We start from the raw sequence: 82,574 nt of genomic DNA, 5'->3' as shown, positions 1-82,574 counted from the left end.
TGACCTATCGGGAAGTGCGCGACCGCGCCTGGCGCTGGGCGGCCGGCCTGCGGGTGGCGGTCGTGCGCGCCGGCCGTTCACGGGGGCGAACGGCCGGACCGCGGTCAGCGAAGCCGGTCGCGCAGGCGCGCGCACTCACGAGCGAAGCGGCTGCCACGGCCGCCGGCCGACCGCGACCACGCGGTCGGCCAGCGCGCCGGCCCTGCGCTCGGTGACCAGGTCACGCACCTCCTGCCAGGCGGTCACGGGGCCACCTCAACGGCGGTGCGGGCGACGATCCTGGCGGCCAGCACGTGTTTGCACGGCCCGCGCGAGCCGCGGTGGTCCCACCACCACGGACAGGTGCACGACCCCTCGGCCAGACCGACCTCGCGCACTCCGCCCTCGGTCCGCACCCGCGCCGAGCCACCGGCGATCTGTACGGCACCGGCCTCGACCAGCGCCCTCGCGGCGGTCAGCCGGGGGTTGAGGTGCTGCACGTGCTCCCTGTCATAGGGCAGCTCGCGGTGGAAGTGCGCGGCCTCGGCCAGGTCGTAGCCGACCCGGCCGGCCGTACCGAGCTGGGTGAGCGCGGCGCGGACCCGCGTGGTGGACAGACCGGCACGATCGGCCAGCAGGCCGATCTCCACCTCGGGCTCGAAGTTGAGCAGCATGCCCACCAGATCGGCGTCGGCCTCGGCCTCGTCGGTCGCGAGATCGGCCAGCACCGCGCCCTCTCCGGAGAAGCCGCGCCAGCGCTGCGGCGACAGGGCGAGCGTGTAGCGCATCCCCGGCAGTTCGAGCTCCCATGCGCTCGACGCGGCGTCGCCGGTCTCGGCCGGACCGTACACCCTGAGGCTCTTGGCGAAGCGGAGCAGGGGCAGCAGCGTCGCCAGGCGTCCCACGCCGGACAGGCACACCGCTCCCGCGCCGGGCCGGTCACCGACCCGCAGGTCACGGCCCGCGGGAACGACCCAGAGATCGGCCGTCGCCCGCTTGGGCAGGGAGCGCAGGAACCGCACCGCGCTCATACCCGCCAGCTCGGCCCTCAGGTCCATACCCGCCGCGATCACCTGCACCTCGGCGAAGCCCCGCAGCCACCGCTCGGGCAGCGGCACCTTCTTCTCCACCACCGCGCCGTCGAGCGTCGTCACCGTCAGCTCGTCGGCACCGACGCCGAGGTGGAGCGGGTCGCGCGCGCCCACCCTGGCCAGCGCCTCGCGGAGCGGCCCGTTGACGTCGACGTTGGTCGTCCCCCTGTCGAACACCTCGCCGTCCAGGGCACCGTCGAGCACGTCGAGCCGGGCGTAGACCCCGCCGCAGGCGGAGAACGACTCGAACCGGAGCCGGTCACCGCCGCACGTCACGACCGGGTCGCGGGTCCACCCCGGACGCGGCTGGTGGTAGCGGGTGAGGGCCACGTCGGCTATGCCCAGCAGGGCCGCGGCCGCGGGCGCCGCCTGCGTCACCACCCCGCTGAAGAACCTGGGCGCGAGAGCGGGGCCGCTGAGGGCTCTGCCACCGGACGTCGACAACCCCAGACGCCCGTCTACCAAGCTGGAAGGCGCGGCGTAACTGTACGCCTGCGTCGCACTTGTCATGGGCGGGACACTAGACACCGTCTCCGACAAAAATGTCGCTACCGGCGCAGATCCCATCATGATCCCAAAGCGTCACCGGATCACCGACCCCGGCAAGGCTGTTCACCATCAGGAGCGCCACTGGACGGCACCCTGCCGGGCGGAACGCCCTGTGCTGGGGCACCGATCATGCCGCGCGGCGCTGCGGCAGCGAGGCCAGAGCATCGCTGGTCGCCGTGGGCGACACCGGGACCGCGGAGATCACTGCCGCTCCCCGTCCGGGCGCCGAGGAGCATTCCGCGTCGGCTTGGCCAGAAACGAGGACCGGCCGAGGATGACGATGCCGGACACCAACGCGATCAAGCCGGCCACCACCGCCGCGAGCGCCTCCGGAGTGACCCGCAGACGCTCGGAGAAGATCGCCACGCCCAGCACGATCCCGGTGATCGGCTCGGCGGCCGTGGTGGCCGGCAACGAGATCCGGAGCGGGGCGGCGTCAAACGCGCTCTGGTTGAGCAGCAGCCCCACCACGGCGACACAGGGCAGAAGGTACAGCTGCCAGGTACCGGCCGGGTTCAGCCCGTTGCCCATCGTGAGCAGGGAGCTGCGTGTCAGCACGTCCTGCAGCCCGTACAGCACCCCGGCGGCCGCCGCCAGCAACATCGCCTTGACATGCAGGGAACGCCGCCGACCGAACAGGACCAGCCCACCCGCCACCACGATCACCGAAAGCACCGCCAGCCATCGCATGGAACCCGGTTCGGGCAGAGCTCCGCCATGGGGCCGGCCGCCGTACAGGAACAGCGCCACTCCTCCGCCCACCAGCACCGCGCCCAGCTGTAGCATGCGTCCGAACGGCTCCTGGTAGATGACATGGGCCGCGGTCAGCGCGAACAGCAGGTTCATCGCCAGTAGCGGCACCACCTTCGCCACGTCCGCCTCCCGCAGCGCGAGGGCGCCGAGGATCTGGCCGCAGAGCATCAGCCCGACCCCGGCCAGCCACAACGGCGTGCGGATGAGGTCCACCAGCAGGCGCAGGCGCAGCATGTCCTCCAGGGGCTGGCGGTACGCCGCATGCTGCTGTGCGACGAAGCCAAGGCCGAGAAGGCACGCCGCACCCAGCGAGATCGCGATGACCACAAGCGGTGACCTGTTTCGATGTCCGGTCCGACAGAAGGAGCACCAAGCGGTGAAGGCGTTCCCCACACCCTGACCACCAGTACCCACTACGTGAGTGCTCCGGCCCGGCAGGCTGGCGCTGAGCGGGCCCTCGAACAAGCCTTTCCCCGAACTCCGGCCCCCTATCCGACCTGCCGGACTTTCACCGGAATTACAGCGTGGAGGCCCCGTCGTTCACGGCGGGGAGGAAACGCGGAAAAACGGTGCCGCCCGGTAGCGGTGAGTGACAGGATCGGTGCGTGCTGGTGACGGAGATGCTGAAACTCGCGCCTTCGCCCGAGGCGGGGCGGGCGCTGCTCGCAACGATGCGCGCCTGCAACGCCGCCGCGACCAGGGCCGCCGAGGTCGCGTTCGCCCACCGCACCGCGAACAAGATCGCCCTGCAGAAGCTCATCTACGCCGAGCTGCGCCAGGAGTTCGGCCTGTCAGCGCAGATGGCTGTTCGCTCCATCGCCAAGGCCTGCGAGGCCTACAAACGCGACAAGACCATCAAACCGGCCTTCCGCCCGTTGGGGGCGGTCGCCTATGACCAGCGCATTCTGACCTGGAAAGGCCCTGACGCGGTCAGTCTTCTCACCCTGAGTGGCCGGGTCGTCGTGCCCGTTCTCTACCGGGGGCGGTGGTTGGGCAGCGACGGAGCCGCGTTGCGGGGGCAGGCGGATCTCGTCTATCGCGATGGCGTATTCTTCCTCGCCGTGGTCGTCGAGGTCCCCGCACCGGCGCTGGAGGAGGAGCCGGAGGGGTGGCTGGGGGTGGATCTGGGGATCGTCAACCTCGCCACCGACTCCACCGGTGAGCCCTACAGCGGCAAGGGGGTGCGGGCGGTGCGGCGGCGTAACGCCCGGCTACGGGCCCGGCTGCAGGCCAAGGGCACCAAGTCCGCCAAGCGGTTGCTGAAGAGGCGCCGCCGCAAGGAGTCGCGGTTCGCCCGGAACGTCAACCATGTCATCGCCAAGAAGCTGGTCGGCAAGGCCAAAGACACCCGCTCCGGGATCGCTCTCGAAAACCTCGAAGGCATCCGGGAGCGGGTCACGGTTCGCAAGGCTCAGCGTGCCGACCTGCACTCCTGGGGTTTCCATCAGCTACGGACGTTCGTGACGTACAAGGCCGCCCTGGCCGGGGTGGTCGTGCGGCTGGTGGATCCGCGCAACACCTCCCGCACCTGCCCCGGATGCGGCCACATCGACAAACGGAACCGTCCCACCCGAGATGAGTTCCGGTGTGTTTCGTGCGGGCTCGCTGGCCCGGCGGACTACTTCGCGGCGATCAACATCGGTCGCCGGGCAGTGCGTCACGCTGCCGACGACGCGGCCTGAACCATACCTGCCAGGTACGGCGAGGAGCTGCAAGCTCGGTCCCTTTCAGGGCCGAGAAGCTGACTCAGGCTTGGGCTCCGGTCACCGGAACCGGCTACAGCCCCGACCTCAACACCTTCAGGCCGGTAGGCGATGATCCACTGAGCCGCGTTCGCAACCAACGGCACCAGCATGATCAGGAAGGCGTACTGCAAGCCCTGCGCGCCGTCTGGGTCGGGAACGTCGGCAAGGAAGCCGAAGGTCACAGGAGCGGCGGCTTCCGCGCCCACGCGAAGGAATGTGCGGACGCTCTCCGCCAGAAGATCAGGCGCGGTGCAGGACCACGTAGCCTTCGCGGTCGTAGACGACCCGGTAGCCCTGGCTCCTCAGTTCGTCGACGCGTTGGCGTTGGCGGTCGGGCGAGAGCCAGGGGTAGGCGGCGCGGGCGGTGTCGGCGACGATCCAGGGGGCGGTAGGGGGTCTGTCCTCCCACAGCAGGACGGTGGTGCGGGCGGACAGGCGGGGGCCCACGTGGTTGACGGCCTCGACGACCACGCCGGAGGGTACGGCCGCGACCGCCTGCTCGGCCGCGACCACGTCGGGCTGTTTCTCGTAGAAGGAGGGCCTGATGAGCTGGTCGAAGGGGAATCGTGGGACGAGGGTGAGCGCGACGGCGCAGGCGGCGGCCGCCCAGAGCAGCGACGCGCCGCGCTCGCTCAGGCCGGGTTCGCGGCGCCGTGCCCAGCGGATCACCCGGGCGGTTCCGTCGACCCCCGCACAGAACAGGACGGCCACCGTGATGGCGCTGTGATGGAAGTCGGTCACCCACCACTGCGCGCGGTCGGAGAGCATGCGCTCCAGCAACTGGGGGAGGGCGAACAGCGTCAGCGGGGAGAACAGGCAGGCCAGCAGGGTCGGCCACAGCAGGAAGGCCAGCGTGTCGAGTTTGACCTGCGGGCTGAAGACGCTGCCGAGGACGCCCAGCGGGTCGCTGAGGACGTGCACGACCACCGCGGACATGTTGCCACCGAGGTGGCCGTACGCCCAGTACATGGTGGAGTCGCCGCCCACGGACGGGATGAGGACGGCGAGGACGAGACCGGTGTACGCCAGACCGACCCCCATGTACATGACCCCGTACACGACCCCGTGCAAGGTCCCGTGCCGGCGTCGCATCTGAAGCAGTACGTACCCGCCGAACCCGACGAGCATCAGCCCCATGTCCTCCTTGACCAGTAGCAGTGCCGCCGCCGCCAGCGCGGTGTGGCCGTGCCTGCCGGCGCTGAAGCGTTCGATCATGAGGGCGGTGAGCAGCGGGGCGAACGCGGCCTCGTGGAAGTCGAAGTTCACCGCCCTCGCGATCGGCCAGGACAGCGCGTAGGCGATGGCGACCAGGTAGGCGGGGCCGATGCCGAGCGTCCGCCGGGTGAACAGCCACAGCGGCGGTATGGCCAGCGCGAACAGCACCGCCTGGGCCACGATCAGCGTCTCGGGGCCGTCGTGCAGCCAGTACAGCGGGGCCAGCACCGCCAGGATCGGCGAGAAGTGCTCGCCCAGCTGCACGAAGTCCATGCCCAGACCGAGGTTGGCGCCGCGTACCGGGCTGGTCGGGGCACCGAAGGAGGCGAAACCCCGCACCGCCTGGTCGAACAGCGTCAGGTCCATGCTGGTCGCCCGGAACAGGTCGTACCTGACCAGCCCCAGCAGGCAGTAGACCCCGGTGGCCGAGAGGACCATGGCGGTCAGGGCGATCACGTGCCGCCTCCGTGCCGCCAGCCGGAGCACCGTGGGGATCGCCATGGGGATCGCCGACCGGAGGCTCGCCCTCTCGGCCGTGTCTGGCTGCAAGCCCACCTGTCTCGTCTCCAGCGCGCCGGGTACCAAAGTGATCAAAAGCTAGCATCACGGACATTAGCTGGACACTGCCACAGCTTGCTTTCGCAAAAATGCCCCGTCTGCCCCCATCGCTCTCCCGGCTCACCGGCGATGGACGCCAGGGGGTAACCCCGGGGCCCGGGGCATCGACCCCAGCCCCCGCGTACGGTGCCGTGCGGGCACAACCGGCGCGCTACCGCCCTCACAAGGGTTCCCGCACCCGGGCGACGGGCGCGCCGGCCCTGTGCCGTCCTGAACTCGAATTGCGACCGCCGGCCAGAGCCTTGAAGATCAGCCGTCCGGCGTACAGGTTGGTGATCTTGATGATCCTGCGCGGAGGCAGGGCTCGCCGGCCCCGGATCAGATCGGCCCGATAGGGCCGGAGCATGCGGCGACGCGACCGAGATGGCAGCTTGGGACGTGGGAGGTGTCCTCGAAGCCCGCGTGACCATCGGCCTCGGTGACAGCGGTTCACCACCCAGCCCGAGACGTCACCTCACACGTCAGGGGCGCCCGTTTCGAGCAGGCGGCCCTCGGACAGGCGTAGCCAGCGGTTCACGCCGATCTCGGCGAGGAACCGCTCGTCATGGCTGACCACCACGAAGGCGCCCTCGTACGAACGCAGGGCGCCTTCCAGCTGGGCGACGCTGACCAGGTCGAGGTTGTTGGTCGGCTCGTCCAGCAGCAGCAGCCGGGGCGCCGGTTCGGCGCACAGGACGCAGGCCAGGGTGGCGCGCAGCCGCTCACCGCCGGACAGCACCCCGACCGGGAGATGAACGCGGGAGCCCCGGAACAGGAAGCGGGCGAGCAGGTTCATCCGCTCCGCCTCCGGCAGTCCCGGCGCGAACGCGGCCAGGTTCTCCGCCACGGTGCGGTCCAGGTCCAGCAGGTCCAGCCGCTGGGACAGGTAGGCGACCCGGCCGTCGGCCCGCTTGGTCCCGCCGCCCTCCGACTCCAGCTCACCGTTGATCACCCGCAGCAGGGTGGACTTGCCGGCGCCGTTGGGGCCGGTCAGCGCGATCCGCTCGGGTCCCTGGATCGTCAGGTCGGCCCCCTGCCCGGCGAAGAGGGCCCGCTCACCGTGGCGGACCTGCATCCGCTCGCCGAGGAAGACCATACGGCCGGCCGGGACGTTGGTCCCGGGCAGCTCCAGCGAGATCCTCTGCTCGTCGCGCAGGGCGCGGCCCGCCTCGTCGAGCCGGGCCCTGGCCCCGCTGACCCGCGCGGCGTGCGTCTCGTCCGCCTTCCCCGCCGACTCCTGGGCGTTCCGCTTCATCCTGCCGGAGACGATCTTCGGCAGGCCGGCGTCCTTGAGAGTGCGGGCGGCGTTGCCGGCCCGGCGCGCGGCCCGCTCGCGGGCCTGCTGCATCTCCCGCTTCTCCCGTTTGACCTCCTGCTCGGCATTGCGGACGTTCTTCTCGGCGACCTCCCGTGCGGCGCGCACGGCCTCCTCGTAGAAGGTGAAGTTCCCGCCGTAGGAGCGGATCTCACCCCGGTCGAGCTCGGCGATGCGGTCCATCCGGTCGAGCAGTGCCCGGTCGTGGCTGACCAGCAGCAGGCAGCCGTTCCAGTCGGCGAGCACGTCGTAGAGCCTTCTGCGCGCGTCGAGGTCGAGGTTGTTGGTCGGCTCGTCGAGCAGCAGCACGTCGGGCCGCTTCAGCAGCTGTGCCGCCAGGCCGAGGGAGACGACCTGGCCACCGCTGAGGGTGTGCAGGCGCCGGGTGAGGGAGACGTCCCCGAGGCCGAGCCGGTCCAGCTGGGCGCGGGTGCGCTCCTCGATGTCCCAGTCGTCGCCGACGGTGGTGAAGTGCTCCTCGCTCGCGTCCCCGGACTCGATGGCGTCCAGCGCGCTGATCACCGGGGCGATCCCCAGGACCTCGGCCACGGTCAGGTCGCCGACCAGGGGAAGCGTCTGGGGCAGGTAGCCCGGCATCCCCCGTACCGTGACCGAGCCGGTGGTCGGGCGAAGTTCACCGGCGATCAGCCTGAGCAGCGTGCTCTTGCCGGCGCCGTTGGGCGCCACCAGGCCGGTGTGTCCGGCGGGGACGGTGAACGAGAGGTCCTCGAACACCGGGGTGTCGTCGGGCCAGGAAAAGGACAGGTTGGAAACCACGATCAGGGCGTCGGACATCGAATCGCTTCCGCGTTCGGCCGGCACGGTGAGGACCGCCCGGCGAAATGGTCAGGACACGAAGACATCACCGATCGGCGGCCCCGCGATGGGCGCGTCACCGATGGCGATGCGATCCGGTATCACCCGGAGATGTCTTCTTCGCCTGCCATGTCATGCTCCGTTCCGCCATTACTGACCGACTACCTTATCAGCGGAGAGCCTTTCTCTCATCGTCAATAAATCAGGGGCCCGGCGAACCGACGGCACCCCACGGTCGCGTCGGGGGCGGCTTCTTCCGGGAACCCGAGAGGATGGGGACCATGAGCATCACACTCGCTGACGCACGCATCGTGACCCCCGAAGGTGTCCACGGGGGCTGGCTCACCATTGAAGACGGCCGCATCACGCATGTGGGCCAGGGCTCCGCGCCGGGGCCAGGACTCGGGCTGGGCGGCCGGTATGTCGTGCCGGGTTTCGTGGACATCCACAACCACGGCGGGGCGGGCGGTTCCTTTCCCACCGGCGACCCGGAGCAGGCGAGCCGGGCCATCGAGCTGCACGCCCGGCACGGCACCACCACGCTGATGGCCAGCCTGGTCACCGCCTCCCTTGACGACCTGGCCGGGGCCGCCGCCGCCCTCGCCGACCTGTGCGAGGACGGCCTGCTGGCCGGGATCCATTTCGAGGGCCCCTACATCTCCGCAGCCCGGTGCGGCGCGCACAACCCGGCGCTGCTCCGCGACCCCTCGCCCCAGGAGCTCGCCGGACTGATCAAGGCCGGGCGCGGCCACGTGCGGATGGTCACCATCGCCGCCGAACTGCCCGGCGCGCTGGACACCGTACGGGAGGCGACGGCGAGCGGCGTGATCGCCGCCCTCGGCCACAGCGACGCCACCTACACCCAGACGATCGCCGGGATAGCGGCGGGCGGCAGCGTCGCGACCCATCTCTACAACGCGATGCCGCCGCTGCACCACCGCGACCCGGGGCCGATCGCCGCACTGCTCCAGGACGAGCGCGTCACGGTCGAGCTGATCAACGACGGCGTGCACCTGCACCCGGCCATGACCCGCCTGGCCTTCGAGGTCGCCGGTCCCGGCAGGACCGCGCTGATCACCGACGCGATGGCGGCGGCCGGGATGGGCGACGGCGTCTACGGGCTCGGCCCGATGAAGGTGGACGTGGTGGACGGGGTGGCCCGGCTGGCCGAGGGCGGCGCCATCGCCGGCAGCACCCTGACCATGGACGTCGCGTTCCGGCGGGCCGTGCGCGAGGTGGGCCTGTCGCTGGCCGAGGCGTCCGAGATCGCCTCCCTGACCCCCGCCAGGGTGCTCGGCCTCGCCGACCGCCTGGGGTCCGTCTCGGTCGGCAAGCAGGCCGACCTGGTGGTGCTCACCGAGGAGCTGGAGGTCTCCGGCGTGATGCGCAGGGGCACCTGGATCGTCGAGCCCCGCTGAATCCCCCACCGCCCGGGTCCGTCCGGCCGGCGGGCCGGACCCGCCGGGTGGGCCGGATCTGCCCGGCAGGCCGGGTGCGGTCCCCCGGCCTCGGCCGCGGGAAGGAGATCATCTCGGCGACCGGTGACACCTGAGAAACGGCGAACGCCCGGCCACCGGGCCGGGCGTTCGCGCGAGATCTCAGCCGGCCTGCGGGGCGACGACCACCTCGACCCGCTGGAACTCCTTGAGGTCGGAGTATCCGGCGGTGGCCATCGTGCGCCTGAGCGCGCCCATCAGGTTCATCGAACCGTCGGCCACCGAGGAGGGGCCGTGCAGGATCTGCTCCAGCGTGCCGATCGTGCCGAACTCGACCCGCTTGCCCCTGGGCAGCTCGGGGTGCTGCGCCTCCGACCCCCAGTGGAAGCCCTGGCCGGGGGCCTCGACGGCCCTCGCCAGCGGCGAGCCGACCATGACCGCGTCCGCGCCCACCGCGATCGCCTTGGCGATGTCGCCGGAGGTGCCCATGCCGCCGTCGGCGATGACGTGGACGTAACGGCCGCCGGACTCGTCCATGTAGTCGCGGCGGGCGGCGGCCACGTCGGAGATCGCGGTGGCCATCGGCACCGCCACGCCCAGCACCGTGCGGGTGGTGTGCGAGGCGCCGCCGCCGAAGCCGACGAGCACCCCGGCCGCGCCGGTCCGCATCAGGTGCAGCGCCGCGGTGTAGGTGGCGCACCCCCCGACGACCACGGGGACGTCGAGCTCGTAGATGAACTGCTTGAGGTTGAGCGGCTCGGCCCTGCCGGAGACGTGCTCGGCGGAGACCGTGGTGCCGCGGATCACGAAGATGTCCACGCCCGCGTCGATGACCGCCTTGTGGTACTGGACCGTGCGCTGCGGGGAGAGCCGGACCGCCGTGGCCACCCCGGCCGCGCGGATCTCCTCGATGCGGCGGCCGATCAGCTCTTCCTTGATCGGCGCGTTGTAGATCTCCTGCAGCCGCCTGGTGGCGGGCTCTCCCTTGAGCTCGGCCACCTCCTGCAGCAGCGGCATCGGGTCCTCGTACCGGGTCCACAGCCCTTCGAGGTCGAGCACGGCGAGACCGCCGAGCCTGCCGACCTCGATGGCGGTCTTCGGCGAGACCACGCTGTCCATCGGGCTCACCACGACGGGCAGCTCGAAGCGGTAGGCGTCGATCTGCCAGGCGATCGAGACCTCCTCCGGGTCGCGGGTACGACGGGACGGAACGATGCCGATATCGTCGAGCGCGTAGGCACGACGGCCGTTCTTGCCGCGGCCGATCTCCACCTGAGTCATATGTCTGTCTTTTCCGTTCCGTGGCGTGCATGGCGCACGCCACGTTTTCACGCGTGCGCGGTACGCGCCGCTCTAGCGACCGTGGTAGTTGGGGGCCTCGACCGTCATCTGGATGTCGTGCGGGTGGCTCTCCTTGAGGCCCGCCGACGTGATCGGCATCAGCTCGCACCGTACGTGCATCTCGGGGATCGTGCGGCATCCGGAATACCACATGCCCTGGCGCAGGCCGCCGACGAGCTGGTGGGCCACCGCGGCGACCGGGCCGCGGTAGGGGACCTGCCCCTCGATGCCCTCGGGGATGAACTTGTCCTCGGCGCCGACATCGGCCTGGGCGTAGCGGTCCTTGCTGAACGAGGCGCCGCCGCGCTCACGGTTGCGGACCGCGCCGAGCGAGCCCATCCCCCGGTACGACTTGAACTGCTTGCCGTTGATGAAGATCAATTCGCCCGGGGACTCCTCGCAGCCCGCCAGGAGCGATCCGAGCATGACCGAGTCGGCCCCGGCCGCGATGGCCTTGACGATGTCACCCGAATACTGCAGGCCGCCGTCGCCGATCACCGGAACCCCTGCCGGGCCCGCGGCGAGGGACGCCTCGTGGATGGCCGTCACCTGCGGGGCACCGACGCCGGCGACCACCCGGGTGGTGCAGATGGAGCCGGGCCCGACACCGACCTTGACCGCGTCGACCCCCGCGTCGACCAGCATCTGGGCACCCGCACGGGTGGCGATGTTGCCACCGATCACGTCGACCCTGCTGTTGGCCTTGATCTTGGCGATCATGTCGGCGAGGCCCTTGGAGTGGCCGTGCGCGACGTCCACCACGATCACGTCGACCCCGGCCTCGATCAGCGCGCTCGCCCGCTTCTCCGCGTCACCGCCGACGCCGACGGCCGCCCCCACGACGAGCCGGCCGTTGGCGTCCTTGGTCGAGAGCGGGTACTTCTCGCTCTTGGTGAAGTCCTTGACGGTGATGAGCCCGCGCAGCCGCCCCCCGGCGTCGACCAGCGGGAGCTTCTCGATCTTGTTCTTCCTGAGCAGGTCGAACGCGTCGTCGGTGGAGACCCCGACCGGCGCGGTGACCAGCGGCATCGGGGTCATGACCTCGCGCACCGGACGGCTGTGGTCGCTCTCGAAGCGCATGTCACGGTTGGTGACGATGCCGACGAGCACGCCGCTCGCGTCGGTCACCGGCACGCCGGAGATCCGGTAGGTGGCGCAGAGTCGCTCGACATCGGCGAGCGTCTCGTCGGGAGAGCAGGTGACCGGGTTGGTGACCATCCCGGCCTCGGAGCGCTTGACGAGGTCGGCCTGCTGGGCCTGGTCCTCGATCGACAGGTTGCGGTGCAGGACGCCGATGCCGCCCTGGCGCGCCATCGCCACCGCCATGCGGGCCTCGGTCACCGTGTCCATCGCCGCGGAGATCAGCGGGATCCGCAGGGTGATGCCCCGCGACAGCCGCGTGGTGGTCTCGGCCTCCCCGGGTTGCAGGTCCGAATACGCGGGCACCAGCAGCACGTCGTCGAACGTGAGCCCCCGATCGGTGAACTTGGCCATCTGCAACCCTCCTGCCACGGCGCTCTCATGAAGGGGAAAGGCGCCGACCCCCGGGTCACAGTTTAGAGTCTGGCGCCAAACCTGGTGGACCCGGGGGAAAAGCCAGAGGCCCGGATCTCCCACCGGAGTCGCATACTGGTAAGCAGCCGGGTTTCCGGTACGGGCCGGAGATCTTCAGGTTCCCGCTTCCAGGACCTCCCGGCCACCGCGGTCGCCTGCCCGTACCGCCCCGGACCGTCATACTCGTGCCGGTTCGGGGTCTGTTTATCACATCCAGGCCATAAGGTGGGATCGTGCTCGACGATGTCCCTCGCGACCCGTTCGCGGATGACCCCGACGACCCGGCGGCGGCGCTGGGCGATCCCGACGATCCCGAGCCGTTGACCACGGACGAGCGCGACGAGGCCATGACCGACCTCGCCGACGTGGAGGTTTTCCGCTCACTGCTGGAGCCCCAGGGCGTGCTCGGCCTGGTGCTCGACTGTCCCGAATGCGGGGAGCAGCACTACTTCGACTGGGAGTTGCTGCGCGGCAACCTGCGCCAGATGATCGAAAACGGCCAGCCCCAGGTGCACGAGCCCGCCTACCAGCCCAACCCCACCGACTATGTGAGCTGGGAGTACGCCCGAGGCTACGTGGACGGTGTGATCGACACCGAGGAACACCACTGATCCACGTCGCCGGTTACCCCGGTCCGCCCACCGTGAGCCGTGAACACGCCCGGGATCAGCCGGACTGCGTGATCGACGCCGGGGAACACCGCTGATCCACGTCGTCGATCAAGGCGGCCAGCAGGGCGACCGCGGCGTCCGACGTGGAGACGGGCGTCCTGCGCGAGAGCGCCTCCACCAGGGCGTCGGTCTCGGCCACGGCCGGATCCTCGTCCGGCCCGTATCTTCGAGCCGGACGTCGCGGGTGAACCGTTGTCATGATCGTTCTCGCTCCGGGTCGTCGCGAGCCCCGTCCCGCGGTTCGGGCTTTCGCTCGCGGCCCCTGCTCGACAGCTCGGCGGTCAAGCTATCGACTCCAGCTCCGCCATCGCTCGTAGCCGGGCCAGCGCCCTGTGCTGGGCGACCCGGACCGCACCTGGTGACATGCCGAGTACATTACCGGTCTCCTCGGCGGAAAGGCCCGACACCACTCGGAGCATGAGAAGCTCGCGCTGGTTGTCCGGCAGCCTCGACAGCAGCCGTCGTGCGTGTTCGGCCTCGATGTAGCGCACCACGGTCTCCTCGGGCCCCGGCCCCTCGTCGGGCCCGTCAGGAAGGTCCTGGGTGGGCACGGCGGACCGTACGGAGCTGCGCAGCGCGTCGGCCACCTTGTGCGACGCGATGCCGAAGACGAAGGACGCGAACGGGCGCCCCATGTCACGGTAACGGGGCAGCGCGGACAGCACCGCGATACATACTTCCTGGGCCACGTCGTCCGCGATGTGATACTGACCGGAAACCCGGCCCAGACGACCACGGCAATAACGGACGACCATCGGCCGCAGTTGCGCGATCAGAGATTCGATCGCGGTGCGATCCCCCTGAACGGCGAGGCTCGTCAGATCCTTGAGATCGTCCCTATGGACGCCCCCTTCGGACCTCGTCGCAAGCCTCACCCCATTTTTGGCGTCGGCGACGCATCCCTCGGTCACGTTAGGCATGATGCCCGCCCTGATAGTGCCTGTCGTCATGGCAAACGGCTACGGATTGGTCACATTGAGGCGGCGATAACGGTGCGTAATCACACAGTGACCACGACGACTACGCTATGTGCAAATATTTCATTCGATTGCCAAATACATCGACTATTCGGAGGAACCGCGTTTGCCCTTACGAGTGACGCGCCATGACGCGGTGCGGGCACATTTGGTTTACCGCAAAACGCGAACGGCTCGCGCCTCCGGGGAGACGCGAGCCGTTCGGAACCGGTGAGATCAGTGACCGTGGCCGTGGCCGTGGCCCTGACCGGCGGCGGCCGGAGCCTCCTCCTCGGGCTTGTCCACCACGAGCGCCTCGGTCGTCAGCAGCATGCCGGCGATGGAGGCCGCGTTCTGGACGGCCGAGCGGGTGACCTTGACCGGGTCGATGACACCCTGGGCGATCAGGTCGCCGTACTCGCCGGTGGCGGCGTTGAGGCCGTGGCCGACGGGCAGGTCGGCGACCTTGAAGGTCACCACGTAGCCTTCGAGGCCGGCGTTCTCCGCGATCCAGCGGGCCGGCTCGACGAGCGCCTTGCGGACGATGGCGACACCGGTCGCCTCGTCGCCGGTCAGGCCCAGGTCGTCGAGGACCTTGGAGACGTGCACGAGCGCGGAGCCACCGCCGGAGACGATGCCCTCCTCGATCGCCGCCCGGGTCGCCGAGATGGCGTCCTCCAGGCGGTGCTTCTTCTCCTTCAGCTCCACCTCGGTGGCCGCGCCGACCTTCAGCACGCAGACACCGCCGGAGAGCTTGGCGAGACGCTCCTGGAGCTTCTCACGGTCCCAGTCGGAGTCGGACTGCTCGATGGCGAGCTTGATCTCCTTGACCCGGTCGGCGATCGCCGAGGCCTCGCCGGCACCGTCGACGACGGTGGTGGAGTCCTTGGTGATGACGACGCGCCGGGCGGTGCCCAGCACCTCCAGGCCGACGTGCTCCAGCTTGAGGCCGATCTCCTCGCTGACCACCTGGCCACCGGTGAGGATGGCGATGTCCTGCAGCATGGCCTTGCGGCGGTCACCGAAGCCCGGCGCCTTGACGGCGACGGAGGTGAAGGTGCCACGGATCTTGTTCGTGACGAGAACCGCGAGGGCCTCGCCCTCGACGTCCTCGGCGATGACCAGCAGGGCCCTCTTCGTCTGCGCGATCTTCTCGAGCAGCGGCAGGAAGTCGGCGACAGAGGAGATCTTGTTCTGGGTGATCAGGATGTAGGGGTCCTCCAGGACCGCCTCCATGCGCTCCTGGTCGGTCACCATGTAGGGCGACAGGTAGCCCTTGTCGAACTGGAGACCCTCGGTGAACTCGAGCTCCAGGCCCATGCTGTTGGACTCTTCGACGGTGATGACACCGTCCTTGCCCACCTTGTCGAACGCCTCGGCGATCAGCTCGCCGATCTTGGCGTCCTGCGCGGAGATCGTCGCCACATTCGCGATCTCCTTCTTGTCCTCGACCGGGCGGGCCGACTCGATCAGCCTGTCGCTGACGGTCTTGGCCGCGATGTCGATGCCGCGCTTGAGGGAGAGCGGCTGGGCACCGGCGGCCACGTTGCGCAGGCCCTCGCGGACCATGGCCTGGGCCAGGACGGTCGCGGTGGTGGTGCCGTCACCGGCGACGTCGTTGGTCTTGGTCGCCACTTCCTTGGCCAGCTGCGCGCCAAGGTTCTCGTACGGCGCCTCAAGCTCGACCTCGCGGGCGATGGTGACACCGTCGTTGGTGATGGTCGGCGCACCGAACTTCTTGTCGATGACGACATTGCGGCCACGCGGGCCCAGCGTCACCTTGACCGCGTCCGCGAGAGCGTTCACGCCGCGCTCGAGAGCTCGGCGCGCGTCCTCCTCGAACGACAGGATCTTCGGCATGACAGTCCTCTCTATAAGTACGTCGGCGCATCAAAGCCCCGGGCGCTCTCGCGACCCGGGGCTCGATACGTCATCTTTGTGAAGCGAGAACTACTTCTCGATGATGGCGAGCACGTCACGGGCGGAGAGCACGAGGTACTCCTCGCCGTTGTACTTCACCTCGGTGCCGCCGTACTTGCTGTAGAGGACCACGTCGCCCTCCTTGACGTCGAGCGGAATCCGCTTCTCGCCCTCGTCGTCCCAGTTGCCCGGACCCACCGCGAGGACCTTGCCCTCCTGCGGCTTCTCCTTGGCGGTGTCCGGGATGACCAGACCGGAAGCGGTGGTCTGCTCGGCCTCAAGCGGCTGGACCACAATGCGGTCGCCAAGCGGCTTAACGGGAACCTTGGTGGCGGTCGTCACGTCGGACCTCCCCTTCAGATTTGAATGATCTAGAAGAGGCGACCAGCGGTCTGCCGTCGCGGGTGTCAGACCTGCCTCGTCGCATGTATTTGGCACTCTCACCGGGAGAGTGCCAATACGGAACAGTATGCAAGGAGGGCTTGACAGTCAACACGGAGCGCCCGTCTGCGCTTCGGGCGAACGTCAAACCAGGTGGAAGCCCCTCGCGAAGCCCCACGGTGAAGGCGGTAGCGTCGGGTGGTGTGAATCTCGACGCATTCCGCGAACTCCTGACCCCGCGCGGCCAGGAGGCGCTGGGCGCGGCGGCCGAGGCCATCGGCGACGACCCGGTGGCGGCGGTGACAAGGTTAAGAAAGATCTACGACGCGGACCTGACCTCGGCGGCGCTCACCCAGGCCGAACTCAGGCTGCGCGCGAGGGAGAAGTTCGGCGCCGACGCCGATCTCATGTACTTCACCCGGCCCGGCCTGGAGCAGGCCACCCGCCGCGAGGTGGCCGACCACCGGGCGCGACGCGTCCCCGCGGGTTCCCGGGTCGCCGACGTCTGCTGCGGTATCGGCGGAGACCTCCTCGCCCTGGCCAGGGCCGGATGCGTCGTCGAGGCGGTCGACGCCGATCCGCTCACCGCCGCGATCGCGGCGGCCAACGCCGCCGCCCTGGGCTTCGGCGACCGGGTCTCGGTCCGCGCCGCCGACGCCTCCACCCTGGACCCGGCCGCCTTCGACGTCCTGTTCGCCGACCCCGCGCGCCGTACCGCGCGGGGCAGGACCTTCGACCCGATGGCCTACTCGCCCGCCTGGCCCGCCGTACTGGAGATGGTGGCCAGGGCCGGGGCCGCCTGCCTGAAGGTCGCCCCCGGGATCCCGTACGAGTTCGTCCCCGCCGGGGCGGAGGCCGAATGGGTCTCCTACCGGGGCGACGTCAAGGAGGCCGTGATCTGGTGCGGCACACTGGCGGGCGAGACGGCACGCAGGGCCACGATCCTGCCGTCGGGCGCCACGATGACGCCCGACCCCACCCTCGGCGATCCCGGCACCGGCCCGGCGGGCCGCTACATCTACGAGCCTGACGGCGCGGCGATCCGCGCCCACCTGGTCGCCGAGATCGCCGCGTCGGTCGGCGGGCGCCTGCTCGACCCGCAGATCGCCTACATCACCGGCGACGTCGCGGCGCCGACGCCGTGGGCGTCGCGGTACGAGGTCCACGAGACGCTGCCGTTCTCGCTCAAGCGGCTGCGGGCGGCGCTCCGCGAGCGCGGGGCCGGCAATGTGACGATCAAGAAACGTGGCTCCGCGGTGGATGTCGACCGTCTCAGGAAAGACCTCCGGCTGCCCGGAGGTGAATCCGCGACGGTCATTCTCACCCGAATAGGTGACAGGCCATTTGCTTTCATATGCAGCCCCAGCTGACCAGCCAAAATGGTCGATTATTCCAGCAAGCCGACAATTCCTGTCTTTTAACCTCGCCCCTGGAAAACCTTGATCCAGAGGCTAAGGTTGCCGGGCGGGAGTTCTCTCTCGCCTCCGATTTCATCCCATTCATCGGCAGAACCGACCCAATCCAACCGCGCGGCTGAGCGTCGGCGAGCGAAGGAGCTCTCGGTGGATCACTCTGACCACGCCCTGCTCCAGGCGGGCAGCCAGACCGCCATCTCCGACCGGATGCGTGAGCTCCTCGCCCGGGCGGCCCAGGACCACGTCTACGAGCAGCGGACCCAGGGTGCCGTGCTCGACGAGATCCGGCAGCGCCTGGAGGGCATGGAGTGGCTGCTGCGCGAGGTCAGGGAGCGCGAGATCGGCGGGCTGAACGGCACGCTCGAGTCCGTCAACGGGCGCCTGGACGACATCGCCGCCCGCCCGCCCTCCTGGGCCGAGGGCCTGGCCCAGCACGTCGAGGCGGTCCGCGACCATGTCGACGCCGTCGGCGAGCGGGTCGAGTCCTTCGGCAGGCGGGTCGACGCCGTCCGCGACCGGGTCACCCCCCTCGGCGAGCTGCCGAGCCTGTGGACCGATCTCGGCACCGTGGGCGAGAGCGTGGACGAGGCGCTCACCCGCCTCCGGGCGATCTCCGACGGCACCCAGGGCATCGACGAGCAGGTGCGGCAGCTGGCCGAGCACCTCGGCCGGCTCCAGGCCGACATGGGCATCGCGGCGCACCGGTTCGGCCGCCTGGACAGGGCGCTGGCCGACCTCTCCCAGCGCGCCGGGCGCATCGAGGCGGGGATGCTCGGCCTGTCCGCGAGCGTCCAGCAGGCGGTCGGCACGGCCGCCGACCGGGTGCTCGCCGCCGTCGAGCAGGTCAACGGCAGGGTCGAGCGGGTGGGGGCCGGGGTCGATCTGGTGGTGCCCAGGATCGACGAGCGCGCCGCCGCCGTGGAGAGCCGCGTCGACCGGCTGAACGGCCATCGCATGGCGGCGGGTGGCCGTTTCGACACCCTCGACGAGCGCCTCGACGACATCGAGGGCCGCCTCACCGGCCGGATGGACGTCATCGACTCCCGCCTGTCCACCCTGGACGGCCGGGCGGAGAAGTCCGGTGAGCGCCTGGAGAGCCTGGACGAGCGCCTTGAGGCGCTGCCCTCCGTCCTCGGCGTCGGTATCGGCGTCAGCGCGCTCATCGGCGCCCAGACCGACGAGCAGCGCGAGCGCTTCGACTCCCTGGACGAGCGCGTCATCCGGGCCGAGGCCGCGCTGGCACCGCTGACCGAGATGCTCCGCGCCCAGCCCGACCGCGACCAGCTCTCCGACGCCCTGAGCGAGACCGTGGAGCCCGCGCACGCGGACCTCACCCGCCGGCTGGGCGCCCTGGAGGAGACCATGCTGGCCCTGGCCGAGGCACTGCTCCGCCCCACCAGGGACTGACCGGAGCCCTCCCAGGCAGGGGCCCGTGCGCGGGACTCCCACACGCCCTGACCGGTCCGGGTCCGCTCCTTGCCGATCCCGTACCGGTGCCGTCAGCCGGTCCGAGCGGCGTCGAGGGCCTGGTCCCCGGCCGGGTCCCGCGCACCCGCCTCGCGGCACAGGTTGCCCCTGACCACGCCGAGCAGGGACGTCAGCTCCTCCGTCTGCTCCTCCGTCAGCCCCCGGGTCATCCGGCGGTGCATCTCGGTGAGGACCCGGTCCACCTCGGGGCGGAGCGCGTGCCCCCTGGGCGTGATCTCGACGATGCTGATCCGCCGATTGGCCAGGTCTGGCCTGCGGCTGACGAAGCCGCTGCGCTCCAGGCGCTGCAGGGTCTTGGTCATGGTGGACACGTCGATGCCGACGATCCTCGCCAGCGCGTTCTGCGACTGGGGGCCGTTGTCCCACAGGGCGCCCAGCACGCGCTCCTGGCCCGGGTAGAGGTCGATCTCCCCGAGAAGGCTGGCGAGCAGGACCCGGTGGCCTCGGGCGGCGTAGGCCATCAGGCAGTTGAGGTCGGCGTCGTACTCGCCGCACCCCTTGGTCGCTTCGCATCCCTCGTCGAACAGCGGCTCCGCCATGTTCAGGTCCTTCCGTCCCCTCCGAGACTACCGCTTGCATGTTGGCCGACCAAGTTGTAGAACTGCTTATTGGCTAGCCAAGTTGGCCAGCCAAGAAGGGAATCGTCATGCCGTTCTCACCGTTCACGCTGGCCGGCCTCCAGCTGCCCAACCGCCTGGTCATGGCACCCATGACCCGCTCGCGGTCCTACGTCGACGGGATCCCCTCGTCGCTGACCGCCCTCTACTACGCCCAGCGCGCCTCCGCGGGCCTGATCATCACCGAGGGGGTGCAACCCAGCCAGGCCGGAAAGGGGTACATGAACACCCCGGGCCTGCACACCGACGAGCAGGTGGCGGGGTGGCGGGAGGTCACCGACGCCGTCCACGCGGCGGGCGGCAGGATCTTCGCCCAGATCATGCACTCCGGCCGGATCGGCCACCCCGACAACACCGGCGCGCTGCCCATCGGGCCGTCCGTCGTACGACCGGCGGGTCAGATCTTCACACCCAACGGCCTGCAGGACTACCCCGCGCCCCGGGAGCTGACGACCGCCGAGGCGGAGACCACCATCCAGGACTTCGCGGACGCCGCCGCCCGCGCCGTGGACGCGGGCTTCGACGGGGTCGAGCTGCACGGCGCCAACGGCTATCTCATCCACCAGTTCCTGTCGCAGAACGCCAACCTGCGCGAGGACCGCTTCGGCGGCTCGGTGGACAACAGGATCCGCTTCGGCGTGGAGACCGCGCGGGCGGTCGCCGACCGGATCGGCTCGTCCAAGGTCGGCATTCGGATCTCACCCGGCAACGGCGCCGGGGACCTGGTCGAGGAGGACCGGCACGAGGTCTACCCGGCACTGGTCTCCGAGCTCGCCGGGCTCGACCTGGCCTACCTGCACCTGGGGGTGAACGGTTCGGACGACCTCAGCCTGGAGATCCGCAAGTCCTGGCCGAACACCCTCATCGTCAACGACGCGTCGATAGGCGACCCGGCCGCCAGGGTCTCGCACTCGCTGGAGCGCGGCGCCGACCTGGTCTCGCTGGGCGCGTCGTTCCTGGCCAATCCCGACCTGCCGGTCCGCCTCCGCCTCGGCGCCGAGCTCAACCAGGCCGACTTCAGCTCGGCCTTCGGCGGCGACCACCGCGGCTACACCGACTACCCGGTGCTGGCCCTGCACTCCGCGTAGGAGCGGCACCACAGCGCCTCGAAGAGCCCGGAGAGCCGCCGCCCACGGGGGCGCGGCGGCCCGGGGCGGAGCCCCGCGACGGCCGTGAGCCCGCTACACGTGGACCGTGGTGACGGGCAGCGAGGAGTCGGCGGGAATGTCCAGCGGCGACGGCTCGACACCTGCCGCCACCAGATCGGAGCCCAGCGCCGCCACCATGGCACCGTTGTCCGTGCACAGCCCGGGACTGGGCACCCGGAGCCGGACCCCGGCCGCCTCGCAGCGCTCCTGCGCCATCGCCCTCAGCCGGGAGTTGGCCGCCACCCCGCCGCCGATCAGCAGGTCACCGACACCGTACTTGGCACACGCACGCAGGGCCTTGCGGGTCAGCACGTCGACGACGGCCTCCTGGAAGGACGCCGCCACGTCGGGCACGTGGATCGACTCACCCGTCTTCTCCCTGGCCTCCACCCACCGGGCCACGGCGGTCTTCAGGCCGGAGAAGGAGAAGTCGAGCGTCCCGTCGTCGTACTTGCCGCGCGGGAACGCGATGGCCGCGCCGGAGCCGTCGCGGGCCACCCTGTCGATGTGCGGCCCGCCGGGGAAGGGCAGGCCGAGCACCCTGGCCACCTTGTCGAACGCCTCGCCCGCGGCGTCGTCCACGGTGGACCCCAGCGAGATGACGTCCCTCGCGACATCGGGCACCAGCAGCAGGGACGAGTGCCCGCCGGAGACCAGCATGGCGATACACGGCTTGGGCAGGGCTCCGTGCTCCAGCTGGTCCACCGCGACGTGGGCCGCCAGGTGGTTGACGCCGTACAGCGGCACGCCCAGACCCAGCGAGTACGCCTTGGCGGCGGCGACGCCGACGAGCAGCGCGCCGGACAGACCCGGCCCGGCGGTGACCGCGATCGCGTCGATGTCCGCGAGGCGCAGGCCCGCCCGTTCCAGTGCCCGCTCGACGGTCGGGGTCATCGCCTCCAGGTGCGCCCTGGAGGCGACCTCGGGCACCACCCCGCCGAAACGGGCGTGCTGCTCGACGCTGGAGGCGATGGCGTTGGCCAGCATGGTGTGCCCCCGGACGATTCCCACTCCCGTCTCGTCACAGGAGGTCTCGATGCCCAGGACCACCGGTTCGTCACGCATGGAGATCCTTTCTCATCATGATCGCGTCGGTGCCGTCATCGTAGTAGCGGAGGCGCATGCCGATCCGCTCGAACCCGAACCTGTCATAGACCGCCTGCGCGCCCGGGTTGTCGGCGCGCACCTCAAGGAAGACCGAGACCGCGCCCCTGCGCTCGGCCTCGGTCAGCAGCTCGGTCAGCAGGGCACCGCCGATGCCGTTCCGGCGCCACTCGGCCAGGACCGCGATGGTCTGCACGTCGGCCTGGTCCCCCGCCGCGGCGAGGCCCGCGTAGCCGACGATCGCGTCCTCGGCCAGGGCCACCACGTAGTGCCTGGTCCTCGGCTGGTCGTCGAGTTCGCCGCGGAGCATGCCCTCGCTCCAGGCGTCGGCGGGAAAGGTCCTGCGCTCGATCTCCATGACCGCGGGCAGGTCGTCGAAGGTCATCTGACGGAGCACCGTCGTCATGCGGAGACCTTCTTGGGCGCCGAGGGCACCCGGGCGTCGGGACGGCGCAGATAGATCGGGTGGGGCAGGCCGAGCACTGGGTGGGTGCCGCTCTCGACGACCGCGTGGACGCCCGGCTCGCCGAGTTGCTCGGCGGCCAGTGCCGCCAGCGCGCCCGCGTGGGGATACTCCGGCGCGTCCAGCAGCCGGGAGGCCCCGACGACCTCGGCGTACATCCGCGCGCCCGCGCCGACCAGCGGGAGCTCCCCCGGCAGGTCCTGGGGCCGGTCCACCGCGGGGCCGGACAGCCGGGTGCGCATCTCCTGGTAGTGCCCCCAGAACACCTCCTTGCGCCGGGCGTCGGTGGCCACCAGGAACGGCTCGGTCAGCCCGCTGCCGTAGGCGAGCGCGTCGAGCGTGCACACGCCGTACGCCGGGACGCCCAGTGACGTCGCGAGGGCCTGGGCGGTCACCAGGCCGACCCGGAGCCCGGTGTAGGGGCCGGGGCCGGAGCCCGCGACGACCGCCGTGACGTCGCGGAGCGAGGCTCCGGCCTCACTCAGGACCGTCTCGATCGTGGGTACGAGCAGCTCGCCGTGACGGCGCGCGTCGACCGTCGTCGACTCGGCGAGGACCCTCGCACCGTCGTGCAGCGCTGCTGTGACGGCGGGGGTTGCGGTGTCAAAGGCCAGGACCAGCACGAACAGTTAGCCTAGTCCTTCCGGGGAGGGCTCAGGAGCGCCGCCCTGGTGGGGTGGCCCGCCGCGTCCCCGTCCGAGCCCTGTACGGGGCCCGCGCGGGCCCCGGGCAGCTGGGCTCAGGTCTTGACCAGGGTGGCGTAGACGATGAGGTTGTCGCGATATTCGTGGTTGTCCCAGTCGAAGGTCCCGCCGCAGGTGATGAGCCGCAGGCCGTCCTCAAGGTAGACCTTGTCGGCGGGGAACCGGCTCTTGCTGATCTGCTCGATCGTGTCCACCCGGTACTGGGCGACCTTGCCGTCGCTGCGCACCACCTTGATGACCTGTCCCTCCCGCATCTCCTTGAGCTTGTAGAAGACGGCGGGCGCGGTCTTGGTGTCCACGTGCCCGAGGATCACCGCGGAACCCTCGTCCCCGGGGACCGCGCTGTCCTTGACCCAGCCCGCGGTGTTCGGCTTCTCGTACGGCGGCAGTTCGATCCGGCCGTCCTTCACGCCGAGCTTCATCAGGGGCGCCTTGATACCCAGGGACGGGATGTCGATGCGGCTGGGCACGATCGAGGCCCGGACCGGCGGCTTCTCCTCACCGCCGTCCCTGCTGTTGAGCGCGACCATGACGGCACCGGTGACGACTCCGGCCAGGATGATCCTGGACCAGCGGGTGGAATCGGCCATCGGGGACTACGAGCGGCGGCGACGCACGACCGCGATGCCGATGCCACCGGCCAGGGCGAGGGCGAGCAGGACGCCCGTCGTGCCGATCGGCCCGCCCGAGTCGGCGGGGCCTCCCGCCGCGGTGCCGCCGCCGCCCGTGCCCGGTGCCTCGGTGCTGATGATCGTTCTGGTCGGCTTGGAAGTGGGCTTGGACGTCGGGCTGGAGCTCGGCTCGGTGTCGGCCACGATCCTGAGGTTGGTCTTGCCCGTGTCGTTGGTCCCCTCGCACCTGGCGTTGACCTCGTAGACACCGGCGGCCACGCCGTCGGCGACGGTGGCCTGGCCGCGGACCCACGGGCGCGGCGTCGGGCTGGCGGTGTTCGCGGGGGCCGGCGTGGGCGTCGCGAGGATCGGGTCGAGGGTCACCGGGGTGCGGAAGATCCGGGATGACGCGGTGCCGCGGTGCTCGGGACCCCCCTGCGGGATCGGGCAGTTCGCCAGGACCCACACCTTCTGCCCGGCCTTGGCGCGGGCCGGCTGGAGCTGGACCTCGATGTCCTGCCGGCTGATGCCGGAATCAGGCGGGGTGGGGGTGGGGGTGGCCGTCGGGCTGCCTGAGTTGGCCTCCGCCGAACACCCGACCAGCCCGACCATCCCGAAAAGAACGATGGCTCCCGCAACCGCGACACGCTTGACGCTTGGCACCGTCGAACTCCACTTCGCCCTCCGGCCGACGACCCTCGCCCGGCACGATGTCCCACCTGTTCCCCATTAAACATGGGCAAACCCGCCAGAGTCGATCAACGCGCCCGACGATCTAGACCAATGGGGCGGGGTACCAGCCTGTCAGGATTTCCCAGCCCCCGTGGGCAAATCAGATGACACCTTCCCAGCGCGGTCCGACCCCGCGGAGGGTCACGGTCCGTTCCTCACCCGGCTCGCCGGACGCGCCCCTGCCGATGAGGATCTCCAGCCGGTCGTCGGCGAGCCCCTCCACCAGGCCCTCGCCCCACTCCACGACGGTCACCGACTCCTCCAGCGAGGCGTCCAGGTCCAGGTCGTCGACCTCCAGGTCCCCGCCGAGGCGGTAGGCGTCGACGTGGACCAGTGCCGGACCGCCGGAGAGCGAGGGGTGCACCCGGGCGATGACGAAGGTCGGCGAGGTGATCGGTCCGCGTACCTTGAGCCCTTCTGCGATGCCCTGCACCAGGGTCGTCTTGCCCGCGCCGAGCGGGCCCGACAGCACGGCCAGGTCTCCCGGCCGCAACAGCTCGGCCAGCCTCTGGCCCAGCTCCCGCATCTCCTCGGCGGTCGCCACGACTATCACCGGTGCGTCACTCCTGTCACCACTCCCACCCGTGTCCGGGCTCATCGGTTCTCGTCGCCCGCGTCGGTGTCGGCGATCGCCCGCTTGAGCAGGTCGTGCAGCGCGTTGTTGACGAGCGCCGGCCGCTCCAGGTGGACCAGGTGCGAGCTCTCCGGGATCTCGGTGAACCGGGCGCTCGGCAGTGCCGCCGCCATCGCCTTGCTGTGCTCGACGGGGGTGAGCCAGTCCTTGTCACCGACCATGATGGAGGTGGGCACCTCGTCCAGCACACCCAGCGCGCTCAGCTTGTCGTGCGACATCAGCGCCGGGTAGAACTCGGCGATCACCTCGAAAGGGGTGGAACGGATCATCGACTCGACGAAGTCGACGACCGTGGGACTGACGTTCTTGGAATCGCCGAACCCCAGGTGGCGCAGGGCCAGGAAGGCCACGTCATTGCCGACCTGGCGGCTCTTGTCGACCAGCGCGCCACCGCGCCTCAGGATCGACACCGTACCCGGTGTGACCTTGTGCACCGCCTTCGACAGCAGCGCGGGCAGGCCGAGGGAGATCTCGCCGAGCTTGCCGGGGGAGGTGGAGATCAGCGCGACGCCCTTGATCTTGTCGCCGAACAGCTCGGGGTGCCGGTCGGCGAGCGCCATGATCGTCATACCGCCCATGGAGTGGCCGACGAGCACGCACGGGCCCGGCACCAGCGCCTCGACGATCTCGCCCAGGTCGTCGCCGAGCCGGTCGATCGAGCAGTCCTCCGTCGGGATGCGCGGCGATCGCCCGTGGGAGCGCTGGTCCCACAGGACCAGGCGGTAGGCGTCACCCAGATCGCGCCGCTGGTAGTGCCAGGAGTCGAGGTTGAGCGTGTAGCCGTGGCAGAACACCACGGTCAGCGGAGCGTCTTCCCGGCCGTCCACCTCGGCGTACAGCGAAACGCCGTCGGAGGTGGCGACCGTGGTGGGACGGCCCCGGAGCTCTCCAAGCGGCTCGCTCGCCTCCAGGTCGGGGCGGAGTCTGATGCGGCCGACGGCGTACCGCTTGGCGAGGGCCCCGGCGGCCACTCCCGCGGACGCGACACCGACGATCGCGCTCGCGATACCGACCTTGCGCCGTGTGGTAGTACTCATGCGACCCCCTGAGCTCCCTTTTACCGGTAAACGCGTGGGACCCGCGAACCGATCCCGGTCACGATCTCATGCGTGATCGTGCCGAGGGAATCCGCCCATTCCTGGGCGGTCGGCTCGCCCCGCGATCCGTCACCGAACAGGATCACCTCGTCGCCCTCCGCCAGTGGGTCGTCCCCTACGTCGATCATGAACTGGTCCATGCAGACCCGACCGGCGATCCGCCGCCTGCGACCACCCGCCAGCATCTCCGCCAGGTTGGTGGCGCGCCGCGAGATCCCGTCCGCGTACCCGAGCGGGACGAGACCAAGCGTGGTCTCCCGATCCGTGACATACAGGTGGCCGTACGACACACCCGATCCGGCGGGCACCCGCTTGACCAGCGCGACCCGCGCCACGAGCGTCATCACCGGGCGCAGCCCGAAGTCGCCGAGCTCGGGCACGGGGCTCAGCCCGAAGGTCGCGATCCCGGGGCGGACCATGTCGTAGCGCGCCTGTGGCAGCGTCAGGGTGGCCGCCGAGTTGGCGATGTGCCTGATGACGTGGGAGCCTCCGGCGCCCGCCTTCTCCGCGACGGCCAGCGCCTCGTCGAACGCCGTCAGCTGGGCCACGATGGATGGATCTCCCAGAATGTCCGCGCAGGCGAAGTGGGACCAGAGCCCGGCGACCTCGACGGTCCCCTCGGCCTGCCGCCGCAGCGCCCGGTCGAGCAGGTCGGGCCACTCACGCGGCGTCGCACCGCCACGTGACATGCCGGTGTCGGCCTTCAGATGCACCCTGGCCGTCCGGCCGGTCAGGGCCGCGGCGTCGGCGATCGCGTCGACCACCGCGACCGAGCCCGCCGACAGCTCGATTTCGTGCTCGACCGCCTGCGCCAGAGGCTCGCCCGGCGGGAGGATCCACGCCAGGATCGGCGCGGTGATCCCGGCGGCCCGCAACTGGAGGGCCTCGCGGACGTAGGCGGTGCCCAGCCGCCCGGCACCGCCCTCCAGGCAACCTCGCGCGGCGGGGACCAGCCCGTGCCCGTAGGCGTCGGCCTTGACCACCGCCATCATCTCGGCGCCGGGGGCGTGGCTCCCGAGCAGCGCCAGATTCTCGCGGATCGCCGAGAGGTCCACCCGTGCCTCGGCGGGCGTCATCGGGAAGCTCATCGCTCCAGTTTGGCAGGTGAGCGGCTCTGCCTGAGCCCGTTGGCCAATGACCGCACCGTCTCCGGCAGGGCCTCGGCGACGTCGGAGGCGGCGAGAGGGCCGCGCCGACCGGCGATTCCGTGCAGGTAGGCGGCGCAGGAGGCCGCGTCGTAACCGCTCAGTCCCGCGGCCAGCAGCGCGCCCGCCAGGCCGGCCAGCACGTCGCCGGTGCCGCCGGTCGCGAGCCAGGGACTTCCGGTGGGGTTGATCCTGACCGGCCGCCCTTCCTGCGCGACCAGCGTGGTCGAGCCCTTGAGCAGTACGGTCACGTCCAGCTCGGCCGCCGCCCGCCGTACGTTCTCCAGGCTCCGTGCCTCGATCAGCTCCCTCGGCACCTCCGTCAGGCGGGAGAGCTCGCCGGCGTGCGGGGTGATCAGGACGGGCGCGTCGCGGCGGAGCAGTGACCGCTCCTGGGCCACCAGGGTCAGCGCGTCGGCGTCGACGAGCACGGGGACGTCGTCGGCCAGCACCGAGCGGGCGATGGCGCGCGCCTCGTCGCCGGTGCCGAGCCCGGGACCGAGCACCCACGCCTGCACCCGGCCCACCTCCTCGACGCCCTCGCCGGGGGCGAGCGTGGTGATCACCGCCTCGGGCCAGCGGGCCCGCACCTGGGCCACCGGCTCGGCGACCCCCGCGTAGCGGACCATGCCCACCCCGGCCCGCAGGGCCCCGCCCACCGCCAGCACCGCCGCACCGGTGTAGCGCTCGCTGCCCGCCGCGATCCCGACGACGCCCCGGCGGTACTTGTCGGAGGAGGCACCGGGCCTGGGCAGCAGGGCGGCCACGTCGACGTCCGTCAGCGCGACCGCGTCGGGTTCCGGCAGATGGGGGCCGAGACCGATGTCGACGAGTTCCGTCCGGCCCGCGTGCCCGGCGCCGGGATCCACCAGCAGCCCGGTCTTCCACGCTCCGAACGTGACCGTGGCGTCCGCGCGGACCGCCGCGCCCTCCACCTGGCCGCTGCTCGCGTCCACCCCGCTCGGCAGATCCACCGCGACGACCTCGCCGGGCGCGTCACCCGCGAGCCGGGCCAGGGTCGCGTACGGCTCCCTGAGCGCCCCGGTCCCGCCGATCCCGAGCATCCCGTCCACGATCAGGTCCGCCGCGCCGATCAGGTCGCGGACCGCCCCGCCCACCACCGCGTCACCACCCGTCACACCGTCCCCGGACGCTCCCGCGAGGTTTCCCGCCGCCGGCCCCTCCGAGGCGACCGGCCGGCCGGCCGGGGTGGTCGCGGGGGTCGCGGCTTCGCCGCCGGGCAGGTCGGTCACCCGGCCGCCCGCGCGGCGCAGGGCCTCCAGTCCCGCCTCGTGGACGCGCTTCCCGGCGATGATCGCGTCAACCCCGGCCCCCCTGGCCGCCAGGCGTGCCCCGGCGTAGAGGGTGTCGCCGCCGTTGTCACCGCCGCCGACGAGCAGCACGACGCGGGAACCGTACACGCCGCCGAGCATCCTGGCGCAGACCACCGCGAGCCCGGTGGCCGCCCTCTCCATCAGGGTGCCCTCGGGCAGGGTCGCCATCAGCGCCGCCTCGGCCGCCCTGATCTGGTCGGATGTGTACGCGGTCCGCATTCCACCGAATTTATCCCTCGGCGATCACATAGGCGATGGCGACACCCCCGTCGTGCGTCAGGGAGACGTGCCATCTGACCACGCCCAGGGCCAGGGCGACGTCCGCCGCCTTGCCGGTCACCCGCAGCTCGGGCCGCCCGTGCTCGCCGGTGAGCACCTCGGCGTCCAGGTGCCGCAGCCCGGGGGGCGCGCCCAGCGCCTTGGCGACGGCCTCCTTGGCCGCGAACCTGGCGGCCAGCGACTCCGTCGCCAGCGCGCTCTCGGCGGCGGTGAACAGGCGCCCCCGCAGCGCGGGCGTCCGCACCAGGGTCGCCTCGAACCTGGCCACGTCCACGACGTCGACGCCGATCCCAACGATCATTTCCCCAGGTTACCGATGATCTTCACCGGCCGCCCGCCCCGGCCGCCCGCCGGCACGGACGTCGTACGACCGGCCCCGGAGCGGGTCGCGGGGGTCGGCGGGGAGGTCAGAAGCCGCCGCGCTGCCAGGGCCCCCAGATGGCGAAGCTCATCCCCGCCGACGACTGGACGTTGACGTAGAGGGTGTGCCCGCCGGGACCGAAGGTCGAGCCGGCGAACTCGGCGCCCGAGTCCCCGGCGACGGGGGCCAGCCGGGAGAAGTCGAAGATCTCGCCACGGCTGGTGAGGCCGCGCAGGTAGTTGTCGCCCGAGCCGTCCTCGCACAGGACCAGCGTGCCCCGGGGGCTGGCGGTGACGTTGTCCGGCAGGTCGAGGGTGACCGAGCCCGGCGACTCGTAGACGAGCCTGAGCCTCCCGCTCCACGTCTCGTACGCCCACACCTGGCCGCGCCCCTTGCCGAAGCCGCTGGGCGGGGTGTCGCCGGACGCGGTCGCGCCGCCCTGCGTGGAGGTGAAGTAGATCGTGCCGTGATGGTTGATCGCCCCCTCCAGCCGGGAGAAGAGCGCCGCCCCCTTGGCTCTGCCCTGGTTGCCGACCGCCTGGACCGCGAGGTCGTTGGCGGGGGTGCCGATGAAGGTGGGGTCGGGGTCGTCGATGTCCACCCAGGTGGTCGTGTAGGTGGCCCCCCTGGACTGGCCGACTGAGAGGTCCTTGCCCGGCGCGCCCCGCACGGCCAGCATCTGCAGCCTGCCGCCGTCGAGGATGCGACCGGCCCGGAGCGGGTTCTTCGGCGGCAGGTAGCGGTAGAACCCGGAGGCGAACGCGAAGTTGTCCTCGGTGAGGTAGACGGCGCCGGTGAACGAGTCGAACGCGGCCGACTCGTGGGCGAACCGCCCGGCGCTCCTGATCGGTCCCGAGGCCCTGCCGTCGATCGGGACCTCGAAGATGTAGCCGTGCCTCTGGGTGAGCTTGCCGTTGTCCTGGCCGGTGAAGTCGTTGCCCACGTCCGGCCCGTTGACCGTCTCCTCGCAGGTCACCCAGGCACCCCAGGGCATCGGGCCGCCCGAGCAGTTCATCTGGGTGCCGGTCAGGCTGGGGGCTGCGGAGATCACCTTGCCGTAACGGGTGACCCTGAGCGTGGAGGTGCCGCCGCCCGCCGCCGGGTCGTAGGCCCTGGCCGGGTCGCCGAACGCGCCGACCGGGCCGTTGACCTCGTGGTTGCGGACGAGGATCGCGGTGTTCGCGGGCCCGCGGAACGCGGCCATGCCGTCGTGCCTGGAGGGGACGACGGACCCGTCGCCGAATTTGTCCCCGGCGGCGCTGAAGGAGGCGTAGCGGAAGCCGTCGGGCAGATGAAGCCGGACCGCGCCGTCCCGCTCGTCGGCGACCGGCCTCAGCGGCCCGTACCCGCCTCCGGGGCGGGTCTCCCCGTTCAGCCCCGCCTGCGCGACGCCGGCGAACGGCCCGGCCACCCCTACCGCGGCCAGCGCACCACTACCGGCAAGGAAACGACGACGATCCATCTTGCGACTCCCTGAGGTCAGGTGGATTCACGTCACGTTAATCCGCCGTCAGCAGTCTGCTATATGGCATATATCGACAATTAACCATGCAAGAAAGCGGGCAGCTCCTATTCCCACTTCTGCCCCTTGGTAATCCATAGGGGTTGTCCACAGGCTGTGGACAACCCCCGTTCGGGGCTTACTCCACCGTGACCGACTTGGCGAGGTTGCGGGGCTGGTCGACGTCGTGCCCCTTGGCGGTGGCCAGCTCGCAGGCGAAGACCTGGAGCGGCACCGTGGCGACCAGCGGCTGGAGCAGGGTCGGCACGGCCGGGATGCGGATCAGCGTGTCGGCGTACCGCTCGACCACGTCGTCGCCCTCCTCGGCGATGACGAGGGTCCTGGCGCCCCTGGCCCTGATCTCCTGGATGTTGGACACGATCTTGTCGTGGATCACCCGCTGGCCGGACAGCGAGGGGACGACCACCACGACCGGGAGCCCCTTGTCGATCAGCGCGATCGGGCCGTGCTTGAGCTCCCCCGCGGCGAAGCCCTCGGCGTGCATGTACGCCAGCTCCTTGAGCTTCAGCGCCCCCTCCAGCGCGACGGGGAAGCCCACGTGCCGCCCGAGGAAGAGCACGCACCGCTCAGCGGCCAGCGATCTGGCCAGCGCGCGGACCGGTTCGACCGTCGAGAGGACCTCGCTCACCTTCGACGGCATCTCCGCCAGCCGGTCGACGATCTGGGTGATCTCGTCGCCGAACTTGGTGCCCCGGACCTGCGCGAGGTAGAGCGCCACCAGGTAGCAGGCCACCAGCTGGGTGAGGAAGGCCTTGGTGGAGGCCACCGCGACCTCCGGGCCCGCGTGCGTGTAGAGGACGGCGTCGGACTCGCGGGAGATCGTGGAGCCGTTCACGTTGCACACCGCCAGCACCCGGGAGCGTTGCCCGCGCGCGTGCCGTACCGCCATGAGCGTGTCCATCGTCTCGCCCGACTGGCTGATCACGACGACCAGTGTGTCCCGGGTGAGGATCGGGTCGCGGTAGCGGAACTCGCTGGCCACCTCGACCTCGCAGGGCAGCTGAGCCCAGTGCTCGATGGCGTACTTCGCGATGAGCCCGGCGTGGTACGAGGTCCCGCAGGCCACCAGGATGATCTTGTTGATGTCGCGTAGCTCCTGGTCGGACAGGCGCATCTCGTCCAGCACCAGCAGGCCGTCCTGGCCGACCCTGCCGAGCAGCGTGTCGGCGACGGCCCTGGGCTGCTCGGCGATCTCCTTGAGCATGAAGTGGTCGTAGCCGTCCTTCTCGGCGGCCGAGGCGTCCCAGCCGATGTGATAGTCACGCGTCTCGGCCGGAGCCCCCTGGAAGTCGAAGACCGTGATCTTCGAGGGACGCAGCTCGACCACCTGGTCCTGCCCCAGCTCCACCGCCTCGCGTGTGTAGGCGATGAAGGCCGCCACGTCCGAGCCGAGGAAGTTCTCCCCGTCCCCTCTGCCGACCACCAGCGGCGAGTTACGCCGCGCCCCCACCACCACCTCGGGCTCGTCCACCGAGACCGCGAGCAGCGTGAACGCCCCCTCCAGCCGCAGGCAGACCCGGCGCATCGCCTCCGCCAGGCCACCGGCGGCGAACTCCTCCAGCAGATGCGCCACCACCTCCGTGTCGGTCTCGGAGACGATCCGGTGGCCCTTGTCCTCCAGCTCACTCCTGAGCACGGCGAAGTTCTCGATGATCCCGTTGTGGATGACCGCGATCCGCCCGTGACAGTCGGTGTGCGGGTGGGCGTTGCGGTCGGTGGGCGCCCCGTGGGTGGCCCATCTGGTGTGCCCGATCCCGACCGTCGACGGCGGCGCGGGCCGCGAGACCAGTGCCGAGCGCAGGTTGGCCAGCTTCCCCGCCCGTTTCTCCACGACCAGGCCGCCGGATCCGACCAGTGCGATTCCCGCCGAGTCGTACCCCCGGTACTCCAGCCGGCCCAGTCCCTCGACGGCGACCTCGATCGCCTGCCGCTGTCCCGTATATCCCACTATGCCGCACATGACCTACCCCCTTCCCTGAGAGATCGGCCACCTTGTCTATGGAGAACCCCCCAGACACCCCAAGAATCCCGCCCGGCACCCGGCAGGATCGTACGCAGAGGCGATCAGTAGGCTTGCTGAACATGGCCAACGGTTTGGACACCGCGACACCGTACGTGCAGCTGAGCCGGGCTCAGTGGAGCGACCTGCGGAAGAACACCCCCCTGACGCTCACCGAGAGCGAACTGGAGGAACTGCGCGGCGTCGACGACCCGATCGACCTGACCGAGGTCACCGACATCTACCTGCCGCTCACCCGGCTGCTCAACCTGCACTTCACGGGAGTCAGGCAGCGCAGCGCGGCACTCAACACCTTCCTCGGCGGCGAGCGGCGGACGGCCCCGTACGTCCTGGGCATCGCCGGCAGCGTCGCGGTCGGCAAGTCGACCACCGCCAGGCTGCTGCACACCCTGCTGGCCCGCTGGCCGGAGCACCCTCGGGTGGACCTGATCACCACGGACAGCTTCCTGTTCCCGAACGAGGTCCTCACCGCCAGGAACATCATGCACCGGAAGGGCTTCCCGGAGAGCTACGACCGGCGGGCCCTGGTCAGGTTCGTCGCCGACGTCAAGGCGGGCCTGCCCGAGGTGACGGCCCCGGTCTACAGCCACCTGGAGTACGACATCGTGCCCGGTGCGACCCAGACCATCCGCCGGCCCGACATCCTCATCGTCGAGGGCCTCAACGTGCTGCAGCCCGCCCCGCCCACCGCGCTCGCGATCAACGACTACTTCGACTTCTCCATCTACGTGGACGCCAAGGTCGAGCACATCCGCGACTGGTACGTGGACCGCTTCCACAAGCTGCGGCAGACCGCCTTCGAGGACCCGAAGTCCTACTTCAGGCACCTCGCCGAGCTGTCCGAGGAGCAGGCGACCGAGTTCGCCAAGGACATCTGGCGCGACATCAACGAGCGCAACCTCCTGGAGAACATCGCCCCCACCAGGGGCCGCGCCGACCTGGTCCTGCACAAGAGCGCCGACCACTCGGTCAGCCGCGTCCGCCTCCGCCGCATCTGACTTTCCGCCCCTTTCGTCCCCTAGGATCAGCGGATGTCCAGGCGTCCGTCAAAAGCGCGTCGAGTGGTCGCCGTCGTGGTCAGCATCTGCGCGCTGGTGGGGGTGGTGCGGCTGGTCGCGCCCGCCACCGCGGGGACGGCCGGTGAACCGGCCGGGGTCCGGCGGCAGCTGACGTTCCTGCGCGCGGCGCTGGACGGCGGGGCCGGTGACGAGGCGCAGCAGCTGTTTCCCGAGGGGTACTTCTTCCTGCACGCGCTGTACGGTCTGAGCTGGGCCGAGATCGGTGTCAGAGAACCGGCGGGCGAGCGGGCGGCGGCGCTGCGGGAGGCCCGGTGGGCGCTGGAGCGGCTGGACTCGCCGTCCGGCCGCGAACCGTTCAGCCCGGACCTCACCCCACCGTACGGCGTCTTCTATCTCGGCTGGAGCAACTGGCTGCGCGGTCAGGTGCTGAGCCTGCAACCGGCCGGACGGCGCGATCCCGGCGAGCTACGCCGGTTCGCCGACGACTCCGCCGCGCTTGGCGCGGCGTTCGACGCCTCGGCGTCGCCGTACCTGACGGCCTACCCGGGTCAGGCGTGGCCGGTCGACTCGACGGTGGCGATGGCGTCGCTGCGGCTGCACGACACGCTGCTGCCGGCCCGGTTCGCCGGGACCGCCGAGCGGTGGCTGCGGGAGGTACGCCGACGGCTCGATCCGCGCACCGGACTGCTCCCGCACCGGGCCGACCCCGACACCGGCGAGGTCGCCGAGGTGGCCAGGGGCACCTCGCAGAGCGTCATCCACCGTTTCCTCATCGACATCGACCCGGCCTTCGCCGGTGAGCAGTACCTGCGCTTCCGCGACGCCTACGTCGTCTCGCCGCTCGGCCTCGGACCCGCCGTACGGGAGTACCCCGACGGCCTGGACGGTCCGGCCGACGTCGACTCGGGACCGCTCCCCCTCGGGGTGAGCCTGTCGGCGACCGCGGTCACCCTCGGCGCCGCCCAGGTCCACGGCGACGCGCCGCTCGCCGAGGCGCTGGCCGGCTACGGCGAGCTGGCCGGCCTGCCGCTCGACACCCCGTGGACCAAGCGGTACGCCTTCGGCCTGCTCCCGATCGGCGACGCGTTCCTGGCCTGGTCGAAGACCGCACGGCCGTGGGTGACGCCCACACCGCCCCCGCCACCGGCGAGCATCTCGTGGTGGTGGCGGATACCGCTGCTCTCGCTCCTGGTCCTGGTCGGCACCGCACCCTGGCTGCCCGCCCTGGTACGGCGCCACCGACACCGCCGTACTCCGGCGTGACATCCCACAACGCCGGCCGGGGAGGGTCCCGGCCGCCGGAAAACGGCTTTCTGAACGGACCGGCGCTGTGGCAGGGTCGGCCGGTGACTGTTTCCCGTGGTGAACTGCTCCGCTGGCAGTTCGAGCTGACCTGGTCGCTGTTCGAAATCCATCTGGAGCGGCTGCGGCCGGAGGACTTCCTCTGGGAGCCCGCGCCCCACTACTGGACGGTGCGCCCGGGCGTCGACGGGATGTGGGTGCCGGACTGGGACGATGCCGAACCCGATCCCATTCCGGTCCCCACCCTCGGCTGGGTCACCTGGCACATCGGCTGGTGGTGGACGGTGACCATCGACCACGCGCGGGGGCGGACACCACGCGACCGGGAGGAGATCGGGTGGCCGGGCGACGGGCAGGCCACCGTCGACTGGCTCCGCGGCCTTCGCGTGGAGTGGCTGGCGGTGCTGGACCGGCTCACCGACGCCGACCTGGACGCCACCGCCCCCTTCCCCTGGCCGGACAGCCCCGAACTGACCGTCGCCCACATGATCGCCTGGGTCAACTCCGAACTGATGAAGAACATCGCCGAGATCGGCCAGCTCCGCCTGCTCCGCGCCGCGTCCGCCGGATGAGAGGCCGGATCCCCGGGCTTCAGTGAGCCGCCCAACGGTCCCGGCCGCGGGCTACTTCGCGGTCGCCGCCGCGCTGTCGTGCTGGGGCGACATGGGCGCGTCGGCCGTCCGGCTCGGGGTGAACATCGCAGGAATGATCATCTCCGGGGTGCTGACGCTCCTCGTGCAGAGGACCTACCGGTCCCGGTTCGGCATGCGACCTCCGGTACCCCCGGCAGGCGGTGAACCGCCCTTTTGGACGAGGGGAACTCCTTCGTACGACTGAGGTGTCCGTCCGCGACGGCGGATAGTGTCCCGGTATGACTATCCTCGCCACCGAGGGACTGACCAGACGTTTCCCCCGGGTGACGGCGCTCGACCAGCTCACCGTCACCGTCGGCCCCGGCGTGACCGGTCTGGTCGGCGCCAACGGCGCGGGCAAGTCCACGCTGATCAAGATCCTGCTCGGCCTGCTCGAACCCAGCGCCGGCCGCGCCCAGGTGCTGGGCATGGACACCGCGACCAGGGGCGCGGAGATCCGCCGGATCGTGGGCTACATGCCCGAGCACGACTGCCTGCCGCCCGATCTGTCCGCCACCGAGTTCACCGTGCACATGGCCCAGATGTCCGGCCTGCCGCGCACCGCGGCCCGCGAGCGCGCCGCCGACGTGCTGCGCCACGTCGGGCTCTACGAGGAGCGCTACCGCGCGATGGGCGGCTACTCCACCGGCATGAAGCAGCGGGTCAAGCTGGCCCAGGCCCTGGTGCACGACCCGCGCCTGGTCCTGCTGGACGAGCCCACCAACGGCCTCGACCCGCAGGGCCGTGACGAGATGCTCGCGCTGATCCGCAGGATCGGCTCGGAGTTCGGCATCAGCGTGCTGGTCACCTCCCACCTGCTGGGCGAGCTTGAGCGGGTCTGCGACCACGTCATCGTGATCGACGGCGGCAAGCTGCTGCGCTCCTCGGCCATCGGGGAGTTCACCCAGCAGACCCAGACCGTGACCGTCGAGGTGGAGGAGGGCCAGGACTCGCTGGTGGCCCGGCTGACCGAGCTGGGCGAGACCGTCACCCCGCACGGCAGGATGCTGCTCGTCCACGTCCGCGCGCCGGAGACCTTTGATGTCCTCCGCGACGCCGTCTGCGAGCTCGACCTCTGCCTCGTCCGCCTGGAACAGGGGCGCCAGCGCATCGAGGACGTCTTCAGGGAGCCGGCCAATGTCTGAACCCACGGGTGTCATCCACGACATCGGATACCGCCACTACGACGGGGTGCGGCTCGGCCGGGGCCACGCCACCGCCGCGCTGACCGTGCACAGCCTGCGCGGGATCTTCGGGCTCGGCCGCACCGCCCGCTCCAAGATCATTCCTTTCATGCTGGTGGGCATCATGTTCCTGCCCGCCGTCGTCTCCATCGCGGCGATGGCGCTGATCAAGCAGGAGGGCCTGCGCTACACCGATTACGCGGTCTTCATGCAGGTCGTGCTCGCGATCTTCCTGGCCTCCCAGTCGCCGTACGCCGTCGCCCCCGACCTGCGCTTCCGGGTGCTGCCGCTCTACCTGTCGCGCCCGGTGACGCTCTGGGACTACGTCGGGGCGAAGCTGGCGGCGATGACCGCGGCGATGTTCCTGCTGCTGGCGGTGCCGCTCACCGTGCTGTTCATCGGTGAGGTGGTCATCGACCTGCCCGGCGACACGCACACCGTCGAATACCTCACCAGCATGGCCGGCGCGGCCGGCTACGCGCTGCTGCTGGCCTGTCTCGGCATCGCCATCGCCTCGTTCACCCCCAGACGCGGTCTGGGCGTGGCCTCGGTCATCGCCCTCTACCTGCTCACCTCCGCCGTCTCCACGGTGCTGTACGGGGTGCTGGAGTCGATGGGCGACGACGCCACCGCCGCGTGGGCCTGGCTGATCAACCCGTTCTTCCTGGTGGACGCCGCCGTGCACGTCGGAATCTTCGGGGCGACCCCCGCCTCGAACGTCATCTACCCCTCGGGCGCGGGCAGCCTGGTCGCCGGAGTGATCATGATCGCGCTGATCGGCCTGTCCGTGACGGCCCTGATCGCGCGCTACCGGAAGGCGGCCTCCCGATGAGGATCGAACTGGCCCAGGTCTCCCGCTGGTACGGCAACGTGGTCGCCGTCAACGACATCACCATGACCGTCGGCCCCGGTGTCACCGGGCTGCTCGGCCCGAACGGCGCGGGCAAGTCCACGCTGCTGCACATGATGGCCGGGTTCCTGGCGCCCTCGGGCGGCACCGTCACCCTGGACGGCGACCAGATCTGGCGCAACCACCAGATCTACCGCTCCATCGGCCTGGTCCCCGAGCGCGAGGCCGTCTACGGCTTCCTCACCGGCTGGCAGTTCGTGCTGTCCAGCGCGAAGCTGCACCGCCTGCCCGACCCCGAGGACGCCGCCCGCAAGGCGCTCGCCCTGGTGGAGATGGAGAGCGCCAAGGACCGCAGGATCGAGACGTACTCCAAGGGCATGCGCCAGCGCGTCAAGGTGGCCGCCGCCCTGGTGCACGACCCCCAGGTCCTGCTGCTCGACGAGCCGTTCAACGGCATGGACCCCCGCCAGCGCCTGCACCTGATGGACCTGGTCAGCGCCATGGGCGCGGCGGGCAAGACCATCCTGTTCAGCTCGCACATCCTGGAGGAGGTGGAACGCGTCGCCCAGCACATCGAGGTGCTGGTCGCGGGCCGGCACGCCGCCTCCGGGGACTTCCGTGAGATCCGCCGCCGGATGACCGACCGCCCGCACCTGTTCCGGGTCCGCTCCAGCGACGACCGCCGCCTGGCGTCCGCGCTGATCGCCGACGCCTCCTCGGGCGCGGTCTCGCTGACCGAGGCGGGCCTGGAGGTGCAGGCGGTCGACTTCCGGCGCTTCACCCGCCTGCTGCCCAGGGTCGCCAGGGACGCGGACGTACGCGTCTGGCAGGTCTCCCCCGCCGACGAGGACCTGGAGAGCGTCTTCTCCTACCTGATCAACAGGAGCAGCTGATCATGAACGGTGTCATCGCCGGAATCTCCTACCGGGCCCTCCTCGGCCGCCGCCGGATCTGGCTGCTGATCATGCTGCCCCTGGTGCTGGTCGTCATGGCGGCCCTGCTGAACCTCATCGGCGCCGCCGACGAGCGGACCGCGGTCACGCTCATGCGGACCTTCGCCATCGGCACCATGCTGCCGCTGCTCGGCCTGATCGCCGGGACCGGGGTGATCGCCCCCGAGATCGACGACGGCACGATCATCCATCTGCTGGCCAAGCCGATCTCCCGCCCGGTGATCGCGCAGACCAAGTTCGTGGTCGCCGCCTCGATGCTCGCGCTGTTCGCCGCCGTACCGACCTTCGTCGCGGCCTACCTGCTGGTCAACCTCGAATCCGGGATCGCCTACGGCTTCGCCCTCGGTGCCCTGGTCGGCGGGATCGCGTACGCGGCGGTGTTCATGCTGCTGGGTGTGCTGACCCGGCACGCGGTCACCATCGGCGTCGTCTACGCGCTCGTCTGGGAGGGCGTGGTGGGCAACTTCGTCCCCGGTGCCCGGAGGTTCTCCATCCAGCAGTGGGCCCAGTCGATCGCCGACCAGGTGTCCTCCTCACCGTTCTTCTCCACCGAGATCACCCTCGGCTTCGCCGTACCGGCCCTGCTGATCATCACCGTCGGCGCGGTGGTCTGGTCGGGCCAGCGCCTCCGCGGCTTCTCCCTCACCGGCGACGAGTAGGCCGTGGGCACCCCCACGGCCGGGGGTGCCCACATACCGGTTCATCTCGCCCGTGTCATGAGGCTGGGCGCGGATCGTTACGAGGGCGACCGCCCCAGGTGACGGCGGAGTCCGGTGCGGCGGAGGACCAGGAGCACGGTCAGGGCCAGGGCCAGCAGACCGGCGCCCGCACCCGCGTACCACAGGCGGCCGGCCACGGGGTTGGCCGCCTCGTGGGCGGCCGCCTCGGCGGCCGCGCCGGCCGGCAGCTGGTCGGAGTGGGTGGCGCAGACCAGGGGCTTGTCGTCCGTCTTGACGCTCGCACAGGCGACGGTGGCCAGGCGGAGCAGGTCCTCCGGGGTGTCTCGCACCTCGGCGGTGGTGTGGAAGACGGCCTTCTTGCCCGCCGGCACATCGGCGGTCCAGCGGACCTGGCCCTCCTCCGCCCTGCCCTGGCCGTCGGCCGAGACGAAGTGCAGGCCGGTCGGCAGGCTCTGGGTGATCCTGAGCTCACGCGCCTTGTCCGTGCCGACGTTGTTGACGGTGACGGTGTAGGTGAACCGGTCCCCCGCCTCGGCGGTGGTCTGGCCGTTGTCGATGCTGATGCTCAGCCTGGGGGCGGCCACGATGGCCGCCTTCACCTCCTTGTCGTCGGGGTGCGGCTTGAGCGCGAACGCCGCCGCGGGTGTGGCAAGGGCGACGACCAGGACCGCGCCGAGTCCGCAGAGAGCGGCGGCACGCCGCGTGATCACTGCCATGGCTTGCTCCTTCACGTTGTTCGGGTTCGAGTGAGAGGTGCTTGGTAGACCCCACCGAGTTCCCGGCGGGGGCGTCTGCGCGTCAACTGGCCGTCGCGACGTAGGTGAGCGTCGCCGAATAGCTGCCGACCGGGACAAAGGGGATGTAACCCTCGAAGTCATTGCCGATGGCGTCCCCGTCGGGAGCGGACGGACTGTCCTGCTGGTGGACGAGTACCGGGGTGCCGGCCGAGACGGCCTGGAAGGCCGACGTGCCGCTCTCGCGCACGCGCAGGTTCCCGATCGGGATGGTGACGTCGTTGCCGGGCTGGTCCGAGGTGAGCTCGGCCGAATCCGCCTGCACGGTGACGCTGTAGCCGTCGACGCTGTTCGTGATGACGGTCATGGTCACGGCTCCGTTGCTCCTGGCCGTCGAATCCGGAGTGCCTGCCAAGACGAAGCTGCTGGTCAGGTCGGTGAGGGTGATGCTGGTGGGGGTCAAGGTGATCACGACCGAGCACCGCGGGTCGGTGCCCCCGACCGGACAGTTGCTACCCGTCGTCGCCGAGGTGACCCGATTGTCGAGAGTTCCGTCACCCGTGACCTCCTCATCGGTGACGACACTGAAGGTGATGACCGCGCTCGCCTCCATCGGCAGCGTTCCGGTCCAGCCGAGGACCCCGTCGGTATAGGTGACGGTGCCGGTGGAGGCGCTCGCGTCGTTGTTGTAGACGGCGTCGTCGAGCACCCCGGCCAGCGAGTCGGTGACCGCGGCAGCGGCGTACGGGGTCTCACCGGTGTTCGTGACCGTGATCGTGTACTGGACGGTGGCCTCCGCCACCACGGCACCGCTGTTGTTCGCGGTCTTGGTGATGGTGAGACCGGGAGTCAGGACGGTGACGGTTGTGGTGCAGCCCGGATCGTCTCCCCCTTCGGGGCAGGTCGATCCGGCGGTGGCGGAGACGACGGTGGTGGTCATGATCCTGTCGCCCGAAGGAGGATAGATGCCGGTGATCGAGTAGGTGACCGTGGCGGTGGCGCCGATGGCGAGATCGCCACTCCAGCCGAGGACGCCGTCGGCGAAGGTGACGGTGCCGACGGAGGCGGTCGCGTCGTTGCCGTAGGTGGCGTCGTCGAGCACCCCGGCCAGCGACTCGGTGAACGCGGCACCGGCGTAGGCGGTCTCACCGGTGTTGACCAGGGTCACCGTGTAGTGGACGGCGCCCCCGGCGACGACGGTGCCGGTGTCGGCGGTCTGCGTGATCGTGAGCTGCGGCACCAGGACGCGCACGAGTGTCGCGCACGCCGGGTCGGTGCCGCCCACCGGACAGGTGCTGCCCGGCGTGGTGGAGCTCACGCCGCTGGTCAGGACCTTGTCCCCGGGGTCGGGATCCTGCACCGTGACGGAGTAGGTGATCGCGGTGCTCGCGCCCATCGCGAGGGCGCCGGTCCAGGTCAGTTTCGGCGCGGTGTAGTCGAAGACGCCGGTGGAGGCACTCGCGTCGCCGTTGTAGACGGCGTCGAGGAACACCCCGTCGAGCGCGGCGACGACGGAGGCCGCGGCGTAGTCCGTCTGCCCGGTGTTGGTGACCGTGATCGTGTAGCCGACCGTGCTCCCGGGGGTCGTGGTCGCCGTGTCGGCGGTCATGGCGATGCTCAGCGCGGGGATCAGGATGGTGACGGTCGCGGTGCAGGCCGGGGCGGTGCCGCCCACCGGGCAGGTGCTGCCCGGTGCGGACGAGGAGACGACGCTGGTCATGACCGTGTCTCCGCTGTTGGGGTCGCCGGCCTTCACCGTGTACGTGACGGTCACGGTCGCCCCGACCGCCAGATCACCGGTCCAGGTCAGAGTCTGCCCGGCAACGGCGACCGTGCCGGCCGTGGCGATCGCGTCATTGTCGTAGACGGCCTCGTCCAGCACGTCGGCGAGAGCGTTCGCGACGCTCACGCCTTCGTACGAGGTCTGGCCGGTGTTGGCGATCGTGATCGTGAAACGGGTGACGCCGCCGGGGGTCGTGGTCGGCCGGCCGGCGGCGATGGAGACGGCCAGTCCGGGGATGAGCACGGTCACCGTCGAGGTACAGGCCGGGACACCGCCCCCCACCGGGCAGGTGCTGCCCGGCGCGCCGGAGGCGACGGTGTCGGTGAGCAGCAGGTTGCCGGTGTCCGGATTGTTGACGGTGACCGAGTAGCCGATGGTCACCGTCACCCCGACCGCCAGATCACCGCTCCAGGTCAGGGTCTGCCCGACAACGGCGACCGTGCCGACCGTGGCGGTCGCGTCCCCGTTGTAGTCGGCGTCGTCCAGCACCGCCGCCAGCGGATCGGTGACGGTCACGCCGGTGTAGTCCGTCTGCCCGGTGTTGGTGGCCGTGATCGTGTAGCCGACCGTGCCGCCGGGGGTCGTGGTCACCGTGTCGGCGGTCTTGACGATGGTCAGCGCCGGGACGAGCACGGTGACGAGTGTCGTGCACGCCGGGACGGAGCCGGTGGACGGACAGGTGCTGCCCAGCGTGTCGGAGGAGACATCGTTTTCGATCAGCTTGTCACCCAGGTCGGGGTTGTTCACGGTGACCGAGTAGGTGATCGTCGCGGTCGCGCCGACCGCCAGGTCACCGGTCCAGGTCAGGCCGGGGCCGGTGAAGGTGACGGTGCCGTTGGTAGCGCTCGCGTCGCCGTTGTAGACGGCGTCGGTGAGCACCTGCGAGAGATCGTCGGTCGCCGTCGCCCCGGTGTACGGGGTCTGGCCGGTGTTGGCGACCGTGGTCGTGTAGGTGATGGTCCCGCCGGGAGTGACCGTCGTCCGGTCCGCGCTCGTGGAGAGGGCCAGGACGGGGGTCAGCACGGTGACCGTCGAGGCACAGAGCGGGTCGGTGCTCCCCACCGGGCAGTTGTTGCCCAGCGCGTCGGAGGTCATGACGGCGTTGAGCACCTTGTCGCCCGGATCGGGGTTCTGCACCCTTACCGAGAAGGTGACGGTGACATTCGTGCCGATCGGGAGAAGACCGGTCCACACCATCTGGCTGGTCGCGGAGGTGAAGGCGAGGTTGCCCGACGAGGTCGTTCCGTCACCGTTGTAGACCGCGTCGTCGAGGACCCCGGCGAGCAGGCCGTTCACGGTGGTGCGGCTGGTGTACGGCGTCTGCCCGGTGTTGGCGATCGTGACCGTGTAGGTGACGACCCCGGTCGGGACGGCGGTGACGACGTCCGCCACCATAGTGATCTTGATTCTGGAGATCAGGACCTCGTCGAAGCAGCGAGCGTCCGTGCTTCCGGTCGGGCAGGTACTGCCCGCGGTGGCCGAGGTGACCGTGTTGGTCAGCTTCTGGTCACCGGCACCGGGGGCGTTCGTCGTGACGCTGTAGGTGAGGGTGACCCCCTGTCCGGGGTTGAGAGCTCCGGTCCAGGTCAGATTGGAGCCGGCGAAGGTGACGGTGCCGCGCGTGGCGCTCGCGTCGCCGTTGTAGACGGCGTCGTCCAGCACCCCGGCCAGCACGTCGGTGAACGTCGCCGCGGCGAAGGGGACCTGTCCGGTGTTGGTGGCGGTGACCGTGTAGCCGACCGTCCCCCCGGGGGTGGTCGACGTGACGCTGGGCGTCTTCACGATCGTCAGGAGTGGCGTGAGAACGACGATCCCCGAACGGCAGGCCGAACTCCCGCTGCCGGGCGGGCAGGTGCTGCCCATCTCGGTGGAGGCGACGCCGTTGCTCAGAAGCTTGTCACCGGTGGGGGGGCTGATCGAGGTGACGGAGTAGGTGACGGTCGCGGTCGCACCGACCGCCAGGTCACCGGTCCAGGTCAGGACCTCGTCCGCGAGGCCGACCGTTCCGGTCGTCGCCACCGCGTCGCCGTTGTACGTCGCCGCGTCCAGCACCCCGGTCAGCGAGTCGGTGACGACGGCGCCGGTGTACGCGCTGTTCCCGCTGTTGGCGATCGTGAGCGTGTAGGCCACCGGGCCGCCGGGGACCACCACGCTCCGGTCCGCGACCTTGGTGATCGTCAGACCGGGGGTCAGCACGGTGACCGAGGTGGTGCAGCCGGGAGCGGTCGTCACGGGACAACTGCTGCCCTGTGCCGAGGAGACCGAGGTGAGGGTGATCAGCTTGTCGCCGGTGTCGGGGTTGTTCACCGTGAGGCTGCCGGTCAGCGTGACACTACCGCCCACCGGAATGTTCCCGGTCCAGGTCAGCCCGTCGAGGCCCAGTGACAGCGATCCGGAGGTGGCGCTCTGGTCCCCGTTGGAGACGCTGTCGTCGACGCCCTCGATCCCGTTGAACAGCACGCTGATCCCGTGGTACGGCGTCTGTCCGGCGTTGGTCATCACCGACGTGTAGTGCACCACCTCGCCCGGCAGGTAGGTCGCCGCGTTGGACGTGGTCACGATGGTCAGCTTGGCCACGGTCACCGTGGCCGTGCAGCGCGGATCGGTGCTCGCCGCGGCGCAGTTGCCGTCCGGTGAGGTCGAGACCAGGGTGTTGACGAGCTTCCCGTCGGGCGAGGTGTTCACCGTCACCGAGTAGACGACCGTGGTCGTCCCTTCGGCGGGGACCGTTCCGGTCCAGGTCAGGTCGGGTGCGGTGTAGCCGACGGTGCCCGTGCCCGCCACGGCGTCGTTGTTGTAGGTGCTGTCGTCCAGGACGTCGGTCAGATCATCGGTGAACGTCGCGCCGACGTAGGGCGTCAGCCCGCTGTTGCTGATCGTGACGGTGTAGGTGACCGTCTCGCCCTGCCCGGCCGAGGGGGTGCTCGCGGCCTTGTCGAAGGTCAGCGTGGTGAGCCCGGTGACCGGGACACTGGTGCCGCAGCGGGGGTCGGCCCCACCGGACGGGCAGTTGTTGCCGGAAGTGGTGGAGGTGATCGTGCTCACCAGGTTCGCGTCACCGGTCACCGGGTTGTCGACGGTGACCGTGTAGGTGATCGTCGCGCTCGCGCCGGGCACGAGGTTTCCGGTCCAGGTCAGGTTGGGGCTGGTGTAGGACATGCTGCCGGTCGTCGCCGTCGCGCCGCCGTTGTAGACCGCGTCGTCCAGCACACCCGCCAGCGACTCGGTGAACGTCGCCCCCGTGTAGGGAAGCTGCCCGGTGTTGGTGACGATGATCGTGTAGGCGACCGTGCTCCCCGGCACCGCCGTGGTGGGAACGTCGGTCTGGGTGATGGTCAGCGCGGGGATGAGCACGATCACAGTGCTGGTGCACTGCGCGTTGCCACTCGCCGGAGCGCAGTTGCCGCCGATGGTGGGCGAGGAGATCGTGCCGGTCAGGTTCCTGTCGCCGGGGTCGGGGTTTCGTACGGTGACCGAGTAGGTGATCGTCGCGCTCGCCCCGACCGCCAGATCGCCGGTCCAGGTCAGGTTGGGGGCGGCGTAGGAGACGGTGCCGCTCGTCGCCGACACGTCGCCGTTGTAGACCGCGTCGTCCAGCACACCCGCCAGCGACTCGGTGAACGTCGCACCGGTGTACGGCGTCTGCCCGGAGTTGGTGACGGTGACCGTGTAGTTGACGGTGCCACCCTGGACCGTGACGGGGGTGTCGGCGATGTTGGTGATCGTCAGGCCCGGGACGACGACGTTGAGCAGGGCCGTGCAGCGGGGGTCGGAGCCGCCGGCCGGGCAGTTGTTACCGGGAGCGGCCGAGACCAGGGTGCCGGTGACGATCTTGTCCCCGGTGGGGGGATTCTTCACGGTCAGGGTGCCGGTGACCGTGACGGTGCCCCCGACGGGAATGTTGCCGGTCCAGGTGATGGCCGTGGCGCCGAGGACCAGCGTCCCCGAGCTCGCGGTCTGGTCCCCGTTGGGGACGGCGTCGTCGACGGTGCCGGCGGTCGGACTGGAAATGCTGATCCCCGTATAGGGCACCTTCCCGGTGTTGCTGAACGTGGCGTTGAGCCGGATCGTCGACCCCGGTGTGGCACTGCTCCCGACGTAACTCTGCGAGATGACCAGCCGCGCCACCGCCACCACGACGGTGCAGCGCGAATCGGTGCCCCCTGCCGGGCAGTTGCTCCCCGTGGTGGACGAGACGGCGGTGCTGGAGAGCAGCGCGTCTCCGGTGTCGGGATTGTTGACGGTGACCGAGTAGGTGATCGTGGCACTCGCGCCGACCGCCAGGTTACCGGTCCAGCCCAGGTTGGACCCGGCGAGGGTGACCGTACCCGTCGTGGCCCCGGCGTCCGCGTTGTAGGTCGCGTCGTCCAGCACCCCGGTCAGCAGGTCGGTGACGGCGGCCCCGGTGTACGGGGTCTGCCCGGAGTTGGTGACGGTGACCGTGTAGTGGACGGTGGCCCCGGGCGTCGTCGTGCCGGTGTCCGAGCTCACCGCGATGGTCAGCCTCGGCACCAGGACTGTCACCACCGAGACGCACCCCGTGCCGGTGCTCCCCGCCGGGCAGGTGCTGCCCGGGGCGGACGACACCGCGGTGTTGGTCATCACCTTGTCGCCGCGGTCGGGGTTTCGCACGGTGACCGAGTAGGTGACGGTCGCGCTCGCCCCGACCGCCAGGTCACCGGTCCAGGTCAGGTTGGACCCGGCGAAGGCGACGGTGCCGGTCGTCGCGGTCGCGTCGCCGTTGTAGTCGGCGTCGTTGAACACCTGGGCCAGCTGGTTGGTGACCTGGGCGCCGCTGTAGGGGGTCTGCCCGGTGTTGGTCACCGTCGTCGTATAGGTGACCGTGCCACCCGGCGTGGTCGTCCGGGTGTCGGCGGTGTTCGTGATCGTCAACGCCGGGACCAGGACGGTGACCAGGGTGAAGCAGCCGGGCGCCGTCGCACCGACGACCGGGCAGCCGCTGCCGGGAGCGGTGGACGTGACGGCGCTTCTCAGGACCTTGTCGCCGGTGTCGGGGTTGTTCACGGTGACCGAGTAGGTGATCGTGGCACTCGCGCCGACCGCGATGTCCCCGCCCCAGGTGATCGAACCGTTCGGGGACACGCTGACACTGCCCGAACTGGCCGTGAGGTCGCCGTTGTAGGTCGCGTCGTCGAGCGTGGCCGAGACATCGATTACGGCGCTGATGCCCGTGTACGGGGTCTGCCCGGTGTTGGCCAGCGTGGTGGTGTAATTCACGACGCCCCCCGGGGTCGTCGTGGCCGCGTCCGCCCCGGCGTTGATCGTCAACTGCGGGACGAGGACCGTCACGCTGCTGGCGCACCGGGCGTCGCCGCTGCCCGCGGGACAGTTGCTGCCGGCGGTGGCCGAGGTGAGGGTGTCGGTCAGCGTCCTGTTCCCGTTGTCGGGGTTGTTGACGGTGACCGAGTAGGTGATCGTGGCGCTCGCCCCGACCGCGAGGTTGCCGGTCCAGGTCAGCGTGGAGCTCGCGAAGCCGACCGAGCCGCTGGTCGCGGCGGCGTCCGCGTTGTAGGTCGCGTCGTCCAGCACCCCGCCCAGCGCGTCGGCGAACGTCGCACCGGTGTAGGCGGTCTGCCCGGAGTTGGTGACCAGCACCGTGTAGTTCACGACCGAACCGGGGGTCGTGGTCAACGTGCCGACCGACTTGGCGATCGTCAGGCCGGGGATCAGGACCGTGACGGTGCTGAAGCACCCGGGGGCCTGGTTGCCCACCGGGCAGTTGTTGCCCGGCGCGGCCGAGGTGACGGCGGTCCGGAGGACCCTGTCTCCGGTGTCGGGATTGTTCACGGTGACCGAGCCGGTGATGGTGACGCTCGCGCCGATGGCCAGGTCACCCGTCCAGGTGAAGGTGCCGTTCAGGTTGTTGACGACGGTGCCCGACGTCGCGGAGAGGCTGCCGTTGACCGTCGCGTCGTCCAGCACGCCCGCCAGCGAGGCGGTGAAACTCGTCCCGGCGTACGGGGTCTGCCCGGTGTTGGCAGCCGTCAACGTGTAGTTCACGACCGAGCCCGGCGTGGCCGTGGCCACGTCCGCGCTGCTGCTGATCGTGAGACCCGGAACCAGGACCGTGACGGTGGCGGTGCACGACGCGGCGCGGTTGCCGGCCGGGCAGGTGCTGCCGGGGGTGCCGGAGGTGATCGTGTTGGATACGGTCCGATCCCCGCCGTCGGGGTTTCGCACCGTGGCCGAGTAGGTGATGTTCGCGCTCGCGCCGGGAGCGAGGTTGCCGGTCCAGGTCAGGTTGGGGCCGGTGTACGACACGCTGCCGCTGGAGGCGGCCGCGTCGGCGTTGTAGACGGCGTCGTCGAGCAGGCCGGCCATCGAGTCGGCGAACGTCGCGCCGGTGTACGGGGTCTGCCCGTTGTTCGTCACCGTGACGGTGTAGCCGATCGTCCCTCCGGGAGTCGTCGTCGCGACGCTGGCGACCTTGGCGATGGCCAGGCCGGACACGGTGACGGTGGCGGAGCATCGGGAGTCGCCGCCGCCACTCGGGCAGGTGCTGCCGACGGTCGACGAGGTCACCGCGTTGGCCAGCACCTTGTTACCGGCGCCTGGGCTGCTCACCGTGACCGAGTAGGTGATGGTGGCGACCCCGCCGGCCGGCACGTTTCCGGCCCAGTTCAGGGTCTGACCGGTCACCGAGACCGAGCCGATGTTCGCGGACGCGTCACCGTTGTAGGTCGCGTCGTCGAGGACATCCGCCAGCGGATCGGTCAGTGTCGCCCCGTTGAAGGCACTCGACCCGGTGTTGTTCACGGTGATCGTGTAGGTGAGCGTGTCACCAGGTACCACCGAGGAGGCGCCGGCCGTCTTGACCATGACCAGAGGTCCGGCCACCATGACCAGGGTCGCGGACTGGGTGGCGGCCAGGCCGGCGGCGTCGACCACCCGGAAGGTGACGGGGTAGCTGCCCGTCGTGGTCGGGGTGCCCGACAGCACGCCGGTGGAGGCGTTCAGGGTCAGCCCAGGGGGCAGGCTGCCCGCGCTGACCGACCAGGTGTAGGGCGTGACCCCTCCGCTGACGGTCAGCGGGACGCTGTAGGAGACTCCGACCTGCCCTGCCGGTGGCGCGTTGAAGGTGAACGCCGGCAGCGCCGCGATCGTCAGGCTCACCGTCCTGGTGTCGCTCTGGTTCAGGGCGTCGAGCACCTTGACGGAGAAGGAGAAGGCGCCTCCGGCCGTCGGGGTGCCCGAAAGCACTCCGGTGGAGGCGTTCAGGGTCAGCCCCGGCGGCAGGCTGCCCGCCGTGATCGACCAGACGTACGGCGCGGTACCCCCGGTGACGGTCAGCGGGATGCTGTAGGGGATGCTCACCTCGCCGTTGGGCGGCGCCGGGAACGTCAGAACGGGTGCCGCCGCGATGACCAGGGTGACCGCCCGGGTGGCGGTCACGTTGCTGGCGTCCGTCACCTGAGCGGTGAAGGAGTAGCCACCTCCCAGAGTGGGGGTTCCGGACAGCACGCCGGTGGAGGCGTTCAGGGTCAGGCCCGGCGGCAGGCTGCCCGCGCTGACCGACCACACGTACGGGGTCGTACCACCGGTGACCGTCAGCGGCACGCTGTAGGCGACGTTCACCTCACCGGCCGGTGGCGCGGCGAAGGTGAAGGCGGGCGCGGCGTTGGGGACGACGGTGGCCGACAGGTCGGATGGCGCGCCGGAGCCCGCCGCGTTCACGGCGGCTACGGTGAACCGGTACGAGGTCCCCGGTGTCAGACCGGTGACGACCTGGGTGGTCGCATTGCTGTTGAACGTCTGGGGCGACTGCGCGACGCCACCGATGTAGGGCGTGACGATGTAGCCGGTGATGTCGCTGCCGTTGGTCGCCGGTGCCGTCCAGGTGAGGTTCGCCGAGGAGGTTCCGGCGGTGGCCGAGGCGATGGTCGGCTTACCGGGAACGGCGTACGGGGTGACCGCGTTGGACACCGGACTGGCCGACCCGGTGCCGAAGGCGTTCGTGGCGGTCACCGTGAAGGTGTACGGCACACCGGTGGTCAGCCCGCTCAGCGTCCGGGTGGTGGCCGAGGCGTCATAGGCCACCGGGGTCTGGGCCACCCCATTCTTGTACGGGGTCACCAGGTAACCGGTGATGGCGCTGCCGTTGTTGTTCGGCGCCGTCCAGGTCACCGTGGCGCTGCTCACCCCCGCCGTGGCGGCGGGGGCGGCGGGCGCGGCCGGGGAGGCGGCGTAGACGTAGGTGGCGGACGCGGCGAGTCCCAGGGTGACCACGGTGACCGACACCGACGCGCTGGCGGCTCGGGCCGGCATGGCGGGGATGGTCAACGTGCCGTTGGCATTGGCGGTGAAACACCCGGTGGTGGCCCCCGAGGCGCAGGGCAGCAGGACGACGGCGGTGCCGACCGCCTGCTCGGCGGCGGTACCGATCATGATGGCCGTCGCGTTGGAGATGTTCGTCCCGCTCACGATGTTCGAGGAGCCACCGGAGATCGACCCCGTCGTCGAACTCAGGCTGATGCCGCTGGGCGCCGACGGCAGCGTTCCCTGGGTCGTCGTCGTCGAGTAGGCGGGGTTGGCGTCGATCGACGAGGAGGTGACCACGGTCGCGGTCTGGATCAGGGTCTGGGTGACACTGGTCCCGGTGACCACGCCCGTCACCGTGATCGGCGGTAACGTCACTCCGGCCGCGAACGGGACGTTGCTGTTGGTGCACGTGACGGACTGCCCGACCGGCGCCGCGCAGACCCATCCCGTTCCGTAGGCGCCGGTGGGCACCACCCCGGCCGGCATGGTCTGGGTCATCGAGATCGGCGAGGACTCCGCGATGCTGTCCGTGCCGACGCCGGAGACGACGCTGTAGGTCACGGGGGCGCCGGGCGCCGGCGTCGTGGCGCTGTAACCGGTCTGTGCGACGGTCAGCTGGGGGACCGAGCTGGTCGTGGTCACCGTGGCCGCGTCGACCTCGTGAAAGTCGGTCACGCTTCCGGTGGAGGCCACCCAGCCGAAGGCCAGTTGCCGGGGAGTCCCGTTGGCGTTCAGCCAGCTCGCCGGGTACAGGCCGGTGGGAACCGTCGGAAGGCTACCGGTCAGGGTCTTGTTCGTACCGCCCACCAGGGTGACCACCACCACGTAACTGCCGGGCGGGACCACCAGTCCGACGGCGGTGGTCAGCGACACCGCGGTGGGGTTGATACCGATCTGAACAGGAACGGCGGTACGGCTGGTCGCCCGCAGCGCCAGCGGGGTGGCGCTCGTCGAGGCGGCCGTGGTGTTGAGCGCGCAGTATCCGACGGTGCCGTTGCCCGGCCCGCGGATGACGACCTGGCCGGGTACCCGGACACCCGTGCCCGACAGGTTCGTGCAGCCGCTTCCCTGGTAGGTGCTGCTGCTGAAGTTTCCGTACACGTCGAGACCGATACCGAGATACCCGTACGCCATGCCGACCACGGAGCTGGTCCCGGAGTAACCGAGGGCGCCGCCCGACTGACCGATGTTGGCCGGCGACTTCGGGTTCGCCGGATCGACCGCCGCCAGCACGAAGGCGATGCCGTCGGCCCCGGTCCCGCCGTACTGGTAGGTGTTGAACGTCACGTCGAGCCCCTGCGAGGCGGGCACGCTGACCGCGCCGAAGAGGCCGCCCTCCTTGCTCGTCGTCGCGTTCGTCAGGCGCAGCTTGCCCGAGCCCTGACTGTCCGTGTTCCCGCTGCAGCTCTGCAGGACGCCGGTGCCGGTGTTGCCGGAGGCGGTCAGGCAGGCGTAGTTCGACCCGGACGAACCACTCGGCAGCGAGGGCAGCACCAGGGCACCGGTGCCGTTGGCCGTGTTGTTGTGGAAGGGCTGGTTGAACACGACGGTGCCGGCCGCCGACGCGGCCGTCACCGGGGTCAGTACCACGGACGTGCCGAACAGGGCCAGGGTGAGAAACCTGGCGAGCCCCCGCTCGGGCCGCGACAGCGGGCCGGCGGCCCGGGCAATGGTGAACAGCGGCACGCCACCCTCCGGTCGGTCGTGATACCGGCGGCCTGCCGCCGTACGGGCGCTGCGCGAGCAGCACGAAGTGCGGCGGCCAGGCCCAGGCCACCGGCTCGATGAGTGGTGTTTCCGGGCGGAAATCTCGCCGCAACCACTGAAAGTGTCTGATCGACTACCGAGAGTGTCAATCAGCGGGAAGTCCGGCGTGGCGACGGGCAGAACCATGCATTACTTGACGAAACAGTCAGAGAATGACAAAAAGCACGGCCCGCACCGGAGTGCGGGCCGTGCTTTCGATATTCCTGCCGAGAGCGGTCGCTCCCGGACGGTCACCGGCCCCTCAGACGCAGGCCGTACGGACGACCTCGGCCAGCCGACCGGCCAGTTGCTCGGCCTGCTCCGCCGAGGCGGCCTCGACCATGACGCGGATCATCGGCTCGGTGCCGCTCGGCCGGATCAGCACCCGGCCGGTCTCCCCCAGCTCCGACTCGGCGGCGGCGACCGCGGCCTCCAGCTCCGGAGCCGAGGCCTTGGCCCGGTCGACGTCCTTGACGTTGACCAGGACCTGCGGCAGGCGGGTCATCACCGAGGCCAGCTCCGCCAGCGACTTCTTCGCCCGCGCCACGACCGCCAGCAGGTGCAGCGAGGTCAGCAGGCCGTCCCCGGTGGTGGCGTGGTCGAGCATGAGGACGTGGCCGGACTGCTCGCCGCCCAGGTTGTAGCCGCCCGCCCTCATGGCCTCCAGGACGTAGCGGTCGCCCACGGCGGTCTCCACCACGTCGATCCCCGCGCTCTTGAGCGCGAGCTTGAAACCCAGGTTGGACATGACCGTGGCCACCACGGTGTCGCCGACCAGCTTCCCCTCGGCGTGCATGGCCATGGCCAGCACCGCCATGATCTGGTCGCCGTCGACGACCTCGCCGGTGTGCGAGACGGCCAGGCAGCGGTCCGCGTCGCCGTCGTAGGCGATACCGACATCGGCGTTGCGGGAGACGACGATCTGCTGGAGCTTGTCCAGGTGGGTGGAGCCGACCCCGGCGTTGATGTTGAGGCCGTCGGGGCGCGCCCCGATCGTCTCCACCGTGGCCCCGGCCCGCAGCAGCGCCTCGGGAGCCACCATGTGGGCGGCGCCGTGGGCGCAGTCGAGGACCACGTTGAGGCCGTCGAGGCGGCAGTCCACCGTGGACAGCACGTGGGACACGTAACGGTCGGCCTCGCCGTACGCCTCGCGCACGCGGCCGACCGAGGCACCGACAGGGCGCTCCCACTTCTCGCCGACCCGCTGCTCGATCTCGTTCTCCACCGCGTCCGGCAGCTTGTAGCCGCCGCGGGCGAGGAACTTGATCCCGTTGTCCGGGGCGGGGTTGTGGGAGGCGGAGATCATCACGCCCATGTCGGCTCTGAGAGCCGTGGTCAGGTAAGCGACCGCCGGGGTGGGCAGCACGCCGAGCCGGAGAACGTCCACGCCAGACGACGCAAGGCCGGCGACCACCGCGGCCTCCAGGAATTCTCCTGAAGCCCGGGGGTCCCGGCCCACGACGGCGACGGGGCGGCCTCGCCGCCCGACGCTGGCGCTGAACGCCCCGGCATCGCCGAGGACATGAGCCGCGGCCACGGACAGGTCCATGGCGAGCTCGGCCGTGAGGTCGCGTCCCGCGACCCCACGTACCCCGTCGGTGCCGAAAAGGCGCCCCAACTTAACGCTTGCTGTACTGCGGAGCCTTACGGGCCTTCTTGAGACCGTACTTCTTGCGCTCGGTGGCGCGGGCGTCACGGGTCAGGAAGCCTGCCTTCTTCAGCGGCGGGCGGTTGACCTCGACGTCCAGGGCGGTCAGCGCGCGGGAGAGACCCATGCGCAGGGCGCCGGCCTGGCCGGTGACGCCACCACCGTTGATGCGGGCGATGACGTCGAACTGGTCCTCGGCGCCAAGAACCACGAAGGGCTCGTTGACGATCTGCTGGTGGACCTTGTTCGGGAAATAGTTCTCAAGCGTACGACCGTTGATCGTCCACTTGCCGGTGCCCGGCACGATGCGCACGCGGGCGATGGACTCCTTGCGGCGCCCAGTGCCGTACGAGTTGCCGGTGGTGATGGGCTTGCGGACGGCGACGTCGCCGCTGACAGTGGACTCGGAGGTGTACTCGGAGGGGAACTCCTCCGCGGAGTACGCTTCCTGATCGCCCTCGATGGGCGTCTCGACACCGGTGGGCTCAGCCACGGTTCTCCTCTAACTTTCCTACTCGGCGTCGGCCGTCGGCCAACGCTGCTGGCGACAAGCAGCTAGCGACTACTGGGCGATCTGGGTGAGCTCGAAGGGCACCGGCTGCTGCGCCTGGTGCGGGTGCTCGGAACCGGAGTAGACCTTGAGCTTCTTGATCATCTTCCGGCCGAGAGCGTTCTTGGGCAGCATGCCCTTCACGGCCTTCTCGACGGCGCGGTCAGGACGCTTGTCCATGAGCTCGCCGTAGGTCATGGAACGCAGACCGCCCGGGTAGCCCGAGTGGCGGTAAGCCTTCTTCTGCTCAAGCTTGTTGCCGGTCAGCGCGATCTTGTCGGCGTTGATGATGATGACGAAGTCACCGGTGTCGACGTGGTTGGCGAAGGTCGGCTTGTGCTTACCGCGAAGCAGGATCGCGACGTGGCTGGCCAGCCGGCCAAGCACGATGTCGGTGGCGTCGATGATGTGCCACTGACGCTCGACTTCGGCAGGCTTGGGTGTGTACGTGCGCACGGTCGTATGCCTTCTTTGGTCGCGTCTTCGGCGCTGTCGGAGATGACAGCAACATGGGTCGGTAGGTGCGGGCACACGACAGCCCGGACCTTCCGTCTCCAGAACAGAGGAGATGACGCCGGACGCGCCGCGTATCGGTCTGCAGAGGAGACCAATTCGCACACAACGAACTAGCAGAGTACCGGCGCGGATGAGCACGAGTCAAAAAGACATGACTCTCCGGCGGTGCCCCTGGCATTCTACCCGGGACCCGGCAGTGCCCGGGAACCGCCACACACGGGCGGGCGACCAGCCATGAGACCGCGGTTCCCGGGAATCCCGCCACCGGAGCCCGGCGAGGAACGTGGATCCGTGACGGTTCCAACACGTTCTCATCATTCTCTTTTTCCTCACCGCAAACATCTCTATCTTTGATAGCGGTATGTGGCAGCTTCCTCACCCCGGGCATACCCAGCGAGCGCGCCTGCGTCGTATGGGGGTGTTCGTGTGCCTGATGACGGTTCTGCTGGTCGGCTTCATCATCGGCCGGGGCAGCCGCGACGAGGAGGCCGCCGACCAGATCTATCTGAACAACCCCGGGTCGACCAGACCCACGCCCAGCAACGGCGCCCTGGCCGGGCAGGTGGAGCGGGCTCCGCTCGCCCGGGTCGCCCGCCCCTCCGCCCTCCCGGCCGTCCCGGCGGACCGGCGCCCGCGCCCCACCCACGACGCCGACACGAAGCTCGGCGGATCCGGCGACGACGGCCCCTCTCGCTACCTGCTCAACGGCAACGGTGACGACGACGCCACCACCCCCGCCCTCGGCGCGATGGAGCGCGAGGTCGTCAGGCTCGTCAACATCGAGCGCAGGCAGGCCGGGTGCGGGCCGCTCCGCATCGACCGGAGGCTGATCTTGTCCGCCAGGAGGCACTCGGCCGGGATGGCGTCCGCCGGCAGCCTCTCCCACACCTCTCCCGACGGCACGTCGCCCTGGGAGCGGATGGACGCCACCGGCTACCGTGACGGCGGCGCGGAGAACATCGGGCGCGGCTACACCTCTCCCGACGAGGCGGTGCGGAACTGGATGGAGACCAGCGGCCACCGGCGCAACATCCTCAACTGCGAGCTCACCGCCACCGGCGTCGGAGCCGTCCAGGGGCCCGACGGGCCGTGGTGGACCCAGGACTTCGGATACTCCTGAGCCAACCGGCCCTGATCCCGGGCTACGCTCGGCGCATGGGTTTTCCCGTGGAGCCGCCGCGCCGCCAGCCTTACAACCGGCCTGACGCGTCGCCGCCCGCACAGGGCCAGCACTGGTTCGACGCCTCGCCGCACAACCGTGCCCCCGAGCCCCCGCGGGCGCCGCAAACGCCGCCTGTCCAGCCTCCCCCGCCGCAGGAGCGACCACGGCAGGAGATGTGGAGCCCGTACGACGAGGGCCCCCGCTCGCGCCGCCCGATCTTCATCGCGCTCGGCGCGCTCGCCGCGCTGATCGCCGGGGGCGTCGGCCTGGCCGTGCTGGCCAACTCCGACCCCGCCCCGGTGCCCGGGGCGGCGACCCCCTCGGCCCAGGCCCCCCTCGTGCCGCCCGCCAACATCGCGAACGGCAAGTTCGGCCTCGCCTCCTCCCGCGCCACCGACCCGTACGCCCTCACCCTGAACGAGGTGTTCAAACACCGGAAGGTACGGATCGGCAAGCAGAACTACCTGATGACCACGCGCAGGACGGACCGGAAGTGCGGCGAGGCCGTGGTGGGGGACAAGCTGAAGAAGGCCCTTACCGCCGCCAAGTGCACCCAGCTCCTGCGTGCCAGCTTCCGCGACGCCTCGGGGAAGATCATCGGAACCGTGGGAGTCGCCAACCTCAAGACGTCCGCGGGGGCGACCAAGGTCGTCTCGGCCAGTTCGGGCAAGGAGCGGGAAGAGTACATCAAACCGCTTCCAGGTAAGGATAAGGTCACCAAACTTCTCGGAACCGGCGAGGCTTTCGTTGGCGAGTGGCGCCATGGGCACTACGTGGTAATGGTCTGGTTCCAGTACAAAGACGGGCACCTGCCGAAGAAGAACGAGGTCAAGCAACTGAACCAGTCGGCCTTCGGAGCGGCGGACGCGACCGTCACCCCCGCGCTGGAATCGCGTTCGTTGACCGGCAAGCGACCCTGAGCACGGGGCCATACTGTCGCTTTCAGGCATGAATCCGGCAGACGATACAGCCATACCCGCATGACGATCTCCAGCTGTCGCTAGGCTGCCGCGTATGCGTGGCCAGGAATCCGGGTCCGAGCACCGACATGAAGCCGAGGGTTCGGCGACACCGGCGACGCCGCCGCCGAGTTTCGGCCAGCCCTCGCCCCACGTGCCGCGGACCGATCTCGCAGGTGATGAGCAGTCCGGCGGTCCTTCCGCGTGGCCGGAGACGGATCCGGGCGCGGCCCAGCCCTGGACGGTCCCCGGCGACGACGGGGCTCCCTACGACTGGTACGCCCAGCCGGAGGACGGCCCGCCGCTGTCCACCGCGCCCATCGTGCCGGGAGCACCGCCCTGGCAGCCGCCTCCGGCCTTCACCGCCGCCGCCGCGGGCATGCAGGTCTGGCCCTCGTCCGGGCAGCAGGCTCCCTGGCCCGCCGCGACCGGCGAGCCGGTGTGGACAGACCAGGAGGAGACCGTCGCCCGCCCGGGAGAACCCGGCGACGTCGCCGTCTGGCCGCCGGACGCGGTCTTCCAGGAGGAGCGCGGCGGGGGCGAGAAGACGGCCGGCGGCCACGCCGCCTCACCCCGGCAGGCCCCCCTCGCCCACCAGGACCCGCCACCCCAGGCTCCCGCCCCCTCCCTCGCCGGTCCCCAGGACGACTCCCAGGACGTCCGCCAGGACATCCGTCAAGACAGCCGTCAAGACAGTGACCGATCCGTGCCGGTGGCTCGGCCCCCCGTGTCCGCACCCGTCGCGCAACCCGTGGCGACCGAGCCGGAGCCGATCTCGCAGGCACCCCTGCCGGCCACCGAGCAGACCGTTCCCGTCCGGACACCTCCGGCCGCCTCCGGCCCGCCCGCACCGCTCTTCACCCACGCGGAGCAGGTGACCCCGCCCAGCGGCGTCCCGGCGGTCGCCTCGCCGTTCCCGCTCCCCGCCTTCCCTCCCCCGCCGGTGACGTCCTCATCCGCGAGCGAACCGCCGGCACCCCCGAGCGACCCGGCGGCGACGCGCGGGCCGTTCACCCCGCTCTCCGCGTTCACCCCCGAGCCGCCACCCACTCCCCCACCGCCTACCCGCGGCAAGGCCGGCACGACGCTGCTCGCGGCCGTGGTCGCGGTCGTGGTGGTCGGCATCGGAGTCGGGGCCTTCTTCGCCTACCAGTCGTTCAACGCCAAGCAGGCGGCGAACGCGGCGGATCCGATCCTCGGTCCGGGAAAGATCGACCCCACCGACAAGCTGGACATCACCAGTGAGCCCGAGCCGATCAACACCACGATGCTCAACTCCGAGAAGACCGACCCGGGCAAGATGACCGTGGCCGACGCCTTCGTCAAGAAGGTGTCCGTGGCGGGGACGACGTTCACCCGGGTCAAGACCAACCTCACCGAGCAGTGCCAGAAGGCCGCGACCGGCAGGTTCGCCGGCACCCTGCGCAGCCAGGAATGCCGCCGGGTGCTGCGGGCCACGTACGTGGACAGCAAGCACAGGTACGCCGTGACCACCGGGATCGCCGTGCTTCCCACCCGCGAGTCCGCGGTCGCCGCCGACCGGGCCAAGAACCTGGAGCGCAACCTCTGGTTCCGCGGCCTGCCCTCGGCCGCCGGCACGGGCGGTGAGCGGGTGCACATCGCGGGCGGCTACGCGGCCGGGATGGTGTGGGGCCGCTACATCGTGTTCAGCTACGCCACCTACAGTGACGGCCACACACCGACGGCCAAGGAGAAGGCCCTGGGCAGGATCAGCGGTGCCTTCCGCGACCAGACCGCGAAGGTCGTGGAACGCCGCGTCACGAACTGAGCGTCCGCACCCGGCGAGTCTCCGCGGCCCGCCTGGCGAGCTCCTCGGCGCCGGGGTAGCGCACCTCCTCAAGGCAGAGCCCGTGCGCGGGCGCGACGTGCACCCCCGAGTCCCGTACGGCCCGCGACAGCACCCCTTGCGGCCACTCGACCGTGAGCCTGCCCTCACCGACGGGCAGCAGCGACCCGACGAGCGCCCGGACCATGGAGTGGCAGAAGGCGTCGGCCACGACCGTCGCCACGATGAGCCCGTCCTCGCGGACCCAGTCGAGCCGCTGCAGCTCGCGGATCGTGGTCGCACCCTCACGCCTCTTGCAGAACGCGGCGAAGTCGTGCTCACCGAGGAGACCGGCGGCGGCCGCGTTGAGCCTGTCCACGTCCAGGGGCCGGTTGTACCAGACGATCTCGCGGCGGCGGAGCGGGTCGACCCCGCCGGGGGCGTCGGAGATCCGGTAGGCGTACCGCCTTGACAGTGCCGAGAATCTCGCGTCAAAGCCTTCAGGAGCCACCGTGACGCGATGCACACGTACATCTGGGGGGAGGACTCCGGCGAGCCTCCTGCGCGTGGCAGAAAGCCTCTCGTCGAGCTCCTCCACCGATCCGGGCTCCCGCGCGGGCACCCCGCGGCGGTTGCGGCTGTCCAGCGCGCCGAGCGCGCCGGCGTCCAGGTCGACATGGGCCACCTGGCCGCGGGCGTGCACGCCCGCGTCGGTCCGCCCCGCCACGGTCAGCGCCGGAGGCTCGGGAAGCCGGAGGATCCTGCCGAGCGCCTCCTCGATCTCCCCCTGGACCGTACGCCGTCCCGGCTGCTTGGCCCAGCCGGAGAAATCGGTCCCGTCATAGGCGAGATCCAGCCTCAGCCGCACCACGATGTTCCTCTCGAAAGACTCTCGGAGAACGGAAAGGGCCCGGCATCCCGGTGGAGGGAGTGCCGGGCCCGTTCACTGGGCCTGAAAGATCAGGCGTTGTCCTTCTTGGCCTCGGTCTCCTCGGCGGGAGCCTCGGTCGCCTCGGCGGTCTCCTCGGCGCTCTCGACCTTGGCCTCCTCGACCTTGGCCTCCTCCGCCTTGGCCTCCTCGACCTTGGCGGCCGGGGCGGCCTTGGCGGCCTGGGTCTGGCCGACGCGGACCGTGTTCAGCGGCTCGGACACCAGCTCGATCACGGCCATGGGGGCGGCGTCACCCTTACGGAGGCCGACCTTGGTGATCCGGGTGTAGCCACCGGGACGCTCGGCGAAGGTCGAGGCGATCTCGGTGAAGAGGTGGTGGACGACACCCTTGTCCCTGACGACCGTCAGCACCTGGCGACGGTTGTGCATGTCGCCCTTCTTCGCCTTGGTGATCAGCTTCTCCGCCAGCGGGCGCAGACGCTTCGCCTTGGCCTCGGTGGTCTTGATCCGGCCGTGCTGGAACAGCTGGGTGGCGAGGTTCGCCAGGATCAGCCGCTCGTGGGCCGGGCTGCCGCCGAGACGGGCACCCTTGGTGGGCCTAGGCATAACGTTCTCCTTGGGAGTAAACCCGCCCCGGCCGTACGAGGTACCGGGGTCGGGCCGGGGAGTCGCTCACGATCCCCGTTACAGAAAAATCAGTACTGCTCGGTCTCGACGTAGGCGCTGTCGTCGTCGTCGTAGCCGCCACCGGCCACCGCGCTCGGGTCGAACCCGGGCGGGGAGTCCTTGAGCGCGAGCGTCATCTCGTGCAGCTTCTGCTTGACCTCTTCGATGGACTTCGCACCGAAATTCCTTATGTCGAGGAGGTCCTGCTCGCTGCGCGCCACGAGCTCACCCACGGTGTGGATGCCCTCGCGCTTGAGGCAGTTGTAGGAGCGGACCGTGAGGTTCAGCTCCTCGATCGGCAGCGCCAGGTCGGCGGCCAGGGCCGCGTCCGTCGGCGACGGGCCGATGTCGATGCCCTCGGCCTCGACGTTCAGCTCGCGGGCGAGGCCGAACAGCTCGACGAGGGTCTTGCCCGCGGAGGCCACCGCGTCGCGGGGCTTCATGCACGGCTTGGTCTCGACGTCCAGGATCAGACGGTCGAAGTCGGTGCGCTGCTCGACACGGGTCGCCTCGACCTTGTAGGTGACCTTGAGCACTGGGGAGTAGATGGAGTCGATCGGGATGCGACCGATCTCCTGGCCCGGCTGCTTGTTCTGCGCGGCGGAGACGTAACCGCGACCGCGCTCGACGGTCAGCTCCATCTCCAGCTTCGCCTTGCCGTTCAGGGTGGCGATGCGCAGCTCGGGGTTGTGCACCTCGACACCGGCCGGGGGCGCGATGTCGGCGGCGGTGACGTCACCGGGGCCCTGCTTGCGCAGGTACATCACCACCGGCTCGTCGTGCTCGGAGGAGACGACCAGGTCCTTGAGGTTCAGGATGATGTCGGTGACATCCTCCTTCACACCCGGCACGGTGGTGAACTCGTGCAGCACGCCCTCGATGCGGATGCTGGTCACCGCCGCGCCCGGGATGGACGACAGCAGCGTGCGCCGCAGCGAGTTGCCGATGGTGTAGCCGAAGCCCGGCTCCAGCGGCTCGATGATGAACTTGGACCGGGTCTCCTCGATTGACTCCTCGAGGAGGGAGGGACGCTGAGCGATCAGCATGTTGAATCTCCCTTGCATGGCGGCGCCCGCTATTTGACGCCGCTCGAACAACAGCATAGGTGCCGTGCGGCGAATCGCCACACGGCACCTGAGGAGCCGCTACTTGGAGTAGAGCTCGACGATCAGCTGCTCCTGGACCTGGGTGTCAATCTGCTGACGGACCGGGAGCTGGTGGACCAGGACGCGCAGCGCGTCCGGGACGACGCCGAGCCACGCCGGGTACGTCTTGTCACCGGCGGTGGCGCGGGCCACCTCGTAGGGCAGGAGGTTGCGCGACTTCTCGCGGACCTCGACGATGTCGTGCTCGCGCACCCGGTACGACGGGATGTCGACCTTCTTGCCGTTCACCAGGATGTGGCCGTGACGGACCTGCTGGCGGGCGGCGTCGCGCGACTCGGCGAAACCGGCGCGGTAGACCACGTTGTCGAGACGGCTCTCCAGGATCTGGAGGAGGTTCTCGCCGGTCTTGCCGGTCTTGCGGTTGGCTTCCTCGTAGTAGTTGTGGAACTGCTTCTCGAGGACGCCGTAGATGCGGCGGGTCTTCTGCTTCTCGCGGAGCTGGAGCTGGTACTCAGACTCCTTGGGACGGCCGCGGCCGTGCTCACCCGGCGGGTAAGGACGGATCTCGATGGGGCACTTCGCGGACTCGCACTTCTTGCCCTTGAGGAAGAGCTTGGTCTTCTCCCTGCGGCAGAGCTTGCAGTCCGCACCCGTGTAACGAGCCATTTTCTATCTTCTCCTGGGCTCAGACGCGACGGCGCTTGGGCGGACGGCAGCCGTTGTGCGGCACGGGGGTGACGTCCTGGATGGACCCGACCTCAAGACCCGTCGCCTGCAGCGAGCGGATCGCGGTCTCACGACCGGAGCCGGGGCCCTTGACGAAGACGTCGACCTTGCGCATGCCGTGCTCCATGGCGCGGCGGGCGGCGTTCTCCGCGGCCATCTGCGCGGCGAACGGGGTGGACTTGCGAGAGCCCTTGAACCCGACGTGGCCGGCGCTGGCCCAGGAGATCACGTTCCCACTCGGGTCGGTGATCGAAACGATCGTGTTGTTGAACGTGCTCTTGATGTGGGCGTGCCCGTGAGCGACGTTCTTCTTTTCCTTGCGGCGCACCTTCTTCGGTGCACCCTGGCGGCTCTTAGGAGGCATTCTTTGCCTTCACTCCTGAGGTCTTCGGTCCTGCGGCTACGCGGACTACTTCTTACCGGGCTTCTTCTTACCGGCCACGGTCTTCTTCTTGCCCTTACGGGTGCGTGCGTTGGTCTGCGTGCGCTGACCGTGCACAGGAAGGCCACGGCGGTGCCGGATGCCCTGGTAGCACTGAATCTCGATCTTGCGACGGATGTCGGCCTGAACTTCGCGACGGAGGTCACCCTCGATCTTGTAGTTCGCCTCGATGTAGTCGCGCAGCGGGACGAGTTCCTCGTCCGTGAGCTGGTGAACGCGGAGGTCGCCGTTCACACCGGTGGCCTTGAGGGTCTCGAGCGCGCGCGTGCGGCCGATCCCGAAAATGTAGGTGAGAGCGATCTCCAGCCGCTTGTCGCGGGGGAGGTCGACGCCAACCAGGCGAGCCATGGTCGGGCATTCTCCTTCGTTGTGGCGGAGGTCCTACGCCTCACTTCCCCTCCCCATGCCCGGGGTGAGGGCCCCGGCCTCCGACCGGGGGTCTCCTGCGGGGTACGGCGCGAGCCGCCTGCGCAGGTGTGAAACGCGATTACCTTGGAAGCCCCACATGGGTCGAGCCCGCCTCTTGGGAACGGACTCTCGTGGGGCCTGTTGGAACGACTAGCCCTGGCGCTGCTTGTGGCGCAGGTTGTCGCAGATCACCATGACGCGACCGTGCCGGCGAATCACCTTGCACTTGTCACAGATCTTCTTGACGCTCGGCTTGACCTTCATAGTCCTATTCGTCCCTCAGACGCTTACTTGTATCGGTAGACGATCCGCCCACGACTGAGGTCGTAGGGGCTCAGTTCGACGACAACCCTGTCGTCAGGAAGGATCCGGATGTAGTGCATCCGCATCCGCCCGCTGATGTGGGCCAGGACCTTATGGCCGTTATCGAGTTGCACCCTGAACATCGCGTTCGGGAGCGACTCAACCACAGTGCCCTCGATCTCGATGGCGCCGTCTTTCTTGGCCATGTCCCTCGCGTTTCACTGATCGGTCGTCTGAGGCTTCGGAACACTAAGCAGCCGCGACCCAGCGCTTCGATGAGAGCGGCGGTTGCGACACCGCCGACGCGCAATGGTCATAGTGAACCGAAGAAGGAGTGTACGGCACCGGGCGAGGAAATGCGAAACACACGGCCGGCACCTTGACACAACCGCTACACAGGATACCGCAGATCCCTACAGGGATGGACGGCACGGTTCGACGCGCGAATGCTCGTGGCCTCATTGTGGCATGTCCAGCCTGGTCAGGCCAGCACTCCTACGGCCCGGTCAGACCGGATCCCCTCGGACGACCGCCCCTATCGAGGCCGTCCGAGGGGATCCGCCCGACGTCCCGCGGCGGCTCGCGCCATGGGCAGGCCCCGATGACCCGGCACTGGAATCCACCCCCTCCCCACCACTCAGGTGGACTTCTTGTCCCCGCCCAGCCCGGTGAGGACGGTCGTCACCAGCAACACCACACCCCACGGGCCCATGACCCAGAGCGGCCACGGGTAGGGGAAGTCGAGGCCGCTGGTCACTCCGATGATGAGCCAGATCATCCAGTTGACGCCGCTGGCCGTCGCCCAGGCGGCCCAGGCGGCCGCCAGACCCTTGTTCTGTGCCTTGTCCTGCTTGCCCCCCTTGGTGCGCTCAGGGGCGCGGGAGGGGGTCTCCGGAAGCCGGCGCAGGTCGACGTCGGGAAGATCGGAGGTGAGGACGGCGAGCTCGCCGTACGTCTTGCTGCTGTAGAGCTGTTCGAGGCGCTCGTCGAACTCCTCGGTGGTCAGGCGGCCCTGCGCGTAGTGCTCCCGCAGGACCGAGGCGACCTTGTCGCGGTCCCCATCGGAAGCTCGCATATCTGGACCAGCCGCCATATCAACCACATCCGCTCACCGGCGAGCCTGATCTAGCCCGCGTCTCCCAACAAGTCGACAAGCCGCTCTTTACCCCCGTCAAGGGCGGTCAGTACCCAAGGTCCATTATGTGTCACGGCGACGCTGTGTTCGAAGTGTGCCGAGGCCTTACCGTCGATCGTGACCACGGTCCAGTCGTCGGCCAGCACCTTGGTCCGGTCCGTCCCCAGGTTGACCATGGGCTCGACGGCGAAGCACATACCCGGTTCGAAACGCGGGCCACGGCCCGGTTTGCCGTGGTTGGCCACCCACGGGTCCATATGCATCTCGGTGCCGATGCCGTGCCCGCCGTACTCCTGCGGGATGCCGTAGCGCCCCTGGGAGCGGACGTACTTCTCCACCTCGTGACCGATATCGGACAGGTGGCGACCCACCGTGAGCGCGGCGATGCCCCGCCACATGGCCTCCTCGGTGACCCGCATCAGCTCGGTCAGCTTGGGGTCCACCTCACCGATGCCGACCGTGATGGCCGAGTCGCCGTGCCAGCCGTCCAGGATGGCACCGCAGTCGATCGAAATGACGTCGCCCTCCCGCAGCGCCCTGCGGTCGCTCGGGATGCCATGGACCACCTCGTGGTTGACCGACGCGCAGATGGTCGCCGGGAAGCCCTGGTAACCCTTGAAGGAGGGGATCGCCCCCTCGCCTCTGATGGCCTTCTCCGCGATCGCGTCGAGGTCCAGGGGCGTCATGCCCGGCTGGACGCTCTCCCGCAGCAACTGCAGGGTACGACCGACCACCAGGCCCGCCGCCCGCATCTTCTCCAGTTGTTCGGGCGTCTTCAGCTGAATTCCGTGCTTGTTCTTCTTGAACACGTGCGCACCCCCTGGGGTGGTTCAACGGGCGGTCCGGGAGCCCAATTCCCCAGATTCTGCCCTAAATGGCAGCACGCCACCCATGAGAAGCCATGGGTGGCGTGCAAGGTAGATATCGCTTCGCTAGCCGACGAAGGGGCTCAGGGCCTCCATAGCGCGCTGAGTGATCTCTTCCACCGGACCGGTGGCGTCGACTCCGACAAGGATGCCCTCGTCCGCGTAGAAGGAGACCAGGGGGGCGGTCTGCTCCTGATAGACCTCCAGGCGGTGCCTGACGGTCTCCTCCTTGTCGTCGTCGCGCTGGTACAGCCGGCCGTCACAGGCGTCGCAGATGTCGTCCTTCTTGTCGTCGAAGTCGACGTGCCAGATACGACCGCACTGGCTACAGGTGCGGCGCCCGGCGAGCCTGCGGACGACCTCCTCGTCGTCGACCACGAGCTCCAGAACGATGTCCAGACCGGATCCGAACTCGGCGAGGATCTTCTTCAGGATCTCGGCCTGGGGCACGTTCCTGGGGAAGCCGTCGAGCAGGAAACCGTCCTGCGCGTCTTTCTCAGCGAGGCGGTCACGGACCATCGCGATGGTGACCTCGTCAGGCACGAGGTCACCGCGGTCCATGTATTCCTTGGCAAGCTTGCCGAGCTCCGTACCACCCGAGACGTTGGCACGGAAGATGTCACCTGTCGAAATCTTCGGGATCGACAGGTTCGACGCAATGAACTGGGCCTGTGTCCCCTTACCCGCTCCGGGGGGCCCGACCAGGACGAGGCGCACTATTTCAGGAAGCCTTCATAGTTGCGCTGCTGCAGCTGGCTTTCGATCTGCTTCACGGTGTCAAGGCCGACACCAACCATGATCAGAATGCTCGTCCCTCCGAACGGGAAGTTCTGACTCGCACCGACGAGCGCCAGCGCGACGATCGGCACCATGGAGATCAGGCCCAGATACAGCGCGCCAGGAGCGGTGAGTCGCGTGAGCACATAGTTCAAGTACTCAGCCGTCGGGCGCCCCGGGCGGATGCCCGGGATGAAACCACCGTACTTCTTCATGTTGTCGGCGACTTCAACGGGGTTGAAGGTAATCGACACGTAGAAGTACGTGAAGAACACGATAAGCAGGAAGAAAGTGATCATGTACGTCGGGGTGGTCCCTCCGCCGCCGAACTCCTGCGAGATCCACTGGATGATCTTGTTCGGCTCTTCCTGGCTGTTCGTGAAGAGCGTCGTGATCAGCTGCGGAAGGTAGAGCAGCGAGGAGGCGAAGATGACCGGGATGATGCCGGCCTGGTTGACCTTCAGCGGGATGTAGGTCGACGTCCCGCCGTACATCCGGCGGCCGACCATGCGCTTGGCGTACTGCACCGGGATCCGGCGCTGGGCCTGCTCGACCATCACGACCAGGGCGATCATCGCGATACCGACGACGATGACCACGGCGAAGACGAAGCCGCCCTTCTGCCTGGCGATGTTCAGCAGCTCGGACGGGAAGACGGCGATGACCTGAGTGAAGATCAGGATGGACATGCCGTTGCCGATGCCGCGGTCGGTGACGAGCTCGCCCAGCCACATGACGACGGCGGTGCCGGCGGTCATGGTCAGCACCATCGTGACGATGGCGAAGACGTTGTCCTTGTCGAGGAGGATCTCTTCGCGGCACTGCGGGAACAGCTGGCCGCCGCGGGCCAGGGCCACGAAGGCGGTCGACTGCAGGATGGCAAGCCCGACCGTCAGGTAACGCGTGTACTGCGTGATCTTGGTCTGTCCGGCCTGCCCCTCCTTCTTGAGGGCCTCCAGGCGCGGAATGACCACGACGAGCAGCTGAAGAATGATGCTCGCGGTGATGTACGGCATGATGCCGAGGGCGAACACTGAAAGTTTCAGGAGGGCGCCGCCGCTGAACAGCTGCACCATTCCGTAGATGTTGCCCGCGTCCCCCGCCTGCGCCTGGGTGAGACAACGGCTGATGTTCTCGGTATGCACACCCGGAGTCGGCAGGACCGACCCAAGTCGGAACAGCGCAATGATGCCCAAAGTGAAGAGCAGCTTCTTACGCAGGTCCGGCGTACGGAACGCTCGGGTAAATGCGGTCAGCACGGTCCCTCCTGCGCGCCTGAAAGGCGAGGTCGGTCAGCGATGGTGCGGGGGTGTTCCATCTTTGCCATATCCAGTCAATGAGCCCAAGGAAATGAGTCGAGGCCCACTGTCCAGCGAACTCTAACGCACTACGGGCGCGGGAGCCCATTACGAGCCCCCGCGCCGCGTGATGATGACACCTACAGCTCGGAGACGGAGCCTCCGGCGGCAGCGATCTTCTCCTTGGCACTGGCGGAGAAGGCGTGCGCCTCCACGTTCAACGCCACGGAGATGTCACCGGTTCCCAGAACCTTGACGAGCTGGTTCTTGCGAACCGCGCCCTTGGCGACCAGCGCCTCCACGGTGACGTCGCCACCGTCGGGGAACAGCTCGCCGAGCCTGTCAAGGTTGACGACCTGGTAGGTCGTCTTGAACAGGGCGTTGGAGAAGCCCTTGAACTTGGGCAGGCGCCGCTGCAGCGGAACCTGACCACCCTCGAAGCCGAGCGGGACAGTGTTCCTGGCCCTCGTGCCCTTGGTTCCGCGACCCGCGGTCTTGCCCTTGGACGCCTCGCCGCGGCCCTTGCGGACCTTCGACTTGTTGGCGCCGGGGGCCGGACGCAGGTGGTGGATGCGGAGCGGAGTGTTCTCTGCCATGTCTAGTCGACCTCTTCCACGGTGACGAGGTGCGTCACCACGGAGACCATGCCGCGGATCTCCGGGCGGTCCTCCTTGACGACGACGTCGCCGATTCGCTTAAGACCGAGCGAGCGCAGCGAGTCACGCTGCTTCTGCTTGCCACCGATCTTCGAGCGGACCTGGGTAATCTTCAGGCGTGCCATGGGCTAGCTCACCGCCTTCGCCGCCGCGGCCTCCGCGAGACCCTCGGCGCGAGCCTTGAGCATCGCCTTGGGGGCGACGTCCTCGATCGGCAGGCCACGGCGGGCCGCGATCTCCTCGGGGCGGCTGAGGCCCTTCAGAGCGGCCACGGTGGCGTGCACGATGTTGATCGGGTTGTCCGAGCCGAGCGACTTGGACAGCACGTCGTGGATGCCCGCGCACTCCAGCACGGCGCGCACCGGGCCACCGGCGATGACACCGGTACCGGGCGACGCCGGACGCAGGAAGACGACGCCGGCGGCCTCTTCGCCCTGCACGATGTGCGGGATGGTGCCCTGGATACGGGGCACCTTGAAGAAGTGCTTCTTGGCCTCTTCGACACCCTTGGCGATCGCCGCGGGCACTTCCTTGGCCTTGCCGTAGCCGACACCGACCATGCCGTTGCCGTCACCGACGATGACGAGGGCGGTGAAGCTGAAGCGACGACCACCCTTCACGACCTTGGCCACTCGGTTGATCTTCACAACGCGCTCGATGTACGAGACGCCCTTGTCAGCGTTGCCACCGCGGCGGTCGTCACGACGACCGTCACGCCGCTCGCCACCGGCGGCGCCACCGCGACGCGGAGCTCCAGCCATTAGTGGTTCCTCTTCTCATTCGTAAGACGGGCCATCGGTTGCGCACTGGTGAAAGGAGTCATCAGAACTCCAGTCCACCTTCGCGGGCGCTGTCCGCGAGAGCCGCGATGCGGCCCGCGTAGCGGTTGCCACCCCGGTCGAACACGACCGCGGTGATCCCGGCTGCCTTGGCCCGCTGAGCGAGAAGCTCGCCGACCTGCTTGGCCTTGTCGGTCTTGGCGCCCTCGGCCGAGCGCAGGGAGGCGTCCATGGTGGAGGCGCTCACCAGCGTGTGGCCCTGGGCGTCGTCGACGATCTGCACGAAGAGGTGCCTCGTGGAGCGGTTGACGACCAGACGCGGACGCGTGGCCGTACCGACAACCTTCTTGCGGACTCGGCCGTGGCGGCGGGCCCGCGAGACGGCGCGGGCGGCCGTGTGCTTGCCGAACGCAGTCTTGCCAGCCATGCCTACTTACCAGCCTTTCCGACCTTGCGGCGGATAACTTCACCCTGGTAGCGCACGCCCTTGCCCTTGTACGGGTCGGGCTTGCGCAGCTTGCGGATGTTCGCGGCGATCTCGCCGACCTTCTGCTTGTCGATGCCGTCCACGTGGAACAGCGTCGGCTTCTCGACGCGGAAGGTGACACCCTCGGGAGCGTTGACGATCACCGGGTGGCTGAAGCCGAGAGCGAACTCAAGCTGAGTCGGGCTCTTGGCCTGCACGCGGTAACCGACGCCCACGATCTCCAGGGACTTCGAGTACCCCTGAGTCACACCGGTCACCATGTTGGCGACCAGGGTGCGGGACAGGCCGTGCAGCGCACGGATCTTGTTCTCGTCGTTGGGGCGGGTGACGGAGAGATTTCCGTCCTCACCCTTGGCGATCGCGATGGGTTCCGCGACCGTAAGCGAAAGCGTGCCCTTGGGGCCCTTGACCGTGACGTCCCGGCCGTCGATGGCGACGTCCACTCCGTTCGGTACGGGGATGGGCAGCCGTCCGATTCTTGACATGCTGTTCGTTCTCCCCTCTACCAAACGAAGGCGAGGACTTCCCCGCCCACTCCACGCTTGCCGGCCTGCTTGTCCGTCATGAGACCGCCGGACGTCGAGATGATCGCGACGCCCAGTCCGCCCAGGACTCGGGGCAGGTTGTCCTTCTTTGCATAAACCCGCAGGCCGGGCTTGGAAACCCGTCGCAGGCCCGCGAGCGACCGCTCACGGCTCGGCCCGAACTTCAGCTCCACCACGAGGTTCTTTCCGACCTTGGCGTCTTCGACGCCCCAGGACTGGATGTAACCCTCCTGCTGGAGGATCTCGGCGATGTGCGCCTTGATCTTCGAGTACGGCATCGCCACGCTGTCGTGGTACGCCGAGTTCGCGTTTCGCAGACGCGTCAGCATGTCTGCGATCGGGTCGGTCATCGTCATGGCCGGTGGCCTTCCTCACCGCGGTTTCCACAGGGGACCTTCGGTGCGGTCATGGGCGCTTGTAGTCAGCGCCCGGTGAATACGAACTTCTATGTGTGGCCGGTGCCCCGCGCGGGCCCGTGATGGTCATGGGACCGCGCGGACGGCTACCAGCTCGACTTGGTGATGCCGGGCAGCTCGCCCCGGTGCGCCATCTCACGGAAGCAGATGCGGCACAGGCCGAACTTCCGGTAGACGGCGCGGGGACGACCACAGCGCGAGCACCGAGTGTACGCCCGGACCTCGAACTTGGCCTTGCGAGCAGCCTTGACCTTGAGCGACGTCTTCGCCATGATCAGGCCTCCTTGAAGGGGAAGCCGAGGTGCTTCAGCAGCGCCCGGCCCTGGTCGTCGGTCTTAGCGGTGGTCACGACCGTGATGTCCATACCACGCTGGCGGTCGACCTTGTCCTGGTCGATCTCGTGGAACATGACCTGCTCGGTGAGACCGAAGGTGTAGTTCCCGTTGCCGTCGAACTGCTTGGGCGACAGGCCGCGGAAGTCACGGATGCGGGGCAGCGCCAGCGAGAGCAGCCGGTCGAGGAACTCCCACATGCGGTCGCCGCGGAGCGTGACGTGCGCGCCGATCGGCATGCCCTCGCGCAGCTTGAACTGGGCGATGGACTTGCGGGCGCGGACGACCGCCGGCTTCTGGCCGGTGATCACGGTGAGGTCGCGGACGGCGCCTTCGATGAGCTTCGAGTCACGCGCGGCCTCGCCGACGCCCATGTTCACCTTGATCTTGGTGATGGTGGGCACCAGCATGATGTTCTCGAACCCGAACTGCTCGTTCAGCTTCGCGATGATCTCTTCGCGGTAGCGCTGCTTGAGGCGCGGGAGGGTCCGCTCTTCAGTGTTCGCGGTCATCAGTTGTCCTCACCCGTCTCCTCGGAAGCAGCCTTGGCCGACTCCTTCTTGGCGGGCTTGTCGTCATCCTTGAGCTTCTTGACGTTGCTCACGTGGATGGGAGCCTCCATGGTCTGCACGCCGCCGGTCTTGGCGCCACGCGGACCCTGGTTGGTCTCCTTGGAGTGCTTCTTGACCATGTTGACGCCCTCGACCACCACGCGCTCGTCGCGCGGGTGGGCGGCGATCACGCGGCCCTTGGCACCCTTGTCCTTGCCGGCGATGACCAGTACGAGGTCACCCTTCTTCACATGCAGCTTCGGCATTACAACACCTCCGGCGCGAGCGAGATGATCCGCATGAACTTCTTGTCACGCAGCTCACGTCCAACGGGACCGAAGATGCGGGTGCCCCGGGGGTCACCGCTGTCCTTGATGATGACGGCGGCGTTCTCGTCGAAGCGGATGTAGGAGCCGTCGGGCCGGCGGCGCTCCTTGACAGTGCGGACGATGACGGCCTTGACCACATCGCCCTTCTTCACGGTGCCGCCGGGAATGGCGTCCTTGACAGTGGCGACGATGATGTCGCCGATTCCCGCGTAGCGCCGGCCCGAGCCACCGAGCACACGGATGCAAAGGACTTCCTTCGCACCGGTGTTGTCGGCGACCTTGAGCCGCGACTCCTGCTGGATCACTTGTACTCCTGTTTGTCTCGCTGGTTCTCACCCGTGGGTGAGCCTTGCGGAACCTGCTGGGTCTTTTTCCCCCGGCGACAGTCCCTGGCGGACCGCCGACGCAGGCGGGGCGAAGATCGCTTCGCCCCCTTGGACGCCGTCATGGGGGGTGACGGTGTCACCCCCCACGAGGCGCGTTGACTTACTTGGCCTTCTCGAGGATCTCGATGACCCGCCAACGCTTGCTGGCGGAGAGCGGCCGGGTCTCCATCAGGAGGACTCGGTCGCCGACACCGCAGCTGTTGGCCTCGTCGTGCGCCTTGTACTTGGTCGTCCTGCGGATGACCTTGCCGTACAGGGGGTGCTTGACGCGGTCCTCGACAGCGACCACGACAGTCTTGTCCATCTTGTCGCTGACGACCAGACCCTCACGGGTCTTGCGGTAGTTCCGCGTCTCGGTCGTGGTTTCCGTGGCCTCAGCCATCAATCGACTCCTTCTCTACCGTGACGATTCCGAGCTCCCGCTCGCGCATCACCGTGTAGATACGGGCGATTTCGCGGCGAACGGCACGCAGCCGCCCGTGGCTCTCCAACTGGCCGGTCGCAGACTGGAAGCGGAGGTTGAACAGCTCCTCCTTGGCTTCCTTCAGCTTCGTGACCAGAGTGTCCTGGTCTTCCACCCGCAGCTCACCGGCGGTCAGGCCCTTAGCCATCACGCCTCACCCACTTCACGCTTGACGAACCGGCACTTCATCGGCAGCTTGTGCATCGCACGACGCAGGGCTTCGCGAGCCACCGGCTCGGCGACACCCGACAGCTCGAACATGATGCGACCGGGCTTGACGTTGGCGATCCACCACTCCGGCGAACCCTTACCGGAACCCATGCGGGTCTCGGCGGGCTTCTTGGTGAGCGGACGGTCCGGATAGATGTTGATCCAGACCTTTCCACCACGCTTGATGTGACGGGTCATCGCGATACGAGCCGACTCGATCTGGCGGTTGGTCACGTAGGAGTGCTCAATCGCCTGAATGCCGAACTCGCCGAACACGACCCTGGTGCCGCCCTTGGCAGCGCCGTGACGGTCGGGCCGGTGCTGCTTACGGTGCTTGACCCTGCGCGGGATCAGCATGGTCAGCTCCCTTCAGCACCCGGCTGCGCAGCCGGGCCGGTCTCGGGGGCAGCCTGGGAGGCCGCCTCGTTCCTGGGGGCGCGGTCGCCACGGCCGGCACCGGCACCACGACGGGCGCCACCGGCACCACGACGGGGACGGTCGCCGCCACCGGCACCGGGGCCACGACGGTCGTCGCGGTCACGACGCTGGCCCGCACGAGCACCGGCGGCAGCCGCCTCGCGCTCGGCGCGGCTGGTCGGAGCCTCACCCTTGTAGATCCACACCTTCACGCCGATACGGCCGAAGGTGGTACGGGCCTCGTACAGGCCGTAGTCGATGTCCGCGCGGAGGGTGTGCAGGGGCACGCGGCCCTCGCGGTAGAACTCCGAACGGGACATCTCAGCGCCGCCGAGACGACCGGAGCACTGCACCCGGATGCCCTTGGCGCCGCTCTTCATCGCCGACTGCATCGCCTTGCGCATGGCACGGCGGAACGAGACACGGCTGGACAGCTGCTCGGCCACACCCTGGGCGACGAGCTGAGCGTCGATCTCAGGGTTCTTGACCTCAAGGATGTTCAGCTGGACCTGCTTCTTGGTCAGCTTCTCGAGGTCACCGCGAATCCGGTCCGCCTCGGCGCCGCGGCGGCCGATGACGATGCCCGGACGGGCGGTGTGAATGTCGACCTGAACCCGGTCGGTGGTCCGCTCGATCTCCACCTTGGAGATGCCGGCCCGCTCCATGCCCTTCTTGAGCATGCGGCGGATCGCCACATCCTCGGCAACGTACGACTTGTAGAGCTTGTCGGCATACCACCGGCTCTTGAAGTCGGTCGTGATGCCGAGGCGGAACCCGTGCGGGTTAACCTTCTGACCCACTAGCGGGTCCTCCCCTTCGGCTCGCGGGACTCCACGATCACGGTGATGTGGCTGGTCCGCTTGTTGATCCGATAGGCACGACCCTGAGCACGGGGACGAAACCGCTTCAGCGTCGGGCCCTCGTCGACCCAGGCACGGCTCACGAAGAGCGTGTCACGGTCGAGCTTGAAGTTGTGCTCCGCGTTGGCAATGGCGCTCGACAGCACCTTGTACACGGTCTCGCTCGCCGACTGGGGAGCGAACTGCAGCACGGCCTGCGCCTCCGAAGCGGGCAGCCCGCGAATGAGGTCCACCACACGGCGGGCCTTCATGGGCGTGTGGCGCGCGAACCGCGCCTGAGCCCTGGCTTCCATCGCTTACTCCTCTTACCCTTCGTTTTGGTCGAGTCCGTCTCACTCTGTGACGATCGCTTCCGATCGTTCCCGGCTCGACGTCCTCTTCCTGAGGCGCTTATCGCCGGCTGCGGCGGTCTTCCTTGACATGGCTGCGGAAGGTCCGCGTCGGCGCGAACTCACCCAGCTTGTGGCCGATCATCGACTCGGTGACGAACACCGGGACGTGCTTGCGGCCGTCGTGAACGGCGATCGTGTGGCCGAGCATGTCGGGCACGATCATGGAGCGCCGCGACCACGTCTTGATGACGTTCTTGGTGCCCTTCTCGTTCTGGGCATCCACCTTCTTCTGAAGGTGGTCGTCCACGAAGGGACCCTTCTTGAGGCTACGTGGCATTTTGGCTGCTCCTACCGCTTCTTCCGCTTGGTACGACGGCGGATGATCAGCCGGTCGCTGGCCTTGTTCGCCGCACGAGTACGACCCTCGGGCTTGCCCTTGGGGTTGACAGGGTGACGACCGCCGGAGGTCTTACCCTCACCACCACCGTGCGGGTGGTCGACCGGGTTCATCGCGACGCCGCGGACGGTGGGGCGCTTGCCCTTCCACCGCATACGTCCGGCCTTACCCCAGTTGATGTTCGCCTGCTCGGCGTTGCCGACCTGGCCGATGGAGGCCCGGCAGCGAACGTCGACCTGGCGCATCTCACCGGAGGGCATACGCAGCGTGGCGTACTGGCCCTCCTTGGCGAGGAGCTGAATCTGCGCGCCGGCGGACCGGCCCAGCTTGGCGCCACCGCCCGGACGGAGCTCCACCGCGTGGATGAAGGTACCGGTCGGGATGTTGCGCAGCGGGAGGCAGTTGCCCGGCTTGATGTCGGCCGTGGGGCCGTTCTCGATCTTGTCGCCCTGCTTGAGGCCGGTCGGGCAGAGGATGTAGCGCTTCTCCCCGTCGGCGTAGTGCAGCAGCGCGATACGGGAGGTGCGGTTCGGGTCGTACTCGATGTGAGCGACCTTGGCCGGGATCCCGTCCTTGTCGTGACGCCGGAAATCGATGATCCGGTAGGCGCGCTTGTGGCCACCGCCCTGGTGACGGGTGGTGACACGGCCGTGGACGTTACGGCCACCCTTGCTGTGCAGGGGTGCAAGCAGCGACTTCTCGGGCGTGCTGCGCGTGATCTCGGCAAAGTCCGAGACGCTGGCGCCGCGGCGACCCGGGGTCGTCGGCTTGAGTTTACGGATGCCCATCTTTTTCGTTCATCCTTCGTCGGTTAATCCGGTCGAACGCCCCTCACCTGGTGGTGAGGGGCTTTCTCCCTGTACTTACTGAGCGAGCGCGTCAGCCGATCTGGCCGAAGATGTCAATCCGGTCGCCTTCGACCAGGCTGACGATCGCTCGCTTGGTAGCCGGACGCTGGCCGTAGCCGAATCTGGTCCGCTTACGCTTGCCCTGGCGGTTGATGGTGTTGACGCTGGCCACCTTGACGCCGAAGATCTTCTCAACAGCGATCTTGACCTGCGTCTTGTTGGCCGTCTTCCGCACCAGGAACGTGTACTTGTTGTGCTCGTCGATCAGGCCGTAGCTCTTCTCGGAGACAACCGGCTTGATGATGATGTCGCGCGGGTCGGCGATCTTCTCCATCAGGCGTCTTCCTTCCCGCTCTTGCTCAGACGCGCGACGACCTGGTCGTACGCCGCCTGAGTGAAAACGACGTCGTCGTGGCAGAGCACGTCGTAGGTGTTGAGCTGCCCGGCGTCCAGCAGGTGGACCTCGGGAGCGTTGCGCAGGCTCAGCCAGCTGAGCTCGTCACCCTCGTCGACGACGACCAGGACGCTACGCGCCTCGGTGATCTTGCGAAGCGACTCGAGAGCCGCCTTGGTCTTCGGGGTCTCCCCCGCGACCAGACCGCTGACCACGTGAACGCGGCCCCCGGTCGCCCTGTCGGACAGGGCCCCGCGCAGGGCGGCGGCCTTCATCTTCTTGGGAGTCTTCTGCGAGTAGTCCCGCGGAACCGGACCGTGGACGGTGCCGCCGCCGGTGAACTGCGGAGCGCGGGTCGAACCCTGGCGGGCGCGGCCCGTACCCTTCTGGCGGTACGGCTTCTTGCCGCCGCCACTGACCTCACCGCGGGTCTTGGCCTTGTGGGTGCCCTGCCGGCGAGCGGCGAGCTGGGCCACGACGACCTGGTGGATCAGCGGGATGTTGACCTTGGTGCCGAAGATGTCCTCCGGCAGATCGACGGTCCCGGCCTTGTCGCCGCTCGCGTCGAGGACGTCAATGGTGCTCACTTGGCAGCCCCCTTCTTGGCAGCGGTGCGGACCAGAACCAGGCTGCCGTTGGCGCCGGGGATCGCACCCTTGATCAGGATGAGGCCCTTCTCGGCGTCCACGGCGTGGACCTTGAGGCTCTGGATGGTCGTGCGGGCGTTGCCCATCCGGCCGGCCATGCGCACGCCCTTGAAGACGCGGCCCGGGGTGGCGCAGCCACCGATGGAACCCGGCGAGCGGTGCTTGCGCTGCGTACCGTGCGAGGCGCCCAGGCCCTTGAAGCCGTGCCGCTTCATGACACCCGCGTAACCCTTGCCCTTGCTCTTGCCCGTCACGTCGACGTACTGGCCGGCCTCGAAGGTGTCGGCCGAGAGCTCCTGGCCCAGGGTGTACTCGCTCACGTCGTCAGTGCGGATCTCCGCGAAGTAACGGCGCGGGGTGATGTCGTGCTTGCGCAGGTAGTCGCCGAGCGGCTTGTTGACCTTCCGCGGGTCGACCTGCCCGAAGCCCAGCTGAACGGCGGTGTAGCCGTCCTTCTCAGCGGTGCGGACGCGGGTCACGACGCACGGACCAGCCTCGACGACGGTCACCGGGACCATCCGGTTGTCCGCGTCGAAGACCTGGGTCATGCCGAGCTTCTTGCCCAGGACGCCCTTGATCTGCTTAGCCATGTCAGTGCGTTCCCTCAGAGCTTGATCGAGATGTCGACGCCGGCGGGAAGGTCGAGTCGCATGAGCGAGTCGACCGTCTTCGGCGTCGGGTCGATGATGTCAATCAGCCGCTTGTGCGTGCGCATCTCAAAGTGCTCGCGGCTGTCCTTGTACTTGTGCGGCGAGCGGATGACGCAGTACACGTTCTTCTCGGTCGGCAGCGGCACCGGGCCCGCGACCTTGGCGCCAGTCCTTGTCACCGTCTCGACGATCTTCTTGGCCGAGACGTCGATGACCTCGTGGTCATAGGCCTTGAGCCGAATGCGGATCTTCTGTCCCGCCATAATGGCCTCGGTGTCCTTCACTGTCGTCTGAAAAAGTTACGTGCGGCCTGTTGCCGCTGTGTCATGGCCGGGTCCGTCTCGGACGTCCCCTCCACGTTGTGCGGAGCCCACTTCGCCCTGGGGCGACGTTCTCCGCACACGCCCCACGTAGCAGACGCTGTGAGTCCGCGCTTTCTTCCGTGATCTGGCAGTTACTTCGGTCATCGTTCGGCCGAACCAACTGCGAGATCACGGTTCGTGGGGTCCCTGCCAGGGTTCGCGCCCTGCGGCGCGGGCCCCTCGTGGGGAAGCGGCCGGCCCTGCGTTGAGGGCCGACCGCCACTCCGCGATCGTACTACTTGATGATCTTGGTCACTCGACCCGCACCGACGGTGCGGCCACCCTCACGGATGGCGAACTTGAGACCGTCCTCCATCGCGATGGGCTGGATGAGCGCGACGTTCATCTCGGTGTTGTCGCCCGGCATGACCATCTCGGTGCCCTCGGGGAGGTTCACCACGCCGGTCACGTCAGTCGTACGGAAGTAGAACTGCGGGCGGTAGTTGTTGAAGAACGGCGTGTGGCGGCCGCCCTCGTCCTTGCTCAGAATGTAGACCTGGGCCTCGAACTCGGTGTGCGGGGTGGTCGTGCCCGGCTTGATGATGCACTGGCCGCGCTCGACGTCCTCGCGCTTGATGCCGCGCAGGAGCAGACCGACGTTGTCACCCGCCTGGCCCTCGTCGAGGAGCTTGCGGAACATCTCGACACCGGTGACCGTGGTGGTGGTCTTGGTCTCCTTGATGCCGATGATGTCGACGGTCTCGCTGACCTTGACGATGCCACGCTCGATACGGCCGGTGACGACCGTGCCGCGACCGGTGATCGAGAAGACGTCCTCGACCGGCATCAGGAACGGCTTGTCGGTCTCACGGACCGGCTCGGGGACGTTCTCGTCCACCGCGGTCATGAGCTCGATGATCGAGTCACCCCACTTGGCGTCGCCCTCAAGCGCCTTCAGCGCCGAGACGCGGACGACCGGCAGGTCGTCGCCGGGGAACTCCTGGGCCGAGAGAAGCTCACGGACCTCGAGCTCGACGAGCTCCAGGATCTCCTCGTCGTCCACCATGTCGGACTTGTTGAGGGCCACGACGATGTAGGGAACGCCGACCTGGCGGGCCAGGAGGACGTGCTCCTTCGTCTGCGGCATCGGACCGTCGGTGGCGGCGACCACGAGGATCGCACCGTCCATCTGAGCCGCACCGGTGATCATGTTCTTCACGTAGTCCGCGTGACCGGGGCAGTCCACGTGGGCATAGTGGCGCTTCTCGGTCTGGTACTCGACGTGCGCGATGGAGATCGTGATACCACGAGCCTTCTCCTCGGGCGCCTTGTCGATCTTGTCGAACGGGGTCGCCTCGTTGAGGTTCGGGAAACGCTCGTGGAGCACCTTGGTGATCGCCGCGGTCAGAGTGGTCTTGCCGTGGTCGATGTGCCCAATGGTGCCGATGTTTACGTGCGGCTTGGTCCGCTCGAACTTGGCCTTGGCCACTGCTCTCTCCTTAGAGATTCTGACGTGACTTGCGTCTTCATATTCGGGTTCGGGGAGGCCGATCCCTCTCGGAACCGGCCGACGAGAATGTTCTCGCCCCGCACCCTTCGGCGCCGGGAGGCGATTTTCCCCACCCCTGCTAGGAAGCGGGGGAGGCTCGCCTCCCGTACCGGATTGGATGCTGGACTTACTCGCCCCGCACCTTCGCGACGATCTCCTTGGCGATGTGCGCGGGCACTTCCGCGTAGGAGTCGAACTGCATGCTGTAGCTCGCGCGTCCCTGCGTCTTGCTACGAAGGTCTCCCACGTAGCCGAACATCTCAGAGAGCGGCACGAGCGCCTTGACGATCCGGGCGCCGGAGCGCTCGTCCATCGCCTGGATCTGCCCGCGGCGACCGTTGAGGTCACCGATGACGTCACCCATGTAGTCCTCGGGCGTGGTGACCTCGACGGCCATCATCGGCTCCAGGATTACGGCGTCCGCCTTGCGCGCGGCCTCCTTGAAGGCCATCGAGCCGGCGATCTTGAAGGCCATTTCGGACGAGTCCACCTCGTGGTAGGCACCGTCCTGCAGGGTGACCTTGACCCCGACCATGGGGTAGCCGGCGAGAACACCGAACTCGGCCGCCTCCTGGGCACCCGCGTCGACCGAGGGGATGTACTCCCTCGGGATGCGGCCACCGGAGACCTTGTTCGCGAACTCGTAACCGTCGTTGCCCTCGCCCAGCGGCTCAATGTCAATGATGACCTTGGCGAACTGGCCGGAACCACCGGTCTGCTTCTTGTGGACGTAGTCGACCTTCTCCACCTTGCGGCGGATGGTCTCCCGGTAGGCCACCTGAGGCCGGCCGATGTTGGCCTCGACCTTGAACTCGCGGCGCATCCGGTCGACGAGGATCTCCAGGTGGAGCTCGCCCATACCCCAGATGACCGTCTGCCCGGTCTCGTCGTCACGACGGACCTGGAAGGACGGGTCCTCCTCGGCCAGACGCTGGATCGCGGTGCCCAGCTTCTCCTGGTCGCCCTTGGTCTTGGGCTCGATGGCGACGCTGATGACCGGCGCCGGGAAGTTCATCGACTCCAGGACCACGGGGTGAGCCGGGTCGGCCAGGGTGTCACCGGTGGTGGTGTCCTTCAGGCCCATGACGGCGACGATCTGACCGGCGACGGCCGACGGGCGCTCCTCGCGCTTGTTGGCGTGCATCTGGTAGATCTTGCCGATCCGCTCCTTACGGCCCTTCACCGAGTTGACCACGGCGGTGCCGGTCTCGAGCGTGCCCGAGTAGATGCGGATGTAGGTGAGACGGCCCAGGTGCTGGTCGCTCATGATCTTGAATGCCAGCGCGGAGAACGGCTCGTTCACATCCGCGTGGCGCTCGATGACCTCGTCTTCCTTGCCGACCGCGTGGCCCTTGAAGGCCGGGATGTCGGTCGGAGCGGGAAGGTAGGCGACGATCGCGTCGAGCAGGGGCTGAATGCCCTTGTTCTTGAACGCGGTGCCGGTCAGGACCGGGTTGATGGCGCTGCTCAGCGTCGCGCGGCGGATGGCCGCGACCAGCTGCTCCTCGGTGGGCTCGACGCCCTCCAGGAAGAGCTCCATCAGCTCGTCGTCGTTCTCGGCGACCGTCTCGACCAGCTTGTCACGCCACTCGCGAGCGGCCTCGGCGTGCTCGGCCGGGATGTCGACGGTCTCGTACATCTCGCCCTTGGCCGCCTCGGCGCTCCAGAGCAGACCCTTCATCTTGACCAGGTCGATGACGCCCTTGAAGTCGGCCTCGACGCCCCAGGGAAGCTGAAGAACCGCGGGGGTCGCGTTCAGGCGGCTGATCATCATGTCGACGCAGCGGTGGAACTCCGCGCCGACCCGGTCCAGCTTGTTGACGAAGCAGATCCTGGGAACTTCGTAACGGTCGGCCTGACGCCACACCGTTTCGGACTGGGGCTCGACGCCTGCAACGCCGTCGAACACGGCGACGGCACCGTCGAGGACGCGGAGCGAGCGCTCCACCTCGATCGTGAAGTCCACGTGACCCGGCGTGTCGATGATGTTGATCGTGTGGCCGAGCCACTCGCAGGTCGTAGCAGCGGAGGTGATGGTGATACCACGCTCCTGCTCCTGCTCCATCCAGTCCATCGTGGCTGCGCCCTCGTGGACCTCACCGATCTTGTAGTTGATACCGGTGTAGAACAGGATGCGCTCAGTCGTCGTGGTCTTGCCCGCGTCGATGTGAGCCATGATCCCGATGTTGCGGACCTTGGCCAGGTCAAGAGCGGTCGTGGTGGCCACTTCTCTCGCGTCCTCGTCGTCTCGTCGAAGCCGCTGTTACCAGCGGTAGTGGGCGAAGGCCTTGTTGGACTCGGCCATCTTGTGGGTGTCCTCACGCTTCTTGACGCTTGCGCCGAGGCCGTTGCTGGCATCGAGCAGTTCGTTCATGAGGCGCTCGGTCATGGTCTTCTCGCGGCGGGCCCGGGAGTACTGCACCAGCCAGCGCAGGGCCAGGGTGGTGCTGCGCGCGGCGCGCACCTCGACCGGGACCTGGTAGGTCGCGCCACCGACACGGCGGCTGCGGACCTCAAGGGTGGGCTTGACGTTGTCCAGCGCGCGCTTCAGGGTGACGACCGGGTCGTTGCCGGTCTTCTCCTTGGCTCCTTCGAGGGCGCCGTACACGATGGACTGAGCGATGGACCGCTTGCCGTCCAGGAGCACCTTGTTGATAAGCGCGGTGACCAGGGGCGAGTTGTGAACCGGGTCAGCCATGAGCTGACGACGGCCAGGAGAACCCTTGCGAGGCATTCTTACTTCTCCTTCTTCGCGCCGTAACGGCTACGGGCCTGCTTGCGGTTACGGACACCCTGGGTGTCGAGCGAACCACGGATGATCTTGTAGCGAACACCCGGCAGGTCCTTCACACGACCACCGCGGACGAGCACGATGGAGTGCTCCTGAAGGTTGTGACCGACACCGGGGATGTAGGCCGTGACCTCGATACCGTTGGTGAGCCGGACACGCGCGACCTTGCGGAGCGCGGAGTTCGGCTTCTTGGGGGTCGTGGTGTAAACGCGCATGCAGGTGCCGCGTCGCTGAGGGCTGGCCTTGAGCGCCGGGGTCTTGGTCTTGGTGACCTTGTCCTGGCGGCCCTTGCGGACCAGCTGCTGAATCGTGGGCACCGCGTCTCCGTTCGTGCTAGCCGGTTAATCGAATGTCGTGCATTTTGCAGGTACTGCCGGTGTCATGACCTGCGGTTCTTTCATCCCCTCCGACCCACGCGGTCGGGCGTGTCGCGCACTTGTCACGCCACAACCCGGTCAAGGCCGGTCCGGTGGAGGAGGCCATGCGGCGCCCCTGCCGACTCCCCACCGGGAACCTGTCGACGCACACGCATGAGGGCCCATGAAGACATGAGCACGAAGGGCAAGACTACCCAGCCCAGCGCAACACGTCAAAACGGCCGCACCCGCAGGGCGCCGCTGTGGGCGCCCGCATTCGTGTCATGACTCCCACGACCGGTTACCGACCGACCGCTTCTGGGTCCACGTCGAGTTTACCCGTCGCAGAGCACTTCTCCGGCCGTTCTCCCCATTAACGTACGGCTTTCGCCGCAACATTCCGGTCAAGAAAGGGCCACACCCGCCCGTCACGGACGTGAACACGGTGGAAAGGCAGCGGCGCCCGGCCCCCTGCCGGGGAC

The 82,574-nt window shown here is 69.0% G+C and carries 84 protein-coding genes; 17 read left to right on the top strand and 67 right to left on the bottom strand.

Features of this window, described 5'->3' with window-relative positions:
• Positions 1-242 precede the first annotated feature (242 nt).
• A complete protein-coding gene (locus ABZU75_RS10415; protein WP_355551635.1) occupies positions 243-1,580 on the bottom strand; it encodes an SWIM zinc finger family protein in 1,338 nt (445 codons plus the stop codon).
• A 240-nt stretch (positions 1,581-1,820) separates the two neighbouring features.
• Positions 1,821-2,699 (bottom strand): DMT family transporter, encoded by an 879-nt coding sequence (locus tag ABZU75_RS10410; protein ID WP_355551632.1) that lies wholly within the window; start codon positions 2,697-2,699, stop codon positions 1,821-1,823.
• A gap of 278 nt (positions 2,700-2,977) precedes the next feature.
• Between ABZU75_RS10410 and ABZU75_RS10405 the strand changes: the two genes are divergently transcribed.
• Positions 2,978-4,054, top strand: a complete 1,077-nt coding sequence (locus tag ABZU75_RS10405) for a transposase (protein ID WP_355551629.1) — start codon at positions 2,978-2,980, stop codon at positions 4,052-4,054.
• On the opposite strand, the gene ABZU75_RS10400 is transcribed toward ABZU75_RS10405, so the two are convergent.
• From ABZU75_RS10400 to abc-f, 4 genes are all read right to left on the bottom strand, one after another.
• On the bottom strand, positions 4,030-4,323 hold the full coding sequence (locus ABZU75_RS10400) for a hypothetical protein (protein ID WP_355551626.1): 294 nt from the start codon (positions 4,321-4,323) through the stop codon (positions 4,030-4,032). The genes ABZU75_RS10405 and ABZU75_RS10400 overlap by 25 nt on opposite strands.
• Before the next feature lie 34 nt (positions 4,324-4,357).
• On the bottom strand, positions 4,358-5,833 hold the full coding sequence (locus ABZU75_RS10395) for a DUF2079 domain-containing protein (protein ID WP_355551623.1): 1,476 nt from the start codon (positions 5,831-5,833) through the stop codon (positions 4,358-4,360).
• 277 nt (positions 5,834-6,110) lie between these two features.
• Complete coding sequence (locus tag ABZU75_RS10390) at positions 6,111-6,296, bottom strand: hypothetical protein (RefSeq protein ID WP_355551620.1); 186 nt, start codon at positions 6,294-6,296, stop codon at positions 6,111-6,113.
• Positions 6,297-6,404: 108 nt separating this feature from the next.
• Positions 6,405-8,039, bottom strand: a complete 1,635-nt coding sequence (gene abc-f / locus ABZU75_RS10385; RefSeq protein ID WP_355551616.1) for a ribosomal protection-like ABC-F family protein — start codon at positions 8,037-8,039, stop codon at positions 6,405-6,407.
• Between the two features lie 302 nt (positions 8,040-8,341).
• Here abc-f and nagA point away from each other — a divergent pair, with 302 nt between their 5' ends.
• Positions 8,342-9,478 (top strand): N-acetylglucosamine-6-phosphate deacetylase, encoded by a 1,137-nt coding sequence (gene nagA / locus ABZU75_RS10380; RefSeq protein WP_350911453.1) that lies wholly within the window; start codon positions 8,342-8,344, stop codon positions 9,476-9,478.
• Positions 9,479-9,658: 180 nt separating this feature from the next.
• Here the strand turns inward: nagA and ABZU75_RS10375 are convergent, their stop codons facing one another.
• Both ABZU75_RS10375 and guaB read right to left on the bottom strand, forming a co-directional pair.
• The gene (locus tag ABZU75_RS10375; RefSeq protein ID WP_355551611.1) at positions 9,659-10,777 is read right to left on the bottom strand and encodes a GuaB3 family IMP dehydrogenase-related protein; all 1,119 of its coding nucleotides are present in this window, start codon (positions 10,775-10,777) and stop codon (positions 9,659-9,661) included.
• A gap of 72 nt (positions 10,778-10,849) precedes the next feature.
• The gene (guaB, locus tag ABZU75_RS10370) at positions 10,850-12,331 is read right to left on the bottom strand and encodes an IMP dehydrogenase (protein WP_355551608.1); all 1,482 of its coding nucleotides are present in this window, start codon (positions 12,329-12,331) and stop codon (positions 10,850-10,852) included.
• 293 nt (positions 12,332-12,624) lie between these two features.
• Here guaB and ABZU75_RS10365 point away from each other — a divergent pair, with 293 nt between their 5' ends.
• The gene (locus tag ABZU75_RS10365; RefSeq protein ID WP_030912798.1) at positions 12,625-13,002 is read left to right on the top strand and encodes a DUF5319 family protein; all 378 of its coding nucleotides are present in this window, start codon (positions 12,625-12,627) and stop codon (positions 13,000-13,002) included.
• Between the two features lie 55 nt (positions 13,003-13,057).
• Here the strand turns inward: ABZU75_RS10365 and ABZU75_RS10360 are convergent, their stop codons facing one another.
• The 4 genes from ABZU75_RS10360 to groES all read right to left on the bottom strand — a co-directional run bounded on the left by ABZU75_RS10360 (position 13,058) and on the right by groES (position 16,280).
• Positions 13,058-13,201: a hypothetical protein gene (locus tag ABZU75_RS10360; protein WP_355551604.1), complete on the bottom strand. Its 144-nt coding sequence runs from the start codon at positions 13,199-13,201 to the stop codon at positions 13,058-13,060.
• A gap of 142 nt (positions 13,202-13,343) precedes the next feature.
• Positions 13,344-13,982 carry a sigma-70 family RNA polymerase sigma factor gene (locus tag ABZU75_RS10355; RefSeq protein ID WP_030912801.1) on the bottom strand — a complete coding sequence of 213 codons (639 nt, stop codon included), beginning with the start codon at positions 13,980-13,982 and terminating at the stop codon, positions 13,344-13,346.
• 273 nt (positions 13,983-14,255) lie between these two features.
• A complete protein-coding gene (gene groL, locus ABZU75_RS10350) occupies positions 14,256-15,878 on the bottom strand; it encodes a chaperonin GroEL (protein ID WP_355551600.1) in 1,623 nt (540 codons plus the stop codon).
• A gap of 90 nt (positions 15,879-15,968) precedes the next feature.
• Positions 15,969-16,280, bottom strand: coding sequence for a co-chaperone GroES (gene groES / locus ABZU75_RS10345; RefSeq protein ID WP_030912806.1), 312 nt, complete (start codon positions 16,278-16,280; stop codon positions 15,969-15,971).
• Positions 16,281-16,522: 242 nt separating this feature from the next.
• Between groES and ABZU75_RS10340 the strand changes: the two genes are divergently transcribed.
• A complete protein-coding gene (locus ABZU75_RS10340; RefSeq protein ID WP_355551595.1) occupies positions 16,523-17,689 on the top strand; it encodes a class I SAM-dependent methyltransferase in 1,167 nt (388 codons plus the stop codon).
• A gap of 192 nt (positions 17,690-17,881) precedes the next feature.
• Positions 17,882-19,141 carry a hypothetical protein gene (locus tag ABZU75_RS10335; protein ID WP_355551592.1) on the top strand — a complete coding sequence of 420 codons (1,260 nt, stop codon included), beginning with the start codon at positions 17,882-17,884 and terminating at the stop codon, positions 19,139-19,141.
• A 92-nt stretch (positions 19,142-19,233) separates the two neighbouring features.
• Here the strand turns inward: ABZU75_RS10335 and ABZU75_RS10330 are convergent, their stop codons facing one another.
• A complete protein-coding gene (locus ABZU75_RS10330; RefSeq protein WP_355551589.1) occupies positions 19,234-19,761 on the bottom strand; it encodes a MarR family transcriptional regulator in 528 nt (175 codons plus the stop codon).
• A gap of 107 nt (positions 19,762-19,868) precedes the next feature.
• On the opposite strand from ABZU75_RS10330, the gene ABZU75_RS10325 reads away from it, so the two are divergent.
• The gene (locus tag ABZU75_RS10325) at positions 19,869-20,927 is read left to right on the top strand and encodes an alkene reductase (protein ID WP_355551586.1); all 1,059 of its coding nucleotides are present in this window, start codon (positions 19,869-19,871) and stop codon (positions 20,925-20,927) included.
• 93 nt (positions 20,928-21,020) lie between these two features.
• On the opposite strand, the gene tsaD is transcribed toward ABZU75_RS10325, so the two are convergent.
• From tsaD to glmS, 12 genes are all read right to left on the bottom strand, one after another.
• Positions 21,021-22,052, bottom strand: coding sequence for a tRNA (adenosine(37)-N6)-threonylcarbamoyltransferase complex transferase subunit TsaD (gene tsaD, locus ABZU75_RS10320; RefSeq protein WP_355551583.1), 1,032 nt, complete (start codon positions 22,050-22,052; stop codon positions 21,021-21,023).
• Positions 22,045-22,497 (bottom strand): ribosomal protein S18-alanine N-acetyltransferase, encoded by a 453-nt coding sequence (rimI, locus tag ABZU75_RS10315; protein ID WP_350911433.1) that lies wholly within the window; start codon positions 22,495-22,497, stop codon positions 22,045-22,047. The genes tsaD and rimI overlap by 8 nt, the downstream gene beginning before the upstream one ends.
• Positions 22,494-23,177 carry a tRNA (adenosine(37)-N6)-threonylcarbamoyltransferase complex dimerization subunit type 1 TsaB gene (gene tsaB, locus ABZU75_RS10310; protein ID WP_355551578.1) on the bottom strand — a complete coding sequence of 228 codons (684 nt, stop codon included), beginning with the start codon at positions 23,175-23,177 and terminating at the stop codon, positions 22,494-22,496. Before tsaB ends, rimI begins: the two co-directional genes overlap by 4 nt.
• Before the next feature lie 116 nt (positions 23,178-23,293).
• Positions 23,294-23,848 (bottom strand): class F sortase, encoded by a 555-nt coding sequence (locus tag ABZU75_RS10305; protein WP_355551575.1) that lies wholly within the window; start codon positions 23,846-23,848, stop codon positions 23,294-23,296.
• A gap of 6 nt (positions 23,849-23,854) precedes the next feature.
• Positions 23,855-24,532 carry a hypothetical protein gene (locus ABZU75_RS10300; RefSeq protein ID WP_355551572.1) on the bottom strand — a complete coding sequence of 226 codons (678 nt, stop codon included), beginning with the start codon at positions 24,530-24,532 and terminating at the stop codon, positions 23,855-23,857.
• Between the two features lie 169 nt (positions 24,533-24,701).
• On the bottom strand, positions 24,702-25,127 hold the full coding sequence (gene tsaE, locus ABZU75_RS10295) for a tRNA (adenosine(37)-N6)-threonylcarbamoyltransferase complex ATPase subunit type 1 TsaE (RefSeq protein ID WP_350911963.1): 426 nt from the start codon (positions 25,125-25,127) through the stop codon (positions 24,702-24,704).
• 68 nt (positions 25,128-25,195) lie between these two features.
• A complete protein-coding gene (locus ABZU75_RS10290) occupies positions 25,196-26,272 on the bottom strand; it encodes an alpha/beta hydrolase (protein WP_355551569.1) in 1,077 nt (358 codons plus the stop codon).
• A 20-nt stretch (positions 26,273-26,292) separates the two neighbouring features.
• Entirely contained in the window at positions 26,293-27,420 is a 1,128-nt protein-coding gene (gene alr, locus ABZU75_RS10285) for an alanine racemase (protein ID WP_355551566.1), read from the bottom strand.
• Complete coding sequence (locus ABZU75_RS10280; RefSeq protein ID WP_355551563.1) at positions 27,417-29,030, bottom strand: NAD(P)H-hydrate dehydratase; 1,614 nt, start codon at positions 29,028-29,030, stop codon at positions 27,417-27,419. The genes alr and ABZU75_RS10280 overlap by 4 nt, the downstream gene beginning before the upstream one ends.
• Before the next feature lie 10 nt (positions 29,031-29,040).
• Positions 29,041-29,391 (bottom strand): holo-ACP synthase, encoded by a 351-nt coding sequence (locus ABZU75_RS10275; RefSeq protein WP_355551560.1) that lies wholly within the window; start codon positions 29,389-29,391, stop codon positions 29,041-29,043.
• A 106-nt stretch (positions 29,392-29,497) separates the two neighbouring features.
• Positions 29,498-30,913 (bottom strand): alkaline phosphatase PhoX, encoded by a 1,416-nt coding sequence (locus tag ABZU75_RS10270; protein ID WP_355551557.1) that lies wholly within the window; start codon positions 30,911-30,913, stop codon positions 29,498-29,500.
• A 178-nt stretch (positions 30,914-31,091) separates the two neighbouring features.
• Positions 31,092-32,933, bottom strand: coding sequence for a glutamine--fructose-6-phosphate transaminase (isomerizing) (glmS, locus tag ABZU75_RS10265; RefSeq protein WP_350911417.1), 1,842 nt, complete (start codon positions 32,931-32,933; stop codon positions 31,092-31,094).
• Between the two features lie 122 nt (positions 32,934-33,055).
• Here glmS and coaA point away from each other — a divergent pair, with 122 nt between their 5' ends.
• From coaA to ABZU75_RS10225, 8 genes are all read left to right on the top strand, one after another.
• Positions 33,056-33,991, top strand: coding sequence for a type I pantothenate kinase (gene coaA, locus ABZU75_RS10260; protein ID WP_355551553.1), 936 nt, complete (start codon positions 33,056-33,058; stop codon positions 33,989-33,991).
• A gap of 33 nt (positions 33,992-34,024) precedes the next feature.
• Positions 34,025-35,275 carry a hypothetical protein gene (locus ABZU75_RS10255; protein WP_355551550.1) on the top strand — a complete coding sequence of 417 codons (1,251 nt, stop codon included), beginning with the start codon at positions 34,025-34,027 and terminating at the stop codon, positions 35,273-35,275.
• A gap of 83 nt (positions 35,276-35,358) precedes the next feature.
• Positions 35,359-35,886 (top strand): DinB family protein, encoded by a 528-nt coding sequence (locus ABZU75_RS10250; RefSeq protein ID WP_355551547.1) that lies wholly within the window; start codon positions 35,359-35,361, stop codon positions 35,884-35,886.
• 22 nt (positions 35,887-35,908) lie between these two features.
• Positions 35,909-36,151: a hypothetical protein gene (locus tag ABZU75_RS10245; RefSeq protein ID WP_355551544.1), complete on the top strand. Its 243-nt coding sequence runs from the start codon at positions 35,909-35,911 to the stop codon at positions 36,149-36,151.
• A gap of 34 nt (positions 36,152-36,185) precedes the next feature.
• Entirely contained in the window at positions 36,186-37,091 is a 906-nt protein-coding gene (locus ABZU75_RS10240) for an ABC transporter ATP-binding protein (protein ID WP_355551541.1), read from the top strand.
• Complete coding sequence (locus ABZU75_RS10235) at positions 37,084-37,962, top strand: ABC transporter permease (protein ID WP_355551538.1); 879 nt, start codon at positions 37,084-37,086, stop codon at positions 37,960-37,962. The genes ABZU75_RS10240 and ABZU75_RS10235 overlap by 8 nt, the downstream gene beginning before the upstream one ends.
• Positions 37,959-38,873 carry an ABC transporter ATP-binding protein gene (locus tag ABZU75_RS10230; RefSeq protein WP_355551535.1) on the top strand — a complete coding sequence of 305 codons (915 nt, stop codon included), beginning with the start codon at positions 37,959-37,961 and terminating at the stop codon, positions 38,871-38,873. The genes ABZU75_RS10235 and ABZU75_RS10230 overlap by 4 nt, the downstream gene beginning before the upstream one ends.
• Positions 38,874-38,875: 2 nt before the next feature.
• Entirely contained in the window at positions 38,876-39,592 is a 717-nt protein-coding gene (locus ABZU75_RS10225; protein ID WP_355551532.1) for an ABC transporter permease subunit, read from the top strand.
• 77 nt (positions 39,593-39,669) lie between these two features.
• Here ABZU75_RS10225 and ABZU75_RS10220 read toward each other — a convergent pair whose 3' ends face one another.
• From ABZU75_RS10220 to rplM, 5 genes are all read right to left on the bottom strand, one after another.
• Positions 39,670-40,329 (bottom strand): hypothetical protein, encoded by a 660-nt coding sequence (locus ABZU75_RS10220; protein WP_355551529.1) that lies wholly within the window; start codon positions 40,327-40,329, stop codon positions 39,670-39,672.
• 82 nt (positions 40,330-40,411) lie between these two features.
• The gene (locus ABZU75_RS10215) at positions 40,412-52,096 is read right to left on the bottom strand and encodes a putative Ig domain-containing protein (protein ID WP_355551526.1); all 11,685 of its coding nucleotides are present in this window, start codon (positions 52,094-52,096) and stop codon (positions 40,412-40,414) included.
• 322 nt (positions 52,097-52,418) lie between these two features.
• The gene (glmM, locus tag ABZU75_RS10210; protein WP_350953858.1) at positions 52,419-53,774 is read right to left on the bottom strand and encodes a phosphoglucosamine mutase; all 1,356 of its coding nucleotides are present in this window, start codon (positions 53,772-53,774) and stop codon (positions 52,419-52,421) included.
• Position 53,775: 1 nt separating this feature from the next.
• Complete coding sequence (gene rpsI, locus ABZU75_RS10205; RefSeq protein ID WP_355551521.1) at positions 53,776-54,297, bottom strand: 30S ribosomal protein S9; 522 nt, start codon at positions 54,295-54,297, stop codon at positions 53,776-53,778.
• 69 nt (positions 54,298-54,366) lie between these two features.
• Positions 54,367-54,810, bottom strand: coding sequence for a 50S ribosomal protein L13 (rplM, locus tag ABZU75_RS10200; RefSeq protein ID WP_326635561.1), 444 nt, complete (start codon positions 54,808-54,810; stop codon positions 54,367-54,369).
• 493 nt (positions 54,811-55,303) lie between these two features.
• Between rplM and ABZU75_RS10195 the strand changes: the two genes are divergently transcribed.
• The 3 genes from ABZU75_RS10195 (at position 55,304) to ABZU75_RS10185 (ending at position 58,780) form a co-directional block, all read left to right on the top strand.
• The gene (locus ABZU75_RS10195) at positions 55,304-55,990 is read left to right on the top strand and encodes a CAP domain-containing protein (protein ID WP_355551516.1); all 687 of its coding nucleotides are present in this window, start codon (positions 55,304-55,306) and stop codon (positions 55,988-55,990) included.
• Positions 55,991-56,025: 35 nt separating this feature from the next.
• Positions 56,026-56,952 (top strand): hypothetical protein, encoded by a 927-nt coding sequence (locus tag ABZU75_RS10190; RefSeq protein WP_355551513.1) that lies wholly within the window; start codon positions 56,026-56,028, stop codon positions 56,950-56,952.
• 94 nt (positions 56,953-57,046) lie between these two features.
• Positions 57,047-58,780 (top strand): hypothetical protein, encoded by a 1,734-nt coding sequence (locus tag ABZU75_RS10185; RefSeq protein ID WP_355551510.1) that lies wholly within the window; start codon positions 57,047-57,049, stop codon positions 58,778-58,780.
• Here ABZU75_RS10185 and truA read toward each other — a convergent pair.
• From truA to rpsL, 37 genes are all read right to left on the bottom strand, one after another.
• A complete protein-coding gene (gene truA / locus ABZU75_RS10180; protein ID WP_355551507.1) occupies positions 58,770-59,648 on the bottom strand; it encodes a tRNA pseudouridine(38-40) synthase TruA in 879 nt (292 codons plus the stop codon). The genes ABZU75_RS10185 and truA overlap by 11 nt on opposite strands.
• Positions 59,649-59,737: 89 nt before the next feature.
• On the bottom strand, positions 59,738-60,274 hold the full coding sequence (gene rplQ / locus ABZU75_RS10175; protein WP_355551504.1) for a 50S ribosomal protein L17: 537 nt from the start codon (positions 60,272-60,274) through the stop codon (positions 59,738-59,740).
• Between the two features lie 89 nt (positions 60,275-60,363).
• Positions 60,364-61,380 carry a DNA-directed RNA polymerase subunit alpha gene (locus ABZU75_RS10170; protein ID WP_030912872.1) on the bottom strand — a complete coding sequence of 339 codons (1,017 nt, stop codon included), beginning with the start codon at positions 61,378-61,380 and terminating at the stop codon, positions 60,364-60,366.
• A 99-nt stretch (positions 61,381-61,479) separates the two neighbouring features.
• Positions 61,480-62,106, bottom strand: a complete 627-nt coding sequence (gene rpsD / locus ABZU75_RS10165) for a 30S ribosomal protein S4 (protein ID WP_030912875.1) — start codon at positions 62,104-62,106, stop codon at positions 61,480-61,482.
• 19 nt (positions 62,107-62,125) lie between these two features.
• Positions 62,126-62,530 (bottom strand): 30S ribosomal protein S11, encoded by a 405-nt coding sequence (rpsK, locus tag ABZU75_RS10160; RefSeq protein ID WP_012887860.1) that lies wholly within the window; start codon positions 62,528-62,530, stop codon positions 62,126-62,128.
• 45 nt (positions 62,531-62,575) lie between these two features.
• The gene (gene rpsM / locus ABZU75_RS10155) at positions 62,576-62,956 is read right to left on the bottom strand and encodes a 30S ribosomal protein S13 (RefSeq protein WP_012887859.1); all 381 of its coding nucleotides are present in this window, start codon (positions 62,954-62,956) and stop codon (positions 62,576-62,578) included.
• Between the two features lie 210 nt (positions 62,957-63,166).
• Positions 63,167-63,280 carry a 50S ribosomal protein L36 gene (gene rpmJ, locus ABZU75_RS10150; protein ID WP_003956441.1) on the bottom strand — a complete coding sequence of 38 codons (114 nt, stop codon included), beginning with the start codon at positions 63,278-63,280 and terminating at the stop codon, positions 63,167-63,169.
• 23 nt (positions 63,281-63,303) lie between these two features.
• Positions 63,304-63,525: a translation initiation factor IF-1 gene (infA, locus tag ABZU75_RS10145; protein WP_012887858.1), complete on the bottom strand. Its 222-nt coding sequence runs from the start codon at positions 63,523-63,525 to the stop codon at positions 63,304-63,306.
• Positions 63,526-63,956: 431 nt separating this feature from the next.
• On the bottom strand, positions 63,957-64,394 hold the full coding sequence (locus tag ABZU75_RS10140) for a DUF1707 domain-containing protein (RefSeq protein ID WP_355551496.1): 438 nt from the start codon (positions 64,392-64,394) through the stop codon (positions 63,957-63,959).
• A gap of 50 nt (positions 64,395-64,444) precedes the next feature.
• Entirely contained in the window at positions 64,445-65,263 is an 819-nt protein-coding gene (map, locus tag ABZU75_RS10135) for a type I methionyl aminopeptidase (RefSeq protein ID WP_350953868.1), read from the bottom strand.
• 123 nt (positions 65,264-65,386) lie between these two features.
• Complete coding sequence (locus ABZU75_RS10130) at positions 65,387-66,037, bottom strand: adenylate kinase (RefSeq protein ID WP_030912884.1); 651 nt, start codon at positions 66,035-66,037, stop codon at positions 65,387-65,389.
• Complete coding sequence (gene secY, locus ABZU75_RS10125) at positions 66,037-67,356, bottom strand: preprotein translocase subunit SecY (protein WP_030912888.1); 1,320 nt, start codon at positions 67,354-67,356, stop codon at positions 66,037-66,039. Before secY ends, ABZU75_RS10130 begins: the two co-directional genes overlap by 1 nt.
• Before the next feature lie 179 nt (positions 67,357-67,535).
• A complete protein-coding gene (rplO, locus tag ABZU75_RS10120) occupies positions 67,536-67,991 on the bottom strand; it encodes a 50S ribosomal protein L15 (protein WP_350911377.1) in 456 nt (151 codons plus the stop codon).
• Positions 67,992-67,993: 2 nt separating this feature from the next.
• A complete protein-coding gene (gene rpmD, locus ABZU75_RS10115; RefSeq protein WP_030912892.1) occupies positions 67,994-68,176 on the bottom strand; it encodes a 50S ribosomal protein L30 in 183 nt (60 codons plus the stop codon).
• A 3-nt stretch (positions 68,177-68,179) separates the two neighbouring features.
• A complete protein-coding gene (rpsE, locus tag ABZU75_RS10110; RefSeq protein ID WP_030912894.1) occupies positions 68,180-68,812 on the bottom strand; it encodes a 30S ribosomal protein S5 in 633 nt (210 codons plus the stop codon).
• 61 nt (positions 68,813-68,873) lie between these two features.
• On the bottom strand, positions 68,874-69,257 hold the full coding sequence (rplR, locus tag ABZU75_RS10105; protein WP_030912897.1) for a 50S ribosomal protein L18: 384 nt from the start codon (positions 69,255-69,257) through the stop codon (positions 68,874-68,876).
• Between the two features lie 2 nt (positions 69,258-69,259).
• Positions 69,260-69,802 carry a 50S ribosomal protein L6 gene (gene rplF / locus ABZU75_RS10100; protein ID WP_355551487.1) on the bottom strand — a complete coding sequence of 181 codons (543 nt, stop codon included), beginning with the start codon at positions 69,800-69,802 and terminating at the stop codon, positions 69,260-69,262.
• A 17-nt stretch (positions 69,803-69,819) separates the two neighbouring features.
• Positions 69,820-70,218, bottom strand: a complete 399-nt coding sequence (gene rpsH, locus ABZU75_RS10095; protein WP_355551484.1) for a 30S ribosomal protein S8 — start codon at positions 70,216-70,218, stop codon at positions 69,820-69,822.
• A gap of 146 nt (positions 70,219-70,364) precedes the next feature.
• A complete protein-coding gene (locus ABZU75_RS10090; protein ID WP_012887844.1) occupies positions 70,365-70,550 on the bottom strand; it encodes a type Z 30S ribosomal protein S14 in 186 nt (61 codons plus the stop codon).
• Positions 70,551-70,552: 2 nt separating this feature from the next.
• Positions 70,553-71,122, bottom strand: a complete 570-nt coding sequence (gene rplE / locus ABZU75_RS10085; protein ID WP_030912902.1) for a 50S ribosomal protein L5 — start codon at positions 71,120-71,122, stop codon at positions 70,553-70,555.
• Complete coding sequence (gene rplX / locus ABZU75_RS10080) at positions 71,122-71,418, bottom strand: 50S ribosomal protein L24 (RefSeq protein ID WP_063766231.1); 297 nt, start codon at positions 71,416-71,418, stop codon at positions 71,122-71,124. The genes rplE and rplX overlap by 1 nt, the downstream gene beginning before the upstream one ends.
• A gap of 8 nt (positions 71,419-71,426) precedes the next feature.
• On the bottom strand, positions 71,427-71,795 hold the full coding sequence (gene rplN, locus ABZU75_RS10075) for a 50S ribosomal protein L14 (protein WP_012887841.1): 369 nt from the start codon (positions 71,793-71,795) through the stop codon (positions 71,427-71,429).
• A 181-nt stretch (positions 71,796-71,976) separates the two neighbouring features.
• Entirely contained in the window at positions 71,977-72,258 is a 282-nt protein-coding gene (rpsQ, locus tag ABZU75_RS10070; protein ID WP_030912907.1) for a 30S ribosomal protein S17, read from the bottom strand.
• The gene (rpmC, locus tag ABZU75_RS10065) at positions 72,251-72,487 is read right to left on the bottom strand and encodes a 50S ribosomal protein L29 (protein WP_355551478.1); all 237 of its coding nucleotides are present in this window, start codon (positions 72,485-72,487) and stop codon (positions 72,251-72,253) included. Before rpmC ends, rpsQ begins: the two co-directional genes overlap by 8 nt.
• Positions 72,487-72,906 carry a 50S ribosomal protein L16 gene (gene rplP, locus ABZU75_RS10060; RefSeq protein WP_030912912.1) on the bottom strand — a complete coding sequence of 140 codons (420 nt, stop codon included), beginning with the start codon at positions 72,904-72,906 and terminating at the stop codon, positions 72,487-72,489. The genes rpmC and rplP overlap by 1 nt, the downstream gene beginning before the upstream one ends.
• A gap of 2 nt (positions 72,907-72,908) precedes the next feature.
• Positions 72,909-73,766, bottom strand: coding sequence for a 30S ribosomal protein S3 (gene rpsC, locus ABZU75_RS10055; RefSeq protein ID WP_030912914.1), 858 nt, complete (start codon positions 73,764-73,766; stop codon positions 72,909-72,911).
• The gene (gene rplV, locus ABZU75_RS10050) at positions 73,766-74,119 is read right to left on the bottom strand and encodes a 50S ribosomal protein L22 (protein ID WP_030912916.1); all 354 of its coding nucleotides are present in this window, start codon (positions 74,117-74,119) and stop codon (positions 73,766-73,768) included. Before rplV ends, rpsC begins: the two co-directional genes overlap by 1 nt.
• Positions 74,120-74,216: 97 nt before the next feature.
• The gene (gene rpsS, locus ABZU75_RS10045) at positions 74,217-74,495 is read right to left on the bottom strand and encodes a 30S ribosomal protein S19 (protein ID WP_030451498.1); all 279 of its coding nucleotides are present in this window, start codon (positions 74,493-74,495) and stop codon (positions 74,217-74,219) included.
• 11 nt (positions 74,496-74,506) lie between these two features.
• Positions 74,507-75,343, bottom strand: a complete 837-nt coding sequence (gene rplB / locus ABZU75_RS10040) for a 50S ribosomal protein L2 (protein WP_271220144.1) — start codon at positions 75,341-75,343, stop codon at positions 74,507-74,509.
• Positions 75,344-75,434: 91 nt separating this feature from the next.
• Complete coding sequence (rplW, locus tag ABZU75_RS10035) at positions 75,435-75,737, bottom strand: 50S ribosomal protein L23 (protein ID WP_030912923.1); 303 nt, start codon at positions 75,735-75,737, stop codon at positions 75,435-75,437.
• On the bottom strand, positions 75,737-76,384 hold the full coding sequence (gene rplD, locus ABZU75_RS10030) for a 50S ribosomal protein L4 (RefSeq protein WP_350911368.1): 648 nt from the start codon (positions 76,382-76,384) through the stop codon (positions 75,737-75,739). Before rplD ends, rplW begins: the two co-directional genes overlap by 1 nt.
• Positions 76,381-77,034, bottom strand: coding sequence for a 50S ribosomal protein L3 (gene rplC / locus ABZU75_RS10025; protein ID WP_030912930.1), 654 nt, complete (start codon positions 77,032-77,034; stop codon positions 76,381-76,383). The genes rplD and rplC overlap by 4 nt, the downstream gene beginning before the upstream one ends.
• 14 nt (positions 77,035-77,048) lie before the next feature.
• The gene (rpsJ, locus tag ABZU75_RS10020; protein ID WP_030912931.1) at positions 77,049-77,357 is read right to left on the bottom strand and encodes a 30S ribosomal protein S10; all 309 of its coding nucleotides are present in this window, start codon (positions 77,355-77,357) and stop codon (positions 77,049-77,051) included.
• Positions 77,358-77,691: 334 nt separating this feature from the next.
• Positions 77,692-78,885, bottom strand: coding sequence for an elongation factor Tu (tuf, locus tag ABZU75_RS10015; RefSeq protein ID WP_355551469.1), 1,194 nt, complete (start codon positions 78,883-78,885; stop codon positions 77,692-77,694).
• A gap of 187 nt (positions 78,886-79,072) precedes the next feature.
• Positions 79,073-81,172: an elongation factor G gene (fusA, locus tag ABZU75_RS10010; protein ID WP_355551467.1), complete on the bottom strand. Its 2,100-nt coding sequence runs from the start codon at positions 81,170-81,172 to the stop codon at positions 79,073-79,075.
• Positions 81,173-81,208: 36 nt separating this feature from the next.
• Positions 81,209-81,679, bottom strand: a complete 471-nt coding sequence (gene rpsG / locus ABZU75_RS10005) for a 30S ribosomal protein S7 (protein ID WP_012887827.1) — start codon at positions 81,677-81,679, stop codon at positions 81,209-81,211.
• 2 nt (positions 81,680-81,681) lie between these two features.
• The gene (rpsL, locus tag ABZU75_RS10000; protein ID WP_012887826.1) at positions 81,682-82,053 is read right to left on the bottom strand and encodes a 30S ribosomal protein S12; all 372 of its coding nucleotides are present in this window, start codon (positions 82,051-82,053) and stop codon (positions 81,682-81,684) included.
• Positions 82,054-82,574 lie beyond the last annotated feature (521 nt).

Origin of the sequence: Streptosporangium sp. NPDC005286 (assembly GCF_040607515.1) — a bacterium.
Classification (GTDB): domain Bacteria; phylum Actinomycetota; class Actinomycetes; order Streptosporangiales; family Streptosporangiaceae; genus Streptosporangium.
Note: the sequence above shows the minus strand (reverse complement) of the source record. Positions and strands in the feature narration are given on the sequence as shown.

What these genes read in the sequence shown, in the direction of transcription:
- rpsE (WP_030912894.1), bottom strand. Translation starts at nt 68,812, where the DNA reads ATGGCTGGAGCTCCGCGTCGCGGTGGCGCCGCCGGTGGCGAGCGGCGT.
- tsaE (WP_350911963.1), bottom strand. Translation starts at nt 25,127, where the DNA reads ATGCGGGAGCTGGGCCAGAGGCTGGCCGAGCTGTTGCGGCCGGGAGAC.
- rplR (WP_030912897.1), bottom strand. Translation starts at nt 69,257, where the DNA reads ATGGCTGGCAAGACTGCGTTCGGCAAGCACACGGCCGCCCGCGCCGTC.
- rplV (WP_030912916.1), bottom strand. Translation starts at nt 74,119, where the DNA reads ATGGAAGCCAGGGCTCAGGCGCGGTTCGCGCGCCACACGCCCATGAAG.
- rpsH (WP_355551484.1), bottom strand. Translation starts at nt 70,218, where the DNA reads ATGACGATGACCGACCCGATCGCAGACATGCTGACGCGTCTGCGAAAC.
- ABZU75_RS10415 (WP_355551635.1), bottom strand. Translation starts at nt 1,580, where the DNA reads ATGACAAGTGCGACGCAGGCGTACAGTTACGCCGCGCCTTCCAGCTTG.
- ABZU75_RS10390 (WP_355551620.1), bottom strand. Translation starts at nt 6,296, where the DNA reads ATGCTCCGGCCCTATCGGGCCGATCTGATCCGGGGCCGGCGAGCCCTG.
- ABZU75_RS10235 (WP_355551538.1), top strand. Translation starts at nt 37,084, where the DNA reads ATGTCTGAACCCACGGGTGTCATCCACGACATCGGATACCGCCACTAC.
- infA (WP_012887858.1), bottom strand. Translation starts at nt 63,525, where the DNA reads ATGGCCAAGAAAGACGGCGCCATCGAGATCGAGGGCACTGTGGTTGAG.
- rpmD (WP_030912892.1), bottom strand. Translation starts at nt 68,176, where the DNA reads ATGGCACGCCTGAAGATTACCCAGGTCCGCTCGAAGATCGGTGGCAAG.
- tsaD (WP_355551583.1), bottom strand. Translation starts at nt 22,052, where the DNA reads ATGCGTGACGAACCGGTGGTCCTGGGCATCGAGACCTCCTGTGACGAG.
- ABZU75_RS10230 (WP_355551535.1), top strand. Translation starts at nt 37,959, where the DNA reads ATGAGGATCGAACTGGCCCAGGTCTCCCGCTGGTACGGCAACGTGGTC.
- ABZU75_RS10240 (WP_355551541.1), top strand. Translation starts at nt 36,186, where the DNA reads ATGACTATCCTCGCCACCGAGGGACTGACCAGACGTTTCCCCCGGGTG.
- rplB (WP_271220144.1), bottom strand. Translation starts at nt 75,343, where the DNA reads ATGGGCATCCGTAAACTCAAGCCGACGACCCCGGGTCGCCGCGGCGCC.
- abc-f (WP_355551616.1), bottom strand. Translation starts at nt 8,039, where the DNA reads ATGTCCGACGCCCTGATCGTGGTTTCCAACCTGTCCTTTTCCTGGCCC.
- ABZU75_RS10185 (WP_355551510.1), top strand. Translation starts at nt 57,047, where the DNA reads ATGCGTGGCCAGGAATCCGGGTCCGAGCACCGACATGAAGCCGAGGGT.
- ABZU75_RS10170 (WP_030912872.1), bottom strand. Translation starts at nt 61,380, where the DNA reads ATGCTGATCGCTCAGCGTCCCTCCCTCCTCGAGGAGTCAATCGAGGAG.
- rpsG (WP_012887827.1), bottom strand. Translation starts at nt 81,679, where the DNA reads ATGCCTCGCAAGGGTTCTCCTGGCCGTCGTCAGCTCATGGCTGACCCG.
- coaA (WP_355551553.1), top strand. Translation starts at nt 33,056, where the DNA reads ATGGCCAACGGTTTGGACACCGCGACACCGTACGTGCAGCTGAGCCGG.
- ABZU75_RS10220 (WP_355551529.1), bottom strand. Translation starts at nt 40,329, where the DNA reads ATGGCAGTGATCACGCGGCGTGCCGCCGCTCTCTGCGGACTCGGCGCG.
- ABZU75_RS10225 (WP_355551532.1), top strand. Translation starts at nt 38,876, where the DNA reads ATGAACGGTGTCATCGCCGGAATCTCCTACCGGGCCCTCCTCGGCCGC.
- ABZU75_RS10375 (WP_355551611.1), bottom strand. Translation starts at nt 10,777, where the DNA reads ATGACTCAGGTGGAGATCGGCCGCGGCAAGAACGGCCGTCGTGCCTAC.
- ABZU75_RS10395 (WP_355551623.1), bottom strand. Translation starts at nt 5,833, where the DNA reads ATGGCGATCCCCACGGTGCTCCGGCTGGCGGCACGGAGGCGGCACGTG.
- guaB (WP_355551608.1), bottom strand. Translation starts at nt 12,331, where the DNA reads ATGGCCAAGTTCACCGATCGGGGGCTCACGTTCGACGACGTGCTGCTG.
- ABZU75_RS10290 (WP_355551569.1), bottom strand. Translation starts at nt 26,272, where the DNA reads ATGAGTACTACCACACGGCGCAAGGTCGGTATCGCGAGCGCGATCGTC.
- rplF (WP_355551487.1), bottom strand. Translation starts at nt 69,802, where the DNA reads ATGTCAAGAATCGGACGGCTGCCCATCCCCGTACCGAACGGAGTGGAC.
- ABZU75_RS10190 (WP_355551513.1), top strand. Translation starts at nt 56,026, where the DNA reads ATGGGTTTTCCCGTGGAGCCGCCGCGCCGCCAGCCTTACAACCGGCCT.
- glmS (WP_350911417.1), bottom strand. Translation starts at nt 32,933, where the DNA reads ATGTGCGGCATAGTGGGATATACGGGACAGCGGCAGGCGATCGAGGTC.
- rplW (WP_030912923.1), bottom strand. Translation starts at nt 75,737, where the DNA reads ATGGAGAAGATCGCCGACCCGCGCGACATCATCATCAAGCCGGTTGTC.
- rpsD (WP_030912875.1), bottom strand. Translation starts at nt 62,106, where the DNA reads ATGGCTCGTTACACGGGTGCGGACTGCAAGCTCTGCCGCAGGGAGAAG.
- rplQ (WP_355551504.1), bottom strand. Translation starts at nt 60,274, where the DNA reads ATGCCTAGGCCCACCAAGGGTGCCCGTCTCGGCGGCAGCCCGGCCCAC.
- ABZU75_RS10275 (WP_355551560.1), bottom strand. Translation starts at nt 29,391, where the DNA reads ATGATCGTTGGGATCGGCGTCGACGTCGTGGACGTGGCCAGGTTCGAG.
- ABZU75_RS10140 (WP_355551496.1), bottom strand. Translation starts at nt 64,394, where the DNA reads ATGCGAGCTTCCGATGGGGACCGCGACAAGGTCGCCTCGGTCCTGCGG.
- rimI (WP_350911433.1), bottom strand. Translation starts at nt 22,497, where the DNA reads ATGACGACGGTGCTCCGTCAGATGACCTTCGACGACCTGCCCGCGGTC.
- ABZU75_RS10355 (WP_030912801.1), bottom strand. Translation starts at nt 13,982, where the DNA reads ATGCCTAACGTGACCGAGGGATGCGTCGCCGACGCCAAAAATGGGGTG.
- ABZU75_RS10305 (WP_355551575.1), bottom strand. Translation starts at nt 23,848, where the DNA reads ATGGCCGATTCCACCCGCTGGTCCAGGATCATCCTGGCCGGAGTCGTC.
- rplE (WP_030912902.1), bottom strand. Translation starts at nt 71,122, where the DNA reads ATGACCGCGAACACTGAAGAGCGGACCCTCCCGCGCCTCAAGCAGCGC.
- ABZU75_RS10325 (WP_355551586.1), top strand. Translation starts at nt 19,869, where the DNA reads ATGCCGTTCTCACCGTTCACGCTGGCCGGCCTCCAGCTGCCCAACCGC.
- rpsK (WP_012887860.1), bottom strand. Translation starts at nt 62,530, where the DNA reads ATGCCTCCTAAGAGCCGCCAGGGTGCACCGAAGAAGGTGCGCCGCAAG.
- rplC (WP_030912930.1), bottom strand. Translation starts at nt 77,034, where the DNA reads ATGGCTAAGCAGATCAAGGGCGTCCTGGGCAAGAAGCTCGGCATGACC.
- ABZU75_RS10195 (WP_355551516.1), top strand. Translation starts at nt 55,304, where the DNA reads ATGACGGTTCTGCTGGTCGGCTTCATCATCGGCCGGGGCAGCCGCGAC.
- groL (WP_355551600.1), bottom strand. Translation starts at nt 15,878, where the DNA reads ATGCCGAAGATCCTGTCGTTCGAGGAGGACGCGCGCCGAGCTCTCGAG.
- rplP (WP_030912912.1), bottom strand. Translation starts at nt 72,906, where the DNA reads ATGCTGATCCCGCGCAGGGTCAAGCACCGTAAGCAGCACCGGCCCGAC.
- rpmJ (WP_003956441.1), bottom strand. Translation starts at nt 63,280, where the DNA reads ATGAAGGTCAAGCCGAGCGTCAAGAAGATCTGTGACAAGTGCAAGGTG.
- ABZU75_RS10090 (WP_012887844.1), bottom strand. Translation starts at nt 70,550, where the DNA reads ATGGCGAAGACGTCGCTCAAGGTCAAGGCTGCTCGCAAGGCCAAGTTC.
- ABZU75_RS10280 (WP_355551563.1), bottom strand. Translation starts at nt 29,030, where the DNA reads ATGCGGACCGCGTACACATCCGACCAGATCAGGGCGGCCGAGGCGGCG.
- alr (WP_355551566.1), bottom strand. Translation starts at nt 27,420, where the DNA reads ATGAGCTTCCCGATGACGCCCGCCGAGGCACGGGTGGACCTCTCGGCG.
- ABZU75_RS10330 (WP_355551589.1), bottom strand. Translation starts at nt 19,761, where the DNA reads ATGGCGGAGCCGCTGTTCGACGAGGGATGCGAAGCGACCAAGGGGTGC.
- ABZU75_RS10270 (WP_355551557.1), bottom strand. Translation starts at nt 30,913, where the DNA reads ATGGATCGTCGTCGTTTCCTTGCCGGTAGTGGTGCGCTGGCCGCGGTA.
- ABZU75_RS10255 (WP_355551550.1), top strand. Translation starts at nt 34,025, where the DNA reads ATGTCCAGGCGTCCGTCAAAAGCGCGTCGAGTGGTCGCCGTCGTGGTC.
- rpsQ (WP_030912907.1), bottom strand. Translation starts at nt 72,258, where the DNA reads ATGGCTGAGGCCACGGAAACCACGACCGAGACGCGGAACTACCGCAAG.
- rpsM (WP_012887859.1), bottom strand. Translation starts at nt 62,956, where the DNA reads ATGGCTCGCCTGGTTGGCGTCGACCTCCCCCGCGACAAGCGGCTGGAG.
- rpmC (WP_355551478.1), bottom strand. Translation starts at nt 72,487, where the DNA reads ATGGCTAAGGGCCTGACCGCCGGTGAGCTGCGGGTGGAAGACCAGGAC.
- rplO (WP_350911377.1), bottom strand. Translation starts at nt 67,991, where the DNA reads ATGGCAGAGAACACTCCGCTCCGCATCCACCACCTGCGTCCGGCCCCC.
- nagA (WP_350911453.1), top strand. Translation starts at nt 8,342, where the DNA reads ATGAGCATCACACTCGCTGACGCACGCATCGTGACCCCCGAAGGTGTC.
- rpsJ (WP_030912931.1), bottom strand. Translation starts at nt 77,357, where the DNA reads ATGGCGGGACAGAAGATCCGCATTCGGCTCAAGGCCTATGACCACGAG.
- rpsS (WP_030451498.1), bottom strand. Translation starts at nt 74,495, where the DNA reads ATGCCACGTAGCCTCAAGAAGGGTCCCTTCGTGGACGACCACCTTCAG.